A 111,116-nucleotide genomic window follows, 5' to 3' on the forward strand; every position below is an offset into this window, starting at 1 on the left:
ATGTATTAGGCACGCCGCCAGCGTTCGTCCTGAGCCAGGATCAAACTCTCCATTGAAAGTTTGATGCTGTACTGCTTTTATCTGTATGGTTCGTCGAACCATTTGAATTGACAGACGCTTGACTTTCATTCAATTTTCAAAGAGCAATGATTAACCCGCCTTAATAAGCGGCTTTTATAATTTATCATTTCCTCCAGACAAAGTCAACAACTTTTTTTAGAGGAAAATAAGGCGCTGTCTGTTGTTCCCTCAACAGCGACAGTAACTAATATACCACCCTGATTATAATGAGTCAACAATCTGCTTAAATTTTTTTCGACATGATCACATTTCCATGATCAGGCATTTTTATATTGGGACTTCTATAGATTAAACTTTCATTTAGGGCAGCCCTTTATTTTATGATATACTTTGCAGACAGGAGGGTATTATATGGCATCAAAAGGAATGAATAAGATCAACCGGATCAGGACATTTGCCCTTTCCCTTGTTTTTATCGGGATTCTGGTTATGTATATTGGAATCTTTTTTGATTCTTCTCCTCTTATCATGACAATCAGCATGATTATTGGTTTCATTTTTGTCATATCGAGCAGTGGAGTCTACTTCTGGATCGGAATGATTTCCACCAATACCGTAAAAGTGGAATGCCCGGGCTGCGGGAAAGTCACAAAGGTTCTCGGGCGGGTCGATGCGTGCATGTATTGTGATGAACCGTTAACCCTCGACCCTGACCTGGAAGGAAAAGAATTTGACCCGTCTTATAACCGCGGATCCAGCCGGAACAAATCCTGAACAGGCGAAAAAAAGGCTCTTTAGGAGGACAAACCTCGTAAAGAGCCTTTTTTAATGTGCAACACTTTTACAGTCCGGGCAGCTTCCGTAGATTTCCATACGATGATTCTTTACCTGGAAGCCGGTAACCTGTTCGGCCAGCGTCTCCACTTCATCCAGTCCGGGGTAATGAAAGTCTACAATCTTTCCACAGTCAGAACATATAACGTGATAATGATCCGTCGTCACGCAGTCAAACCTGCTTGACGAATCTCCGTATGTCAGCTCTTTGACAATACCGACGTTTTTAAATACCCGAAGATTATTATAAACCGTGGCAACGCTCATGTTTGGGAATTTGCTTTCCAGTGCCTTATAGATATCATCTGCTGTCGGATGATTCATTGTTTCATACAAATATTCCAAAATGGCATGACGCTGCGGGGTCATGCGAACCTTCGTATTTTTCAGCGCATTGACTGCCTCCTGAAGCTGTTCGTTCGCCATCGCCATGCACCTCGCTTTCTTCATAAACCAATTCTTACATAATAATTCTTATAAACTATTCTATAGGAAAAGCTGAAATAATGTCAATGAAGGTGTCTTTCAGGATTTTTCCACCGTGTTCCCGAAGAACGCAGCGTTTTCCGCGGACAGAACAAAATAGGTGAAGCGGCGCGGGGCTTCAGACTGCCTGCCTTTCTCCGCCTCCAGAGAGGTGCAGACCTCTTTCAGATCCGCTTTCAGCTTCTCTATGTTTTCTTCTTTCACCCCGAAAAGGAACGTTGTACTTCCCTTTTTGATAAAACCGCCGCTGCTGGACAGTTCCGTCATACGGTATTCTTTTTTCTTCATTTCTTTTTCAATTTCCGACGTGTAGTAATTATTCACAATGCAGATCATCAGCTTCATGCAGAAACCCTCCGGCCTTTCGTCTCTGTTCTGTCATTATATCATGCGGAATTGTTTCTGTAACATATGGTTATCCGCTGCTATCGGACAGCACAAGGGAACGTTAAAGATTGTTCTTGATATATTCCAGCGTTTCCTGTACGTGCTGGTCCACTTTTACGTTCCTCCACTCTTTCACAATCGTCCCTTCTTTATCAATAATAAATGTAGAACGGACAATTCCCATATACTCTTTGCCGAAATTCTTTTTCAACTGCCATACACCGTAGGCTTCTGCCACTTCCTTCTCTTCATCGGCCAAAAGCGGAAACGACAGCCCGTGTTTTTCAATAAACCTGCGGTGGGACTCCGGAGAATCTGGACTGATACCAAGAATCCGGGTGTCCACTTCATCAAAAGCTTCCGCATGATCCCGGAAATCGCAGGCTTCTGTCGTACATCCGGGAGTCATGTCTTTCGGATAAAAATAGAGTACGACATTTTTTCCCTTTACATCCGAGAGGCTGATTTCTTCCCCGGTGCTTGATGGGAGAGAAAAATCAGGAGCTTGTTTTCCAGTCATATCCGTCATTCATCATCATCCTTTTCCATATTAAATATTCACGGTCCGTTATTGGTTCTCTATTCTACATGGTACAATATGTTATGGAATTTTTCACTTTAGGAGGATCAACCATGAATATAGAACAGTCTGAACGCTTATATCAGGAAGCCTGCGAACATATTGTCGGCGGCGTGAACAGTCCGTCCCGTTCCTTTAAAGGAGTCGGGGGAGGCACCCCGGTCTTCATGGAAAAAGGAGAAGGAGCTTACTTTTATGATGTGGACGGCAATTCCTATATTGATTATCTCGGCGCATACGGCCCTATCATTACCGGCCACGCCCATCCGCATATTACAAAAGCCATCAGCAGCGCAGCCGAAAACGGTGTCCTTTACGGAACCCCGACTGTGCTTGAAAACAGGTTCGCAAAAATGCTGAAAGAGGCGATTCCTTCACTTGAAAAAGTCCGCTTCGTTAACTCCGGCACCGAAGCTGTCATGACCACAATCCGTGTAGCACGGGCCTATACCGGACGGACAAAAATCGTAAAGTTTTCCGGGTGCTACCACGGTCATTCCGACCTTGTGCTTGTCGCTGCAGGGTCCGGTCCGGCCACACTTGGTTCTCCGGACTCTGCCGGAGTAACGGCCAATATCGCGGAGGAAGTTATTACCGTTCCTTTCAATAATCCCGAAGCATTGCAGGAAGTGCTGGACCAATGGGGAGACGACATTGCAGCGGTTCTCGTCGAGCCGCTTGTCGGCAACTTCGGCATTGTCGAACCGGCGGAAGGATTTCTGGAGAAGGTGAACGAAGCTGCACATAATGCAGGAGCTTTAGTGATCTACGATGAAGTTATTACCGCTTTTCGTTTTACGTACGGAGGAGCGCAGAATCTTTATGGTGTCACGCCGGACATGACAGCCATGGGCAAAATTATAGGCGGCGGACTGCCTATCGGCGCGTACGGAGGAAGAGTGGATATTATGGAAAATGTCGCTCCGCTCGGCCCTGCCTACCAGGCAGGAACGATGTCCGGCAATCCGGCCTCCATCAGTGCAGGTATCGCCTGCCTGGAAATTCTCAAAGAGCCGGGGACGTATGAGCATCTTGATTATCTGGGAGAAAGACTGCAGAAAGGTCTCGAGACTGTTATCAGCGAACACAGCATAGATGCGGTAGTAAACCGGCGCTGCGGTGCCCTGACTCTGTATTTCACCTCAGAAAACGTAACCGACTACGACGGAGCGGAGCAAAGCGACGGCGAACTATTTCAGCAGTTCTTCCATCTTATGCTGGAGCAGGGCATAAATTTGGCCCCTTCGAAATATGAAGCATGGTTTCTGACCACCGCCCATACCAAAACCGATATCGATCAAACGATTGAAGCTGCGCGTTACGCATTTCAGCAGATCGAAAAAAATCAGCAGTAAAAGATTATACCTTTCCATGAATGGGAATAAAAAGAGGAAGAAAAAGGAGGGACAAGGCATGCAGAACGAAGAAACAAAACAATGGTTCCAGGAACCGGTCCGGTTAATGCGCAAAAAACTTCTGCCGAAAGTGCCCGGTCCTGTCAAAAAGCAGATCGAAGGAGAAATAGAGCGGCTTGAAGATATCTTTCTGGATAACCGCTCCCCCCGGTTTGTCATTGTCGGACGCCGCGGCGCGGGTAAATCAACGTTTATCAATGCCGTCTTTCAGGCGCCTGCGGCAGACGTCGGTTCCGTGAAAGCGCAGACCGGCCGCGGGATTTGGCACTCTTTTCAAAAAGATGACGCCGCCTCCGGTGCTATGGATATTCTTGATACAAGAGGGATCGGAGAAGGATCCCGCCCGGAAGAGACAGCGGAAACCGAAGATTCTCTCGCGGAAGTGAAGCACTCCCTGGACGAACAATGCCCGGATGTCTTTTTGTTTCTTGTGAAGGCCAAAGAAGTCGATGCCCGTATACAGGAAGATATCGACCAGCTTCAGGAACTGCGTGCCCATGTGGAACGTGTTCATCAATATGTCCCTCCGGTAATCGGCATCGTCACCCAGGTCGATGAGCTCGATCCTGTGTATGATACGGAACCTCCGTTTGAGAAGGAAAAAAGAACAAATATTGATCATGCCTCCTCCCACCTTGAAGATAAACTCAGGGATCAGATCGAAGGAGTTATCCAGGTATTTCCGGTGTGCGCCTACATTGCTTTTAAAGACGGGGAAATCGTCTATGACCGGCGCTGGAATATGGAAGAAACGCTTCATTATTTGTTGAATCATCTCCCGGGGAGCACCTGGCTGCAGTGGGCAAAAATCACCCAGGCTGCCGAAATTCAGCGGAGCATTGCACGCTCCATCGGGAAAAGCGCCGCTCTCATTAACGGAGGCTTCGGCGCGCAGCCGGTACCTGTCGCTGACATGCCGGTCATCACCGGGGTGCAGATATCGATGATTACAAGCATCGCCTATATTTCCGGACGTGATTTGAACCGGAAAAGCATCTTCGAATTCATCGGTGCTCTTGGAATCAACGTAGGCGCGGCTTATGCGTTCCGGCAGGCCGCGCGTTCCCTGAGCAAAGTGGTGTTTCCCGGCGCCGGCCATGTCATTTCCGGAACGGTCGCCTCAGCGGCAACGTGGTCTTTGTGCAGGGCTGCCATCGCGTACTTTATTGACAGAAAGTCGGCCGATCAAGCCAAACTGATTTTTGAACAGACAAGACAGGAAGAAGAACCCCCCCAGACTTGACGATACCCATTTTGAAGCAGGAAAGGAATTGGAACGTTTCATGAAACTTGGGGCTCGGATTTTCAAAACCGGACTTGCGATCATAGCTGCAATTTATGCTGCTTCCTGGGCGGGCCTGGAACCGTCGTTTTTCGCGGCCATTTCCGCCACGTTTGCGATTCAGCCTTCGATCTACCGGTCCTACCAGACGATTCTGGAACAGATCCAGGCAAATGTACTCGGCGCTGTCATTGCGACTGTATTTGCCCTTGCATTCGGCCATGAGCCGGTTGTTACAGGGGCGGCGGTTATGCTCGCCATCAGTATCATCCTGAAACTGAAGCTGGAAAGTTCTGCGATTTCTCTTGCCCTTGTTACCATCATTATTATCATGGGGCGGCCTGCAGAAAGCTTTCTTCTATTTGCACTGGAACGCTTTTCTCTTGTGATGCTCGGGGTACTGGCCGCCTTTCTCGTAAATCTCCTGTTTCTTCCTCCAAAATACGAAACCCGGCTGTACTATAAAATTTCGGATCTGACCGAAGAAGTCATCCGCTGGACGCGGCTTATCCTGCGTCATGAAACGAATCAGCATTCACTGAAAAAAGACATCCCCCGCATGAATGAATCGACTGTGGATGTCGAGAACCTATATCTTCTTTATAAAGAAGAACGCAGCTACTTTCTCCGGTACTCCCTTGCAAAAGCGCGGAAACTGGTCCTATTCAAACAGATGATTGCTGCATTAAAAAGAATATTTGCTATCCTTCAATCCATGGATAAGTATGAAAATGAATGGAATCACCTTCCGGCAGAAATGCAGAAACAGATCAAAACACAGCTTGACCACCTGATGAATTATCATGACCGGATTCTGCTTCGCTATATCGGCAAAGTGAACACACAGCTTCCTGAAGAAATGGAAGAGGAAATAACAAAAGGAAAAACACTGCTCACGGAAAACTTCATGCGGATATATGAGAACAATGAAATAAACAGGGATGAATGGTTTCATGTACTCCCGGTTATCGCCCACATCATGGAATACCACGATCACCTGGAACATCTCGACCGCCTCGTGGAGAGCTTTTTCAGCTATCACAAAGAAGACAACACCGTCCAGGTCGATCCAGAATAAAAAAAGATGCTCCGCCTGGTGCGGGCATCCTTTTTATATATGCTGCACATTATACAGTTTTTTGTAAGAACCATTTTGTTTCATCAGTTCCTGGTGGGAACCGTCTTCGACAATTTCTCCGTTTTCCACCACGACAATGCGGTCGGCGTGAGTGATGGTGGAAAGCCTGTGGGCGACAATGAAGGTCGTACGGTCCCGTGCCAGTGTTTCCATCGCTTCCTGGATCAGATGCTCGCTTTCCAGATCAAGCGCGGATGTAGCTTCATCAAAAATAAGCATCGGCGGGTTTTTCAGAAAAACACGGGCAATGGCTATCCGTTGTTTCTGGCCGCCGGAAAGCTTCACTCCCCGCTCGCCGACAGGAGTATCATACCCCTGGGAAAGCTCCTCTATAAAATCATGGGCGTTGGCGGCCTTTGCTGCCGCAGTCACTTCTTCGTCGGACGCATACGGATTTCCCATCCGGATATTCATCTCCACCGAATCGCTGAACAAGACGTTATCCTGCAGCACCATGCCGATTTTGTCACGCAGGGAGCGCACCTGATAATCCCGGATATCTTTGCCGTCCAGCTTGATACGTCCGGAGGTCACATCATAGAAACGGGGAATAAGACTGACCAGTGTGCTTTTACCTCCCCCGCTCATGCCGACAAGCGCCACCGTCTCGCCGGCTTTCACATTCATATTGATCGTTTGAAGCACGTCTTCGCTTTCATCTTCATACTGAAACGAGACATTTTCGAAGGCCACATCGCCCCTGGCATGCTCCAGCGGCACGGCCTCGTCTTTGTCCACGATATCATACTCTTCATCCACGAATTCAAATACGCGGTCCATCGATGCAATCGACTGGGTAAGGGTTGTCGAGGAATTAATCAACCTCCGCAGCGGCGCATACATCCGCTCCATATACGAAACAAACGCTACCATTTCCCCAACTGCCAAATCGGAAGTCAGTACAAACCAACCGGCTGTCAGTATGACAATCAATGGGGCAATATCGGTGATGGTATTAACGACAGCAAAGGTCTTGGCATTCCATCGCGTATGATCCACTGCTTTTTCCAGGAAGTTACTGTTCCGTTTGTCGAACTGTTCCTGTTCATAATCTTCCAGGGCAAAGCTTCGGATGACGTTCATTCCCTGCACCCGCTCGTGAAGATGCCCCTGCACATCTGCCAGAGCTGCCGAACGGCGGACGGTTAAATCACGCAGTCTCGTATAAAAATAATTAATGGAAATAATATAGAGCGGAAACAGGGATACAGCGACCAGCGTCAGCCATCCATTCATCGTGAGCATAATTACAAGCACGATAACAATCGTTGCCATATCAAGCCATATATTCATCAGCCCGGTAATGACAAAGTTTTTCGTCTGTTCCACATCATTGATAACCCGGGATATAATTTCCCCTGCCTTCCGGTTGGAATAAAACCGGAGGCTTAATTTCTGGATATGAGTGAAAAGCTGATCCCGTATATCGTACAGTACTTTACTTCCCGTCCACTGAGCAAAATACTGACGGTAGTATTCCACGGGCGGCCGCACCACCAGAAAGAGGAACACGGCTCCGCCCAGCAGCCAGAAAAGCCTCGACACTTTTTCATCTGCGGGCATTCCGTCCGCCAGTATTATTTCATCAATGACATGGGCGAGAATAAGAGGCGTGAGAAGCGGAATTCCGAACTTCAGCACACCTATGATAACGGTAAGTATAATAATTTTTTTATAAGGTTTTACAAACTGTAAATATCTTCGGATGCTGCCCATGATTCACCTCAATCTACCGAAAAAAAAGAAAACGCTCATACCACTTTTCCACAAACATTGGTTCAAACGGTCCTTTCCGTTGATAAATCCAGCTCTGCAGTTCTTCCAGTCCCTCTTCTATCTTCTCTTCAAGTTCCGGAGGATAACCCATCTGTCGTTTGTGCATATGGTACTCATCTTTATCAAGGATATGATAGGTCCTGTCCGGAAACACTTTTATATCCAGATCATAATCAATGTATTTCAATGCTTCTTCGTCCCATACGAACGGAGTGCCGACATTGCAGTAAAAGTGAATGCCGTCGGACCGCACCATTCCGATGGTGTTAAACCATTTCTCACTGTGAAAATAACAGATCGCTGGTTCTCTTGTCCGCCAGATCCGTCCGTCTGCTTCGCGGACGAGAATCCGGTCATTGCCGGCGATGATTTCTTTGGATGTTCCTTGAAGAATAAGGGTTTCTTCCCAGATCCGGTGAAGGGTTCCGTCATGTTTATAGCTTTGAATTTCAATGGTTCTGCCTGTTTCCGGGAAATCCATGCCTTTCTCCTTCCTGCTGCAACGTAAATACTCCTGCTCATCAATTATACATCCAGCCGGGTGTGAAGAAAACCAGAGAACATTTACAACCTTCGTCGATTGATACTGATTTGATGTTTATTGATTATTTGGGAAGGGAAAGTTTCCTTTTAAGAAGCCAAGAGAAGGAGGAAATTTCAATGCCAAGAAGAACACCGGATCACGAATACGAAGAACGCCATATTGAAAAAAAAGAAGACAAATCGAGTGTCGCCGCGACCTTCATTAAATATTTCGCTTATGTTCTTATCTTTTTCGGATTTTTATGGTTTCTTGTGCAGTATGTATTCCCCATGTTTCAGTAAAAGGTTAAAAAAGACCTCTCCGGGCGCATCTGCGCCGGAGAGGTCTTTTTTTGTGCGGTTATTGCTGTTGTTGATTCTGGGCTTTTTTCTGCTGGGACTGCTGGTTCTGTTTACGCACTTCCTGTGCGTCGGTTTCGCTGGCAAATTCCGTCTGCTGGCTCTGGTTCTGCGCAGAAGCCGCATTCTGACGGCGCACTTTTTGTGCATTGGTTTGTGAAGCGTTGTTTTGCTGCTGATTGTTAGCCATTCTTCATCACCTCCACATCGATTAATTTCCCCCGGTCGGGGTCATATTATCCATGCAGAGGAAGGGAATTTATGTCAGAAGCGAAATCCCGCCGTCAATTGTAATCGTCTGTCCCCGTATCATGGAAGCTTCATCGGATAATAAAAACATTACGCCGCCCGCGAGGTCTTCCATTTCCACCATCCTGCCGGCAGGCGTTCGTTCTTCGGCTTCACGAAGCAGTTCTTCCCGGTTCGGAAAATGGGTAAGTGCTTCTGTATCCACTGCTCCTCCGGAGACAGCGTTCACGATAATCCCTTTTTCGGCGAGTTCCACCGCCAGGTATCTCGTCAGTGCTTCCACCGCTGCTTTGGATACACCGACGGCTGTATAGTTTTTCAAATAACGCTGCGCACCGAGGGAACTGAGACTCACAATTTTCCCGCCGCCGCTTCTTTCCATCAGTGCCGCCGCTTCCTGCGCACAAAAAAGCAGTGCCTTGCTGTTGATATTCATCGTCCAGTCCCAGTGACTTTCTTCCAGTTCCATTGCCGGCCGCAGCACACCGGAAGCGGCGTTATTTACAAATACATCCAGACGCCCGAACTGTTCGTCAATGGCGGCGAACAATTCCTTTACCTTATCCGGTTTCCCAACATTTGCTTTCACCGTGAGGGCATTCACTCCATATGTTTCCATTTCTTCCGCTGTTTCCTCGGCAGCACTTTTGCTGCGCGCATAATTAATAACAATATTATACCCTTGTTCCGCTAATTTCTTTGCAATTTCCCTGCCAATACCACGGCTGCTGCCGGTGACGAGGGCTGTTTTCTGTTCCATTGTCTCCTCCTTTCGACCGCTACATTATTATAACGTATAAAGAAGCCCTGTCCTACAAAAACTATCCAAAAAAAGGTGATTTCATGTACCGGGATTTTTCCGAACTAAGCATGACCCCCAAGACAGAATGGAGCAGAGAGGAACTTCTTCACTTCCACGAAAGTTTTCAGCAGCTGCTTCCGTATTTAACCGCAGAGGGCGGTGTCATCTATAAAGAAATTCTGAAAGAACTCGCCTCCCGTGAACATTAGTGTAATGCTAAGCCCAGACGGGTATAGCTTTCCCAGAATATAATAAAAAGGAGAGATTCTGTGGAACGCCGTACCTATTATGTAGAACTTGATCAACCTATGATGGGCATTACCGATGTGAAAACCGATGAAAATACGATCCAGTATGAAATCCATGCCACCCCTGAGGAAAAACATGAGCTCGAAAAATTATTGAACCGCGTACAAAATGAAGGAATCAGCGGTTCTGATATTCTCGAACGCGTTCATGACGAAACGAAAGCCGAACGGGCAAAGCGGGAAATGAAGACGGAATTGAAAGACCTTTATGGGAAAATTTATGAACTCGGTGCACCGGAAACAAGAACATTTTTCCGGAGTCAGGGGCTGGCGTGAGGTACTGTTCTCCGTATAAAACTCCTCCTTTGAAACAAAATAAGACCAACCGTTTCAAAGGAGGAACACCCGTTGGAGAAAAAGACATATTATGTCAACCTGAACCCGATCAGCATGGACGATATCAGCCGTATGAAAATCCCGGACAGCAACCTGATTCAATATGAAATAGAAGCGGATGAAGAGGAACTCGAACAACTCGACTTTCTTCTGGGAGAAACCCAGGATCATGATCTGGAGTCCCGGAATCTGTTCACTTTCCGTCATTTCGATGAATCGATCGAAGAGACCGACCGGCATGAATTTCAGCGCGGGATGGACCACGTCCTCCAGAAAATTTACGACTTGGGCACACCGGAGACAAAACAAAAAATGAGGGAAGCTCATATTCTGAATGACGAACCGAAACGGAATATGAGACGCCCCCCTCATTAAGCTTCTCTTACATATTCATGTAGGACTGACCGCCGTCTACGTTGACGCTTGCACCTATCACCCAGGAAGCGCGTTCTGAGGCGATAAACGTAACAACATCCGCAATTTCCTCAACAGTACCGAAGCGGCCGGCCGGAATTTCATCTTTAACAAATTGATTGATTTTTTCCGGATTTTCGTCCAGTCGTTTCTGCCAGTTGCCGGTCGGATGCAGAACAGCTCCCGGCGCCACCGAATTCACCCGGATGCCGAATGGAGCCGCTTCATCGGCGAGTGCTTTTGTGAAGCTGATCATCGCCGCTTTGGCGTTGTTGTACGTCGGTTTGCCGCCTGACTCCCGTCCGAAGATCGACGAAATATTAACGATGCTGCCGCTTCCTTTTTCCTTCATTGCGGGAAGAACGGCTTTACTGAAATGAACCGCCGATAAATAATTAAGATGGAGTGCTTCTTCAAAGGAAGCAAGCGGTGTTTCTTCCACTTTTCCGCCACTGCTTCCGCCGACGTTATTGACTAAAATATCCACAGCTCCAAGGGACTCTTCTGCTTCTTGTAAAACAACTCGATCCCGCTCTTCTTCTCTACTGAGATCCGCCTGAATCGTATGGACACCGCCAAGCTCTTCCTGTGCCTGTTTCAGCCCTTCTTCCGATCGTGCCGCAACCGCTACTTCCGCTTTTTCCGCCAGAAAAGCAGCGGCAATTCCCTTGCCGATTCCTTTTGATCCCCCGGTCACCAGTACACGTTTTCCTTCCAGTCCTAAGTCCATGAAGGCGCCTCCTTTTCTTTTCTATCTTCGAGTATCTTCTGATGAGAGACAGGAAATGCATAGTCCTCCGTCTCCTCCATCGTCACCCACAGGCTGTCCGCGTTTCGGACTGCAGTGTCATCGGTCCACGCTTCAAACACGGTAATATACCAGATTAAATGAGAAAATACATGCTCCACTTTCTGCAGCGGCTCCCCAATTTCCGCCGTCACTCCGTATTCTTCGGCAAGGTATTGTTTCAACGCCTCTTCTCTCGCCTGCTGTCCCGGAACTTCCGTATTCGGAAATTCCCAGAGCCTCGCAAGAAGGCCCGATTCGCCGCGTTGATGGATGAGCATCCTGCCGTCTTTATTTTTCAGTACGACAGCAGCCATATCCTTTGCTTTCGGAGCTTTCTTTTTGGCCTTCACAGGAAGTTCCTCCGCTGTTCCCTGACGGCGTGCTTCGCAGAAGTCCTGCACCGGACAGAGCAGACACCCCGGGGATTTCGGAGTGCAGACAAGCGCCCCGAGTTCCATAACGGCCTGATTAAACGCGGACGGTTTCACGCCTTCGAGAAACGGGGCGACGAGGGCTTCAAACCGTTTTCTCGTTTTGGCCTTCCCGATGTCATCGCTGATATTAAAAATTCTCGAAAATACCCGCATGACGTTGCCGTCCACCGCCGGTTCCGGTTTTTCATAGGCTATGCTGAGCACCGCCCCCGCCGTATAAGGTCCAACTCCTTTCAGCGAGGAAAATTCGCTGCGTTCTTCCGGAACGGTACCTCCGTATTCTTCTACAACTTCTTTGACCGCAGTCTGGAGATTGCGGACTCTGGAATAGTATCCGAGGCCTTCCCACGCTTTCATTACCTGTTCTTCATCGGCATACGCGAGCGATTCTGGATCCGGAAACCATTCCATGAACCGGTGAAAGTAGGGGATGACGGTATCCACCTTTGTCTGCTGCAGCATGATTTCAGAAACCCAGACTCTGTACGGGTCCTGATTCTGCCGCCAGGGCAGCTCCCGTTTATGATGCTCGTACCACGACAACAACTGCTGCTGAAAATCATGGATAGTTGATTCGTCAGTGTTTTCGTGCATATCATGTCCCTCCCGGCAGTTCGTTAAGTTCTTCATTTTTAGACACAAACGCCCAGCAGTGCAGCTTTTCGAGGCCGCCTTCAAGACAGTCGTCCAGTTGCCCGAAAACGGGATGATTCTTTGAACGGCGTGCCTCTTTTACGGTATGATAGACAGACAAGCTTTCAACCTCAAACACTTCTACATATAAATGTTTTTGGTCCACGGCTTCAAACCATTGAAAAGAAGATGCACCAAAGGCGGCGAGCGCTTCAGCTGTTTCCTTCATGACCCGCGCGTACCGCTGCTTTTTATCCGGAGCGATTTTATATTCTATAAAGATATGTATTTTTTTCTTCATACGGTTTGGTTCCCCTTTTTATGAACTCTATAATCGGGTATAACTAAAACAACCGGAAAGATGCGGAGTATTCGGTTGATACAGCGTGCTGGAAGGAGGACACCGCGAATGGACACAGCCACACATGTTGTTATGGGAGTCGGTATCGGTGCACTCGCTGCATTCGATCCGGCTGCCGCCGAAACTCCCGCTTCCATGCAGACAGTGATGGCAGCTGTCATCATCGGCTCGCAGGCTCCGGATTTTGATACCGTTCTTAAATTGAAAAACAATGCCGTCTACATACGATACCACAGAGGGCCGACCCATTCCATTCCGGCTGTCCTTCTCTGGCCGCTTGCCGTAGCGGGCACGGTGTATGCTTTTTCTCCGGAAGTCTCTTTTCTGCACCTGTGGCTGTGGACGTTTCTGGCTGTGTTTCTGCACGTGTTTGTCGATATTTTCAACGCGTACGGAACCCAGGCCCTGTCTCCATTTACGAAACGGTGGGTGGCACTTGGCGTTATTAACATCTTTGACCCGCTGATCTTTTTTGCTCATATTTTTGCTTTTATCCTGTGGCGGTACGGGGCGCCGCCGGGAATCACGATGATTCTGCTGTATACCGGTCTGATTTTTTATTACATCTGGCGGGTTCTTGCCAGAAACAAGGTGTTGCAGCAGGCGGCACAGTTTCATCCAGGGGCGACCCATTTTTTTATTTCCCCCACATTTAACTGGTATAAATGGCACCTTGTCATCCGGACACAGGATAAACTTCATGTCACGGAAGTGCGCAACGCCAGAATCCGCTATCTGGAGAGTTATCCGTTTGAACCGATCCCGGACGATCCAGTGATCAACCAGGCACGGCAGGACAGAAACCTGGCTGCGTTTCTTTCGTTTTCCCCCACGTACCGCTGGATCGTTCATGAAACCGAAAGCGGCTGGGAAGTGAAATTCATAGACCTCCGCTACCGCAGTAAAGGCTATTATCCCTTTGTCGCCGTCGTGCGGATGGATAGGGATTTATCCATCCTCACCTCTTATACCGGCTGGATTTACAGCGATGACACCCTCGAAAAAAAATTGAAACAGGGAACGATTCAAAAAAGAGAAGGAACCCTTTATTCCTGATGAAAGTTTTTAAATTTCTTATTTGTCGGCTCGTATCGGTGCAGGTACGGGCCGTATTGCTGGAGCCATTTTTTTACGATGGTTTCCGTTACGTCCGGTCCTTTATACTCCCGCCCGGCTCTGGCACGGGTGGATTCAAAATCCTCCCAGAGGTGTTCAACCCAGGACCGTGCCTGTTCTTTATCCAGCTCCGGATTTTCCTTCATCAGCTGCTCGGTAAGCCTATCAAAAATTGGTTCCATCGGAATGCTCCTTTCTACAGCGAAGTGGGTTTAATGTCATCCAGCAGTGAAATCGGCACTGCTTCGAGCTTGTCCGAGCGCTCCCTGAATCCCCAGGCAAAAACGCCGTTATAGTATTTCACAAAGAACGTACCGGCTTCCTGTTTCAGGGAGTAACGCTGCCCGGACATGAAATCATCCGGATTTAGAAGATAGGCTTCGGCCATAATCCGGCGCTGTTCATGAACGGCGAATTCACTCGCATTGCCGAGCTGTTCCGCTTTTTTCGATTTTTCATTCAGTTCCCTGAGCTCGTCCCACAGTTCCTGTTCTGTCATCTGACTATATTTCTTCTTCATCGTGTTCCTTCCTTTCTTTAACGTCCTGGAGAAATTCCTGAATAGAGGGAAATGGAAAACCTTTGCGGTATAAATGTTCTTTCAGTTTCCTTTCAAGCGTGTAATCATCATATTTATGCTTCCATTTGCGCAGCGCCTTTTCCCCCTGCTGGAACACTGCTTCTCTTTCCTCTTCCACAGGCTGTTCAATATCTGCCCTGCTCCAGGCCTGTTCAGCGGTTTCCATGGAAAATCCTTTCCTTATTAAACTGTTCAGCAGCCTGATCTTCATAGCTTGCTTGGACTCATTTTTTTTCGGCTTTCCCTTTTTTTCAAGAAACGTCTCCGCTGCTTCCAGCTGCATGTCCGGCGTGTACTGCTCAAGTGCCTGTTCGGCCTGCTCTTTGGCCACCCCTTTCTGATGCAGTTGTTCCCGGATAACAGCAGGGCCCTTGTCCGATGTATTTATTTTCGTGCGGACAAAAGCCGAAGCATACTCCTCATCCTGCAGAAACTTGTACTCCTTCAGACGAGTAACCGCCGCATCCACCGCTTCCGGTTCGTATTCGCGGCGCATGAGATACTGTCTCACCTGATACTCGGTACGCATCGAATGGGTTAAGTAATGAAGGGCGTCATTCCAGCATTTGCGTTTCTGGTCGGTTGCTTTGATGGCTGTCACATCTGCGTCTGATAATGTCATGCCTTTTTGCAGCTGCCATTCCACCAGCACCTGCTCCTCTACACTGAAAGCATATTCTTCGGTTCCTTCCTGTTCGACAAAAACATTGAACCGGTCCTGCCGCTTTTTCTGCGTCGTCAGTTTAGAAATTTTCATCGTTGCCTCCTCGCTTCCCCGATGAGAATAAAAAGATGAAGAGATTAGTACGTGCCAGGCAAGGGTATAACAGAACGAGGACATCCTGTGCTGCCCCGCGCGGTATGGAAAGGGGTTATGTATTATGAATATATTGGCTGCCGGGGGAACCGGTTTGGTCGGATCGGCTTTGACCGGGTATCTCACCGGACTCGGACATCATGTTTTTATTTTAACAAGAAACGCCAGCAGCAAACAGAATAAAGATCTGGTTACTTTTGTTGAGTGGCTCCAGCCCGGGGCCCGTCCGGAGGATCATCTCCCGGATATCGATGCGGTTATCAATCTGGCGGGTGCTTCCATCAACAGCCGGTGGACCGAAAAACAGAAACAGAAGATTTTGCAGAGCCGGCTGGACGCAGCCGGAGAAATCAACCGGCTGATCGGGGCTCTCGACCGCAGCCCCGAGGTACTGATTAATGCTTCCGCCGTCGGCTGGTACGGAACATCAAAAACCGCAGAATTCACGGAGAAAAGTAGTCCTGCCAACAGCAACTTTCTCCAGCATGTCTGTGAACAATGGGAAAAAGAAGCCTCCCGCGCGGCTGACGCGGGAGTGCGCACCGTACTGGCGAGATTCGGGTTGATTCTCGACGACAGCGGCGGCGCCCTTCCAAAAATGATGTTTCCGTATAAATTATTTGCGGGTGGACCGATCGGCTCTGGAGACCAGTGGTATTCCTGGGTACACCTTCAGGATGTGATCCAGCTGATTTGCTTTGCCATTCATCACAAAAACATGGAAGGGCCGCTCAATGTCACAGCTCCGAACCCCGAACGCATGAGAGAATTCGGCAGAAAGCTCGGGAGCACGTTAAACCGTCCGCACTGGGCGCCCGTCCCCGCCTTTGTGATAAGAACAGCGCTCGGTGACATGAGTACGCTTATCCTCGAAGGGCAGAAAGTGATTCCGCAGAAAGCATTACAGCACGGGTTTTCCTTCACTTACCCAAACCTTGAAAAAGCCCTCCAAAACATCACGTCCCATTCCGGCAGATAGAATGTAAAAAGAGTCTGGGACAAAAGAATTTAGTTCATATAACTCTCTAAACGATGAATTGGAGTTTGGTTTTTCAGCATTTGTTATGGGTCGACGTGGAGCATGATGCATTTTCGATTGACAAATCCAGCGCCCGGCCGTTCGGAGGAACGGGAAAGAATATGTATCAGCCAAACGTCTTCACTTATCCGCCAAATACCGCCATTTACCCGTCAAATGAAGGGGAATACCAGTCCAATCGTTCGTTACCGGCCAATGATGCGCTTTCACCCGCCGAATAATGAGATTTACCCGCCAATCATGCATCAATACCAGCCAACGAGGTAAAAGAGGCAATCTGCAGAGGCAAAGTATTGAATAGGACAAGACGGAGCGGGATCATGTTCCCAAACTCCGTCTTTTTAGAATAAATGGCTTTGTTTTGTCCCAACCCCTTTTTTTCTTAAAATAATTTTCCGTGTTTATAAAGCAGGGAAGTCAGCCTGCGCAGGGCGATGGAGTAGCAGGTGAAGCGCATCGTGTGTTCATCTTCGTGAAAGTATTCGCCGAACACCTGCTTCAGTGTCGACTTCATCTGAGAACCCATTTCTTTTAAAATCTCTTCTTTGGAATACATCTCCGTGACACGGCTCTGCTTCCATTCCAGATAGGACACATGTACACCGCCGGCGTTGGCGAGAATATCCGGTATAATGATCTTTCCCTGTTCCTGCAGATGCAGGTCCGCTTCTACCGAAACCGGAGCGTTTGCCCCTTCCACCAGAATGTCGGCATGAATATCTTTCATATTTTCTTTGGTTACCTGATCTTCAATGGCAGCGAAGATCATCACATCCACATCTGTCGTAAGTACTGCTTCCGGAGAGGATATTTCTGCTGTAATATTATACTCCTGCAGCTGCTCGTCTGTACCAGGCAGTCTTTTATACTTGTCGGTGTACTCCTGCAGCTTCTTGATATTCAGCCCTTCTTCATTTTTCAACGTCACAAACTGATCCGACACAGCCGTTATCCGATGTTTTACCTCAGCGCAGTTATAGGCTTCAAGTGCAGCGACGCCGCCGACATTACCAAAACCCTGCACCGCGACATCGACCGGATCTTTCCGGTTAAGCTTATCATAAAGTGTTTCAAGTGTTTTCCATTGATTGCTTCTCACGTTCCGCTGCACTCCCCGGCTGTTTCGTTTTTCAGGAAACCATTCATTCAATAAATAGAAATAACTGAGAAAGGTGCCGATTCCGGTGGACTCACGTCGTCCCCTTGCCCCGTTGTTTTCGACGCTTTTTCCTGTGAACGCCCCGCTGTATGCCTGTCCCGGATGAATCGTTTTATACTCGCCCACCATCCAGTCGATGATACGTTCATTCGTTCCAAGGTCCGGCGCAGGAATGTCCTGGGTGGGCCCGATGTTGAGGGCGAAGCGCTGCACATATTTTTTACTGACCAGATTCAGCTCCCGCTCTGTGAAATCACGTGGATTAATGTTCACCCCGCCTTTTGCTCCGCCGAACGGAAGCCCGTGAAGCGCGTTCTTGAGCGTCATCAAAATCGCAAGGTTTTCCACTTCGCTTTCCTCGATATTGTCGCTGAAACGGATGCCTCCCTTGTAAAATCCGCTTATGTTATTATGCTGCACCCGGTAGGCCGGAATCCGTTCAATTGCTCCGTCCTCCCGGGACACACGGATGTAACTTTTAATAATCTTGTCCGTCGTTTTAAGTATTTCGCCGGCGGATTCCAGTGTTTTTTCCCGTTCCGCCGCATCGTCCATGTCGAGAAAGTCGTCCTTTTCCTTCAGGTCTTTCATCACTTCTTCAATTAATACTCTCGTCTGAGAGCGGTCCATAAAACAGCCTCCTTTAGTACGTAATATATTCCTCTCATTACCTCTTCACGCCCTTTCCAAACCTTTAAAACATCCGGCGCTTTCTGAAAAACCCCTATCTGCCGCGCTAAATCAGTGTATCCAGGATAAAATTCAGAACCGGGTTCTTCAAATCCGGTGTATATCCCATCATACGCAAGCATTATGCAAGCGAGACAGTTGTTATCAAATACAATCCTTAATAACGCTCATTAAGTACAATTAATGCCATTCAACCGCATTTGAATTTTTAATCTGTACATCCTATGATTAAACAAGGAAAGATGAGATAACAATCATTTCCTGCCGGTCCGGACCGCGTCCGGCGCCGCTTAGGCCGGGAATGAAAAAGTTTAAGTTTCATGCACAGGAGGAATAAGTTATTAAGGTACTTATTAATCAAAACGAAGGTGATCAGAAGATGGAGACGAAACAGAACGGCAGTACCGGTACGATGGATGCGTTAACGTTTGAAAAGCCGCAGGTGGAAGACGGCGCAGACATGTGGGAGCTCGTCAAGAATTCCACACTCGACTTGAATTCGTCTTACAAATACATCATGATGTGTGAATTTTTCGCCGAAACATGCGTAGTGGCTAAAGAAAAAGGAGAACTTGTAGGGTTTGTTACAGCCTTTATCCCTCCTGAAAAGCAGGACACTGTTTTTGTATGGCAGGTAGGGGTGGATCCTTCCCAGCGCGGCAAAGGCCTGGCTTCCCGTTTGATTAATGAACTGCTGAGACGGGTCGCCGAAAAAGATGTGAAATATTTGGAAGCTACTGTCACACCGTCCAATGAAGCTTCCCAGGCGCTGTTCAAAAAGACAGCCAGAACCCACGACACCAATTGTGAGGTTTCCGAATGTTTCGCAGAGGATCTGTTCCCCGGAGACGAACATGAAGCCGAGCTGACATTCCGCATCGGACCTATCAACCAATAATAAACTGTTTAATCTGTCATAAAGAGATCACTAAGGAGGATCTATCATTACGATGAATCAAAACGACCTGGGTATTTTCGAAAAGCACGAATCCGAAGTACGGAGTTATGTCCGCGGATTTCCGACCGTTTTTCATGAGGCAAAAGGATACAAACTATGGGATATGGACGGAAAGGAATATATTGACTTCTTTTCCGGCGCCGGCGCCCTGAACTATGGTCACAATGATGAAAACATGAAGCAGAAGCTCCTGGAATATATTCAGGAAGACGGCATCACTCACTCGCTTGACATGGCATCCAAGACGAAAGGGGAATTCCTCGAGAAATTCCATAACGTCATTCTGGAACCGCGCAATCTCAACTACAAAGTGATGTTTCCCGGACCTACAGGCACCAACGCTGTCGAAAGCGCCTTAAAGCTGGCCCGCAAAGTAACGGGACGTACAAATGTGGTAAGCTTTACTAACGGGTTCCACGGCATGACGATCGGTGCGCTGTCTGTAACGGGTAATGCATTCAAGCGTAACGGTGCCGGCATTCCGTTAAGCCACTCCTACACGATGCCGTTTGATAATTATATTGAAAACACGGAGCAGGAGATGGCGTTCATTGAACGTATTCTGGACGATAACGGCAGCGGTGTCGAACTTCCGGCTGCCTTTATCCTGGAAACAGTTCAGGGAGAAGGCGGGCTGAATGCCGCACGTATGGAATGGCTCCAGAAGATTGAGCAGATCTGCCGGGATCGCGGCATTCTTCTGATTATTGACGACGTCCAGGCAGGCGTCGGACGTACCGGCACATTCTTCAGCTTTGAGCCGGCCGGCATTAAACCGGATATTGTCTGCCTGTCCAAGTCGATCGGCGGGTACGGCCTTCCGCTTGCACTCACCCTGATTCATCCGGATTACGATAAGTTTGAACCGGGTGAGCATAACGGGACCTTCCGCGGCAACAACATGGCGTTTGTCACCGGAATGGAAGCCTTGAATTACTGGAAAGATGATACACTGAGCCGCAGCGTGCAGGAAAAATCCGAGCGGATTTACAAATTCCTGAATAACATGATCGACAAATATCCAAAACTAAAAGGAACCCACCGTGGACGCGGGTTCATGCAGGGCATTGCAACCCCTGTGGAAGGCCTTGCCGACAAGGTATCAGAAAAGTGCTTTGAACACGGCATGATTATGGAGACGGCCGGTGCAGATGACGAAGTATTTAAACTGTTCCCGCCGATCACCATTGATGATGAAGGCCTTGATAAAGGACTCGACATTCTTGAAAAAGCTATTGCAGAAGCAGTGGAGGATAAAAACGCTGTAACTTCTTAATATAAGACAAGACTTTAAAAGGCCTGGTCTTATGAAATACTTACGATCAGGCCTTTCTTTTATGCTGTACTTCTATTCATACCCATTGATGCACAACACAAGGAGGCATTTTTTCATGAAAGTAGTAAAACTCGAAGATATCATCGGCACCGACCAGGAAGTGGACGACGGCAACTGGGTAAGCAGACGCCTGATCCTCAAACAGGATCAAATGGGCTATTCCGTACATGATACGATCATCCGCGCCGGGACCGAAACACATATCTGGTACAAAAATCACCTCGAAACCGTGTACTGCATTGAAGGAGAAGGCGAAGTGGAGACACTGAGCGACAACAAAATCCACCCTATTTCCGCCGATACGGTATATGCTCTGGATCAGCATGATGAGCATATGCTCCGGGCGACAAAAGACATGAGAATGATCTGCGTCTTCAACCCGCCGCTGAGCGGACGCGAAACCCACGATGAAAACGGGGTCTATCCCGTCGACGATGAGTAATTGATATAAGAAAACCCTTCAGCTTTGACGGCTGAAGGGTTTTCTTTACATATTTCGACTGTGAGTGAAACGAAAAATCTCCCGTCTCCGTATAATGAAACATACTGTACTGCAGTCCAGAAAGGAGGACGAGATTGTTGGAATTTTTCGGTTTGTTTCTGATAGTTATTCTGTTTCTGCTCGGGCTCCTGCTGTTGAACATCTTCACCAGCATCTGGGCATATCATGATTCGATCCGGAAAGGGAACAGTAAGGAATATGCGCTTCTCATTCTGCTCGGAACATTATTTTTCCCCGTGATCGGACTGGTTATATATCTCATTATCCGCAATCGTTAATGCAGAAATTGATTCTTGAATTCTACTTTTTCCGCATCGATGCCTATTTTCTTTAAAAATTTCCGTACATCCTTAATCGATTTTGCCGGATATTGAAATTCACAAATAGACGGGCGGTTTTCCTGAAAATCCACCGTGGAGAAACAAAACGTTTCTTCTCCGGCATCATAATAAATCAAGAGCGGTAGATTGTGATCCGGATGGGTAATCTCGCCCTTATACACATAATAAGACATCGTTCCTGCCAACTCCTTACCAAAATTGGGGTATCGTACTGGTATTACTGTCATCTTATTTAGAGTGAAAAAAGATGGCAAGGCATTCAGCCAATTTTTATTTTATCACGGCCGCCGGCTTTCTTTCAGCAGAAGTCGTTTATCTTACTTCCACGGTTCTTTTTCTTCCGGGATGAACAACCGTAAAAAGAGGCTTCCCCCTGTAACGGAGAAGCCCTGTTTTATATCGTAACGCCCTTTTTGGAAGGTAACGCCGATATCCTGATCATTTCTTCTGGACGATGATCACTTCTATCCCGTTTTCCTGCAGCACCTGCTGTATGTCCGGAGGAGGTGCTGCATCTGTAATGACGGCATCCGCTTCCTCCAGCTCCATTCCCCGGTAGAAGTGTTTTTTGAAAAACTTGGTGTGGTCCGCCAATACATAAACACGGCCGGCACGCTCCGCCATTTTCTGTTTCACGGCGGCATCTTCTTCATGGGCGTAATAAAAACCGTCTTCGCATATGCCGATGACGCCGATAAAGGCACGGTCCGCGTAATACTGGCCCAGTTTCTCCAATGTTTGGGGCCCGTGCAGAAAGCGGTGTTGCGGATTCAGACGCCCGCCCAAGAGATAAATGTCGGTTTCTATCTGATTGGGAAGGCGTTCGGCATTCACTATTGAATTTGTAATAACCGTCAGCGGTGTAACCGAGATGGTTTCGGCAGCAAACTGAACGGTGGTGGAGGCATCCAGCATGATCGTTTCCCCCTGATGGATCCGCGAAACAGCTTCCGCGGCAATCTCCTGTTTTTCTTCAGAGGCGCGCTCCAGCCTTTCCTCGTACCCTTTCAGTGCTTCCTTGACGGCCGGCAGCATCACGCCGCCGTGGGTGCGCACAACGGCTCCCTGTTCCGCCAGCCTGACAACATCGCGGCGCGCCGTATCCCGGGAAATCCCGAACTGCCGGCACATCTCCTGAATACTCATACGCTGATACTGTTTTACATGCTGCAGGACCGCTTCCATTCTTTCTTCCTGATACATGCCACGGACTCCTTCTCTGTTTTTCTCTTTCATTATAAGTCAAACATGAACATTGTGCAATATGAATACTTAAAATTAATTAAACCTGCTGACAGTGTCAGCAGGTTTTTTCTACACATGCATTGCTTTTGCGACATCCATATAATCATAACCAAGGGCATCAGCGACAGCTTTGTAGGTAACGGCTCCATCTGCCGTATTGATTCCTTTTTCGAGAGCCGGATTGTCTGCAGCAGCCTGATGAATTCCTTTGTCTGCTATCTGCAGCGCATAAGGGAGCGTGACATTGGTTAACGCAATGGTAGACGTGCGCGGAACGGCGCCCGGCATATTGGCAACCGCATAGTGAAGCACCCCGTGTTTCGTGTACGTTGGATTGTCATGAGTAGTAATGGTGTCGGCGGTTTCGATGATACCCCCCTGATCAATGGCCACATCCACCACAACAGATCCTTCCGTCATCGACTGTATCATATCTTCGGTAACCAGTTTTGGGGCTTTTGCTCCCGGTATCAGCACAGCACCAATAACTAAATCGGAATGCTTCACTTCTTCGGCAATATTCATCGGATTCGACATCATCGTCCGGATGGCGCCGTGGTACAGGTTATCGATCTCGCGGAGTCGTTCCGGATTAACATCGACAATGGTCACATCCGCACCGAGCCCCTGCGCGATCACCGCTGCATTCGTACCTACGATGCCTCCTCCGATCACGGTTACTTTTCCTCTTTTTACGCCGGGTACTCCGGATAACAGAATACCTTTGCCGCCTTTTGATTTTTCGAGGAACTGGGCCCCGATCTGTGCCGACATCCGTCCTGCCACTTCACTCATTGGTGTCAGTAGCGGAAGGGTTCCGTTTATTTCCACCGTTTCATACGCGACCGACGTCATGCCGGATTCCACAAGTGCCTGTACAAGCTTAGGTTCGGCCGCCAGATGCAGATACGTGAACAGAAGAAGATCTTTCCGGAAGTAAGAAAATTCCGACTCAAGCGGCTCTTTCACTTTGAGAACCATATCCGCTTTATTCCAGACTTCCGCTGCTTTCCCTTCGATAACGGCTCCAGCTTCTTCATATTCCCAGTCTGAAAATCCGCTTCCTTCTCCGGCCGACGTTTCCACGAGGACCTCGTGCCCGGCTCCGGCAAAGGAATGAACCCCTGCAGGTGTCATGGCGATGCGGTTTTCGTTGTTTTTGATTTCTTTAGGAATTCCAATAATCAATGCATCCACCTCCGCTGAATGTATCTTTTCTTTAGTATAGACGAAATCACGGCGGATAAGCATCGTGAAGCTTGCAGAAATATACCGAGACTGTTTGTGAAATTTCACAAACGAAGACCTTTTACCTCATTTCCTCCATCGTAAGTTCAAGCAGCAAAGACAGTTTGTCGTACGCATTTTTCAGATCTTTTTTTGTAATGTCTTCGACCCGTTTCATTCGGTAGGACATCGTGTTCACATGCACATGCATGGTATCGGATGCATTTTTCATATTCCCGTCTTCATGCAGAAATACACGGAGACTCTCCAGCAGTTCCGTCCGGTTCTCGGTGTCATACTCCCGTAAAGCTTCCAGTGCCGGATCAAAAGAGGCATCGCGTTTTTTCTTTTCCTGAATTACATCAGCATACCGGTAGAAACCGAGATTTTCATACAACATAAAAGAAGAACGATGCTCAGGGAGTTTTCTGTTTACTTCCAGCACGTACAACGCTTCTTCGTAGCTCTCGGGGATGCGGGAAAACCGTCTGTACAGGTTTCCAGCTCCGGTTTGAATCCCTTCCATCTGAAAGCGTTCCTTCATCATCTGCGGAAAATCCTGCAAAAACAGCTGAAGCCCTTCCTCTTTGTAAGGATAGGCCGGCTCAGCCAGAAGCAGGACCGTATTACGGTCTCTTGTATGAAAATAGCTTTTAATTTTTCTCGATGTGCTGATGACATACGTTATCTTGTCATAAAGGGAATCATCAAGCATTTCTTCGGTCTCTATGACAAGAACAGCCGTCTGTGCCGGCAGCACCGTGAACCATTCCGACAGCTGCCGGGCAATCTTCTCCTCTTCTGTCACATCACCTGTCAACAGGCGCCAGAAATATTCTCTGCGTGTCTGCTGCTCGGCTTTGGATCTCGTCTGCACCTGCTGAAGTTGGACAACCGCTTTTGCCGCCGCTTCTTTTAACACGGCAGCGTCTTCCTCTCCAAAAGGGCGGCCGCCTTCAAGCACCCATATGTAACCGAGAATGTTTCCATTTTTCTTCACGGCAGCTGCCATTCTGCTCCCAAGTCCAATCTCGTTCATGCCGGGAATATACAGCGGTTCTTCCTGTTGGTGAAGCGCTGGTATAATCCCTTCTTTCCATAATGTATTAATGACATGTTCAGGTACGCGCCGGCTGATGATCGTGGATACTCTTGCCGTATCCGTATGATCCTGGTGTGTGCTGTACGCGAGCAGGCGGTGACTGCTGTCCTCAATCGTGACAGGCCCCTGCATATTTTCACTGATAACATCCGCAAATTCTTCCATGGAGGAAAAGTTCCGTGCAAACACTTTCGACTGTTTCCACAACCGGCTCCCTCCTTTCCAACATTCATACTTCTTACTTAAAACGCGATACAATGTCTTATTTTGTTTCGGGAAATTCCGTACTCAGCCATATATACAAGGCGGCATAACTTCCATACGGCGACCACATTTCCGCCTGCTCCCGGATTTCACCGGCAGCAGGCTTCTCCGTCCGGTTCCACAGCTTTTTCAGTCCGTTCTGGATACCAATGTCCCCTGACGGGAGCAGATCCTGCCGGCCGAGGCCGAACAATAGAAAGCACCGTGCCGTCCACGGACCGACGCCTCGTATTGCCGTCAATGTTTTCATCACTTCGTCATCCGGCTGGTCCTGCAAAGACTTGAGATCCAGTGTTCCTTCCACGATCAGCCGGGATGTACCGATAACGTACTCCGCTTTGCTGCGGCTGAACTGCAGTTTCTTTAAATCTTCCGGCTTCAATGCGGCGATACGCTCCGGCTCAGGATAAAACCAGACGTCGTCTACTTTATATCCATATGTCTGTACAAAACGGGATGACAGGGTATAAGCAAAAGACATATTCAACTGCTGGTGAATAATCGTTTTCATCAAACAGCCGTATAGATCAAATTCACAAACGAGCGGTGTGCCGGCGAACCGATCGAAAACCGGTTTCAGGTCCGTAGACATGAAATGCTCTTTGATCTCCTCAAGCGGCCGGTTCCATAAAAAGACGGCTTCCGCCTTCTTAACCGCTGCCTCCGGTGGAATACGATTTCCACTGATATTTACTTTGTTGTCTTTGTCCGACAGATGAAAACGGACTGTCACTGCTTCTGATATTCCCTGCCAAGAAACCGGGATTTTCACCATTTGTTCTTTTTCATCCACTACGTGCAGTGGATCTGTGCGTAAACGCCGCAGCATGACCGGTACATTATACTCCCGGGGGAGTTGAACCTCTTTGTTCCACATCAAGCGGTCCTCCCTGTTTTTGTTTCATTATACCACGCCTGTTGTGATTTCCTAAACTTACTAGTCCGGACAGACAGCGACGTTTGATAAAATGAACCTATTCCTGACAGAAAAAAGGGGGTACATATACTAGTGTCTATTGCTACAGATCTTGCAACCATCCGCATTCTCGGATCTTTTTATCAATCCGGAACGTCTTCTTCCCCACTGTCTCAGACGGTGGAATCGTTATGCAGGGACGTCGATTACATCAACTGGGCCGGGGTTTATTTTCACGAAGGAGAACATACAGTTCTTCACGCCTGGGCCGGAACGGACTCCGATGAGGCTGTCATGCAGAGCCAGCTCGCCTTTCCGATCCATGATCAGAACGGAACGGAAACCGGTGTGCTCATTGTAAAAAGCAAGCAGTGGATCGTGTTTGATGTGAACGATGTTCCGACACTTGAAACCGTCGCAGCTGAAATTGGAAAAACCCATTAAAAAGCAGCGGCTCCTTTTCGTTTGAAAAGGAGACCGCGCTTTTTTTATAAGGGACGCAGGAAATCGTCAGAAGTAAGAACCAGATGGTCCAGATCCCGAAACGTATAGCCTTCCTCCCGGCATGTATCAATCACCCGTGCCAGCGCTTCGGCGTTATCTTCAGAAACCGAATGCAAAAGCATGACGGCACCGGGATGCACTCTTTTCATAATGCTGTTATACGCGTAATCCGCTCCGTGCTGACTTCCGGTTTCCCAGTCTACGTAGGCAAACGACCAGAATATATTGGTATATCCCAGCTTCTCCGTTTCCGCCAGAGTCCGCTCACTGAATGTACCCTGTGGCGGACGGAGGTACTGCATCTCGGGGCCGTCTGTCAGATCCTGATACGTGTCGTTCACCCGCTGCAGTTCCTCTTTAAGTTCCTTCCTGCTCAGATTCGGAAGAGACGGATGGTTCCAGGAATGATTCCCGACAATATGACCTTCTTCTTCCATTCTTTTGATCATTTCCGGAGCCGATTCCAGGTAGTGCCCGGTCACAAAAAAAGCTGCGGGCACCTCCTTTTCCTCCAATACATCGAGAATGTCTTCGGTATACCCGTTCTCATACCCATTATCAAAGGTAAGATACAAGGTTTTGTTCTCCGGCTGTCCGATAAAATATCCGTGGTATTGACGAAGCAGTTCTTTATATTCCGGTTCCGTATCCGACGGTTCATTATTTTCGGCTGGTTTAAAGTTCCATTTGTATACTTCCTCGCCGTGCACCGTCTGCAAACTGAAAAAAACCCATAAAAAAATCATACCTGCAGCCGCTGTAACCCGCATTCCGATCCCCCATTTTTTCTTTAGCTTCTGCATTTTTGCAGGTGTTATTCGCCCCCCGCAATTTCTGGGATTTTTGTATTTTCTTTTAGTATTGAATTATTTACAATAGGGAATTGGCAAACTAATGGAAAGGGTTTTATATATGAAGGATTTACGAAATAAGAGTATGCTGCAACGCGTACTTGACTGGGTGGAACGTATCGGCAATAAACTTCCACACCCCGTTACTTTATTTGCAATACTCGCATTCCTTGTCGTGACAGCGTCCGCTGTACTCGCACCTCTGAATATACAGGTGGAAGATCCATCTGCAGAGGGAGAAACGGTTTCTGTGTTCAACCTGCTTTCAGGAAGCGGTATAGAGTACATGTTTACGAACATGGTCAGTAACTTTATCAACTTCGCTCCGCTCGGCGTCGTTCTCGTCACGATGATCGGAATCGGCCTTGCAGAGCGGACAGGACTTATCAGCGCGGCCCTCCGGGGATTTGTTCTGTCTATTCCGCCGAAGCTGCTTACTGCCGGTCTTATTTTTGCCGGTATCATGTCCAATGTGGCGACAGACGCGGGTTATGTTGTGCTTCCACCGCTTGGTGCGATGTTGTTCGCCGCACTAGGCCGTCATCCGCTGGCAGGGCTTGCGGCAGCATTTGCCGGAGTTTCCGCAGGGTTCAGCGCCAACCTGCTGTTGTCGGCTCTTGACCCGTTGCTTGGAGAGCTTACCTCCCAGGCTGCTGCCACAATTGATGAGTCATACGCTGAAGGAATGAATAATGCGATGAACTATTATTTCATGATCGCCTCTACCGTAGTGTTGACCATCATTGGAACAATCATCAGCGAAAAAATTGTCGAACCACGTCTCGGTTCCTATGAAGGAGAGGTGCAGCAGGAATCTGCAGAGCTCACCTCCCTCGAAAAGAAAGGGATGGTGTGGGCTGTCCTTTCGTTTATCGTGTCAGCCGTCCTGCTATCGCTGCTGATTATTCCGCCCGGAGCACCGCTTCGCGGAGAAGACGGAGCCATTGTTAATTCGCCTTTCATGAGCGAACTTGTTATAACTATCCTGATTCTCTTCTTTATTCCCGGGCTTGTATACGGCATCTCCACAAAATCGATCAAAAATGATAAAGATGTTGCCAATCAGCTGTCGGACACGATGGCATCTATGGGAATGTTTATCGTTCTTGCTTTTACGGCCGGTCAGTTTATCGCCTATTTTAAAGAAGCAAACCTGGACACAATCCTCGGTGTCGCCGGGGCGGATCTTCTTGACCGCTGGGATCCGGACGGCATTCTGTTAATTATAGGTTTTATTCTGATTACAGGGGTCATTAATCTGTTTATCGGCAGCTCTTCTGCTAAATGGGCCATGATGGCACCGGTTTTTGTGCCGATCATGATGCAGCAGGGCTACTCACCGGAACTCACGCAGATGGCATACAGGGTGGCGGACTCTGCGACCAATATTATCACACCGTTAATGACGTATTTTGCCATTATTATCGCGTTCGCCCAAAGATATGACAAAAATATAGGCATAGGCTCAATGATCTCTGTCATGCTTCCTTATTCGATCGGATTCTTCATTATCTGGTCCATACTATTGATTGCCTGGATGCTTCTCGGCATCGACCTCGGACCCGGATCCCCGATTCATTACAATCAATAAACGAAAGCCGCGCCCGGTATGATTATCCGAGGCGCGGCTTTTTATATCAGCCCTTTAAATGGTGGTATTGATTAATGTAATGGATGACGAGTTTCTCGTCTTTCCAGCTGATTTTACTGACGCCGGTGTTATCGATGCGGAACGGGCGGTGCAGGTTGTTCCAGTCCTCCCCTGCAAGAAGATACATGAGAAAAATCGTCAAAAAGCCGCCGTGGGACACGATTGCAGCGTTCTCCCCTTCTTTTATGCTTTTCACAAGATGATACAGCTTTTCACAGCGGATGGTAATCTCTTCATCCGTTTCCGTTCCTTCAAGGCCGGAACGAAGAATCGTCTTATGGCGGACCTGGGGATACATTTCATATATCTGGTCTCTTGTTTTGCCCTCGAGCGGCCCGAGATAGATTTCGCGGAAATCCTTGGACGGGATCGCTTTCTGCAGCTGACGCTTTTCAATCGCTGCCGCCGTTTCACGCGCACGCGTCAAATCACTGCAGTAAAAATGGTCCAAGGACAGATCAGCCATGGATTCCCCAAGCTTTTCCGCCTGCTCTTTTCCTTTTGTGGACAGATCATAATCTCCGGCCCCCTGTACTTTCGATGTACGGTTGCCTTCCGATTCTCCGTGCCGGATTAAATAAACAGCCATGCCTATCTGTCTTCCCTTCCATTCCAGTCTTGCTTAAACTGACGTATTTTCACTGAAGTATCTGTGAGCATCTTCTCGATACGTTCCATGTCATCCTGCTCCAGCTGACCTGCCTCTTCCATCTGCTCGAGCATCTCCTGAATCAGTGTCATTTTCTGTTTCAGGTAATGGATCTGCCTCTTTTTTTCATGTACCGGTGTGCCCATCATGTCGATCCTTTCTGTTTTTCATTCTCGAAAATATCAATGTTCCGCCATTTTCCAAACTTGAAATAGATAATTGCCGCTGCCGAGCTTAAAATAAAGCTGCAGCCGACCCCGATCCCGATGCCGGTTTCCCCGTAAAGGCTTGAAAACAGCCAGGCAAGCGGAAAACGAAGCGCCCAGAAAGAAATAATGTTCAGCACAAGCACCTGCACGACGGCGCCGGAGGAACGAACGATGCCGTTCAGAACAAAATTAATGCCGAGAAATGGATAAAAGAACGCTACGATACGCAAGTATTCAGCGCCGAACGCAATGGTTTCCGGATCATTTACAAACATTCCCATCAACAGTTCCGCGCCGAGAAAGACGAGTGTACTGATCGTGAGCGCTACACTGAAAATAAGGATCAACCCGCTCCTGGCGATATCATTAACCCTGTTCCAAAGGGATGCTCCGATATTCTGGCCGGACATGCTCGTAATCGCTGATCCAAGTGTCGTCGAGGGCAGCATGATCAAACTGTCGATCCGCTGGGCTGCGCCGTAGCCGGATACCACCGTTTCCCCGAAGGAGGTGACAACGGTCATGATGGCGAGAACACCGCCGGAGATTGCCATCATCGATATTCCGGACGGAAGACCAAGTTTAAAGATCCGCTGGAATTCCGAGGCCGGCGGCGGGCTCGGTATCGTAAAAGGAAGTCCTTTTTTGGCAATGGAATAGATGATCCCGAACAGGAATGCACTGCCCTGGGCAAGCACTGTAGCTGCAGCGGCTCCTTCCATCCCCCATCCGAACCCGGCGATAAACAGCGGATCCAGTACTGTATTCAAGAGGACGGCCAGCAGGATGAATCGAAGCGGTGTTTTGCTGTCTCCGACCGCCCTCAGAACGGTTCCAATAAAATTATAACCGAATAAAAACAGAATGCCGGTAAAATTGATGCGCAGGTAATTTGCCGCCATCGGCAGAATCGATTCCGGGGTCCCCATCCATGTCAGTATATATGGAGCCAGAATAAATCCGGCAACCCCGAGAATTACGGAAAGAATACCGAGTACAAAGACGAACGCGTTCAAGGACTGTTTCAGCCCGTCTTCATCGTCGGCTCCTTTCCGCTGGGAGAGAACCGTCAGGGTTGCGCTGTTAATGCCGATCACAAAGGACAGAATCGTAAATATAACGGTGGCCGATATCGATACCGCCCCCAGGGCTGTCGATCCCATCAAGTTACCGACCCATAAACTGTCGATAATCTGATACGAGCTTTGAAGCAGGTTCCCGATAAAGATAGGAAACGCAAAAAGGATCATTTTGCGCATAATGCTGCCTTCAGTAAAATCAAACTGCCTGTTGTCTCCTGCCATGTGTCTCGCTCTCCTGTACCGGCTTACGGTCTTTATTCACTTATTCAGCCGGCCTGTATTTCATATGTTTCAGTAATTTCGATGCTGTCTTTCACAGACTGTACCATGGAACAGTGTTTGCGCGTCCATTCCATGTTTTTTTCCATCTTTGACTCATTTATATTATCGGCCTTCACAATAAAATGAAGATGAATGCGCTGAATTTCATCAGCACCTTCTCCGCTTCTGGTCACATCCGTCTGTATTTGGATATCATGCACCGTCTGGCGCCGTTTCTCCATGATTTTTCTTAAAACACCGCCGCTGCAGACAGCAACCGATGATACCAGAAGTTGGTACGGCCGGTAACCATACGTCTCATCGGAACTTACCTGAAGTGTTCCGTACTCCGTTTCTGTCGAAAAACCCTGCTCCTTCATTTCAAATTCCATCATAACTCTCCTTTTTCATACCAATAGTTCTCAACGTTCTGAGTGTATCATGCCGCACCGCTGCGTGTCTTTTCCATCATATCAAATACACCGCCGATTTCCTTTGAAAATGCTCCAAAAAAAGAACCGGGCCTGGCGCCCGGTTGTCTGTTACCGTATTTCTTCATCGTAGACCGTATTCAGTATTTCGTGGGAAGGCTTTGAAATGAGGTTTTTCGGTATCTTGTTGATAATGGTCGTATTCAGATGTTCTTCCAGGTCCTCGATGGATTCTTTACTTCCAACGAGATAAACACCATGGAGATTGCGGTCCTTAACCTCTTTATCAAGCACAGGAGCCAGATTTTTATACCAGCGGTGTCTGTTTTCCTCAAAGCGGTGCTGCACTTCGTCCACCTGGGTCGATCCGGAAGATGTGCGGTCGGAAGAGGCATTTCCTTTGTACTGCCTCCAGTCTTCGGATTCCACTTCCCAGCTGAAGTGTTTCTCGTCACGGATTTCTCCGAGCGCTGCGTCAATGAGAACAACGTCACTTTTCTGAACGAGAAGGACACCGACGGCCGGGAATTCAGCCTGCATTTCCTCTAGCTGATCCAGCACCGGATATGTTTCCCAATGAAATTCTGTTTCGACCGGGACCTGGATGATTTTTTCAACGTGAAATTCCCCGTCAGCCGACGCCATGAAGACGAATCCCTTCTGCAGGTTCATCTGTTGATCGTAAATATGCTGGTTCGCTTTATCGGCGAGTTTTTTGTATGCTTTCTGTTCCTCTTTCGTTCCGCTTGTCTCCACATACTCTTTCAGCCGTTTCAGCCCGTTTTTCAGGCGGATCTTCCATTCTCCGCCGTGCTGCGATCCATCGCCGAAATCTGTATTTAAGTAAATGGTGAGTATTCCCGTTTCATCTTCCTGCTGTTTATAGGTTTTTAATTCATCTGCCAACGTCATATTCACAGCCTCCTTGCTATTGGTGAATAACTGTTTGCCTCACGATTAATATAACCTTTCCTTTCCGTGCATAAACTACGAATTTGGGAGAACGCAAAACGAAGTGCCGTTTTTTGGCATTACAGAAAAAACCAGCCCGGAACACCGGACTGGTTTCATTACGACTGGTCGTCTCTTGTTGGAAGTTTCTCTACGTTACCGGCTTCTTCAAGCTGTTTTTTTTCCGTCTGATCCTGATCCTGTTTCAGACCTTTAATTTCTCTTGCTGTTCGTTCCGTTGCAGCCTTCGCCGATAAAGTGGTATCCTTCAAATGGCCGGCACGGTCGGCTATATCCTGAACATCACCGGCGGCCGACTGGAGCAGATCGGACAATTCATTGGACGCCCCCTTCATTTTCGAAATGATCTCCTCCCGGTTTTCCGACAGGAAGGAACTGACCTCGTTAACGTTGGACGCCGTCTTTTTGGTGCCTTGTACAATCGTCGTTCTGCTCCGCTTATTTAGAGCGATTCCGGCGGCAGCTGCTGCTCCACCTGCTATTAAGCCGATTTTCCATCCTCTGCAGGATGTAGTTTTTTCTGTCTGCTGCATACATTCCTCCACCTTTCCAGATAACCCTTGTCGTCATACGGTTTACTACTTTCAATACCACAAATCCACAAAGATTATTCTTCAAATTTCATGTTGATTCAATGAAGTCTCCCTCTTATTATAAAGACTGTTCTGTCGTTTTCAACCTGTGCGGATTTATGTAAATTGAAAGTATTCAAAAAATAGTAACATTTTATATATTTTAAACGTTTTTTTATTCGTTATAATGGTTATGGTAGGGGAGAGAAAAAAATAAAGGGTGGTGGAGTATGAGAAAACCTATGCGCTCTTCCATGGAAGATTTGATTGCGGAGAACAAAGAGGAACTGCTGAGAGATCCATCCGCAATTAATGAAATAGAAAAGAAACTGGACGAAAAAAAAGCGAAGGAAGTTTACGTGGAAAACCAGGACAACAAGCAGAGGGTACAGTAAGAAAAGGACACACAGCCGTGCACATTATACGGCTGTGTGTCCTTTTCTTATTCCTCCCGGAGGATGTCACGTATCAGGCGGTAGATCATCTGTTTCCGGGCCTCTGTTTCATTTAGTAAGTGATGTCGGGCCTCATCGACCAGAATTCGTTTCGAATTTGGAAAAAGCCCGGCATAAGCTTTCAGATTATGTTTCCATTCCAGTGTCTGGTCACTCGTCCCCTGCAGGATATACACCGGTTTCCGGGACGGGGGTTGTTCCATCATTTCTCTCTCCCACTGAAACATGGACTGAACCCACGAGATCGGAATGGTGCTGCCTTCAAGCGGATCTTTTTTCAGCTGCGTCATAAAAGCTTCGGCGCCCGTGGATACACGGAAAGTGCGCGGCAGTTCGTTCCGGAAAAGAGAGACCAATGGTGCAGCAATTTTTGATATGTACCATTGGTTGGACCGGATTAACGGGGAAACAAGCACAATCTTTTCAAACATGGAATCATGCTCGGTGTGCAGCAGATAATCAGCAAGTACCGCTCCTCCTGTGCTGTGGCCGATGCCGTGCACGATCCCGGCTTCCTTCTTTTTCAGCTCGGAAACCACCAGCGCCAGTGCTTCCCTGTATTCGGTAAAAGCCTTTTCCTTCCGCACCGGTCCGCCGGAGCGGCCGTGGCCGGGGAGATCAAACGCAGCTACATGATACCCCTGCCTGGTTAAATACCGGATCCAGTCGGCATGCACCGCGGTATGGTCAAAGAAACCGTGAAGAAATAAAACAACGGGGGCTTCAAACGGCTGCTGGAAAAATTGATAAAACAAGTGATAATCATGAAATGGAAGAAACGAGGTGGTATGGGTCACCTGTTCTGCCGGAAGGTTGTACTGATTTCTGTATGAAGTTGGATCCATCGGGTGTTCCATGCCGGTTCTTCCTTTCTTTCCTTCCTATGGATTCAAAGAGCCGCCGCAGCATGACAGCGGCTCTTCAAAAAAGATGTTCACTTCAAATATGAAGTGAACAGCGGGTGTTTTACGTTTATTGCATTCTGGGATCGGAGAGCAGACGCTCCAGTTCTTCCATATGACCGGTTTCGTCTGTAATAAAGTCTTCGATCTGATTCTGAAGTTCTATCAACCCGAGTTCATCAGCCTGTTTAGCGCGTGTTTTGTAACGGGCTATCGTGTCTTCTTCGGACTTCCGGGCTGCTTCAAGCATCGTTTTTACATCGTCGGTCTGTTTCACGTCCGCAGGCTTTGTTGTCGGCTCGCCGCCGAGGGTTTTAATCTTTTCAGCCAGATACAGAGCGTGCGCCTGTTCATCCGTTACTTCCCCTTCGAAAAAGGGCTTCAGCACCTGGCGGTACATGCCGGACACAACCGCTGCGTAGTTATTGTACATAATAATCGCCGCATATTCGTGAGCCAGGTCTTCATTCAGTCCATCAATAAGTTCTTTCGTCTTGTTATCCATGATTCTGCCTCCTTTACTGCGTAATGAATGGATGTGAATGTTTCTTTAATGTCATGTTTTACATCTTCTGTTGTTCCCTTCCGTCGTTCAGGTTAAACCCAAGATTGTCCATTTCTCAATCCTCAAACCATTCGCAGTATTCGCCGTAACCTTCTTCTTCCAGCTTCTCTTTCGGGATGAAACGGAGAGCGGCGGAATTAATGCAGTAGCGGTTTCCTTCCGGCGGCGGACCGTCGGGAAAGACATGCCCGAGATGGGAATCCGAATTCCGGCTCCGCACTTCCGTCCGTCTCATTCCCATTGTCGTGTCGAGATGCTCGGTTACTTTCTCTTCTTTTAACGGTTTGGTGAAACTGGGCCAGCCGCAGTTTGAAGCGAATTTTTCCTTCGAGGAAAAAAGCGGCTCCCCGGAGATGATGTCCACATAAAGCCCTTCATCCATCAAGTCCCAATATTCGTTCTGAAACGGGCGTTCGGTGCCGTTTTTCTGGGTGACTTCGAATTGAATCGGGGTGAGGCGTTTTTTCAAATCTTCGCGGCTTTCCGTCATTCCTTTTCCCTCCAATACGTCTGGATAAATCCTGCCCGGCCGGAGCCTTTTTTATATAGGTTGTAGTGGGCCTGGTTCTTGCGGTGGTAATCCTGATGGTACTCCTCCGCCGGGTAAAACACTGCAGCAGGTAGAATCGGCGTGACAACGGGGTCCTGGAACGGTCCGTTCTCATCGATATCTTTTCTGGACTGTTCTGCTTTCTCTTTTTGTTCTTCATCGTGATAGAAAACGGCCGTCTGATAGGATTCTCCCCGGTCGTTGAACTGCCCGCCCGCATCTGTCGGATCAATCTGTCTCCAGAACACCTGAAGGAGTTCATCGTAAGACGTCCGGCCGGGGTCATATTCTATCTGGACCGCTTCCACGTGACCGGTTGTATCGGTACAGACTTCTTCGTATGTTGGATTCTCGGTATGCCCGCCGGTATATCCGGCTGTGACGGAATGGACACCGTCGAGTTCTTCAAACGGACCGACCATACACCAGAAACAGCCGCCGGCAAATGTCGCATGTTTTGTTTCGTCAGCCACACGGACCCCTCCTTCCTCTGCTTTCTGTTTATTATTATATCATGTCACAGGTTTCATTACTCCGTCCCTGCTCGCGGATGGAAAAGAAAGGACAACCGCTTCTGCCGGCTGTCCTTCGCTGCTTATTGAAGCTGTTTGAGTGATTCGCGGTTAAAGGCCGGCAGATCATCAGGTGTTCTGCTGGTCACGAGGTTGTGGCAGACGACAACCTCCTGGTCGTAAACGTTTGCTTTCGCGTATTCCAGGTCGGTCTGGATGGATGTGAATCCAGTCACATTGCGTCCTTCAAGCGCCTTTGCGGTAATCAGCAGCTGCGGGCCGTGGCAGATCGCAAAGACCGGCTTGTTTTCATCCATAAAATGCTTTGCGAACGTGACGAACCGCTCGTCGGCCCGGAGCATATCCGGTGAAAATCCGCCTGGTATAAAAAGGGCGTCATAATCAGATGGCTGCACATCATCAATGGAAGCATCCACCGTTTCTGAAGCTTCCTTGTTTTTTCCCTGCACCGTTTTTCCTTTTTCTTTTTCAATGACAGTGAGCGTGTGCCCTTCTTTTTCGAACGCTTCTTTCGGGCTTGTATATTCCGAATCCTCAAACATATCAGTCATCAGTACTGCTATGTGTTGACTCATAGGATAAAACCTCCTGATGTGTTATTTTCTGTGTCACGGGATTACTGTACCCCTGCTTCCGTACTGTTAAACATCAGAAAGTTATTTTCTTCCATAATCGGCTTTGATCTCTCCCCAGGCTTTCGTATCCCATTTGAGGATGCGGTTCCGTGGGTTGTTGTGCCGCAGCCAGGCTTCCGCTTTTTGGACCAGCTCCCATATTTCCTCCGTTTCTGCTGTACGGGCAAGACTGGAATTCGCTTTTCTCCGTTTCACCCACAGGATGGCTGTATCGGAATCAGAATAGACCGGCATATCACTGTCCTGCTCCTGAAGATATTGAAGAGCGTGGACGACAGCGAGAAATTCCCCCAAATTGTTCGTTCCTTTTTCAATACCCGGATGTTCGAACACAATCTCCCCGTTTTTTGTATAGACTCCTTTGTATTCTACAAAACCCGGATTGCCGTGCGAACCGACATCCACTGAAATGCTCTCTTCTATGTAGGAGGAGGCAGCGGATGACGGGGCAGCCGTCGGCTGGTCATCGCTGCCGCTGTTGAATGCCTTTTCTGCCTCCGCTTTGGAGGGAAACGATTTAAAGGAAGCCCCAGGATAGCCTTTCACCTGTTTTTCACACGCCGGCCAGCTCTCATAGATGCCCGGATTTCTGCCTTTCCATACAACATAATATTTTTTTTTCGAAGCCATTCAAATCTTTCTCCTTTCCGCGAGGAACTTACTCCTGGTAAAACTGTTGGAAAATAGTATCCTGTTCTACTGGATATACGTTATATCCGCAGATGTCGTTAATGATCGTCTGGTTTCTCATCACTGATAATGCAAGGTTCGTTGCGGCAGTGCCGTGGGAGTGATCGAGGCTGGTCAGCACATAAATGTGATGGTTCCGGTCATCCCGGAAAAGGAGCCGGTAGGAATCACTCACCTTATAGAGCTTTTCGTCTTCCCATTCGATTTTATCCCCGAGTTCATACACCCATTCCGGGACATTCGGCTTGTAACCGGTGGCAAATACCGCTTTGTCGGTCCGGTGCACAAAAGTCTGGTCTTTCTGCCACTGCCGGCACGAGAGGTCATACTGCCCATCCCGTTTTTCCATATCTATCACTTCCGTCATCGGCTGCAGAATGACACGCGGATCGTCCCTTTCGATCGCACGGTGATACAAAAGTTCATAAATGTTCATTAGCGTTTTCTGCTCAATGCCCTTCCTGCCTTTATCAAGCTGCGGGAGGGCTTCAAGCCTTGTTTCATAATCAAGAGTGCGGAAGTAGGAGACATAATCCGGCGAAAATACTTCACGGGCCAGTTTTGCCGCTTCTGACTGGAAGAACTCCGGTGAGCGTGTGAGCCAGGTCAAGCGGTACCCGTAGTGTTTCTGGTCCTGCAGCAGATCATGAAAGATTTCGGCAGCACTCTGTCCCGATCCTACAACCGTAATGTTGTCCGTATCTTTCAGTTCCGCTTTGCGCATCGCGTAGTCGCTGCTGTGGTAAATGCCTTGATCCGCTTTCTCTGCAAGACCCGGCGGCATTACCGGCTTGCTGCCGGTGCCTACGACAACATGGCGGGTGTAATACGTGCTTGTTTGATCCGTTTTTATTTCCCGCACCTCTACCTGATAGCAGCCGTCCGCGTCTATCACGTTCTCGACCCGGTAACCGAACCGGCAGGAAGACAGCTGGGACGCGGCCCATTTGCCGTACTCATTATACTCGCGGCGGGGGATGTGAAGGTCTTTATAAAAATAAAACTGGTAGAGGCGATTCTTTTTATGTAAGTAATTGAGAATTGTATAAGGACTCGTCGGGTCAGCGAACGTTACCAGGTCAGCCAGGAACGGAGAGTTTAACACCGTCCCTTCTAGCAGCATGCCCGGATGCCATTCAAAAGAGGGGCGCTGTTCAAAAAACACCGCTTCCACGTCCTTGACAGGATCAAGCAGCGCTGCCATTCCAAGATTAAAAGGCCCGATACCAATCCCGATGACATCGTACATAGAAGTGCCCGTCATGGTTCACCTTCCTTTCTGTCAACTGTCTATCATCCTATTATACCCATTTAGACCTTAAACGAACACTGCTTTCCGAAGAAAGCAGTGTATGGAATCTCGTTATAGTACTGCTGCGGCGATGATGCCGAACAGGAAGAGTGGAATGTTGTAATGGAGAAAGGTCGGCACGCACGTTTCCCAAATATGGTGATGCCTGCCGTCTGCATTCAGTCCGGATGTCGGGCCGAGCGTGCTGTCGGATGCCGGAGATCCGGCATCCCCCATTGCGCCGGCTGTTCCAATTAAAGCCGCCGTCGCAAGAGGAGAATAGCCGACACTGAGACAAAACGGGACAAACAGAGCGGCCAGAATGGGAATGGTGCCAAACGACGTCCCGATTCCCATCGTGACAACAAGACCGACAAGGAGCATCACGGCAGACGTTAAGAGGCCCGCCCCTCCTGGAGCCTCTACTGCTTTTTCTACCAGATTATCGACTGCTCCCGTCTCTTCAAGGACGTTTGCGAACCCGGAAGCCGTCAGCATAACAAATCCAATCATTCCCATCAGCTTGATGCCGTCGCCCGCCAGTTCATCGCCGTATCGAAAAGGAATCACCTGGAATACGAACAAAAGAATAATGCCGGTAAGCGCTCCGTATATGAGAGAGCCACCCATGACAAGCTGTACAATTAAAGCTCCAAGCACAGCGATAATGGTGAATGTATGCTTCAAACCAAACGATGGTTCCGGTGTTTCTTCCAGATCAGACGGAGCAGCAGCGGAACTCGATTGTGGATTCGGTTCTCTGGGCTTGCGGTATGAAATAAATACCGCCACCAGAAGACCGGCAACCATACCAAGGCCCGGAATGACCATCGCCTGCCAAATTTCCCCTTTCGGAATATTCATTCCTGCTGCATCCATCCCTTCTGCAATGGTTTGATGAAACTGAAGGCCAAAACCTGCCGGTATGACCATATACGGTGCTTTCAATCCGAATGTAAGTGCCGAGGCTACGGCGCGCCGGTCTACTTTCATGTCATCAAACACATGCAGCATCGGAGGAATTAAAATAGGAATAAATGCAATGTGAACCGGAAGTACGTTCTGCGACAAACACGCCACAGCAGCAATCGCCATGATCAGAAACCCACGCTTTCCTTTCAGGAAACGGAGCAGCGTCTTCACCAGCACTCCGGTAATGCCCGAATACCCGATCATAACGGCAAAAATACCGAGCAGGATATAACTCATTGCCGTTTCCGCCTGATCTCCCATTCCATTCAAAAGCATTTTCATTGCATCATTGGGGCTGAGCCCCGCCATCAATCCTGCGGTAATACCTGCCGCCAGAATAGCAAGAACCACGTTCACCCGAAGCAGGCTTAATATCATCATAATACTTACAGAAATAATAACTATTGCCATAAATAAAAAGACCCCTTTACTCTTTCAGCTCTCTACCAAAATAAAGTATAAGGGTCCACTTGGCGTGATGCAATCCTTATTTTTTTGTAAGTGTATCACGGAGCCAGTTCCACAGTTTCTGCTTGAACGCTTTCGCTGCAGTCGGAGAACGTCCTTCTGTGGAAACCGCTATGTGATAACCCTGCTCTTCAAACGATGCCGGAAAAGCCGCATTGCCGAGGTCCGGTTCGTCCGCGCCGTTGACAAGCTGGAGCGGGTGGACAGAGTCTTTGATGATGCGGCGTGCCCCCGGATCTCCTGATGCGGATATGATGAGAAAGGCCGAAGATAAATAATCCGCCCGGCATTCATCTTTCACCCAGTGGATCTCCCCTGTTTCGTAAAGATGCTGCACAGAATCATTAATGTCCGGAGCGACAACGACAATATTGGCACCGGCCTCCAGCAGCTTGCTTATTTTCCGGGACGCAATGGTTCCTCCTCCGATGACGACGACCGGTTTGCCGGTCAGATCCAAAAAAAGCGGAAAATTAAACATGTTCCCCGCTCCCTTCAAACAATGACGGCTGCTCCATGGTCTCCAGCGTCCGCTGCTTCAGCACTTCCTGCAGCTCTTCATCATAACCGAGGTAATCGCATAGCTTCATCTCCGGTCCTGCCATTTTATTCACCTGGTCTATTTTTTCCTGCATTTCCTGCATCAACAGTCCGGTGAACATCAGGTAGGGAACGACATAGACATGTTCGGCCCGGCTTTCTGCCACAGCCGCGAGCCCTTCATCAAAGGTGGGAGCGGCTGCGGCGAGAAACGCGCTTTTTACTTCTTCTACTCCCGTCTGCTCCTGAAGGGCTCCGGCGATGCTGTAAAAATCCTGCAGCGCGTTTTCATCGCTCGTGCCGCGTCCGACAAGAAGAATATCGGCATCCTGCCCTTTTGTCCACCCTCGCGATTTCAGCCGCAGCATCAGTACATCCAGCATTTTCGGGTGCAGGCCGAAAGGCGCCCCGTATTGAATCGTCAGACGGGGGTAGGTCTCCTTCACTTTCTGCAGTTCCTCCGGGATGTCTTCCTTGATATGGCCGGCGGAAAGCAGAAGAACCGGAACGACCGTGATGGTATCGGCTCCCTGCTCCACACACCGCTTTGCTCCTTCCAGAATATCCGGCTCGGACAATTCCAGAAAGCACGTTTCCTGCACCGTGCAGGGAACGGACTTTTTTGTTTCTTCCACAAAAGCTTTCAGCTGCCTGCTTCCTTCCGGCACTCTTGTTCCGTGTCCAACATAAAGTACAGCGCGCATGAGCGGCTCATCCTTTCACTCCGCAGGAGAAAGTTTCAGTAAGTGATCCAGCAGTGTGTCCGTATCCGGTGCGGGCAGTGTCACAAAAGACTCCAATCCTCCGGCTTTCAGCGCTTCTTCTGTTTTGGGACCGTAAGCAATCACCGTTCTATTATTCAACCATTTTACAGGAGCGACCCCGTTTCTGTCCAATTCCTTCCATAAGATGTGAACGGCTTTGGAGGAGGGCAGTACCACGGTGTTCAGCCAGTCTTCGTGGAGAAGGGCAGACGTTGTTTCTCTCGTCCTTTCCTGCGGGATAAGACGGTGGCTCACCCACTGCTGCGAAAAAGAACGGCCTTCCGCTTCTCTCTCTTCCGGTCCTATCCATAAACTCTCTTCTCCCGGCTCCCGTTCTGCCTGTTCCGCAAAAATCCCGTACGACGCCAGTTTTTCCAGCGTGCGGATGGAATTCGACGACATCTTTTCAGGGAGCGTGCGTACATCGATCTTTTTTTGTTTGAGTTCGTTGATGAACACATCGACACTCTCTTCGGATGCAATATGAAGATGATTCACCTGCTGCAGGGAGGCGGGCGGCTCCGTTGCCGACGTATCCACCGTAAAGACCGGTGCCTCCAGTACTTCAGCCCCCAGGGAACGAAGGGAGGCAGCGGTACTTCCCTCTGCAACTGTTGTTTTCACGAGCCATACAAAACGGCCGAAAAGGGGTTTCTTTTCGACCCATTTTAATGTACGGTGCAGCGCGGCCGTTTCTCCAACAAGGGTGATGGCTGGATTTTTAATCTGTTCCTGCTCCGCTTTTTCCTGTATTTGATCAAGCGGCGCTTCCACGACGCGCTGGGCGGCAGTTGCCGCCCATTCAATAACCGCTGCCGGGGTTCCGGGATCTTTCCCGTTTTCCATCAGGTGTCCGGCAATCGTACCGAGGTTTTTCATCCCCATATAAAACGCAATCGTATCCATCCCGCGGGCTAGAGACTTCCAGTCCACCACGGGCTGACCGTCTTTGGTCTTTGTGTGTCCTGTCACCGCCGCAAAATTACCGGAATAATCACGGTGTGTGACTGGAATCCCTGCATACAGCGGGGCTGCCATTCCAGCAGTAATGCCCGGTACCATTTCGTAGCGGATGCCGGCTTCTGCAAGTGCTTCTGCTTCTTCGCCGACTCTTCCGAACATGCCGGGATCGCCGCCTTTAAGGCGTGCGACGGTAAACCCGGCACGCGCTTTTTCCACAAGAATCTCCTGAATCGTTTCCTGGCGTAAATGATGGCGTTCCGGCAGCTTCCCGCAGTAAATACGCTCGGCATCCTCCCGCGCGAATTCGAGAATAAGCGGATGAACAAGCCGGTCGTAAAGCACAACGTCCGCGTTTTCCAGACACTCTCTGCCTTTTACAGTAATAAGGCCGGGTTCCCCCGGCCCTGCGCCTATGAGAAATACGTTCCCCGATGTCATGATTTCATCCTTTCTGAAACGCCTTTCTCATCTTATTATACCAGTCCTTTTTTCTGAAGCACGTCAACGATAACGTCCACCGCTTCTTCAATCGAATAATCTTCTGTGTTCACACGGACTTCCGGCTCTTCCGGTTCTTCATACGGAGAGCTGATGCCGGTAAAAGACGGGATCTCCCCGCTTCTTGCTTTGGCATAAAGGCCTTTGGGATCCCGGTCTTCGCAGGTGGAAAGGCTGCATTCCACGTGAATTTCGACAAATTTACCGTCATCGAGCAGATCGCGAACCTGCTGGCGGTCTTCCCGGTACGGGGAAATAAATGCCGTGCTGACAATCTGGCCGCTGTCGACAAACAGCTTGGCCACTTCACCGATACGGCGGATGTTCTCCTGACGCTCCTCCGGCGAAAAACCGAGATCCTTATTCAGCCCATGCCGGACATTGTCTCCGTCGAGCACATAGGTCTGTTTATCTTCTTCAAAAAGCTTCCGAGATACCGCGTTGGCAAGCGTTGATTTTCCGGAACCGGACAGGCCGGTAAACCAGAGGACAAAACTTTCATGCCCGTTTTTACGGTTTCTTTCCTCCCTGCTGACGGAAGCGTCATGCCATACGATATTTTTCGTTTCCGTAGATGCCATTCTTTTCTGCTCCTCTCTTTCGTCCGTTTTAGGACACCGTTTCCTGCATGCCTTTGATAAGAACGTCCACTACTTCCGGACGGCTGAATTCACGTGGCGGCTTTTCCCCGTTTTTCAGCATTTCGCGTACTTTCGTGCCGGATAAAATGACGTGGTCTTCCTTGCCGTGCGGGCATGTTTTTGCCGACGCCATGTTCTCGCACTTGGTGCAGTAGAAACTGTGCTCAAAGAAGAGCGGCTTGATGCCGAGCTCCTCGGCCGTGAATTCACGGAAAATGTATTGGGCATCATACGTGCCATAATAATCACCGACACCGGCGTGGTCCCGGCCGACGATGAAATGGGTGCAGCCGTAGTTTTTGCGGACCATGGCATGAAAGATTGCTTCCCGCGGTCCTGCATAGCGCATTGCTGCCGGAAATACAGCAAGAAAGGTGCGCTGCTCCGGGTAATAGTCTTTCAGCAGCACTTCATAACTTTCCATCCGCACATCCGCCGGGATATCCCCTGGTTTGGTCGCACCGACAAGCGGATTCAGAAAGAGACCGTCCACGGTTTCAAGCGCGGTTTTCTGAATGTATTCGTGGGCGCGGTGGACCGGATTTCTCGTCTGGAAGCCGACTACCGTTTCCCAGCCTTTTTCTTCGAACGTTTCCCGTGTTTTGGCCGGGTCGATATAATAAGCGTCAAACTGCTCATGCGGGATATCCTTTACAAGCGTGATATCTCCTGCCACGTAATAGTCCGGACGGGAATAGAGATTGTGCACGCCGGCATGATCGGAATCGGTCGTCCGGTAGACTTTTTCCGCTTCATTTTCTTTATCCGGGGTGAAAATCTCTTCGATATCAATGACGCCGTACGTCGTTCCCTGGTAGACGAGGCGGGCTTCCTTCTCGGAACGGAGTTCTTCTGCTTTTTCCGCGTCAACCGGGAGCGTAATCGGAATGCTCCACACCGTGCCGTCGCTAAGACGCATCGTCTCTACGACAGAACCGTACTCGCGCTTGTTCAGAAAGCCGGTAAGCGGACTGAACGCTCCGTTTGCTATTAATTCAAGATCTGATACTGCGATATCGTCCAGCTCAATCCCTGTTTCAATACCGCTTGTGTCTCTTGTGAAATCTTTTCTGTTAATCAGTGTACCTCCGTTGGGGATACTTGCCGTCATAGTTACAACAATCCTTTCCTGCGTGTAGTCGTTCGATTATTTATGGAGTCCGCACTCCGTCTTACCCTGACCGCTCCAGCGTCCGCTCCGGAGGTCGTCTCCCTCCAGTACTTTCGCTGTGCACTGCATGCAGCCGATGCTCGGATAGTTCTGGTCATGCAGTTCATTGTACGGAAGATTGAACGCTTCAATATACATCCACACATCTTCCCACGTCCAGTGGATAAGCGGACAGATCTTGACCGAGGAGAAACGGTTATCCTCATTGACAAACTGGGTATTCTTTCTGGACGGCGACTGTTCTCTACGAAGCCCCGACATCCAGGCGTGGTACCGGCTCAGTTCATTTTCCAGCGGTTCCAGCTTTCGGATCCCACAGCACCGGTCGGGATTGGTCTCCCAGAGGCGCGGCCCTTCCTGCTCCGCCTGTTCTTCCGGCGTCCATTTCGGCCGGAGCATGTTAATGTTCATCGATGGATAACGTTCTTTGACGCGGTCAATCAATTCATAGGTTTCCTTAAAATGAAAATCGGTATCCAGAAATACGACCGTCGCATCCGGCTTCACCTTGCTGATCAAGTCAATCAGCACCATGCCTTCCGCGCCGAAGCTGCAGGCATAAACGAGGTCGTCCCCGTAATTGTCATAACTCCAGCGTATCACATCGCGGGCGCTTTTTCCTTCCAAATATTCATTTACTTCTTCTATCTCCGTTGGTTTCAATGTTTCATAGGTAATCATTTAGTTTCCCCCAATCATCATTCCAGGTCAGCGTTGGGTCGATTTAATTCATAGTATGCCTATCGAGATTATCTGTTTACTTATTTATCGTTATTTTAGTTAGGAATTGAAAAAAAGTCAATGCTTTTGCGTGAATCTTTATAGATTCCACCTATACCCCGGGGCGGATTCATTGGCGCACGATGAACCGGTATGCAATAATAGTCACAAATGCTCACAATCCTGGAGGGAAAAACGATGCGCTTTATTGACAATGAAGGAATCACCGATCCCCGTATGAATCTTGCCATAGAAGAATTCGCCCTGTACCACATGGATCTCGACAAGGAAGACACATATCTGCTGTTTTATGTGAATGAGCCATCCATTATTATAGGAAAAAACCAGAATACGATCGAAGAAATCAATGTCGATTATGTGGAAGAACACGGCATCCACGTTGTTCGGAGATTATCCGGGGGCGGAGCGGTATATCACGACCTCGGCAACCTGAACTTCAGCTTTCTGACACGGGACGACGGTGACAGTTTTCACAATTTCAAAAAGTTCACCCAGCCCGTTGTTGACGCCCTAAACAGCATGGGCGTGCCAGCTGAATTGTCGGGCCGTAACGACCTGCAGGCCGACGGCAAAAAAATATCCGGCAATGCCCAGTTCTCTTCCAGAGGGCGGATGTTCAGCCACGGCACCTTAATGCTCGACGCCAGAACGGAAAATATCGTCTCCGCCTTAAATGTAAAAGACGAAAAGATTAAATCCAAGGGAATCAAGTCCATTAAAAGCCGCGTAGGCAATATCAATGACTACCTCGACGAGCCGTTGACAATTGACGCGTTCAGGAGCCTGCTGCTCCGCTATATCTTTCAAAACAGCCCGGAAATCCCGGTCTATACGTTATCTGCAGCCGACTGGGAGGAAGTCCGCCGGATTGCCGACGAACGGTACAATAACTGGGACTGGAACTACGGAAAATCCCCGGCCTTTGATATTCACCGCTCCCATAAATTTGACGCAGGCCTGATCGACATCCGTTTTAATGTAAAAAAAGGAATGATCCAGACGTGCAAAATTTACGGGGACTTCTTCGGGACGGCAGAAGTCGCAGATATCGAGCGCGCCCTCGAAGGAACCAGGTATGAGACGTCCGCCCTGAAAGAAGCACTGCACCCCTTTAACCTGCAGGAATATTTCGGACCCATCGAAGACGAAGAATTCTTTTCTCTCCTCTATTAAGCGTTGATATTAGGGCGAATGTATGTCTTTTATCCGACCCAGGTGCTGAATGTTGTCGATTTCTGCGGTTGATTCTAATCTATTCGACCCTTACCGGCCACGGCTCAGACTTCTACAATAGAAAAAGAGTCAAATAAACGTGCAAGAAGGGTGAAAGACATGCTGACAAACGCAGAAATTGGAATTGACTTAGGCACAGCCAATATCCTTGTTTATACAAAAGAGAAAGGCATTGTACTGAACGAACCATCGGTGGTGGCACTCAACTCGAACACAAACGAGGTGCTTGCCGTCGGCAGTGAAGCCAAAGACATGGTCGGCAAAACACCCGGCCAGATCGTTGCGGTTCGCCCATTGAAAATCGGGGTGATCGCTGATTATGACATCACCTCCACTATGCTCAGACATATCATGAAACGGATCAGTAAAGAAACGGGCTTCAATGTACGGAAGCCGAAAGTGATCGTCTGTACACCCTGCGGTTCGACATCCGTGGAACGCCGGGCTATCCGGGATGCGGTGATGAGCTGCGGTGCCAAATCCGTCCATTTAATTGAAGAACCGGTTGCAGCAGCAATCGGAGCCGATCTTCCGGTAGACGAGCCGACAGCCAACGTCGTTGTCGACATCGGCGGCGGCACCTCTGAAGTCGGCATTATCTCCTACGGCGGGATTGTTTCTTCCCAATCGATACGACGGGGTGGAGACAATCTGGATGAAGACATTATACAGTACGTGCGCAAAACCTATAATCTCTTGATCGGAGAGAGGACAGCCGAAGAAATCAAAATCAATATCGGCAATGCGAAACGGGATCATAACGAACAGTCAATGGAAATCCGTGGGCGTGACCTTGTCTCCGGACTTCCGAAACCGATCGTCCTTTATTCCAGTGAAATTCACCACGCCATTGCCGAGTCGCTCGATCATATACTGGAAACCATCCGCGAAACGCTGGAAACCTGTCCGCCGGAATTGAGCGGGGACATTGTCGACCATGGCATCATTCTGACCGGCGGCGGCGCCCTCTTAACAGGGCTTCAGGAATGGCTCAGCGAACGGATTATCGTTCCTGTTCACGTCGCCCCCAACCCACTCGAAGCCGTAGCGGCAGGTACCGGAAAATCGCTGAAGATCATCGACAAACTGCAGGAAGCGTCTGTCTGACAACCAGCACTTTTATGGACAAACTGTAAGGTTACGTGTCTGCCATTCTCCGATAACAGCCAAAATTCATACCCTGAAGGCAGAACTGTCCAGTAAGGAACGGTACCGGACAATATCACCACTTTTCTGTAAAAAATGTCCACCAAATCGATTTGGTGGACATTTTTCGTGCATATTGTTTCGTTTTTTACTTTATATTCTGTTCCTTTGCCATTTTCCGTGCCGTCCGCGGGGCGAGCCACAACATTGGCAGCAGCAGGATGGAAACCGGCACCGCCGTAACAACGATGAAATTCTGGAGAGCCTGCACACTTCCTTCTCCGATATAAAGCAGAATCGCTGCAATACATCCCATCAGAAGCGCCCAGAAAATCCGTATACTGCTGTCGGGATTTTCCTCCCCGGTAACCCCCATCGCAATGGTATAAGCCATGGAGTCTGTCGTCGTAACGACAAACAATATGGTTAGGAGCAGAAATAACGGCGTAATGACGGTGGACAGCGGAAACTGCTCCGTGATTGCAATCATGGCCGCGTGCATGCCCGTGTCCATTAACGCATCGGACACCGAACCCGGGTTCTGCTTTTCAAAAAAGATGCCGGAACCGCCGACGACGGTAAACCAGAACGTCGTAATGAGCGGAGCGATCACCGCAACGGCCGTCATGATTTCCCGGAGGGTACGCCCTCTTGAAATTCGGCTGATCAGCATCGCCATCATCGGCCCGTACCCGATGAACCAGCCCCAGAAAAATACCGTCCATAGTCCGAGCCAGTCGTTGTTTCCGCGGTACGTGCCCATAGAAATGAACTCCGTGACATAGGTGCCCATCGATACGAGATACTGATCCACAATAAATCCGCCCGGTCCCGCAAGCAGAAGCACTGCCATAAGAAGAAGTGCCAGACGCACATTAAATTTACTGAGCCATTGAATGCCTTTATACAGTCCGGTGACTGCGGAAATAGTGGATATGACGACAACACCGGCAATAATGGCAAGCCGGGTGGCAAACACATCCGGGATACCGAAAACAGCTTCAAGGCCGTAACTTGCCTGCAGCCCTAAAAATCCAATCGGGCCGATCGTACCGGCGGCCACAGCAATAATCGAAAACGCATCGATCAGTTTTCCCAGCATACTGTGATTCAGCTTTTCACCAAAAATCGGATAAAGCAGCGTTCTAGGTTTCATAGGCATCCCTTTATGGTAATGCCCGTACATTAAGACAACAGCGCTCAGCGTTCCAAGAATCGCCCAGGCCAGAAATCCCCAGTGCATGAAGCTCTGCGCAAGCGCCGGAGCAGCCTGGTCCCCCATGCCCTGCTGCTTGAAAAGCGGCGGTGCGTCCATGTAGTGATACATCGGCTCGGCGGCTGCCCAGAATACACCACCACCTGCAAGCAGCGTTGCCATAATCATCGAAATCCATTTAAAGGTTGGGATTTCCGGCTGTTTCATATTTCCCATTTTAATATTTCCATATTTCGAGACGGCAAGCCAGATGGCAGCAGCAAACGTGGCAAGCATTAATACCTGCCAGAATGCTCCAAAATACGTGACAGACCACCCAAACGTTGTGTTGACAAAGGCGGTCACACTTTCAAGATGAATAAATGATACGAGAACAAATAACAGTAACAGACCGCCGCTTATGCCTAAAACGGTCCAGTCTGTGCCTGGTTTTTCAGATTTGGATACCGGGATAAGTTTTTCTCTCCTTTATATCCTGCCCGCCTTCCACGCCGGTATGAAAAGCACACAGGTTCTGTTTCTTCGTGTTTGCACACGAAACGAAACCATAACACGCCGCGGCTGCCGGTGTAAAATACAAAAAAAAGAGGGAAACTGCTTGTTGGACAGTTTCCCTCTTTTCATATTGTTTTATTCAGAGATGCTGACGTCCTGGAGCTGGTAGATGCCGTTTGGATGTTTCCAGAAACCTTCGACATCATCGCTCACGCCGACAAGATAATCGTCATGGTGGGAATAAATCATCGGTGCATCTTCCACCAGAATTTCCATGACATCTTCATACAACGCTTTTCTTTCTTCCCGGTCACCTGCTCGCCGGGCTTTTTCAAGCAGGCTATCTACTTCTTCGTTTTCGTAAAAAGCGCGGTTACCCGCCGCTCCAAAGTTATCGGAATGGAAAAGCGGGTACATGCCGTAGTCTGCATCCCCTGTGACTGTACTCCAACCGAGAATGAACATGTCATGTTCGCCTTCGGCCGTGCTGTCGAGGTACGCGCCCCACTCGAGTACTTCCAGTTCAACTTCTACGCCGATTTCCTTAAGCTGCTGCTGGACGACTTCGGCAATGTCCTGGCGTTCCCGGTCGTCATTGGTCCAGAGTGTGGTGGAAAAGCCGTCTTCATAACCTGCTTCGGCGAGCAGTTCTTGGGCCTGTTCCGGGTCGTATGGAAGACCTTCCACTTCATCGCTGAATCCAAATACCTGCTCGCCGATTGGAGCAACAGCTTTCGTCGCGGCGCCTCCCATGATGCCTTCTACGATCGCTTCTTTATCTACAGCCATCGAAACCGCCTGGCGTACCCGCTTGTCATCAAACGGTTCTTTCTGTGTATTAAAGCTTATATATTCCAGACTGAGGCTCTCCTGGACATACATGCTTGCGTTTTCCATGTTTTCGACCTGTGAAGTGTCGCTCGGGCTCACAGGGAAAATTATATCCGCCGCTCCGGTTTCCAGCTCACCCACCCGTGTCAGGTCTTCCGGCGTCACCTGGAATGTCACTGTTTCAAGGTCCGGTGCTTCTCCCCAGTAGTCATCATTCTTTTCAAGAACCACTTCATTGCCGGTATCCCATTCCTGAAACTTGAACATGCCAGTTCCTACAGGATTTTCATTAATATATGTTCCCGGGTCTTCGCCTTTTTCCATCAAAGCGTAATCTTCTTCAATCGCTTTCGGACTGATGATTCCGCCGCCGTTATGAGCAAGGTGGGACGGAAGCGGTGAGAACGGGAATTCTGTTACAAATTCAACGGTATAATCGTCTTTGACATTCACTTCCGTTACCATTTCATATAGAAAGGCCCGCGGTGAGCCGATCTCTTCATCACGGATACGGTCGAAGGTCGCCTTCACTGCTTCTGCGTTGAATTCCGTTCCGTCATGGAAGGTTACATCTTCCCGCAGTGTGAATTCCCAGCTGGTATCACTGGTCTGTTCCCAGTCGGTCGCAAGGTTCGGCTGAATTTCCATATTTTCATCCTGCGTCACCAAAGTTTCGAAAATGTTGTGCTGTACATTACTCGAGGGTAGATCATTAGACCCCTGCGGATCCATCCCGGTGGCGTCCGCTTTCCTCGCAATGACAAGATCTTCGGAAGAACCACTTGATTCTCCTGCTTCTCCGCCTTCTTCTGTGCTCTCCCCGCTGTCTGACTCCCCGCCTTCATCCGGTTCACTGGCACAAGCTGTCAGAACAAGACTGAACAAAACAGCCAGAAAGAATGTTCTGAAAATATTCAGCGATAATTTCATTACTGCAACCCCTTTTCTTTTTTTCCATTAAAAACAATTATCAATATAACTTAAGTATAGTGATTATTCAAGGACTTTTACAAATAATTTTGTTAATTTTTCTACATTTATTTTCTGCTTTAAAGGCATTCAGTACTAAAATCTATATTGGCAACCGCTTTCATTAACCAGTTCGTATTTACAAACATTGGCTCTTTACTACTATTTTATTATAATATATTTATCATTGTAATATAATTCAATCGTGATATAATTCATTTTTGTAATATGTTAATAGAATCCTTGAAGTTTTTTATCTTTTGTGAATTTTACATAGGAAAGGAGTATTCATGTTGGCAGAATCCACCGTTCAGGATCAGACCGCCAAGCCATCCAACCCGCATATTGAAAATGTCAAGAACATTTTTAAAAGGCTTAAAAAGAATAAAGCCGCTATGGTCGGAGGCTTTCTTATTTTATTTTTTCTTTGGGTTGCCCTTATCGGACCTTCTCTTGTTCCTTACAGCGCAGATGAACAGAACTTGGTCAATAAACTGCAGGGGCCTTCTGCCGAGCACTGGTTCGGGACAGACCATCTCGGGCGGGATATTTTCAGCCGGATCATCCACGGCATGTCCATTACGCTCTACATCGGATTTTTCTCTGTTTTCATTGCAGCTGCTGCCGGTGTCGTCATCGGCATTACAGCCGGCTATTTTGGAGGAAAAACGGATTCGCTGCTGATGCGTTTGATGGATATTCTGCTTGCGTTTCCCGGCATCCTGCTTGCCCTCGGGGTTGTCACCATTCTCGGCCCGAGCCTGAATAACGTCATTCTCGCCGTCGGAGTGTTTTCCGTCCCGGCTTTTGCAAGGATTGTACGGGGCTCAACACTCGCGGTGAAAGAACTCGAGTATATTGATGCCGTGCGCGCGCTCGGGGCGGGTGATTTCCGTATCATTTTCCGCCACGTGCTGCCTAATGTGTTCTCTCCCATCATTGTTCAGGCTACGCTTCGTATTGCGACAGCGATACTGACAGCGGCCGGCCTGTCTTTTCTCGGGCTCGGGGCTCAGCCGCCAAAACCTGAATGGGGAGCGATGCTCAGCGACGGGCGGAACTACATTTTTGATGCCGGCCATGTCGCTTTCTTCCCGGGAATGGCCATCGTTGTCGTCGTGCTGGCCTTTAATATTTTCGGCGACGGTCTCCGTGACGCTCTTGATCCGAAAATGAAATCCTAAACGAGAGGAGAGAACCTGTTGTTTGTTTTTACGATTCGAAGAATTCTCCAAACCATACCCGTATTGATTGGTGTTTCCATATTAGTCTTTCTGATGATGCATCTCGTGCCGGGGGATCCGGCCCAGGTCATCGCAGGGGAGGCCGCCAGCCAGCAGACGATTGAACAGATCCGGGAACGTCTCGGTCTGAACGATCCGCTTCCGGCGCAGTATTTTAATTTTGTCATCAATGCCCTGCAGGGGGATCTCGGCACATCTATCCGAAGCGGACAGCCGGTGGCCTCCGAAGTATTCAGCCGCTTCTGGGTTACGCTGGAACTCACGTTTTACAGCATGATTCTCAGTACCTTTATCGGGCTGATCGCCGGCATCATTTCGGCGGTACGCCATTATACGCTGACCGATGTTATTGTCATGATTCTTGCGCTGTTCGGCTTGTCGATGCCCAACTTCTGGCTCGGCCTGATGCTGATGCAGTATTTTTCCATCAATCTTGAAATATTTCCTGTTTCCGGATGGGGAACACCGGAACAGCTTGTTCTTCCGGTTATCGCCCTGGGAACGGCAGGTGCTGCCATCATTGCACGGATGACCCGTTCAAGCATGCTGGAAGTCATCGGCCAGGATTATATCCGCACAGCCCGCGCCAAAGGGGTCAAGGAACGTTTTGTTATCTACAAACATGCTTTAAAAAACGCGATGATTCCTGTTGTTACCGTTATCGGACTGGAATTTGGAACGCTGTTGACCGGGGCGGTGCTGACCGAAACGGTATTTTCCATCAACGGTCTCGGCCGCTTTGTCGTGGAGTCCATCAGAGCGCGGGACTTTCCTGCCGTTCAGGGATCCGTGCTTGTCATAGCGTTGGTTTTCATTGTTGTCAACCTGCTTGTGGACCTGTCCTACCGTTTCCTGAATAAACGAATTGATTTGAATGGATAGATTACGATTGATGAAAGGCGGAATGAGAGATGACCAATGACGCCAGTGTGCTTCAAATAGACGACCTGCAGACGTCCTTCTTTATGGACGGCGGGGAAATTAAGGCCGTGGACGGTGTTAGCCTGCAGGTACCGAAAGGAAAAACCGTCGGTATTGTCGGCGAATCCGGCTCTGGAAAAAGTATCACGTCTATGTCGATCATGCGGTTGATCCGTACCCCCGGCCGTATTAAGAACGGCTCTATCCAGCTGCAGGGAGAAGATCTTCTTCAGAAAACCGAAAAAGACATGCAGAAGATCCGTGGAAACAAAATCTCGATGATTTTCCAGGAACCAATGACGTCTCTGAATCCTGTGTATACCGTCGGGCAGCAGATTTCCGAAGTCTTCCGCATTCACCAGGGTCTTTCCAAAAAGGACGCCCTCAACAAATCCGTGGACATGCTCAAGCTGGTAGGTATTCCTTCCCCGGAAGAGCGGGTGAAACAATATCCGCACGAATTGTCCGGAGGAATGCGGCAGCGGGTGATGATCGCGATCGCCCTCGCCTGTAATCCGGAGCTGCTCATTGCTGATGAGCCGACGACGGCGCTCGATGTAACGATTCAGGCCCAGATCCTAGAACTCATGAGAAACCTGCAGCAGGAACTCGGCATGTCGGTGATCCTTATCACCCATGACCTCGGGGTAGTAGCGGAAACGTGCGATTACGTGGCCGTGATGTATGCAGGTAAAATTGTCGAATACGCGGATGTCCAAACTCTTTTCAAGAGCCCCAAGCATCCTTATACGGTTGGTTTGATGCAGTCTCTGCCAAGACACGACATGGATCAGGATGAATTGAATGTTATAGAAGGCAACGTACCGAAACCCGATGAAATGCCGGAAGGATGCCGCTTTGCCCCCCGCTGCCCCTTTGCTTCCGATATCTGTACGAAAGAACTTCCTGACCTCATGGAAACAGAGGACGGCAATCAGGTACGGTGCTGGATTTACAGTGAAAAATGGGACGGAGACCCGGAGGTGAATGTGATCGATGACTACAAAACTGCTCGAAGTCAATAATCTAAAACAGTACTTCCCTATTAAGGGCGGTATTTTCGGCCGCACTGTCAACCATGTCAAAGCCGTCGATGATGTCAGTTTTTACGTCAACGAAGGAGAAACACTCAGCATCGTCGGCGAATCCGGCTGCGGCAAATCAACGACCGGGCGGGCGGTACTGCGCCTGGATGAACCTACGGACGGCGATATCCAGTTTAACGGAGAAAATCTACTCGATTTAAACAAACGGCAGATGAGAAAAAAACGAAAAGACCTGCAGATTATCTTTCAGGATCCGTATGCTTCGATCAATCCCCGTCAGACCGTACGTCAGGTTCTCGAAGAAGCGATGGCCATCCAGGATGTCGTTCCAAAATCCGAGCGTCCCGACAAAATGATGGAACTTCTCGATATTGTCGGACTGGGGTCCCATCAGCTCGACCGCTTTCCCCACGAATTCAGCGGCGGCCAGCGGCAGCGGGTCGGAATCGCCCGGGCGCTTGCGGTGGATCCGAAATTTATTATCTGCGACGAATCTGTCTCGGCGCTTGACGTGTCGATTCAGGCCCAGGTGCTCAACCTGCTGAAGGAACTGCAGCGGCAGTATCACCTGACTTATCTTTTCATTGCCCATGATCTCGGAGTGGTCCGTCATATTTCTGACCGTGTGGCAGTGATGTATCTAGGAAAAATCGTGGAAGTCGGGGAGAAAAAAGAAATTTTTGACAATCCAAAACACCCCTATACAAAATCCCTGCTTTCGGCCATCCCCGTTCCGGACCCTTCCCATAAACAGGAACGGATGGTGCTGAAAGGCGACGTGCCTTCCCCTATCGATCCGCCTTCGGGCTGCCGCTTTCATACACGCTGTCCGTTTGCCACGGATAAATGCAGGAACGAAAAGCCTGAACTTCGGAAAACGGAAACGATGACCGGCACCCACGAAGCCGCCTGCCATCATATCGAAGACATCGAAGCCGGCAGACATAAAGCAGCGGAATAGCACACAAAACGATTGTCCGGAAGAATAGTTTCCTTCTGACAATCGTTTTTCTTTTCTGTCATTATTTTTGATATAATATAAGAAAAGCAGAAGCGCCCGTCTTATCTGAATGTCACTAGTGTTCCGGAGGATCGTATGACTTGTTCCATGGCAAGACAACCAATTGTAACATCAGACCAGGCCATTTACGGCTATGAACTGCTGTACCGGGGTTCTCCGGGAGAAGATTTTCTGAAGGAGAATCCGGATCAGGCCACCTCCAGTGTCGCATTCCAAAGTTTTCTCGACATCGGACTGGATACGGTTACAGATCGTCACACCGCCTTTATCAATTTCACGGAGAATTCGCTGCTGCAGCGGGTGCCTCTTCTGCTTCCAGCATCCAAGATAACCGTGGAAATTCTTGAAGATATAAAAGGATCCGATGAGATGATTGAAGCTGTCCGTGAATTAAAAAACAAGGGCTACCGTATTGCCCTTGATGATTTTCTGCTGAACAGCAGCAATACAAAGTTTCTGCCGTACGCCGACATTGTCAAAGTCGATTGGCGTAAAAGCAGCACCGCCGACATCCAGCGGATTACAGAAGCATGGAGGCAACATGACTTCCGCCTGCTTGCCGAAAAGGTGGAAACAGCCGGGGAATTCGAGGATGCCAAATCCATGGGATTTTCATTGTTTCAGGGATATTACTTCGGCTGTCCGCTGCTTATCACATAACCCAGCCGGAAAGAAAGAAGGTGCCTGTCGTGTTTGAAATCAAAACGTACCCGGAATTTTCATGGTCGCTATCCCGCCATAAAACCTTTATGCACTGCGCGAGACAGTACGCCCATCAGTATTATACCTCCCATAACGGATGGCTCCGGGATGCGCCGGAGTTAAGCAGGCAGGCGTACCGGCTGAAAAACCTGACCAACCTGGAAATGTTTTTCGGCTCCATCGTCCACGATATGATCGAGAACGTGATCGACAATTATCTGAACACCGGATGGATTCCGGGCGAAGAGGAGCTGCGTGAACGAATCCGGACATCACTCAATGAAGGATTCCTTGACTCCACCCGGCGGATGGAACAATGGAGGCAGAAACCGAAAAAAACGACGATGTTTCACGAAATCTATTACGGACAATCGAACCAGCTTCCTGCCGGTAAAGTAGATAAAATCAGCGCACGCATGCAGTCGGCTGCCGGGCATTTTCTTGAGAGCCGGACGATGCAGGAACTTGCCTATAATGAGAATATTGAATTTCTCGAATCCGAAAAGTTCCGCATTCTATATGTCGGGAACCTGAAAGTTTTTGTCGTGCTGGATCTATTGTACAAAGACACGGAGCGGAACAAATGGATTATCGCGGACTGGAAAACCGGAAAAAAATCCGAGGAAGATCCTTACCAGCTCGCCCTCTATGCCCTGTATCTCCTGGAGAATTATGACGTGGAGAGGCTCGAGGATATTATTATACGAAATGAGTATCTGCTGGAAGGCGAAGCGGTGGAACATCAGCTGGACCCGGTCACCCTGGAAAAAGTCCAGGAGCTCATCGGGACCAGCGTGGAACAAATGACAGAATATCTCGAGAGTCCCCTGGAAAACCAGCCGCTTCCGCTGGAGCAGTTCCCGCAGACAACCGATGAGCGCGCCTGCCGGTTCTGCAATTTTTACGAACTGTGTTTTTCCTGAGAGGAATAACTATTGCGCACGGGTGCTTACAATCAGTTCAACGTTTCCATGTACCGCCCATTCTCCCGTGGTTCCAGGGATGATAAAGTGGTCACCTTTTTCCACAGATGCCGTCTTTCCGCCGGTTTCCACCGTTCCTCCGCCGCGTGTGACGGTAGCCAGAACATACGAAGCATTCAGGGAAGGCGCGAGGCTGTTTCTGCTGTGCAGCCGGTACACCTGAAAGTAAGGCGCAGATACGAGCTGTTCGATCACGCCGTCTTCATTCTGCTGCAGGACGATCCGGCTGTCCGAGGGATCCTTGTGTGGAACCATAGCGGCCTCCAGCGATTTCTCAAGATGCAGCTCCCGTTTCTCTCCGACGTCATTCGTCCGGTCATAGTCATACACCCGGTAGGTCGTGTCAGAGCTCTGCTGGGTTTCCAGAATCAGAGCGCCTCCACCGATAGCATGGATCGTACCGCTTGGCACATAAAAAAAGTCCCCTTCCTTTATCGGAACCGTACGCAGCAGCTCGTCCCAGGCGCCTTCCTTCATCATCTGTTCCAGCGCTTCTTTCGTACGGGCATGATGGCCCAGAATCAGGGAAGCTCCCGGTTCGGCCTGCACTACATACCAGCATTCCGTTTTCCCGTATGCTTCTCCTTCTTCCAGCTTACGTGCCTGTTCATCATCCGGATGCACCTGTACCGATAAGTCATCTGCTGCATCGAGCAGTTTCACAAGCAATGGAAACGCTTCTGTATCTTCATCTCCAAACAAGCCGGGATACTGTTCCCAGGCAGTGCGCAGCGTTTCTCCCCGGAGCGGTCCGTTCCTGATCACAGACGGTCCGTTCGGGTGGGCGGATATTCCCCAGCATTCTCCCGTCTGTTCCGACGGCAGCTCATAGCCGAATACATCTCTCAGTCTGGTTCCTCCCCAGATTCTTTCTTTACATACCGGTTCGAGAAATATTGGTTCTTGATACATCAGCTGTGCCTCCTGTTTTCGTTCTTTTCGTTCCATATTGTATCATAATAGCATCTAAAGAAGGAGGAACACCTGGATGAAACAACTGTGTATCATTCCATGCGGAAAAAAGAAAATATGGGACACCTTTCCCGGCACCGGGCCTGTCTATGCCAAAGATGCCTATATCGGCACCCTTCACAAAAAATGCCGGAAGTATGCCGAATCCGACAACTGTGCCTGGGTCATCCTTTCCGCCCGCCACGGCTTTCTGCTGCCTTACGATGTCGTTCCGGAAAACTACGATACCGGGTTCCATTTTCCAAAAGAACAGGTCATCCCTGATGAAACACTAACCCGGCAGTGGCAGGATAAAAACCTGCATCTGACTGATTCCATTGTTCTTTTAACAGGGAAGAAACATGAAAAGGTTCTGCTTAACGTCATCCCCCGCCCCGAACGGTTTGAATGGCAGAAACCGCTCGAGGGATGCCGAGGCATCGGGGAGATGCTCCAGCGCCTCGACCGGCTGTCCTGACCGCTCCCTGGTTATTGATTGTGCGGCATCCGCAGGGCCCCGTCGAGCCGGATCGTCTCGCCGTTCAGCATCGAATTCTCGATGATCTGCTTTGCCAGGGATGCATATTCCACAGGCTGCCCGAGCCGCTGCGGAAACGGGGTCATCGCGCCCAGTGTGTCCTTGGCGCTTTCGGGCAGCGATTCATACAACGGCGTTTCGAACAGACCGGGGGCGATGGTCATCACACGGATGCCGTACCTTGACAGCTCACGCGCTGCCGGCAGTGTCAGGCCTTGGATCCCCGCTTTCGATGCACTGTAGGCCGCCTGGCCCACCTGTCCTTCCATCCCTGCTATAGAGGACGTATTAATAATAACCCCGCGTTCGCCGTTCTGGTCCGGTTCATTGGTGCGGAGCTGATCCGCCGTTTGTTTCAGCATGTTAAACGTCCCCACCAGATTAATCTGAACAACTCTGGAAAAATGTTCGAGTGAATGCGTGCTTCGTTTGTTCAGAATTTTTTCCGCCACACCGAGCGCCGCACAGTTTATCAGACCGTCGAGTTTGCCGAAATGCTCCAGCGCATCCGCCACTGTTCGGGAAGCGTCCTCTTCCGATGTCACGTCCGTTTTCAGAAATATTGCATTCTCCCCTAGCTGCTCCGCTGTTTTTCTGCCTTTTTTAACATTGATATCAGCGATGACAACTTTTCCTTCATTATCGGTGATCATGCGGGCGCAGGCTCCTCCCATGCCGGAGGCAGCTCCTGTGACCACCCAAACTTTATCTCGTATTTCCATTATTGTTTCTCCTTCCTCATGTGTCAGAATTCTTGTGTTCTATATTCTATTTCCCATTCATTCGTAATTAAACCCGTTTTTCACGCAAGGATGGTTTTGTTCACGTTTTTCGACACTGGTAAAAAAGGGAATGAAAACGTAAAATAGAAGTAAACAGATGTTTCAACCGGCAAGGAGGATACGTGTGAAAAAAGATACCGCATGGATGATCGTTCGACTCCTGTTAACCATAGCTGCTGTGGCAGCTCTTCTCTGGCTTATTGCTGTTGTTTTTAAATTAACCTATCCTTTTTGGCTGGCAGCCTTTTTTACCTGGATGCTCAAACCGCTGTCATCCTTCCTTCACCATAAAGCCCGTTTCCCGCGTGGGATCGCGGCGTTGTCCGCACTGATTTTCGGTCTCTCCGTGGCCGGCGGTATTATTACGGGGATCACGTTTCTTGTGATCGATGCGATCCAGCGTTTTGCCGACAATGCCCCGAATTGGATGGAACAGGCATTCACCAATCTGCAGCGTTTTATTAATGAGACCATACTTCCGGCTTTACAGGAAATCCGGGGCGCAGCCGACACGCTGAGCGGCGGGCAGGGATTGTCCATTAACGATGGCATGTCTGAAATCGGCTCCCAGCTCGGCACAGCACTTGGACAATATGCCCAGCGCCTCGCTGATGGTCTGACACAGATTGTCTTAAACGTCCCCACCTTTTTTGTCGCCTTTCTGTTTGTCCTTTTGGCCATCTACTTTATCGGTAAAGACTGGGAAAAATTCACGCAATCAGCGCGCAACTATGTTCCATCCCCCGTTCTCTCAAGGCTGCATTCCTTCTATCATGCGCTTCGTGCCAGGGTATTCGGCTACATCCAAGCCCAGTTGATATTGATGCTTATCACAGGGATTATCGTTTTCATCGGGCTCTCTCTGCTCCAGGTGAACGGCAAGATTCTGCTTGCAGTCATCGTCGGAATTGCCGAGTTTCTTCCTTATCTTGGGACGGGCACTATTCTGCTGCCTTGGGCCCTGTATCTGCTTATTACCGGAAATATCGGCCTAAGTATCGGACTGACGGTATTATACGCGATCACCATGGTCGTCCGGCAGACGATTGAGCCGAAAGTGCTCTCCTCCAGCATGAATCTGAATCCAATCGCCGTTCTCGTGTCGCTTTTTGCGGGCCTTCAGATGTTCGGCGCCGTCGGTCTTCTCCTCGGACCTGTTCTGCTTGTATTGATCGTTATTCTTATAGACATAGGTGTCTTCGGCGATCTGAAACAGTTTGTCGTGTATGGGTTTAAAGAATAAGATCGGCCGGACTTCCCTCTTACAGCAGGAGCCAGCCAATCAGGGTACCGGTTCCGCCGTACAGCAGGGCAAACGGCATGTTACGGGCGGTGACTCGATAAGGATTCTGCCGTGTATTCTGTGCGGTCATGGTCACCGTTATGCCATAGGTACCGACCGCTCCCGTTGCAAGAGCGCCTGTCACAAGTACCATGCCGATACTCATCGGATTGATGACATCAAACAGCGGCGGAAGCACCTCAATCAACACTCCGACAGTGGCAATGGGGTGAACCCCGATCATCGACATCGCAAGATACGTGAACTGGATGAACAGAAGAATGACCACCGGATACTCCGAAACCGCCATGAACGGGGCCCGGATCATGTCGAGAAAAGGTGTTTCGTTTAAGCTGCTCGAAAAGAAACCCAGCGACAAAAACAGCACGACGAAATTCTGCATCCCGTTCGTTCTCCTTTTCCATACCGGCCAGCCGATTTTGCGAAACGTCTGGAAACGCCCGATGACAGCCGCCCAGATGAACGAAAACGGAATAATGACAAGCGTGACGGTCAGAATAAAATTCAGTCCGCTCCAGTTGCCGATCGTGATGACAACCGTCAGAAACAGAGCCAGCGCTGCAAAAAGCTGCATAATCTGTGAAACAAGACGGCCTGGATGTAAAGGGCGGGCTGTCCCTCCCCCGGCCGGTTCATATACTGTTGACTGAAAAACACGTTTCCCTCTCCATCCATCCACCAAAAGCACCAGAAAAGAACAGAGCAGAAGCCAGGGCAGATACGCGAGATAGCCGACACCGGTTGTGTCGACCGTGATCGCCACCATTATTTCCATCGGACTCCATGCCAGTGCCAGCGTGAAGGCACGCAGCGTCGTCCGGCTGATAAACGATTCCTGCACCCGCTTTTTCATCTTTCCGAGATTCTCCAGAAGCACGTGCTGTGATAATGGCAGGGCGGATAAGTTTAAAAAACATACAAGAATGTAGGTGGTTACAAGGCTCCGCGTATACAGGCTGCCAAGATCTTCTGCATTGGCCCGGAGCATCTCGTTCAGGCGACGGTCAAACCGTCCTGCCTTTACGACACTGCTGATCCATGGCAGTACGGCAAGAAACGAAAGCAGCTGCATGTTAGCCGTGAAAAATACCGGAATTTCGGCTGCCGGCATACCACTGAATAAAAATAAAAGCATCCCGGCCCCTGTAAATACGAGACCGAGAATGCGGAACAGTCTGGTGGCAGCAGCAAAGGAAAGAATAAAAACAGGCACCGCCAGACTCCCTGCCACATATATAAGGACTCCGTTGTCTATGAATATATGCATCAAATACAGACAAAGCATGACGGTATACAACACATACCGACGTTTATGTATCATCTTCAGCAATGTTCTCCATCTCCTTCAAACCCTGTCATAGAGGTATTTCCTCTTTTTCATTTCTATTTCATCCATATTAAAATCAAACAGCCGGATTATAGAAAGATTTCCCCGTTTACATTCATATTTCATTTTGTTTAAAACCCGTGATTTCCATTGATTTCCCATCGTTGTGCTTGATACGATGTGAATCGTTGAAGCGAAAAAATACTATCTTCAACGAAAAGGAGGTTTATATATTTTGAATATAAAACCACTCAACCATACATGGAAAATCATCGGTATCCCTGCTTTGGCAGCCGGCATTGCCATGGGTGCGGGACCGGCCGCGGCAGCCGCCCATGACACGGCGGATACGGACTTAACAAAAGGCGATTCGGGCAGCCAGGTGGAAGAACTGCAGAGCCTGCTCGAAGAACGCGGGTTTCTGGATGCCGATAACGTGAACGGAACATATGATGAGGCGACAGCTTCTGCTCTCAAAGACTATCAGGATAAACACGATTTGAATGAAGACGGCATCGCAGGGCCCGTTACAGTAGGTTCTCTTGAAATTCTGTCCGAAGGAGATGAAGGAGAATCCGTAGAATACCTTCAGGAAAACCTTGCTTCCCTCGGATTTTTTGATGGGGAAGTGGACGGTCACTTCAATGGTGACGTTCATGATGCCGTCGTTTCCTTTCAGCAGTCAGAGAACATTCTCGTAGACGGTCTTGCCGGTCCGCAGACGTTTGGTGCTCTCACAGCTGAAGTACGCGGAGCCGAGCAGAAGCAGGCCCAGGAGCAGCAGGAAGCAGAAACATCTGAGGAGCACAACGAATCGGTAGCGGCTGAATCAACCAGCTCTGAGCAGGAAGGACGCACCATCCAGGTCAGCGCAACCGCGTACACGGCTGACTGTGCCGGATGTTCCGGCGTCACCTCAACCGGTGTTAACCTGAATGCAAATCCAGATGCCAAAGTTATTGCCGTTGATCCAAATGTCATCCCGCTCGGATCCAAAGTCCACATTGAAGGATACGGCACCTACACTGCAGCCGACACCGGCGGCTCCATCCACGGCAACAAGATTGACGTTCATATGCCGAGCAAGAGCGCAGCCTACGACTTCGGCCGCAGAAACCTTGAAGTAACGATTCTTAACTAAAAAATTATTGGGGCAGCCCAGCCGGGGCTGCCCCGTTTTTATCCGTATACAGCGGACGCTGCTGTATACTCCTGAAGACAGCTTTTTATTTTCTCCATGTTGTGTGCCGTGGATGGCCCGTTGATGACGACGGCTTCTTTTTCATACTGCTCAAATGCTTTTTTATAACGCGGGTCATAATAATGCGTCAACAGATCCTCGACGACTTCTTCATACCGGCTCCGGGACAAAGCCTCGTGAAGATGGTTTCGGACATCTTCCGGCAGGTTCTTTTCGATTCGGCTCACTGCCGCGGCGATTTCTTCATGATGGGAAGCCGGGTCGTACGTGTCCATAATGACCTGGACTCTTTCCTTCATCGGAAGCTGAACATTCAGGCGCGTGCCGGCCGCTTTTCCTTCCATAATGAAGTCCGGCAGATTGATGTTTCCAATGCGCCTGCTCTCCCCTTCTATGATGACGTAGGAAGCCTCCTGCAGTTCCTCCAGCCGTTTCCACAGATCAAACTCAAACTGTTTCTGGCTTTTCCACTTCAGGCCGATATTTCCAAAGGCAGAACCGCGGTGATTGGCGAGACCTTCGAGATCAATCACGGGCCACCCTTCCTCCTGAAGCTTTCGCAGCATTTCTGTTTTCGCCGTGCCGGTTCCCCCGGTCAACACAATATAGTCCCGGGAGCTCTGTTTTTCTTCTTCAAGGGCTGCCATGACCTTTTTCCGCCAGGAGCGGATACCTTGTTCAAGCCGGGTACAGGAAATACCGAGCATCTGCATCGTGGATACAAACGAACGGCTTCTCATACCACCTCTCCAGCAGTACACGACAAGCTGTTTCCCACCTGCCGCTTCTTCGGCTTCTTTCATTTTTTCGTAATGATCATGCAGTTTCGGGCCGGTTATTTTCAAACCTTCCTTTATAGCTTCTTCTTTGCCCTGTTGTTTATATGTAGTGCCGACATGCGCCCGTTCGTCATCACTGAATAATGGAATATTCACCGCTCCCGGAAGCGCATATTCTTCAAACTCGGACGGGGAACGTACGTCTATAAATTGTGTATGTTCAAACATCAATCGTTCACTCCCTTATAGGACAAGTTTATGCTTCTGTGACGCTTTACACAAGGGGAAGACTGAACAAACAGGTTTAAGATCGCGGCAGGAAAGGAACGTAGATGGATGTATGACCGCTATACGAACAGAAAGGAGTATCCCCTTATGGTATTAAAAGCAGAAGCACCGGCGGACGGTACCGCGCTCGGCACGTTCGAGGAAACGCCCGTTTCCGAAGTCGAACACATCTTTGAGAGGAGCCGGAAGGCTCAAACGTCATGGGCGGATCTGTCCACCGTGCAGCGCTTGTCGTATCTGAAACGGTTCCGGCACGTGCTGGTTGATTTACAGGAAGAGATTGCAGGGATCATTGCCGCTTCCACCGGCAAAACAAAAACGGACGCCTTGACAACAGAAGTGATGGGAGCAGCCGATGCCATCAAGCATGTCGAGAAAGAAGCGCCCGCCCTGTTGTCGAATGAAAAAGTGAAAACCCCGATTCATTTTGCCGGCAAAGCATCTTATATCAACCGGAAACCAAGGGGGGCCGTCTTAATTATTTCGCCGTGGAATTTCCCTTTCCAACTGGCGGTATCCCCTGTCGCAGAAGCGCTGGCAGCTGGAAACAGTGTAATTCTGAAACCCTCTGAAGACACACCGATGGTCGGAGAACTGCTGCGTCGTCTCGCTGCATTATTCCCCGACAACGTCCTTCAGGTTGTCATGGGGGATGCGGATCTTGGTGAAGCTTTGACAAGCGGAGGTCCTGATTTCATTCATTTCACTGGTTCCGTCGTGACAGGACGAAAAATACAGGAGAAAGCAGCACAACACCTGACTCCGACCATCCTTGAACTCGGCGGCAATGACGCCATGACAGTGTTTGAAGATGCCAATCTTGACCGTGCAGCCAGGGCAGCTGTCTGGGGCGCCTTTCATAACAGCGGGCAGGTCTGTCTCTCCATTGAACGCGTGTTTGTCCAAAACGGAATCTATGATTCGTTTCTTTCCAATGTGAAACAGGAAGCGGCAAAACTCCGCCAGGGACAGGACACGGACGCCGACATCGGATCGATGACAACCCGGCGCCAGTATGAACATGTCAAAGAACAGGTGCAGGACGCCATGGACCAGGGAGCGATACTTGAAACGGGCAGAGCACCAGGCGACTGGGACGACAGCAACCTCTTCATCGAACCGATGATTCTCACCAATGTGAAACCTTCGATGGCACTGGTGAGCGGGGAAACATTCGGACCTGTGATGCCGATCATGGCCTTTGATACCGAAGAAGAAGCAGCAGCGCTTGCCAACGATACGGAATACGGCCTCGGCGGCAGTGTGTTCACGACCGACATTGTACGGGCAGAACGGTTCACCGGACGAGTAAAGACCGGTAACATGAATATCAATGAAGTCCTTCTCAGCGTTGCAAACTTCCACCTCCCTTACGGCGGAGTGAAAAACAGCGGCATCGGCACATACCACGGACGGGAAGGCATGCGCAGTTTTTCCATTGAAACATCCGTGCTGGCGGATAAAGGCACGGAAGACAACGAGATGATCTGGTACCCGAACGCTGGGAAGTATGAACTCTTCCAGGACATGATCGCCAACTTCTGGGGACGCCGCCGCAACTGGAAATCCTTTATCCAGTCCTATATGAAGTTGAATAAATTTTAAAAAATAAAGAGGAGATGCCCTTGTACGCCGGGCATCTCTTTTTCTATACTCTTCCAGTTGTATTTGGGATTTCGGATGGATTCGGTTTTTCGGTGCTGTGTGGTACACTTCGGGAAGATGATTGGTACAGGAGAGGAATACGATGCGGCTGAAATCTTTTATTCAACACCTACACCCCGATTCATTACGACGGAAATGGAGAGAGCTCACGGGCGCAACGGCGGATCCGATGGAAGCGCTGAGCCGGATGGAACGGAGACGCCAGCTGAAAGAGTCCAAAATGGATCATTACCTTTTCCGTTCTTCCCTATATGCGTTCGGTCTGATCTCAATTCTTCTAGCGGTCATGCCGTTCATTTATTTCCTGCCGTGGGAACAGGCCGCCGAATGGGTTGTCTTCTTTCTGCTGGGAGCACTATTTGTCTCTTTCAGCTTATCGGCTGTTACGATCAAAAAACAGTCCAAATATGTAAAGCTTCCTTATATGTGGGGGATTATGATTTTCTCCATCCTCCTGCTGCTGTTTTATTTATTTATTCTGATCTACTTCCGTCTGCTGCTTCCATAACGAATCATTTTCACCCTTGTAAATAATCACATCCCTCCACCGGTTCCACCGCTTGTCGGTGGACCATTCCTCCGGGATTTTTCTTTTTCCACCTGCCTTTCCACCTCTTTTTGTTCCTCGGTATATTCCCCGGGATGTACGCCGGTTTTATTTCTTCGTTTTTTTCTATCCAGATAGACCATGCCGATAATAATCAGAACAGCGGCTGCTATCCATAATAAATCAGAGACCAAACTTCCCCTCCTTTCTTTCGTGATTGATCAGCAGCTTTCTCTTTAGACACACGTGAGAGATTGGGACAAAATGAAATGAACCTGCCCAACATACAATTGGCCAAAAGAACCCGTTCTATCAGCTGCGTCCATCCGCAGGCTGAAAGAAAGAAATAGTATCCTCAGAACGCCGTCCCGGGGATACTATGGCTTTAAAACCGTGCAATAGCGGTTTCAAGTGGATGGCTTGGACCCATTAAGTGTCCGTGAAAGAGTTATAGTGTCCTCAAGAACATCCCTTGTGGTTACTAAAGGCACCGTGCGGACATCCAGTGTCCACCTCCAGCTCCCCTTCACTGCTGCTGTCCTTCAGCATCCCGGCGTCCGGTTGCTGCCGTACAAAAAAACCCGGACGATACCGGCTTCTTTAAGGAGCTTGGCAGACTTTCGTTCGGGTTTTTACATATCCCCTGTTTTTTTGTCCCACCTTCTTTTTCCTATCTGTCTTTGACGGAGGCCTGTTTCAACATCACTATAGCCATGACAACACTTGTGAAAATCAACCCGAAAGAAAGTCCGATAATAGCTGTCAATTCTGCAACCATGCCTATCCCTCCTTGGACATCTGCCCCTTTTGCGCAGGAGCGTTTAGTAATGATGTACCCTTTTTTCATACTATTCAAACAAAATACAGTCATTCCTGCCTCGGAGAAATCTTTACCGGGTCACTGCTTATCCGTTTCCGGTAGAACTTTCTATTGACCCAGACGGTTTTGCATAGTATCATTTTCTTTGAAATTGAGAATCTTTATCAATGCTGAAGGGTTGGGTATTTAAAATGAGCAGGTATTTTTATATAGTGATTCTTGCCTCCTTTGTCATGCTGGCTCTCGCTGCCTGCGGCGGCGGACAAGAAAATGCAGAAGAAACACCGGAGGAAGGCTCCGGCGCAGAGGAAGAGTCTTCTGACAATACAGAGGAAGACACCGGAGAAAGCAGCTCCGTGACGATTACGGATGCGACGGGTGAAAAAGAACTGGAAGGAACTCCGGAAAACATCGTCGTGCTGGAATGGGTTTACGCGGAAGACCTGCTTGCCCTCGGTGTACAGCCGACAGGGGTTGCCGATATTGAAGGGTATAACAGCTGGGTGAACATCGAACCGGAGCTCTCAGACAATGTCACCGATGTCGGCACCCGCCAGGAGCCGAGCCTGGAAAAAATCGCTCAGCTTGAACCGGATCTCATTATTACCGCGCAGTCCAGACATGAAGGCATCAGCGATGAGTTAAATGAGATCGCGCCGACATTGATGTTCGAGCCTTATCCTGAAAAAGGCGAAGGCAATCAGTACGAAGAAATGCAGACGACATTCCAGGAAATTGCAAAAGCAGTGGATAAAGAAGACCAGGCAGACCAGGTTCTTTCCGATCTTGAAGACAGTTACAGTGAGCTTGAATCGGAGTTAACTGAAGCAGGTATGGACGGTACCGAGATTCTCCTTTCCCAGGCGTTCAGTTCCAACGAAACAGCGACGCTGCGCCTCTTTACCGACAACTCCATGGTCATGCAGATCATGAACAGGATCGGGTTGAACAACGCCTATGACGGTTCTGATTTTGAAATCTACGGATACTCCCAGGCAAGTGTCGAAGACCTCGAACCTTATCAGGACGCCCATTTTATGCATATCGTTCAGAAAGATGACAATGTGTTTGAAAATCAGCTGGACGGGAATCCGGTTTGGGAAAATCTTAATTTTGTAGAAGAAGACCGCATCTATGCCCTGCCCGGTGATACTTGGACATTCGGTGGTCCGCTTGCTGCGGAAGTTTTTGCCGAAGAAACCGTGCAGGCTCTGACAGGAGAATAAATCATGAACCGATTGACACGTAACGGCAAGGCTGTCCCTCTTTTTGGTGGAGGGGCAGTTCTCTTGCTTTTGCTCATTTTTGTGCACTTATATCAAAGTACGGGAGAGGTGTTTCTAGAAACAGTCCGGGAAGCGCTGTTCCAGTCCGGCGGTGCCCTTGAACACCAGATTGTCCGGTCTGTCTACCTGCCGAGAATTGCGATCGGCATTCTGGCCGGCGCAGCACTGGCGGCTGCCGGCGTGATTTTTCAGACGTTGACGAGAAATCCTCTTGCCTCTCCGAGTACCCTTGGCGTACATTCCGGGGCGTATTTTTTTGTGATTCTTGGAACGGTGTCAGGCGCAGCCTGGCTTGAAGACAGCGGATTTCTGCTTGCTTTTCTCGGGGGTGCTTTTGCGGCTGTCCTCGTCTTCGTCATGTCGGGCGGACATACGGCCACTCCAGTCCGCATGGCGCTTGCAGGCATGGTACTGACAATGATGTTCACCTCCTTCACCTCCACACTGCAGATATTTTTTGAATACGAAACATCCGGCCTTTTTCTGTGGGGAAACGGCACGCTCGTGCAGCAGGACTGGAGCGGTGTTACCTTTACCCTTCCGTGGCTGGCCGTCTTGTTTCTCGTCATCATCTGGCTCAGCCGGAAAATGGATCTGCTCCTGCTCGGGGAGGACCAGGCCCGGACACTGGGGGAAAAAGTGCGCCTGATTCAGGTCTTTATGTTTTTTGCTGCCGTCGGGCTGACGGCGCTTCCTGTCAGTGTCGTCGGACCTGTCGCATTTATCGGTCTCATTGCCCCGCATATTATCCGGCTCGCCGGCTATCAGCTGCACGGGACGCTGATTGCAGCGTCGATGTTATGGGGAGCAAATCTGCTGATCGGCGCCGATATTCTCGGACGATTTCTTGACTCGTCGTTATCCGAACTGCCGGTGGGCTCCATTACAGCACTGATCGGCGGCCCCTGGCTTGTCCGTCTCATCCTGAAACACCGTCAGACGCTGTTCGGCGCGGGTTCCAAAGAGACCCTTTCACCAGGCCGCAACCTTTTTCCTGCTTCTTATCCGTTTGTCGTCGTCGGTGCTGCAGGACTGCTCGCGCTTTCCTTTTTTGCGGCCCTTGCCGGAGGCGGTGACGGCTTTGCTTTCATCGATACGTGGAATGCCTTGTGGAAAAACGACGCATCCGGGCAGCGCTATATTATTTTTGACCTGCGGCTCGGCCGAATTCTTGCCGCCATGGCGGCCGGCGTTCTTCTCACATTAAGCGGGCTTCTGTTTCAGGGGATTCTCCGAAACCCGCTTGCCGATCCTTCTATTATCGGTATTACATCCGGTGCCGGAGTGGGCGTGTTAATGGTCATGTTCGTGTTTACAGGCCTGTCGGCTGCCTGGTTTCCTGCCGGTGCGATAGTCGGAGCGTTTCTGACCGTTGCCATCGTACTGTTTTTCTCGTGGAAAACCAATTTTGAACCCGCGGTACTTGCCCTTACCGGCATTGCCGTTTCCGCTGCAGGAAGCGCGCTGACCCAGATTCTTATTACCCGTTCGAACATGAACGCCGCCTCTGCCCTGACCTGGCTGTCCGGAAGTACGTATGCGACCGGATACAGCGAACTGCAGCAGTTTCTGATCTGGCCGATGCTGACATTAATACCTATATCGGTCATGCTGTTAAATAAACTCAATATCCTTTCTCTTGGTGATCAGACAGCGGTGGGACTCGGGGTCCGGACCGGGGCCGTGCGCTGGATCACCGCTGTCACTGCTACATTCTCGGCGGCCATGGCGGTTGCTGCCGTCGGAACGATCGGTTTTATCGGCCTCGTGGCGCCCCACCTTGCCCGTCTGATGGTCGGACATGACCACCGCCGCATTCTGCCTGTGGCACTGCTGTTCGGGGCCTCGCTCCTTGTCATTGCCGATATGACCGGGCGCATGCTGCTGGCACCGAAAGAAATCCCGTCCGGCCTTGTCGCTGCCGTTATCGGTGCACCGTTCTTTTTATGGCTGATGAGCCGGACGTCAAAAAAATAAGGATGGAACCAGCACACTGCCAAGGTTCCATCCTTATTTTTGATTTTCTTTATATTGCTGATACAAGCGTTCCCTTTCACCAGGTTTCATGCGGGGGCAGCGGTAACAGCACTGAGATGATCGTTTGTAGGCAAGACAGCAGGTCGGTTTTGTGTATACCGGGTTCTCCTCATCAGCCGGATTCGGCACGGGAAGCCGTTTATATTGAAAAGGGTGCTTCTTTTCCTGAAAATCGCCGGGCTTCGTATGCTCCACGAGAAAGTTCCAGTCTTCATCCAGGCGGCGCTGTACATCCGGACTCTCTGTCACTTTTGCGAGATCAAGAAAGTACGGCACAGCATGAACGACCTGTCCCCACAACTCACGGGGGCGGACACCGGCGTAGGCGGCCGCCGATTGAAACAACGGAACGACGTGCTGCTGATAAAAGGAAAGGAGGCGCATCCGGCGTATGTTGTCATCAAGGGAGTGCCCGCTTTCATTCCAGGAGCAGGTGAATTCAAACACCGGTTCGCCGCCTTCCGGACGTTTCGTTAAAAATACGGTGACATCCTCCGGCGAAGCGTTCAGCATATATCCTTCTGCCAGAGCCCAGTGGACGAACGCAAAGAAACGGCTGTACCGGTTGGCCCAGAACATCACGGTCATATCGGGATCGGGAGCATGAACCGCCGCACCGTATCGTTCCATAAACGGTGCTGTTCCCTCCGGAGACCGCCATTTGGATGCAGAAAACGCCGCTTCACAGGCAGCAGGCGCATTCTCTCTTACAGAAAAAATGTCATAGATTTTAGAACCTGTTTTTTCCGCCGGGGCCGTCGTCATACGATCAGACCCTGGCCAGTGCCGAATCTGCTCCTTGATCCGGAACGGACTCCAGATGGCGGTCCACCAGGTCGTAGGTCATGCAGAGGGGTTTTCCGGTGCGCGGATCAGTGACAACATGGGCATCAATCCCGAATACTTTTCGGAGCACCGGTTTGCTGATGACTTCTGACGGATGTCCGATATGCTTGGCATCACCGTCTCTCATCGCAATAAGATGATCCGAAAAACGGGCGGCATGATTCAAATCGTGGAGCACCATGACGATGGTCCGTTCCTCCTGTTTATTAAGCGACTCGAGAAGTTCCAGCACTTCCAGCTGGTGAGCCATATCAAGATATGTCGTCGGTTCATCGAGCAGCATCACTTCCGTCTCCTGCGCGAGTGCCATTGCTATCCAGGCTCTCTGGCGCTGGCCGCCCGAAAGCGCGTCCAGTGTACGGTCTTTATATTCTATCATTCCGGTATCGACAATCGCCTTTTCCACCGCTTCTTTGTCCGCTGCTGTCATTCTGCCGGCTCCGCGACGGTGCGGATAGCGTCCGAACGAGACGAGCTGGGACACGGTAAGGGTCTGCGGAATATCAGGGGACTGCGCAAGAATCGCCATTTCCTTGGCAACGTCCTTTGTTTTCATTTCATGAATATTGCGGCCGTTCAGATAGACGGCGCCGCCGGACGGCTTCATAATCCTCGACATGGCTTTCAGGAGTGTCGATTTGCCGCATCCGTTCGGACCGATAATGGAGGTTATGACACCTTCAGGAACCTCAATATTCATATCATCAATGATCGTGTGATCGTTATAGGCGACTGCTATATGTTCGGTAGACAGTTTTGACATGTCTGATACCCCTTTCGATTTCCCGGTAAAAACAAGCTGTCATAACATTGATAATCATTTTCATTAAAAATTATAAAGCCTGATGCGATACTTTGCAAGACGTATTGAAAAATCTTATCATTTGAGTCCCTTCGATCCATATGATATGTTGCAGTCAGCGACAGCGAATGGAGGCTGAAACGATGGAAAAAAAGGAAATCGAAGAAAAAATCCAGCATCTGAAAATGGATTATATCCGCATCCAGGGCGACCTCGATAAGCTCGAGACAGTCGGGGGGAATGCAGCCGGCGCGATCCGTGAACTCGAGCTGATTGAAAATGAAATGAAGGAGCTTCACACAGCTCTTCAAAAAATGTAAAAAAACCGTGGGACATTCCCACGGTTTTTCTGTTACACAGGAAGGGCTCCGATGGTATAGCCCGGGCTGGTATCAAGCAGGTAATAGCCGATAAAGCACACGGCAATAAGAATCAGGGATAAAACAAGCAGCCGCTGAAACAAGGTGGACTCTCCTTCGAATACAGTTTCTCTTCCACTATTGTCTAAAAATACCTTTTCTGTTGTCAATGGAAAAAGAAACAAACGACGAAGGCAGCTGTACCTACGCCCTTACATGAACAAAGAGTCCTTTCCGCCCTTCCTTCCAGATGTTTTCTCCACGGTAATAAAGATACAGAGGTCGTCCAGTCTGCTTCAGTCTGTGTATTTCCGCCCTTACGTAATGAAAAGACGCCTCCCCCCTGTATGTCCCGTCAATATACAATCGACAGCGATTGTTTTTCATATAAAACAATACCACGAGATGTCCAAACAAATAAGTGTAATACGTACCGCCCCGAAGCCTGACCATGATACACCCTCTCTGTTCGTTTTATAGAATATAACAAAAATATATAACGAATAAATCCTGCTGAAAAGGTTTAAAATATGCCAATTAAACCATATATCGAACAAATTCTGTTCTATATAACGTATTTTCTCTTTCGTTCTCCTAATTTCAATTTTTGAAAATTCCTTTTTGTTTTATATAATGAACAAAACGAAGAAATAAGGGAGAAGGGCTTATGCTTGGTCAAAAATTAAAATTATACCGAAGGAAAAAAAGGCTCTCCCTGTCCGAACTTTCCAACCGTACCGGTATTTCCAAATCATATTTAAGTTATATTGAACGAGACGTAAAACAGAACCCCTCTATTGAAGTTTTGAAAAAAATCGCCTCGGTGATGGATATTTCGGTGGAGGAACTGATTGAAGATTCCATGACTGAACTCTACAGCGAAGAACAACTGCTCGATGAAGAGTGGATTCTTCTCGTCCAGGAGGCGATCCGGGAAGGAGTAAGCAAAGAACAGTTCAAGCATTTTCAGGAATATATCAAATATGATAATTGGGCGAAACGGAAAAAAAATGGAGGGAGCTTAAATGGGCAATAAGGAAGAGGGGCAATATCTGGACAAGGAATGGGTGGCTTTGATCGATGAAGCAAAAAATATCGGGCTCTCCCCGGAAGAGGTGCTGGTTTTTCTGGCGGACCAAAACCAGAATGATCATAAGTAGGACAAAGTCAAACGGGCAGCTGCAAAAAAGAGAGGCCGTATCAAGAGTTTAGTAACAGCCAAAAAATGTTTCACTAATATTGGGGCATGCGCTGCAGGCGGGCGCTTTCCGTGAATGGATTGTTCCAGTGCCGGCGATCAATGCAGCCGCCTTCCACTCCTGCCCGGGGTTGAATTCTCTTTGTCACAGAAAAAGAGCTGTTCCTTTTATACAGCTCCTCTCTCTTTGGTATCCGCTTTTTACTGGTTTTTGGACCGCCATTTATTGAATTCAAGAAACTCTTTAAATTGTTCTTTTGTCACTCCGGAATTCATGGCTTCCTGAACAATCGAAAGCCACTCATCATCCAGGTCCTTCTCTTCAAGATCACTTTCGTCTTTCAAGAGAGCATCCACCGGCACATCCAGTACAACGGACACTTTTTCAAGAAATTGCACGGAGGGGTTGGTCTGGATATTTCGTTCCATAGCACTCAGGTAAGATTTCGCGACACCGGCCTGTTCAGCCAGTTCGGTTAACGAAATGTTTTTTTCTTTACGGTACTTTTTCACTCGATCTCCTATCATCGTCATAGCCGGACTCCTTTATCATTACCTGTATGGTTGCATTATAACATATAACGAATAAAAGTTTGTTATATTGAACAACAAAAAGCGTTTGAAATATATGGGATAAAGCAGACCTGCGTTTCAGTACATCATCTTTATTATATACGCTTCGATAATGGAAAAAAAGCCAATCTTAGAAAGATGGCTTTTTTCCTATCAGGATTCCACATGTTGTTTTTCCAGAAAGGATTTTACTTCCTCGACACTCAAGCCGGCAGCTTTGGCTTCTTTTATCAGGATCACCCATTCCTGATCGAGTTTTGCCGGTATCTGCATAAGATTCAACCTCCTAAAGCCTATTGGATTGCCTTAGGCAGTCCAGCCGCCCTGGTCAAGGAAATTGACGACAGGCCTGTAACTTTGCGTCCCTGCCTTTCGACAGAGTTGCCTTTTTCTGAAGGTTGGTAAACGTAAAACCGTTTTACAGGACCGGTTACACTTCGGATTCCGGCACCAAAAACGGTATTTGGGCCGGCTTATTGTCAATGGTTACCGGTGTCTTCATGTACATTTCTCCGTCTGTGTCCGCTTTCATCGGTTCCGGAGTATCCAGCTTCACGTGCCGGGCCTGGTAATGCTTTATATCCGTCTGTTCCAGATCCCAGGCTAATGGATTTTTCGCTGTCAGATATTCCCGTAACAGCGAAGCCCCGCCCTGGCTTACGACAAAGATGTTAAACAAGCCGTCATCGGGAATGATACCCTGAAACGGAAGCTGTGACGCTCCGATGAAATTACCGTTCACAATAAGAACCATAACGGCCTCGTCCGACATTGTTTCGTCATCGAGCGTCAGTTCAAAGGAAAAGGGCTGCGGGTTCGTGAACGTCTGAAGCGCGCTGATGAAATAACTGACCTTTCCAAGCTTGTCCTTCCAGTCCCCGTTAATGTTCTCCGATGTCTGGGCTATCAGTCCAATACCATAAAAATTGGAAAAATAGCGTTCATTCATTTTCCCGATGTCCACATACCTCGTGGTGCCGTTCATGAGACTGGCTGCGGCCCTTTTTATATGCTGCGGAACGGCCAGCGTCCTCGAAAAGTCATTGCATGTACCTCCCGGTAGAATACAGACAGGTGGAGGATCATCCAGTGCCGCCAATCCGTTTATACATTCATGAACCGTACCGTCACCACCCATGACGATAATAACATGATAGGCGTCCCCCCTCTCTTTTAACAATTCTTCAGCATGACTTATATACTGCGTTTTTTGTACAACTAATTGTTCGATGTGGCTGGTTAAAATCCCTGCTGTGAGTTCCATATTTTTTTGAATGAATGACTGCCCTGCATTTCCATTTATCAGCATCAATGCTTTCTCGTACATTCGGTTCATCCTTCAGCTAAGTTATATTGTCTTTAATGTAACTTGATCTTTGGTTTTTGTAAACCAAATCGGGAAGACGAACAGAAAAACACCTCCGTCCCGCTGAAACAGAAACGAAGGTGCCTGATTGTGGAAAACATTCAGAGGCCGTATTTTTTTCTGCAGAACCGTTCCCCCGCGGCAGGATCAAGGGCAGTGAGCGTCCAGTACTGTTCCGGATACTGCTGCTCAAGCATCTGCACGGCGCGGTGCAGCAGGTACTGTTTTTGTTCATTGGTGCCGTGGAAAAACATCCACGCCTCTACTTCTTCACCGTCCGTCCTGTATCCGGTGACGACAGCGTCTCCCGCTTTACATCTGAAGTCTTTCTGCTGAAAGGAAAAGCCGGGGAGCATTTTCAGGCACTCGTCCATAATAACAGGTAACGTAATCACATATTGATAAACGTCTGGAAATTGATCGACAGCTACAAGTTTCCAACGCCTTTTTATCAAACGAAGCAGATCGGCGGATGTGTGAACCTTTCCTTCCGAGAGCTGTTCGAGCAGCATATTGAAATATTCCTGCATGGTGAGTTCGGAGTTTTTCTGGGTGATGTGCTGGATGTATTCCGGTTCCTGGTTCACGGTTATTCCTCCCCCTGGAGCATCGGGCATTTTCTGCACACTTCTTCGCAGTTGGCCAATGTTTTATAGATAGAACACCATGACCGTTTTGCGAAACAGACCGGCACATTCTGTTCTTTTGCTTTCTCCTTCACTTTGTCGGTCATATTGTGATTGATAAAGTCAGTAAGTATTAACACAAGATCTACATCTTCCGGGATATTTTTCTGCACCATTTTCACTTTCCGTCCGCTTACATGAGAAATATCCTGAAAACCCACTTCCTGCAGCCGTTTCGGGATCGAACCGAGCTTGTCCGCCCCTACAATCATTAACGTGTCCACCAGAAAGCACCTCCGACAATAATGATAATCATTCTCAATAAGTCTTACCTGTAGTCTATTGGATTTTTCTTCCGATGTCAATAAGAAAAGCGGAAGCGGCTGGACGCTGCAGCTGGATCTTAAAACATTTTGCATTCCTTCCAACAACAAAAACCCTCCCGGCATGTGGGAGGGTTTTGTCTGTTATTACGTTCATTCGGCGCCTTCCGGATCTTTCTCAACGGGATGCACAGGCGGCGCGAGACTGATAATGGTATCGCCTGCTTCCGGTTTCAATGGAGCTTCACTTGTAAAGAAATCAAATTTTCCGGTCGGCTTTAAGTTGAGAATGGGAAGCGTATCTTCCTGAATATCCTGCAGAAACGACTTATACGTATACTGTTTCGACAGCTTGGTCTGTACAAACTGATACCCTTCTTCGATTTTACGGTTCAGTTCGGCATAGGTCGCGCCTTTCTCAAACAGGATACGGCCGCCGATCCGCATGACAAGATCGTCCGGATGTTCCTTTTCCGGATCATGCCAGCTGAGCTGAAACAGATCATTCCGGCCGATATCCGGTACAAATGTCGTACAGACGAGGGAATTGTACGAATCTCTGTCGGTGGCAGCGATTAATTTCTCGTACGGTGTCAGATCCAGATAATATTCCGTCTGCTCCGACAGAATTTCGCCCCGGTAATAAGGAACCCCTTCGGTCCTCGCGTTAAAAAGCTGTTCGAAGGAAGTGTCTGTAATAAGAACAGGGATTTTCATCGATTTCAGCGTTTTCGCAAGCGCCGTGGTGAACGCACTTCCGCCCACGATGATCACTCCCGGCTTTCCTTCCAGCGACAGCCCCAGTTTCCGGGCAAGCGGTCCAATGGAAAACCCGTGTGCACAAACGGTTGAAAAGACAAGGGCAAATGTCAATGGGGTGACGATCGAAGCACCGGGATAACCTGCCTGCTCCAGCACATTCGCAAAATAGCCGGCAACGGTGAGTGCCACAATACCGCGGGGCGCTATCCAGCCGACGAGCGCTTTTTCCTTTAATGACAACTCCGTGTTAATGGTCGAAATCCATATAGACAACGGCCGCACGATGATCAGCATCAACAGAACATAGGCCATGATCCGCGGATCAAACACCTGGAGCAGAATTTCGCGGTCAAGAGATGCCGTGATCATAATAAAAATGCCGGAAAGAAGCAGCACCGATATATTTTCCTTGAAGTGCCTCATATCACTGAGGGAGGCAATGTGCATATTGGCCATGGTCATCCCCATCGCTGTCACGGCCAGAAGTCCGGTTTCATGCATGACTTCGTCGGCTGCCGAAAAGCAGGCGATCACAACCGTGAATACCATCGGGGATTTCAGAAACTCCGGAACAAATCCTGTTTCAAACATCCAGCCTATCCCCCGGCCGCATGCCCATCCGATCGCAATGGCAAACAGCGATGCCAGAAAGAATAGCAGAAGGGCGCCCGCTGTGACCGTATCAACGGTAAGAAACTGAATAATTTCAAAGGCAAAAACGGCCAGAAGGGCACCAAGCGGGTCGACGACGACCCCTTCCCATTTCAGGATTGCAGCCGGCCTTGCTTTCAATTTAGCCTGCCGGAGAAGCGGCAGAATTACGGTCGGCCCGGTCACAATAAAAAGTCCTCCGATAACGAAGGAGATCGCCCACGACAACCCGGCTATAAAAAAAGCGGTTAATGAACCGAGTATCCAGGCCAAAAGCGCACCCAGCGTAATAATCCGGTAGACCGACTTACCCAATCCGCGTATTTCACGGTAATCCAGATTCAGGCTGCCTTCAAAAAGAATGATGGCCACGGCAACAGATATAATCGGATTGAACAATGAACCGAAATCTTCACTCGGGGTCATAATGCCGAAAATCGGCCCGACGAGAAGACCTGCCACCGACATGACGACAATCGCCGGCATGCGGAAACGCCACGCAAACCACTGTGACCCTATCCCCAATACACCTATCATCATCAAGTGGGACAAAATTGAATCAAACATATCAGGTTCCTCTCTCTCTTCTTCGTGTGACATGAACACAACGCTTTTACCGGCAGAACTCCACTTCTCCCAAGCGCTGCAGATGCATCCGATATGCAGATAGCGGCATGCGCAAAACGTGATGAAAGTTTTATGCTATGAACTGTATACGTGTATGTCATTGTTCGTAAGATGATGCCCGAAACAAAACAATACAACATGATACGGGTTTTTTTCAATCCATTGGCTTTGATTTATAAAAACTTTATAATGGGGACAGAAGAAATGAGGAGGTTTGGTTTGTGGATACAGACTATATACTGAAAAAAACAGATGGATCAGACTGCCATCTGGAAAATAGAATTGCCGGAACACCGGCGTTCGTCATTTTTCTGCGGCACCCCGGCTGACCGTTCTGCAGAGAATTTCTCGCGCAGTTGCGTGAGCACGCGGATGAATTTCAGAACGATCGCGGTGTGAAACTGATCGCCGTGTTTCCGGCTTCTGTCAACCTTCTTTCTTCTTTTGAGGAAGCCTACGGGCCGCACCCGTTTCCTCTGTATGCCGATCCGGAGAAAGAAGCGTTCGAAGGTTTCGGTCATGAAAGCATGAGCAAGTGGAAGCTGCTCGGTAAGGCTGCTCTTGGAACAGTAACCGGTAAGGTCAAAGATATTCTTCCAAAAGAAGAAGAAAAACGAAAAGTTGTCAAAACATCCATGCAGAAATCCGATGTCTTTATCCAGGGAGGATCCTGGCTGTTTGATGGAAATCGAAAACTGCAGTGGAAACATCTTGATGATTCTCCGGAAGATCACGCTTCCATCGAACAGCTGAAGCAGGCTGCCGATACGTACATTACGTAACCCGGCAGCCTGCTGCTTAATACTCGTTAATCTGTTCTTCTATTTTTGTGCCGAGATGACGGCCGGGTTCATCGGCAAAACAACAGATCCGGTCGCCTTCCTGCAGTTCTCTCATCGAGACAGCTGTTCCGTCTTCCTTCAACAGAAAGACGCTCTCAGCGTCCTGCAGGGTGGCCGATACAGGGATGCCGCTGCAGTTCACTTCGACACGCTTCAGTTCCCGCTTTTCCATTTTCACCCGGCCGACGGGCACCTCTTTTGATTCTGCCCCGTTGTAAACGACAAGAGAATCACCTCCGCGCAGTTCTTCCAGATAGCGCGTCGTCCCCCGCTGATAAATGTATTGATGAAGCCCACCCGCATTGATGCGGAATGTCCTCGGCGGATAAGTTTCCGACGACCGGTTTTCTGAGAGAATCAGTAGGTAACCGTGCCCGGTATTTCCCGCCGGTACGCCTTCAGTGGGTGTAAGTATGTCCACAGTATCAATGCATACCCTCGTTCCGGTTCCGACCGGCGTGATCTTTTCCACGACTCCAAATGATAATCGTTCCTGTTCTTCCTGCACCTTGATCTTCCTTTCTGGTCTGCTCCTGCACCTTCACTGTCCGGAAGAGTCCTGTTCCAGTTCCCGGACGATCCCTCTTTTGAATTCACGAACAACAACCACGCCGAATCCCGTCATGAAAAGCACTGTGACATAATCCGGTACCTCGGCGAATGTGACGGCAAACGCGGACAATATCTGAAACATCAACAAAATAAACCATACCCCTGCCAGGATCTTCAATAGGTTTTCCAAACAGCATCACCTTCGTGACTATTATTTCAATCTGTACACAGTATAACGTACCTGCGTCTATTCTTCACCTGATGCCGGGATAAAAAAAGAAACGTTTGGCAAAGATGGGCGTGAAGGAGGACGATATATATGATAAAAAAATGCTTATGTATGGCTGCAGCTGCTGCCGCTCTGGGATTGGCAGCCGGTTGTGCGCCACCTGATGAAGAGGAAAGCCTTCCAAAAGAAGAGGCGGAGTATGTTCTTTCCGACAATGAAATCACTTCTACAGACCAAATAGCACAAGCCGGGATGATGAATACAGAAGGAGCAGCGATCGGAAGCGTCCGGTTTTTTGCAAAAGATAACGGCATTCTCATGCAGGCCGATTTCGATGAAGGAGTCCCAGGCGGTTTTCACGGGTTTCACATTCATGAAACCGGGCTCTGTGAAACGGATGCACCGGATGGACCGTTTACAACGGCCGGCGGGCACTTCAATCCCGCAGGAACCAGCCACGGAACCCACGCCGGTGATATGCCCTCCCTGTTCGGGATGGAAGACGGCTCGGCTTATCTCATAAGTACCCTGGACCAGATTCAGCCGGAGCAGTTGGTTAATGAAGATTTGGCCGTTATTCTTCATGACGGAGCGAACAATTTCGCCAACATTCCAGACCGTTATATCCAGGAAGAGACCGGAGAGCCGGGTCCTGATGAACAGACCCTGCAGACCGGTGACTCCGGAAACCGAATTTCATGCGGCGTCATCGAACCTGCTGAAGCGTAACCGTCCCCGTTTGCGGGCCAGATCCCGGGAGAAAGTGTCTCCTTTCCCGATTTTTGAGACACTTTTTCCCGAGGTGTTGTATTTTTGTCCAAAATATCGGTGTATTGGACACTTTGTTGCGATTTCCTATGAACATGTCGAGTATCCAAATATAATGGACACTTTGATCTCCGCATAACAAAAAGCTGTCACGGTCTAACATGACCGAAAAAACATCTTTATGCCGGGGATCCTTTTTTGTTGTTCTCGTCTTTTTTCCCCGACAGAAACCACCCGCCGAGCGCTATCAGAACGAGTACGGTATAAAACGTAATTTTCCACGGGGTGGATTCGGCGAATGCTTCCGGAAGCACTTCGAGCGCCGGGTGGGACAGCGTATAGACCGCCAGTTTTATGCCGACCCAGCCGACGATGATAAAAGCGGCGATTTCAAGACCCGGACGCTGTTTCAGCAGCTTCACAAACAGGTTGGCGGCAAAGCGCATAATGATCACCCCGATCAGTCCGCCTGTTAAAATGACGAGGAATTTACCGCCGTCGAGCCCGCCGATATTGCCGATCGGTGTATCAGGCAGGGTAACAGCAAGAGCAACAGCGGCGAGAATCGAGTCCACGGCAAACGCAATATCAGCGATTTCCACTTTCAGCACCGTGCCCCAGAACCCAGCCGCCCCTGCTTTTTTCTCTTCGGCTTTTTCTTCCGGAGATTTATCTTTTTTTAGCCATACTTTCCGGATGATATGATTACCTGCCATAAACAAAAGATACAGGGCGCCGACCGCCTGTACCTGCCAGACATCAACGAGAAAGGAAATCACAAACAAGGACGCAAACCGGAACACAAAAGCTCCGGCCAACCCGTAAAACAGGGCCTTTTTCCGCTGTTTTTCCGGAAGTCCTTTGACCATGATCGCAAGAACCAGTGCATTATCAGCGGCAAGGATGCCTTCCAGTACAACTAATACGAGAAACACCCAGCCGTATTCCATCAACATTCCCATTTCCATCGCTATCTTCCTTTGTTCAGACTCTTCTTAGCGTACCCTTCCCAAAGATAAGTTTATGCATGACATATGATTTAGTTCTTCATCTGCTCGAGTTCTTCGGCGATCATGGACAGTTCCGTCCACCGTTGTATCGCTTCATCCAGTTCCTGCTCGAGTTCCTTCTGTCTCTCCATCCATTCCTGAGCTTTTTCAAAATCGCTTCCCGCGTTTTCAATTTCCGCCTCCACGGATGCTTTTTCCTGCTCGAGCTGTTCGATTTTTTCCTCAATTCCTTCCCATTCCTGTTTTTCCTTATAGGACATCTTTTTGCGGGAAGGTTTCGGCGCTTCCGGTGCTTTGGCAGCCGTATCCGGCTTGGAAGCGGCTGCCTCCTGTTCTTTTCTTTCTTCCATCAAGTCTTTATAGCTTCCCTGGTACCGCTCGATCGTCCCGTTGTCCTGAAAAACAAGAAGGGAGTCGACAACCCGGTCGAGAAAATAGCGGTCGTGCGAGACGGTAATGACGACGCCGGGAAACTGCTCGAGATAATCTTCCAGTACACTCAATGTTTCTGTATCAAGATCGTTGGTCGGTTCGTCAAGAAAGAGCACATTCGGCTCTTCCATGAGTACACTTAAGAGATACAGTCTGCGGCGCTCCCCGCCGGACAGGCGGTAAATGTAGTTCCACTGCAGCGGACGCGGAAACAGGAACCGCTCCAGCATCTGTTCTGCCGTAATTTCTCTGCCGTCCACCGTTCGAACGAGCTCCGCCGTCTCCCGGATGAACTCAATTACGCGTTTGTTTTCGTCGAGGTCTTCATGTTCCTGGGAGTAATAGCCGATCTTCACCGTCGGTCCCCGCTCGATCCATCCTTCATCCGGTTCCGTCCGGCCGGCCAGCACGTTTAAAAGGGTCGTTTTTCCACTCCCGTTCGGGCCGACAATGCCGAGACGTTCACCAGGGGTGACAAGATAATCGAACTGGGAAAAAAGCGTCTGCGATCCGTACGTCTTTGCCAGACCTTCTGCTTCGATGACTTTTTTCCCGAGACGGGTGGATCCAATTGCAAAATCAACATTCTGTTTCTTCTCCGGCGCGGACCTGCTTTTCAGATCTTCCACGCGGTCGACACGGGCCTTCTGCTTCGTGCCTCTTGCCTTCGGCTGTTTTTTCAGCCAGGCGAGTTCTGTTCGGAGGATGTTCTGCCGTTTGACTTCCTCCTGTTCTTCACGAGCTTCCCGCTCTGCTTTCTTTTCCAGAAACAGTTCATAGTTTCCTTCGTACGTATAGAGGTTCCCTTTATCGAGTTCATAAATCCGGTTGGTGACCCGGTTTAGAAAATAACGGTCGTGCGTCACGAGTATCAGGGCACCGTGATAGGAAGCGAGGTAGTTCTCCAGCCATTCAATCGAGTCGTGATCGAGATGGTTCGTCGGCTCATCCATGATCAAAAGATCAGCAGGCTGAATCAAGGCTTTGGCGATGGCCACCCTTTTTTTCTGCCCGCCCGAAAGTTCTTTCACTTTTTTCCGAAAAGATGTGATCCCAAGGCGTGTGAGAACCTGCTTTGCTGTCGTGCTGGCTTCCCAGGCCTGCTGTTCATCCATGTCCTGCTGGGCTTTCATCAGTTTCTCCTGGGCCTCCGTGCTGCCGCTGTTTTCTTCCAGGTCGCCCAGCGCTTTCTCGTAACGGCGCATCGTTTTCATGATGCCGGCTTCGCCGTAGTATATCTGATCCAGGACGGTCAGTTCTTCCTCCAGTTCCGGTTCCTGGGGCAGGTATTCAACCTGAAGGTCATTGGCGTGAATCAGTTCCCCCTGTTCTGGTGATTCGATACCGGCGAGAATCTTTAACAGGGAGGATTTTCCCGTGCCGTTGACCCCGATCAGGCCGATCCGGTCCTGGTTTTCAATAACAAAGGAAATATGATCAAATAACGTCTTATCCCCGAACGATTGATACAGTTGTTCTGCTCTCAGTACACTCATTTTTCTTCCTCCTTATGCCGAGGAGACTCTGCGCTTTTTCCATCATAACATGCAGGACCAGTTTTTCCGAAGCAGAAGAGCGAGGCGTCTGCGAAAAAAAAACCGTTCGTTATGAACGGTTTTTCGGGCGTGGTTTGCGTTTGGAACGGTCCACCCGCTTTTTGTTGTTGGGCTTGCCACCCTTCTTTTGTTTCGGACGCAGTGGTGCCTCTTCGGTAAGCTGCACCTGCTTTTGATTCGGTTCACTGGTGTTCATACCGATCGCTGCAGCTGCAAGTGTAACCGCGTCATATTCTTCCAGCAGCGTCCGCGCGGATTGTTCCAGTTCATCCGATACGTCTTCTGCCGCCGCTTCCTTCAACCTGTTGACAGCCTGCTGGTAACGGCCGTATCTGGCTTCTTCGTGTGTCGGTATATCCTGTTTTTTCATCTGTTTATCGATGGTTTTTTCGATAAAACGGAGATGCCCGATTTCTTTCGGAGTGGAAAAGGTGACGGCGGAACCATCTTTGCCCGCCCTTCCTGTTCTGCCGATCCGGTGGACATAACTTTCCGGGTCCTGAGGAAGGTCAAAGTTGTAGACGTGCGTCACGTTCTGTACATCCAGCCCTCTGGCTGCGACGTCGGTCGCGACGAGAATATCGATGGTGCCTTTTTTAAAACTTCGGAGCACCTGATCGCGCTGCTGCTGCTTCAGATCCCCGTGGATCCCGGCAGCGGCATACCCTCTCTGTGTCAGGGCTTCAGACAGTTCGTCCACCCTCCGTTTGGTGCGCCCGAATACGATCGCCAGTTCCGGCGGGGTAATATCGAGCAGATGACAGAGCGTATCGAATTTCTGCTTTTCCGGTACTTCCATGTAATACTGATCAATATTCGATACCGTCATCCCTTTGCTTTTCACTTTCACTTCTTCGGGTTCATGCATGAATTTCTGTGTTACTTTCCGGAGACGATCCGGCATGGTTGCGGAGAACAGCAGGGTCTGCCGCTCGTCGGAAACCGAAGCCAGAATCGTCTCGATATCTTCGATAAAACCCATACTGAGCATTTCATCCGCTTCATCGAGGACTACCATTTTCATGTATTCCGGACGGATCGTTTTTCTTCTCATATGATCCATAAACCGTCCGGGGGTGGCCACAATAATCTGCGGCTGCCGCTTGAGCGCCTTAATCTGACGGCTGATATCCTGACCGCCGTAGACGGCCTGGGCATGCACCCCGATGAATTTACCCAGTCTGTTGAGCTCTTCAGATACCTGCACCGCAAGTTCTCTCGTTGGTGTCAAAACGAGTGCCTGTGGATATTTTTCATCCTGTTGGACTTTTTCAATCAACGGGATGCCGAATGCCGCTGTTTTTCCTGTTCCTGTCTGCGCCTGGCCGGCAATGTCTCTTTCCTGTTTGGCTTTTGGGATGACCTCGGCCTGAATCTGGGTGGCTTCTTCAAATCCCATATTGTGGACGGCCTGTAATATCCGGTCATCCAGTTGTAATTCTGCAAATAACGTCACGTTTTCATTTCTCCTTTTATTTAACGATACAGCTCTATTTTTAACATGATGCGTGCAAATGATGACAACTTACAATCAAAAAAACGGGACCGGTACATTTTTTTCCAGCAAAAAAGCTGCATCCCGTTTCCTTATAAGGGATACAGCCTTTTCATCTTGTCCGCTATCCTTACGTAAAAACATCGCTTCGTTTTATTATTTTATCATTATATCACAATGTTTTCCTTTCTGCTACACCGAGATTGTTGTAACACGAATGTAACTCCCTTATCGTTGAATTGTAAAAAAATTGCTTTTATACTGAAAATAGATTCATCGAAAGCATGTGTAAAGGAGGGCTGTCATGCCTGAAAAAAAGTATGCCTATCTTTATAATGGAGAAGAACGCCAGATTACCGTCGGCACATCAGAAACGATCGAACAATTACACGCAAGGACTGCTGACATTCATTATGCAGGAAGTGAAGAAGAACTGGCAGCGGACGTCCAGCCCTATTACAAACGGGAATACATCGTCACCATGGCCAGCCGGCTGCATACGTTTGAAGACAAATTATTTTTATAAACGAAGGCCTGTTTCCATGCATGCGGAAACAGGCCTTTTTTTATTCTTTGTTTTTCCATTTCTGCAGCGCGTCAGCGAGGGCAGGATTGGTGATGCCTTCATCCTGGTCGTTCAGATACTTTTTCACATCCTGTTTGGACGCTTTTTCCTGTTTTTCTTTATTGCGGCGTTCGATAAAGGAGGATTCCTTTTCTTTGTAACCGCAGCGGCAGACGAAAATTTTTCCATCCCCTTCCCCGCGCAGCTCCATTTTCTTCTTGCAGTTCGGGCAGCGCGCATTCGTCGATTTCGCGATGTTCTTCTTGTAGCCGCAGGAACGGTCCTGGCAGACTTTCATCTTTCCGTGTTTCCCTTTGACTTCCAGCATCAGCTTGCCGCACTCCGGACACGGCGTTCCGGTGACATTGTCATGCTTAAAGGATTTTGAACTTTTTTTGATGTCGTCGACGACTTCCGCAGCATAGGATTTCATCCGCTGTATAAAGTCCTTCTTGTTCAGGTTTCCTTTTTCGATCTCATCAAGCTGCTGTTCCCACTCCGCTGTCAACGTCGCTGATTTCAGTTCCTCCGGCACGAGATCGAGCAGCTGTTTTCCTTTCGACGTAAGATGGAATGTATTTCCTCTTTTTTCGAGTAGAAAGGTGTTCTGCAGTTTATCGATAATGTCCGCTCTTGTGGCCACTGTTCCGATACCGCCGGAGTTTTGGATCGTCTGAACAAGTTCTTTGTCTTCGCCCTTCATAAACCGCGCCGGGTTCTCCATCGCCGACAGCAGAGCTGATTCCGTCAGGGCGGACGGCGGCTTCGTTTCTCCTTGTTCGAGGCCACTTTTGACAAGGTTCAGCGTCTGCTGTTCCTGGATGCCGGCCGGTACCGTTTCTTTTGCCCCCGTATCTTCTTTTTCATAGAGGGCTTTCCATCCCGATTCTTTGATCATTTCCCCTTTGGCTGTGAACGTTTCGTCTCCGATATCCGCTTTGACGTCTGTTACTTCTTTTTTCTGCGGCGGAAAAAAGGAGGCCAGAAAACGAGTCACGACCATATCATAAACTTTCTTTTCCTTGTCGGACATATCGCTGAAACGAGGAGCTTCTTCGGTTGGAATAATGGCATGGTGGTCCGACACTTTCTTGTCATTAAACATCTGTTTGGATAGCTGCAGCTGCTGTTTATTAATGGTTAGAACATGCTGGGAAAACGGCCGCACGTCAATGGCCTTCAACCTTTCATTCATCGTGCCTTTCAGATCCGAGGAAAGGTATCTTGAATCCGTCCGCGGATAGGTCAGCACTTTGTGTGTTTCGTACAGGCGCTGCAGCACGCTCAGCGTCTCTTTGGCGGAATAGCCGAAACGCTGGCTGCATTCCCGCTGCAGTTCCGTTAAATCATACAGAAGCGGAGCGTCCTGCCGTTTTTCTTTTTTGGTTACCGATGTGACGACCGCTTTTCCGTCTTTTATTTTCTGTTCCAGCTCTTCGGCTTTATCTTTGGAAAACTGACGGTGATCACCGGATTTCGGATGCTTCCACCAGAAAACGGGACCGCCTTCTGCTTTGGCATAAATCTGGTAATACGGTTCCGGCGTGAAGTCTTTGATCTCTGCTTCACGGGAAGCGACCATCGCGAGTGTCGGGGTCTGCACCCGTCCGCAGGACAGGGACGCATTAAATTTGGTCGTCAAGGCCCGCGTGGCATTCATGCCGACGTACCAGTCGGCTTCCGCCCTTGCCTGGGCCGCCGCATACAGAGAGTTGAACCTGCGCCCGTCATGCAGCTTCTGAAATCCCTGTTTGATCGCCTGATCGGTAACCGAAGAAATCCAGAGACGTTTGATTTTTTTCTTTGCATTTGCTTTATCCAGAATCCAGCGCGCGACGAGCTCCCCTTCCCGCCCGGCGTCGGTGGCAATGATAACGTCGCCGACATCACTGCGCTCCAGCTGTTTTTTTACCGTATTGAACTGTTTGCCTGATTTATTGATAACGGATAGTTTCAGCCGTTCCGGCAGCATCGGAAGGTCCTCGAGGCGCCACGTTTTGTATTTCGCATCATAGGTCTCCGGTTCCGCCAGCGTGACGAGGTGCCCGAACGCCCACGTCACAATATAGCCGGCCCCTTCGATATACCCGTTTTTTTCCTGCCGGCATCCCAGCACTCTTGCAATATCTTTTCCTACAGACGGTTTTTCTGCAAGGACCAGTGATTTACTCATTACCGAAAATCCTTCCCCTTTTTATGATTTCCTTTCATATTATCATACTATATCTTGTTTCTGCCTCATCTGCATTTCCGGTCGCTGCACATAAATGGGGATATATGGCTTGCAAGCACGGACATTTGGGATGTATCCTCTGCCATCTACCGCTTTACTGCACTGTAGAGCACCCGGAACCGGGAAAAACAGAAAATTTAACAATCAACGAAAAAATCCGAACGAGGAAACGGGAAGCTGACTACAACACTCCCTACCATCATCCGGATGATCAATTGACCGTATTCGTTTGTCCATACTCTTTTGTTTTTCGTATCTTTATGATCTTTTCACCGTTCCCTCATGATATACAAATGTTCATTCATGTTTTCCAGCAATCCAAAAACTCATTGATGGGGTAATCAAGCAATTGTTCGTCTTTCGAAAATAAGCGGTATATACTTTCCTGCTTTTCTTGTGAAAACTTTGTTTCTATATTGTTTCTGAATTTTTTGTGTAATAGAGGAATACCTTCTTTTCTTCTAAAGCGGTGGCCTACCGGGTATTTTCTCTCTACTTTTTCAGTGAAAGTGCCGTCCTTAAAGTGGATTTGAACAGCGTTTGCAATCGCCCGGTTACCAGGTTCCAAATACTCCTTTGTATATTGTTCATTTTCCACCACTTCCATTTTACTTCGTAATTGATCAATGAGCGGGTTCGATGCTATATCATCTTCATAGTGAGAAGCCGTAATTTCTCCATAGATCAATCCAACTGCAATTATATATTGAAGACAATGATCACGATCAGCGGGGTTTTGCAATGGACCGGTTTTATTAATAATACGCATGGCAGATTCATGCGTATGAATAACAATGCGGTCGATTTCTTCCATACTACCCTTCACTTCTTTTGATAGTTCAAGTGCACATTCAGCAGCTGTCTGAGCGTGAAATTCAGCAGGAAACGAAATTTTAAATAAAATGTTTTTCATAACATAATGATCAAAAGGTCTTTGTAGATTTACCTTTTCTCCTCCAAGCACTACATCTTCAAATCCCCAATGCGGAGCCGTTAATGCCGTGGGATAACCCATTTCCCCTTTCAATACTAAAAATGCAAGCCAAACACCTCTACTCGTAGCATCACCTGCTGCCCATGACTTTCTTGAACCGGCATTTGGATAATGACGATATGTCCGAAGACTGGAATTATCGATCCAGGCATTGGAAACAGCATTTATTATTTCCTGTTTTGTACCGCCTAACATTGCTGCTGCCACAGCAGTTGTAGCTATTTTAACAAACAATGTGTGATCCAGTCCCCGGCGGTTCAAACTATTATCCAGTGCCAAAATTCCTTGAATTTCATGAGCCTTGATTGTTGCTGTAAGAACATCTTTCACTTTTAAAGGTGGTTCACCCTGCTTCACACTTTTTCTGCTGATATAATCTGCCACAGACAAAACTCCCCCTAAATTGTCAGAGGGGTGTCCCCATTCCTGCGCCAGCCAGCAGTCATTATAGTCCAGCCACCGAATCATTATTCCCGTGTTGAAAGCGGCCTGAACAGGATCTAATTCATAAGAAGTTCCCGGTACAACTGCGCCGTCCTTTACATATGTACCAGGAACTATAGGTCCAAGTAACTTTGTGCATTCCGGGAAATTTAAAGAGAGCATTGCACAACCTAAACTATCCATCAGCACATATTGAGCGGTTTCCAGAACTTCTTCTTCTTCAATTTGATCTTTAAGGACATAATCTCCAATAGCTTCCAGCACTTCATCCGTTTGCTTAATGCTGTCCTGAACATTTGCCATATTCTATTATCTCCTTTTCTCTTGTTCTGGTAAAACACTGCTGGAAATTTTATCATCCAAATTTTCATAATCATTTAAGTGGATTGATTCATATAGTTCTTCCCGTGTCTGCATGTTTTCCAATATATCTTTCTGAGTTCCTTTTTGATAAATTTCTCTGAACGCTTCTTTATACGCTTTAGCAGCAACTCGAAGAGAAGTAACCGGATAGATCACCATTTGATATCCCATATTCTCAAATTCCTCAGCTGTGTAGTAAGGTGTTTTCCCAAATTCTGTCATGTTTGCCAGCAGTGGTTTTGAAATGCAGCGGGTAAATGTTTCAAATTCTTCTTCTTTGCTTACCGCTTCCGGAAAAATTGCGTCCGCACCAGCTTCTTCATAAATTTGAGCCCTTTTTACAGCTTCATCCATCCCTTCGACACTATGGGCATCTGTACGGGCGACTACAACAAGGGAAGGTTCAATTTCTTTAGCCATTTTAATTTTTTGAACCATATCCTCTGAAGAGATTAACTGTTTCCCATTGAGATGACCGCATTTTTTGGGAAGACGTTGATCCTCAATCTGAATTGCTGCCACGTTTGCCTCCACCATTTCTTTAACCGTTCGGGCCACATTTAACGGACCGCCAAAACCTGTGTCTACATCCACCAACAATGGAAGGTTTGCAGCTCTAGTGATTTCTTTTGCTTTTTCAGCAACTTCCGTAGACTGTAATAACCCGATATCCGGAAGCCCCTTACTTGCTGTAAATGCAGCCCCTGATAAATATAGTGACTGAAAGCCTGCTTCCTTTGCAGCCACGCCTGCCATACCATCATGCACCCCCATCAGTTTAAGTATGGATTCCTCTTGCATGAAGGTTTTGAATTCTTCAGCCAGCTGTTTTTGTGATTTCTGATTTTGAATCAACCAAGTCACTCGATATAAACCTCCTTTATATAATAAGATTCCAATAAAAAAACATAGATATAAAAATAAGACTAACCCACACCACTAATGCCACAGATCCAACTTTCCATAAATCCCGGTCTGTAAAATAACCATAGGAATAACTGATTAAATGAACCGGGGATTGAGTAACAAGTATAAACCCCGGTACGCCTGTTAAATAGACTGCCATCCCCATGCTTAAAGCGGATATGCCGTTTATTTGTTCCCCTAAGGTTACAGAAAGCGGAAGCATGATCGTCAGAAAACCCAACACGTTAACAAATATAATTCTTATAAAAGCAGTGAAAATAATCAGCATGAAAACGAGAATCATAGAGGGGTAATGGTTGGAAAGAGAATTTAAATAAGAAGCAAAAATGTTAATCGTGTCCGTGCTGATCAGCATATTAGACAACATTAAAGTAGCAGCGAAAAAAATCATCAGATCCCAATTAATTCCTTCTTTCGCTTGTTCCCATGTTAGAACTCCTGAATAAGGCAGCACGGCAAGAACTGCTCCTAATAACCCTACTAAAGGAATTGAATAGTGATGTAAAGATTCAGTCAACCACAATGACAAAATGATTCCACTGATAATCACCATTTTTATTTCAGGCCATGTCCATCCTCCTAATTGACCAAATTTAGTGTTGATGAGCTGTTTCACCAATTCCTGATTCACTTTTTCAGTGGGAAAGAACAACTCGAATACACCCCACAACAGGAACACAAACACTAATATTGGAGCTCCTAGATATAACAACCAATGTATATAACTCATCCCATCTGAAACTTCTGAAAATATACCGAACGCGTATATCGTAGAGCTTGCACCAGTTGGAACAAAAGCAGCAGAAATGGCACTGACATACGAAATTCCAATAAACATCGACTTAGACAGCTGCATTGTGGACTGCACTTTTTTTAAACGTTGTGATATATCATCAAGGATAGAACTAACCAGGCTTCCTTTTCCAATATTAGATGGAATAAAAACAGTCAGCACAAACATTAAAACAAAAGATATAAATATTAATAGTCTGCCTGATCCCTTGCATAGTCGGAGAATGGATAACGACATACGAGCGGCAAGACCTGTCTGAATAAAAGCTTGGGCCAGAATAAAAGTAGAAAACAATAACCACACTAATTCTGAACCAAAGAAGCTTAGTGTTTCATTGTATGAAAAAAAATGGATAGACAGCAGCAGAACTAAAAGTATCGAACTGAAAGCAAGCGGAAACACTCTGCCTATCCACAAGATTTGTGTTATGACAAGCGCAGACACGGCTTGTATTTGTACACTCCAATCCAGCAACGGAGAGAAAAACATAACATAAAGTACAAGCACAACAGCTAATAAAACGTTATTTTTTTGTTTCATTGACCGTGTCCCCCTACGTTGTCAAAAGGGATATTATAATTTTTTCTGTTTTCTTTTTTGAATCCAGTCAATAAGAAATGGATACAGCACCGATAAAATTGTCATAGCGGTTAATACAATCGATACGGACGAAGCTGACAACATGTTAAAGGGATTATCATGGGCAACGAGACCTTTTCTGAAGTTTTGTTCCATATCAGTTCCTACAATTACCGCAAGTATTAAAGGGGCAATAGGAAAATCCATCAGTTTCATAATCAGACCAATCAGTCCAAATATAACTAGTATATAAAAATCAATCATGCTATAACTCAATGTGTACGTCCCTATGAACGCTAAAACCAGTATCAGCGGATACAAGATCTTCGGAGGTGTATTTAAAATTCTCACTAACACCCCTATTAAAAGGATGTTTATAATAACGAGAAATATATTGCCGATAAACATGCTGTTGACCATTGTCCATACCATATCAGGATTGTTTTCAAATAGAAGGGGGCCAGGACGTAATCCAAGCATGATTACAGCCCCTAAGATGACCGCTGTTGTTCCAGACCCTGGAACTCCCATTGTCAAAAGCGGTATAAAAGCTCCCACCGATCCTGCATTATTGGCCGATTCTGGTGCTGCTAATCCTGCCGGATCCCCTTTACCAAACGTTTCAGGTCTTTTAGCAAGCTGTCGTTCGGTTGTATAACCCAGCATGGACGCAATAGAACCACCAGCACCCGGGAGTACACCTACAAGAAAACCGAGCGGACCACTTCTGATGACCGGCCATTTTATCTTCTTCCACTGGTCTCTAGATATCCATTTTCTCCCTATTTTATTATTACTGGGAGTAATAGAATCTATATTGATAAAATTGAACAGCACCTCTCCAACAGCATATATTCCAATAATGACAACCAAAAAGTCTATTCCTTCACTCAGCTGCGGAATATCAAATGTAAAACGATAAACGCCGGTTTGAAGGTCGATTCCAACTGTACTAAGTATTAAACCAATAGACATAGAGATAAATCCCTTAACCATATTACCTTTGGAGAGCGATACAATCGCTGATAACGTAAAAAGCATAAGCATAAAGTATTCGGCAGGACCGAATCGTAAAGCAAAAGAAGCAAGGGGTTTAGCCAGCAGGATAAATCCGGCAATTGCAAACATTCCGCCTATCAGTGAAGAGATCGCAGATATTGTTAATGCTTGACCTGCCTGCCCTTTTTGCGTCATAGGGTATCCGTCAAATGTTGCAGCGATTGCTGAGCCATCCCCCGGAGTGTTTAAAAGGATGGAACTTCTGGATCCTCCGTACATAGCTCCATAATAAATGGCTGCCATTAATATCAAAGCGCTTACGGGATCCATTCCGAAAGTGATAGGAATTAATACAGCTACTGCAGTGGCCGGTCCCAACCCCGGAAGCATTCCAACGATTGTACCCAGCAGCCCACCAATAAACACCCATAACAGATTTATAGGCCGGATAGATACCATTAAACCTTCAAGGACATTTTGAAAATCCACTCCCATTTTGTTTCCTCCTTTCTAAGGCAGGCTCACCTGTAGTAGATGGGCGAAAGAATACCAGGACACAATGGAGAAAATAACACCGACGGCCACGTTTTTTATCCATTCATTTCTTCCATTTACCACAAAGAGCAGCGCAGTTAAAAATATCATCGTTGAAAATAAGAAACCTATTCGTTCAAACAAGAAGGTGTAAATAAGGATTAAAACTAAAGAAGATACAATGAGATAGGGAGTCCTTCCAGTCAGTAACCCTTTTAATTCTTCTAATTTTTCTTTACGCTTCTTCCATTCCTGTGCAAAGTAAACCAAACTGATTATTACTAAAAATATCCCTATTAATGCAGGAAAATATTGCGGGCCATGTGGATTTCCGGTCTTAGATAGGGGTAATTGCAACGTAAGAATCAAATAGACTATCCCTGCCGTAATCAAAATGGTGGGTAACACCAGCCTTGCCATAACCGTCTCCTCCTTATCAAGCGGTTTAGAAGGGAATGAATCCTTCCATATGGAAGGATTCATTCCAACGAACACTAATCCGTTAAACCTGCCTCACTAATTAACTCCTCATAGTTTTGAGTCTGTTCTTCAAGAAACTGGCGCGATTCCTCACTGTTTTTATAAAAAGACTGCCATTCATTGTTTTCAAGTACCGTCTTCCAGGCATCTGTTTCAATCATTCTACTGATTTTTTTATCCCAATACGCAATTTCCTCTTCAGTCATATCTGGAGGCCCCATTACACCTCTCCAGTGTGGAAATACCATATCCACACCTTGTTCCTGCCAAGTAGGCACTTCATCCAAACCATCAATTCTTTCTTCTGACGAAACCGCTATCATATTAATTTCTCCTGCCTGATGCTGTTCCTTAGCTTCTGAAACCGACATCGTAGCAACATCAATATGCCCTCCAAGTAAAGCTGTTACAACATCTCCTCCACTTTCATAAATCTGAAACTCCAATTTGGGCACATCGACGCCATATTCCTTCGCTGCCTGCACAAACGATAAGTGATCATTATTCCCTAAGCCTGGTGCTAGACCAATCGTTAACGATTTAGGGTCTTCTTTTAATTGCTCCATTACTTCTGAACCTTTTTCATACTCCGAATCGGGAGAAACCGCAACAGAGATCCACTCTGTTGTAAGAATGCCGAGTGGTGTGAAGTCTTCATAAGTCAGGTCACTTTGACCTAGTAGATTATTAGTAATAACTAAGCTGGAGTTAATGGCCAAACTATGTGCATCCTGATCCCCTAAATATTGCCAGCCAACTTCACCACTCCCACCAGGTTTATTAACAACGTTTATATTCTGCTCTATAATCCCTTCATCCGACATAATTTTCTGCATCGCCCTTGCTGTTCCATCCCATCCCCCACCAGGTGAAGCAGGTGCTACAAATTCAATATCATCTGTTGGGAAATCAGATCCCCCTTCCGAACCACTTGAATTTGAAGAACACCCGACAATAAGAAATAGCAACGATATAATTCCTATCCATTTACATTTCATTTTTTTCACTCCCCTTTTTATTTATGAATTAGCAATAACAATTGCTTAACCCACATCACAGGCTCCTTTTTGTGTTAAGCAATTGCTGTAAACTAATCTTATTATCCATATTTCATTATGTCAGCGTTTTCATTATTAGTTGCATTTATAATATAAAATGAATTTTGTTCATTTTGTTCATAGGAATTCACTTTACAATAGATAATATTTGCGTTCTGGTCTCCCTACCATTCCATATTCCTGCTCAATCCCTACTTTCTCAATTGATACCAGGTATTCTAAATACCGGCGCGCTGTTGTTCTTGAAGCTCCAATCTGATGTCCCATATCTTCAGCGGTCCAACCACTATCCTGTTTTTGCATTTTCCTGGCCACCTTGCTTAATGTTACACTATCTATCCCTTTGGGAAGATTCTCCGGCAGGTAGAGTTTACCGGAAGGTGTACTGAATAATTTATCCACAACGCCTTGATCAATGTAATCTTGATCTCCCAATAAATTCTGACGCTCTTTATATTCTGATATCACCTCAATAAATCGTTCCAGAGTAACGGGCTTAATTAAATAATTAAAGACACCTTTACGTAAACTTTCTTCCAGGAAACTTTTTTCTTGAGCTGCAGTGATAATAATGATGTCCAGCATTGGAGATATATCACGGACTTTCTGTATCAAATCAGTTCCTAAATAGTCAGGCATATAGATATCAAGCAGCAGTATATCCACGTTGTCATTATTTTTCAAAAATTGTATCGTATCTTCCCCATTTAGTGTTTTTCCTATGACTTGAACTCCTTCTACCTTTTCAACAAATTTTTCGTGAATGCCGGCCACTCGAAAATCATCTTCCGCTATTACTACTTTAACCATTTTATTTACCCCCTTGGTTCTTTTGGAATAAAAACGCTAAACGTGGTTCCGTTACTATTTGATGTTATTTCAATACTGCCGTTTAATTCACCTATAACCTCGTTCACATTAAAAAGGCCGAAACCTCGTTGTTTTTTCGGTTTTTTTGTAGAATATCCTGCTTCTGACAGTTGGTTAAGTGTCGAATTTTCCATACCGCTTCCGTTATCGGTTATTTCAAATATAATGTCCTGCCCTATGTCCAGCGTAAAAAACGTTACTCTTCGTTCTGTTTGATTCATAACTTCTTCAAATGCATTATCTATTAAATTACCTATAATGACTGTTACATGATAAATTTCAATATGAGGTGGTAACTCTTCCATATAGCTATTTTCATCGAGACTGAAATTAATTTTCTTTTCTGACGCTTTACTCATTTTCCCTAGTAAAATTGCCTGTACTTTTGTGTCGTTAATGAGTTCAAAAATCATACTGTTATTGTTCTTGATATCAATAGCTTCTTTTTGAACCATTTCCATAGCTTCCTCGTAACTTCCTAATTGTAATAGACCCGAGATGACATACATTTTGTTGGCAAATTCATGGGTCTGAGCTCGAAGATCTTCAGAATATTTTTTTACCTCAGAAAGTGTATCGATCATTTCTTTAATTTCCGTTTTATCCTTAAACGTCGCCACAGCACCCACGAGTTTTTCTTCTTCTACAATAGGAGTCAAATTTAAAATGATGACTTTATTGTTAATGTAAAGTTCTTCGTTTAATTGTGTTTTATTTTTGTTGATCGTTTTCGTCACATTCACCTCTGGAATTTTTTCGTTAATAGGATGATTAACAATATCATGAGACAGGTTCAAGAGCTTTCTCGCTGAGTGGTTTATCATTGTAATTCTTCCAGTCTCATCCGTTGCAATAACTCCTTCGTTAATGGAGGACAGTACTGAATTACGATCACGGTACAACGCTGCAATTTCACGTGGTTCAAGTCCCAGTGTTTCATTTCTTATGTGTCTGGCTAAAAATATACTGGCAAGGACACCTGCCAAAACAACTACAAGAGCGACATATAGTATATTTTTTACCCTGTCCCATATCTCCGCATAAATATTCTCTATTAAATAACCAACTGATACGACTCCTAATACTTCACCATCTTCAGATAGCACAGGGGCTTTTCCTACTACCGATTTTCCTAAAAATTCTTTAGAAACAATATTATAATAACCACCAAAGACTGTAGCCCGGTATCCATCATCAAATTCCTGGTAATCTCCTACACGTTCTGGAGAAGGGTGTGTTAACATGATGCCGCTTCGGTTTTGTATAATAATGAAATCTGCATTATTTTGTATGCTGAATTTTTCCGTGAGAGCTTGAAGTGATTCGGCAGAACCGTCCTCTTCTTCCTCGAGAACTTCACTTACTGCAGGTATAAATGAAATTGTTTTCGCTGTCTGTAAGCTAATCGTTTCTTTATTGGAAAAAATCTGTGTTGTCTCAAAGTACGTGAAAATACTGAGAAGTAAGACAATTAGCGTCACAATTAATCCAACAACCATCCCCGTAATTTTAGTTTTTAAAGAAACACGAAGTAATTTTTGAATCATAAATCTCCCCATTTTCTGCATCATGCAAAGCTTTTCATATCAATGTGCATCTGTGGATTCCTAGAAGCAACTATAGCATCTTTTATCAAACATATTGTAGAGAAAAGGCGTAGTAAAACTTGAATAAAAGAGAGGAAATATCACAACGAAGCAGATAATCACATCTCCCGGACGCATAGTTAAAGCTTTCAACAACAAAAAAATAATCCGAACGATGTTGGATGCTCCAAGAAGCCTCCTTTGCCATCGTCCGGATTATTTCAGACCTGTATTCTTTTATCCTAAACCATTTATCCCTGGGTTTTATTTATTTTGCTTCTGTTTTAATGGTCACTTCAATATTGCCGCGGGTTGCTTTTGAGTACGGGCAGACCTGATGGGCCGCGGCAGTCAGTTCTTCCGCCTCTTCCTGGGAGACACCGGAAACTTCCACGTTCAGGACAACGCCGATTTTAAAACCATTATCGTTCTCGTCTTTTAACAGGCTGACTTCGCCAGTCACTTTGGAATCAATGTCTTTGTTCTCGTTTTTGGCAACAAGGTTCAAAGCGCCGTCATAGCACGCCGCATACCCTGCCGCAAACAGCTGCTCCGGATTCGATCCGGTTTCAGAGCCGGAACCGGGAGTGACAAGATTCAGATCAATCAGACCGTCTTCAGATTTAACGTGACCGTCACGACCGCCCTGTGCTGTTGCTTGTGCTGTAAAAATTGCCATACTATCACCTTCACCTTTCTTATCTATCCTTTATTCAGTATCTTGGATGTCCACTATGTTACATTCACGAAAATGGAAGATTTTAAACATATATTTCCCTTTTTCTAAAAATAAACGGGGCGAAGGAAAGAAAAGTTTGGTATAATAGCCGGTATACACGGCAAAAAGGAGTCTACCAATGATGCGGAATCCCATTTCCTATCCAGCTTCCATGGACCTGCTCATGAAAGCACTCGATGCTGTCAGCGCAGGCGTCATCATCACCGATCCCGATCAGAAAGATAATCCGATTATTTATGCCAACGATGGATTTTCCCAGCTCACCGGCTATGAAGCCGACGGCATCATCGGCCGCAACTGCCGTTTTCTTCAGGGAGAGAAAACGTCGGAAACGGAACTCGATGTCATCCGCCGGGCCATTAAAGACCATACATCAGCCGGCGTTCAGCTGATCAATTACCGGAAAGACGGTTCCCCGTTCTGGAACGATCTCCATATCGATCCGGTTTACATAGAGGAAGAAAACAAGCATTATTTTGTCGGGGTCCAGAAAGATATTACGAAACAGCGGGCAGCCGAAGAAAAGGTCGATGACTACACAAAGGAAATCCAGCTGCTTTCCGCTCCGATCATACCGATAGCCGACGACATTTTTGCGCTTCCTATCATCGGCAATGTTACGGAAGAACGTCTGAACATTATATTTGACCAGACAACCGAAACGATTCACTCCGCCAAAGTCGGCGTGCTTATTCTGGATCTGTCCGGCCTGACCACCCTGAATGAGGAAACGATTAAGGGATTGTTTGATCTCAATCATCTCGTCCGTCTGCTCGGTTCCGAGCTCGTCCTCACCGGTATATCCCCGCAGATTGCCGCAAAATCAGGCACATTGGACGTAAAACTGGGTGACATCCGTATTTTTTCCACCATCAAAGAAGCCGTCAAATCCCTGCAGCAAAAGGAATAACGGGAAACATCCGACGGATAAATAAATTTTTTTGCCGATTTGCCCAAGACAGGTTGCATTTATTTGATGGGCATGGTAAGATGAACTTGCTATTTTGTCACCTAGGATTGATGGGATGAATAATCCGGTTGATCATAGCGTTTAGCAAGATAAGTAATTTATTTTGTGCGTGGAAAGCGCACACAGGAGGATCACATGGAACAAGGAACAGTTAAGTGGTTTAACGCAGAAAAAGGCTTTGGATTTATTGAGCGTGAAGGAGCAGACGACGTATTTGTTCACTTCTCCGCAATCCAGGAAGAAGGTTTCAAAACACTTGAAGAAGGCCAGCAGGTAAGCTTCGAAATCGTTGAAGGCGACCGCGGTCCACAAGCTGCTAACGTAAACAAACAATAATGACAACAAAGATATTAAAAGGAGCTGTCTCACGCGGGACAGCTCCTTTTCTATGCAGCAGAGAACGGCTGCATTCTACTTATAAAAAAACGGCCGGGGTTTTCCTTTGTGAAAAACTCCGGTCTTTTTCTTCATGTTGATACAACTGTTAATCTTTATGGAAGTAATCGGAAAATAAGGATATAAATGCCTGCGTGACTTCTACTGACTGAAACATCAAGAGACTGATTGCCGTTAACGAAAACAAGCCGGCCAGCACAGCTCTGAAATGCTGAAGTACATGTAATACGACCATTGCTGATCCCTCCTGTACCCTCCATTATATTCCTCTCCGCTGCGTTTGAAAAGCCATCAGGCCCACATTATCTTTGGTATTCCCTCCGCTTGTGCCGTGGAAATACTTTCGAATTTCTTCCTTTGTCAGCCCCTGCGCCCTGGCGTGTTTAATCAACTGCTCCCATTCCGGATCTACGTACGTGCCGGCGTGTTCCTTCCGTACGTTCCGCATGTCGTCTTCCCTCCTGTTTCGGTGATGTTTACCAGCATTATACAGCGGAAACAGGAAGACGTTCTGTAATCCAGTTCACATTTCAGACAAGGCAGCATGCTGCCGCACTTCAATAGTGCGGCGCCTGGTACTGCGGAGGAAGCGTTCGTTCCGCAGCTTCCGCATGTTATGGGAAACAGATTCCCTGGTTACTCCGAGCATATTGGCAATTTCCTGATGGGATAACGGAATAGGGATTTCAACATACCGGTATTCATGTTTACCATATGTATCCGCCAGCGAAACAAGCAGATGCATGATCTGCTCCTTTACCGTGCCGGTTGCAATCACCTGCAGCATTTTTTCCTTTTCCTCCAGACGTTTCGAGAGCATCTGCATGGCCCGGTACATCACATCGGGACACCGGCCGGCAAGCTCAGCGAACTGTTCTTCGGTGATCGAACAAAGGTAGACATCAGAAAGAGTTTCCACATATACTTCATCCGTGCCCATCGAAAAGGAGGAAATCCTGCCATAGGTGCTGTACGGCCCCATGATACTCAGGGTAAAAAGCTCTCCATCTTCATTTAAATCATAAATCCGGACCGCACCTTCTTTAACAAAATAAAGCTTCTGTTCCGCGTTTTCCGGCCGTTGCAGCAGCGTATGCTTTTTCACCCGCTGATGATGGATGATGGCTGCAACATATTCCAGATCTTCCGGGGAAAGAAATTCGAAAAAACCGATGTTGGATAAATACCACATTTTGTCCAGCGCCGTTGGAGTTTCCATCCTGTTCCTCCTTTAGAAGGCATTCTGCTTTGCATCCGGAGCAGTTCGCTGCAGCACTTCCAAAAAATGATTTCCATAGGTTTCCATCTTCTGTCTGCCGACTCCTTTGATGTCCAGCATATCAGCTTCCTTTTGGGGCAGATTCCGGCAGAATTCTTTTAAGGTCTGATCGGAAAACACCATATACGGCGCAACGCTGTGCTGTTTTGCCAGCTCCAGCCGAAGCTGCCTTAGTTCTTCAAACAATGGGTCCTCCCGGCTCACTGTTTCAGCGGCCAGTGTTTCTTTTCTCATGACCGTGCTGGTGCCTCTAAGCACCTCGAGCGCCGGATTTGTCAGTCGAAGCACCGGATAAGCGCCGTCCGAAAGAGACAGATAGGCGTGAGCTGCCAGAAAATCAATAAACGCTGATACTTCTTTCTGCGTTTTGTTTTTCATCAGGCCGTAGGTAGGCAGGGTGTTCAGCTGATGCGAGCGGATTTTCTCATTGGATGACCCGGCCAGCACCTGGGCAATCATCGTTTTTCCGTACCGCTCTCTCATGCGTTTTATACAGGAAAAGACCATCTGGGCTTCTTCCGTTACGTCTTCGAGCGTCCGTTCATCGGTACAGTTCAGACATCTGCCGCATGGTTTTTCCGGCTCTTCGCCGAAATAACAGAGCATCTGGTTCTGAAGGCAGTCTTCGGTATGGCAGTAATGCATCATCTGCCGCAGTTTACGGTATTCCTTCTCTTTTCGGTCTTCGTCGAGGCGGGACTGCTCAATCAAAAACTGATGGGTCTGCATGTCCTGCGGCGAAAAAAGCAGGGTACAGTCTCCCGGTTCGCCGTCTCTTCCGGCTCTGCCGGCTTCCTGATAATACGATTCAATGTTTCTCGGCATACGGGCGTGCAGCACAAACCGGACATTCGATTTGTTGATTCCCATACCAAATGCGGTCGTGGCGGTCATCACCGTCACTTCATCATAGACAAAGCGTTCCTGCGCGGCTTCACGTTCGGCAGATTCCATTCCTCCGTGGTATTTTTCCACTGCAATTCCCTGCTTTTCGAGCATCTCCCACAGTTTTTCGACTTCTTTTCTCGTATTCGCGTAAATAATACCCGGCTGCTGTTTTCTTTTTTTTACATAGTCCAGAATATAGGCTTCTCGATTCTGCCCTTTCACTACGGAAAATGTCAGATTCTCCCGGGCAAAGCCTGTTTTCACAATATGTTCACCCGGGATACGGAGGGCGCGGGTGATATCTTCGGCCACCTGAGGTGTCGCAGTGGCGGTCAGTGCCAGCACACCCGTATCTTCTCCTAAATAAGACAGAAACCGGGGAATCTCCATATAAGCCGGCCGGAAATCATGCCCCCACTGCGACAGGCAGTGAGCTTCATCCACCGCCGTCAGGGATACCGGGATCGACTGAAGCTCCTTCAGAAAATCCTGATTCGACAGCCGTTCCGGCGCCACATAAAGAAGCCGGCAGTCTCCCCGGCGCAGCGCATCCATCCGCTCCCGCATCTCCTCCGGAGACAGGGAACTGTTGATAAATGCCGCCTGAATACCGGCTTCCCGAGCTTCATCGACCTGGTCTTTCATTAATGAAATCAAGGGAGAGATGACAATCGTAATCCCGGGCAGAAGCAGCGATGGGATCTGGTAACAGACCGACTTCCCACCACCAGTTGGCATGATGCCGAGCGCCGGCTGCTGATTCAGAACGTGACGGATGATGGTTTCCTGGCCGTTCAAAAATGTCTCATATCCAAAATGGTGTTCTAATCGTTCTTTTGCTTGCTCGAGCATAACCGTCCTCCTGTTCTTTATCTATTATACCCCTCTCTCCGCTGTCCGGAAAGTCCCTGCCGGCGATTAAAAAGAGAGGCTTCCGGGAACAAAGGAAACAGAGTTTATTTCAGCTGTAAGGAGGCAGAATGATGATACGGCTGTTGACAACGGGACTTTTTGTCACATTACTTGCTGCATGCAGCCCTTCCGGTGACGAAGGAGAACAGGAACAGGAACAGGAACAGGAATCTTCCGGACAGACAGAGGAAAGCATCCCGGAGACGACAGAACAGGAAAACGTCAACGGAACCCCTCTTTCCTTCACAGCCGAAACAGTAACGACCGGCCTGAACGTTCCATGGGAAGTGCAGGTTCATAATGATTCCTTTTATATCTCCGAGCGGAATGGAAAGATTGTTCATGTGAATGAAGAAGGGGACAAACAGCGGCAGGAACTTGAGCTGAATGAGCCGGTGGCGGCCTCCGGAGAAGGCGGGCTTCTCGGAATGCAGCTGGCTCCGGATTTCGAACAGTCGCAGGAGGCATGGGTGTATCACACCTATAAACAAAACCAGTCGCTTTTTAACCGTATCGTTTCGGTAACTTTGGAGGATGGAACGTGGCAGGAGAATGACGTCCTGATCGAAAACATCCCGGGAGGTTCCATTCATAACGGCGGGCGCCTCAAACTCGGCCCGGATGGTATGCTGTACGCCACAGCAGGAGATACAGGAAACGAAAATACCGCCCAGAACAGGGAATCAAAAGCAGGCAGTATTCTCCGAATGACGCAGGAAGGGGAAATACCGGAAGATAATCCGTTCGATGGATCCTACATTTATTCCTACGGCCACCGGAACCCTCAGGGTATCTCCTGGAATGAAAACGGCAGTATGTTCAGTTCCGAACACGGATCCAGCGCACGAGACGAAATCAACCTGATTAAAGAAGGCGCGAACTACGGCTGGCCTGAGATTACCGGGGATGAACACGCTGAAAACATGCGGACACCGCTCATTCACTCCGGTTCGGACACGTGGGCTCCGTCCGGAACAACGTTTGGGAAGTCCGGTGCGTTTTATGTCACCGGCCTGCGCGGCACCCAGCTGATGCGTTTTGATGTGAAAAATGAAACGATGGAGGTCGTCTTCAGCGGCGAAGGCCGGCTGCGTGACGTGCTTCAGTACGACGGCTCATTTTATGTAATCACCAATAACCGCGACGGACGCGGGAACCCGGATGAACAGGACGATCTGCTGCTGAAACTCGACGGCGGATCCTGATCGTGCAGCTGCTTGAATCATAACGATGTTTAGTCCGGATGGTGGAGCATGCTGTTCCACCATCCGGATTTTTTAATGGCTTACCAGCCAAATTTCTTCGTTTACAAGCCGAATGCCCTTCATTACATGCCAAATGAAGGGCAATACAGTCCGAAACATGCATTACAGGCAAACGGACCTTGATACATGCCGAAAAAACAGCAGCGCAGCCAAAAAAGGCGCCGGGTTCTACACCCTGGCGCAACTTTTTTTCGTATTAAAATATTTTCTGGCGGTCCCGTTCTTCTTTCAGCATTTCTACGGCTTCACGGAAACGCTGGGAATGTACGACTTCCCGTTCGCGCAGGAATTTCAGGCCGTCGTTCAGGTCCGGATCATCACTCATATCAATAATCCATTGATATGTAGCCCGTGCCTTTTCTTCTGCCGCAATATCTTCATACAAGTCCGCAATAGGATCTCCTTTAGCCTGGATATAGGTCGCTGTCCACGGCGTGCCGGCAGCATTATGATAAAAAAGGGCGTTATCATGGTTCGCATAATGAGCGCCGAGTCCCGCCTTCTCCATCTCTTCAGCAGTGGCATCTTTTGTCAGCTTGTAAACCATCGTCGCGATCATTTCCAAATGGGCGAATTCTTCGGTGCCGATGTCGGTCAACAGCCCGATCACCCGGTCCGGAATCGAATAACGCTGGTTCAGATACCGCAGCGCCGCGGACAATTCCCCGTCCGCCCCGCCGTACTGCTCGATTAAATACTTGGCGAGCATCGGATTGCAGGTGCTCACTTTCACCGGATACTGCAGCTTTTTTTCATAAATCCACATACACAGCCTCCTCCATTATATCTGCCAGGGCCACGGGGCCTGATTCCAGTTCCACGGATAGCCGCTGTAGCTGTTGCCGAACTGCTGCAGCGGGCCGAGGTACTGCTCCACCTTCGGCACGAGCTGCCTGCGGTGGTAAGAGGCTTCATTGAACTGCTGAATCGCGGCGGTATCATTGGGATGCGTATCCAGATAGAGCTGCAGTTCGACAATCACAAAATCCACCACCTGCAGTTCTTCCATCAATGGATAAAACTCTTTCGGAAGCTGCACCTGACTGCTCATGCCTGATCCCTCCCCCAGTATCTGCCGTCATACGGTGAAAACAGGGCCGGCCACAGTGTCCCGCAGTACAGTGCCTGCTGCGGAGGGTACTGCGGCAAATTGTACGGTTGATAACCGAGATAAAGTTCAGGCGGTGTTTCATAGGATTTGACACGGATCGGCGGGCATGGATCAAACGGACTGACATACGGCCTGTAATACTTCCGCTGGGTAAACTCCTTCATGCGCATACCTGCCTTTTTAAACGGATTACTGTCACTCTATGCCGGATCAGCCGCGGTTAGAACGCTTTTTCCATGTTTCTTTCCCTTTTTTCACCCATTTTTGGACAACCTGAGACTGATAAAAGCTGTCAAATATCGTACTGATGATCAGGCCGTACAGCACCACTCCGAGAATACTTAAAAGAACGAGCAGAAAGCGCCCGATACCGGTCATCGGATCAAAATTCGAACGACCGAAGAAGATAAGAGACAGCAGGCTGCTCGAAAACGCGTCCCAGTAACTGGCCAGGGCCGGTTCCAGATGATAAAGCGGAATGATCGTAATGAACAGAAAACCAAACGCAGCGGAGGCAACAAGGGCCAGATTCTGTTTTTTCAAAAACCGAATAAACGGCATCGTGTAGTATTTCGTTATTGTTTTGAGACGGAGCAGGTGGAGAATTCTCGCGAAGCGGGCAAACTGAAACACAGCATCCAGTGGGATGACAGCAATCACGAGAAATGGATTCGATTTAATGAAGCCCCATTTGTCGTCTGTCCGCCATAAGCGGTAGAGAAAATCGGCCAAAAACACGCCCCACGTCCCCCATATCAGGTAATTGTCCACCCCCGTCTCATACCAAAGCGTTCCGATAGACAACGCCGCCAGCGTCACCATAATGATTTCATATGTAATATCCAATGTGGAACGGTCGATATCCGCTCTTCCCATAGCCAGCCACTACTTTCTAATGAATTGTTTCTCAAAACAAAAACCGGAGCATGGCAGCCCCGGTTTTCTTTACCCCGGAATTACGCAAGGTATTCCGCAAGTTCCTGAAGAAGCTGTGTATACACTTTCTGTCCTTTTTCAAACTGCTGAAGCCGGTAAAATTCGTTCGGGGCATGCATGCCTTCATCAAAGACGGAAAACCCGAGCTGGATCGTGTGGACATCCAGAAGCTGCTGCAGCAGTCCGGTAATAGGGATCGATCCGCCGATTCGGAGGCGGGCCGCATGTTTTTGTTCCACTTTCCAGACGGCCTGTTCCACCGCCTCCAGTCCGGGATGATCTTCCGGCAGCATGTAGGGGAACGCTCTTCCTTCCAGCGGTATAACAACCGCTTCCACTTCCTCCGGCGTGTGCTTTTCGACGTGGCGGCGGAGTTTCCCCGTCACCTCGTCCGGGTCCTGATCCGGGACAAGGCGGCATGTCACTTTCGCATGGGCTTCAGCAGGAATAACCGTTTTTACGCCAATTCCCTGATATCCTCCCCAGAGCCCGTTGATATCAAGCGTCGGACGGACAAGCGTCTGTTCTCCAGGGGTATAACCCGGCTCCCCATGCAGTTTGCGGGCTCCTGCTTTCTGCTGAAACACTTCGGCACCGCTGTGATTTGCATTGATCCGCGATTTTTCTTCGTCACTACGCTCGATGACATCATCATAAAAGCCTTCCACCGCAATCGTTCCATCCGCGTGTTTCAGGGAGTCGAGTATACGGGAGAGAGCCTGGGCGCTGTTGGGGACAGCACCTCCGTAAAGTCCGGAATGAAGGTCCCCTTCTGCGCCGCGCACATCAATCTGAATGCCTGTAAGGCCGCGGAGACTGACCATCGCCGCCGGCTGCTCTTCTTCCATCTGCCCGGAATCGGCGCTTATCGCCGCGTCCGCCCGCAGCAGTTCCTTGTTTTGTTCCATAAATGCAGCGAGCGATGGGCTTCCGATTTCTTCTTCTCCTTCAAACAGGAATTTCACATTTACCGGAAGTGCCTCCGCTTCCTTCAGCCACGATTCACATGCTATAATGGGAAGCAGAACATTTGCTTTCATGTCCGTCGCACCCCGGGCGTAAATCCGTCCGTTTTCCACGACCGGCTCAAACGGGTTCGTATGCCAGAGTTCAAGCGGTTCCGCCGGCTGCACATCATAATGGCCGTAAAACAGAATCGTCGGTGCCCCGTCAGCATGGAGCCAGTCTCCGTATACAACCGGCTGCCCGTTCGTCTGCATGACCGTAACGTGTTCCAGGCCGGCATGCTGCAGCCGGGATGCCGTCCAGTCCGCTGCCTGTTCCACTTTTTCTTTATACTCCGGCAGCGTGGAAATACTCGGAATGCGCAGGAATTCCACCAGTTCATCAATAAAACGTTTCTGATGTGTTGTTATATACGAAAAATCCATCGATTCGCCCTCCTTTTTTTCTTAGTGCATTATACCATTTGAGTGCATAAAAAAAATTATGAATTACCCCTTGCATTATTAAAAGGATTCTTATAGAATAGAATTTGTCTTGCGGTTGTGGCGGAACTGGCAGACGCGCACGGTTCAGGTCCGTGTGGGCATAGCGCCCTTGGAGGTTCGAGTCCTCTCAACCGCACCAACTCCCTTTCTTAATATGAATATCAAGTAACGATAAGCAGCGCTGTCTTCCGAGTCAGCGCTGCTGTTTTTTATGATACCTCTTTTCTGTTTTCTTCGATGGACATCTATGCCGCTATTTCTGGATTTTTCCACCCGGGAGGAGCTGATTCGGACATTGATGCCGTTATTTACTAAAAGAAGCACCGGATTTCCTTTAATAACTAATAATAACGGAATGGATGTCCAGATCTCCCTTTAAAAAGCTTTTTTTAAAAAAATAACGGAACAAATGTCCGCCATTTTTTCCTTGTTTGAAAACAACCGGTTTCCTCCTTCATAATAAAATCAGCTTACCATCGATACAGGAGGATGTACGCGTATGAACCAATTGTCAGAACTTATCCGGGAGTCCGGTCACACCGTCGTCATGACGGGAGCGGGCATGTCCACTGAAAGCGGCCTCCCTGATTTTCGTTCCAACACCGGGCTGTGGAAAGATCGTAATCCTGCTGCACTGGCGAGCATTGACGCAATGGAAAACAATCGTGATGAATTTTTCAGCTTTTACCGGTCCCGAATCGAATCACTGGTCGGTGTCAAACCGAATGACGGTCATCACCTTCTAGCGGAATGGGAAAATAAGGGAATTATCGACAGCATTATTACACAAAATGTCGACGGACTGCATCAGCAGGCGGGAAGCAGCAAGGTGGCAGAACTTCACGGCTCGATTGCCGCCCTGCACTGCCATTCCTGCGGGGAAACCGCCGAAAACCGCCGTTACCTGGAAAATGAAACAACCTGCTCCTTCTGCGGCGGATTTCTACGACCAAACATCGTCCTGTTCGGGGAAATGCTTCCGGAAGAAGCAATCACCAAGGCACAGCAGGAAGCCGCGCGGGCTGATCTGTTTATCGTGCTCGCCTCCAGCCTGACTGTGGCCCCGGCCTCTCATTTTCCCCTCGAGGCCAAACAGCAGGGTGCCCGGCTTGTGATTGTCAATCAGACAGAAACAGAGATGGACAGTGAAGCCGACCTGCTCGTGCAGGGAGAAAATATCAGCTCTGTGCTGAAAGAAGCCGATACTGATCTTAACGACTGAATCCGGAGTTATTCCAGAGCTGGATACCACTGCCGACAAAGAATTCTTGTACAATGCCCTCTAATTCCATGTTACAGAACACCCCCCCGTCCATTTCTGACTCTACTGTCCTCTACCCATTCGTTCGGAGACAGCAGCCGTCCGACTTTTCCAAAATACTCTCCTCTGGAATCCAAAAAAAAAAGCGCAGATCCAAACCAGGATCTGCGCTGCTGCTGTCAGCAGAAGGAATCTTTTGATTTTGGCACGGACAAGCCGAATAACGGCCGGATGAACAGTGCCACGAATGTCCCGGCGAGGGCGAGAACGCCCCATAGATAGCCGTGCAGACTGAAGGACGCAATGCCGGTGAAATAAGCGCCGATATTGCATCCGAACGCAAGCCGCGCACCGTAGCCCATCAGCAGGCCGCCGAGGACAGCGGCGGATACGTTTTTCACGTTGAGACTGGTGAAACGGAACAGTCCCCCTGCCGCAGATGCGGTAAAGGCGCCGAGAATGACACCGAAGTTCAATACGCTCGTGCCGTGGGCGAAAACACTGGACTGCAGCGTTTCGGCGCTGCTGCCCTGCCAGTATCCCCAGCTGGCCACGTCGATGCCCATCGTTTGAAGGACCTGGGAACCCCAGAGTGTGAACCCTGACGTGACGCCCCATCCGCTTCCGCGGGTCAACAGCGTCAGTGCGTTAAGGACAGCGAGTACGACAGCCGCGGTAATGAGCGGCCATGAACCGCGGAATAGCCGCTTCCAGCCGGACGCTGTCGGAAGAGCTGCCATACGGGGCGGCTGTGTCTTTTTCTCCCGACGTAGGGTCCACCAGATGATGAACCCGAAAAAGAGAACCGAAACGACCCATGCACCGAAGTAACCGAGTCCGGTTGATGTGGCGAGCGATACAGAGCCGAACGACGGCATCTCTTCCGACCAGAACGGCAGATGATAAGCGCCGATGGTCGCGCCGACGATGAAAAAGAAAAGAGTCACGAACATGACCGTGCGCCCGCCGCCTACTGCGTACAGCGTACCGGATGCGCACCCGCCTCCGAGCTGCATGCCAAGACCAAATAGAAACGCGCCGACAACCAGACTGACTCCGATTGGCGCGATGTTACCTGTGGCTGCTCCGCCGAAAAAGGTTGTGCCGATGGCAAGAATCGGAGCGAACAGCGTAACAGCAACCGCGAGCATAAC

The 111,116-nt window shown here is 48.4% G+C and carries 122 protein-coding genes, 1 tRNA gene, 1 pseudogene and 1 riboswitch (1 of these 125 running past the window's edge); of the genes and pseudogenes, 44 read left to right on the forward strand and 80 right to left on the reverse strand.

Annotated features, from left to right (window positions below; translation table 11 throughout):
* Positions 1-432 precede the first annotated feature (432 nt).
* Positions 433-795 (forward strand): YgzB family protein, encoded by a 363-nt coding sequence (locus ACW9JV_RS12070; RefSeq protein WP_457334772.1) that lies wholly within the window; start codon positions 433-435, stop codon positions 793-795.
* Between the two features lie 51 nt (positions 796-846).
* On the opposite strand, the gene perR is transcribed toward ACW9JV_RS12070, so the two are convergent.
* The 3 genes from perR to bcp all read right to left on the reverse strand — a co-directional run bounded on the left by perR (position 847) and on the right by bcp (position 2,257).
* Positions 847-1,281 (reverse strand): peroxide-responsive transcriptional repressor PerR, encoded by a 435-nt coding sequence (gene perR, locus ACW9JV_RS12075; protein ID WP_457334774.1) that lies wholly within the window; start codon positions 1,279-1,281, stop codon positions 847-849.
* A gap of 99 nt (positions 1,282-1,380) precedes the next feature.
* Positions 1,381-1,686 (reverse strand): cyclic-di-AMP receptor, encoded by a 306-nt coding sequence (locus ACW9JV_RS12080; RefSeq protein WP_457334776.1) that lies wholly within the window; start codon positions 1,684-1,686, stop codon positions 1,381-1,383.
* A gap of 103 nt (positions 1,687-1,789) precedes the next feature.
* A complete protein-coding gene (gene bcp / locus ACW9JV_RS12085) occupies positions 1,790-2,257 on the reverse strand; it encodes a thioredoxin-dependent thiol peroxidase (RefSeq protein WP_457334778.1) in 468 nt (155 codons plus the stop codon).
* Between the two features lie 104 nt (positions 2,258-2,361).
* On the opposite strand from bcp, the gene ACW9JV_RS12090 reads away from it, so the two are divergent.
* From ACW9JV_RS12090 to ACW9JV_RS12100, 3 genes are read left to right on the forward strand one after another with little or no spacing between them, the layout of a single operon-like run.
* On the forward strand, positions 2,362-3,663 hold the full coding sequence (locus ACW9JV_RS12090; protein WP_457334780.1) for a glutamate-1-semialdehyde 2,1-aminomutase: 1,302 nt from the start codon (positions 2,362-2,364) through the stop codon (positions 3,661-3,663).
* A gap of 58 nt (positions 3,664-3,721) precedes the next feature.
* Positions 3,722-4,966, forward strand: a complete 1,245-nt coding sequence (locus ACW9JV_RS12095; protein WP_457334782.1) for a GTPase family protein — start codon at positions 3,722-3,724, stop codon at positions 4,964-4,966.
* Between the two features lie 28 nt (positions 4,967-4,994).
* Complete coding sequence (locus tag ACW9JV_RS12100; protein ID WP_457334784.1) at positions 4,995-6,083, forward strand: FUSC family protein; 1,089 nt, start codon at positions 4,995-4,997, stop codon at positions 6,081-6,083.
* 33 nt (positions 6,084-6,116) lie between these two features.
* Here ACW9JV_RS12100 and ACW9JV_RS12105 read toward each other — a convergent pair whose 3' ends face one another.
* Entirely contained in the window at positions 6,117-7,859 is a 1,743-nt protein-coding gene (locus ACW9JV_RS12105; RefSeq protein ID WP_457334786.1) for an ABC transporter ATP-binding protein, read from the reverse strand.
* A 13-nt stretch (positions 7,860-7,872) separates the two neighbouring features.
* Entirely contained in the window at positions 7,873-8,400 is a 528-nt protein-coding gene (ntdP, locus tag ACW9JV_RS12110; RefSeq protein WP_457334788.1) for a nucleoside tri-diphosphate phosphatase, read from the reverse strand.
* Between the two features lie 179 nt (positions 8,401-8,579).
* Between ntdP and ACW9JV_RS12115 the strand changes: the two genes are divergently transcribed.
* Complete coding sequence (locus ACW9JV_RS12115; protein WP_457334790.1) at positions 8,580-8,744, forward strand: hypothetical protein; 165 nt, start codon at positions 8,580-8,582, stop codon at positions 8,742-8,744.
* Positions 8,745-8,802: 58 nt separating this feature from the next.
* Here ACW9JV_RS12115 and ACW9JV_RS12120 read toward each other — a convergent pair whose 3' ends face one another.
* The gene (locus ACW9JV_RS12120; protein ID WP_457334792.1) at positions 8,803-8,991 is read right to left on the reverse strand and encodes a gamma-type small acid-soluble spore protein; all 189 of its coding nucleotides are present in this window, start codon (positions 8,989-8,991) and stop codon (positions 8,803-8,805) included.
* Between the two features lie 69 nt (positions 8,992-9,060).
* Complete coding sequence (gene fabL / locus ACW9JV_RS12125) at positions 9,061-9,810, reverse strand: enoyl-[acyl-carrier-protein] reductase FabL (protein ID WP_457334794.1); 750 nt, start codon at positions 9,808-9,810, stop codon at positions 9,061-9,063.
* Between the two features lie 83 nt (positions 9,811-9,893).
* Here fabL and ACW9JV_RS12130 point away from each other — a divergent pair, with 83 nt between their 5' ends.
* The 3 genes from ACW9JV_RS12130 (at position 9,894) to ACW9JV_RS12140 (ending at position 10,871) form a co-directional block, all read left to right on the forward strand.
* On the forward strand, positions 9,894-10,061 hold the full coding sequence (locus tag ACW9JV_RS12130) for a hypothetical protein (RefSeq protein ID WP_457334796.1): 168 nt from the start codon (positions 9,894-9,896) through the stop codon (positions 10,059-10,061).
* Between the two features lie 60 nt (positions 10,062-10,121).
* Positions 10,122-10,436, forward strand: coding sequence for a hypothetical protein (locus ACW9JV_RS12135; protein WP_457334798.1), 315 nt, complete (start codon positions 10,122-10,124; stop codon positions 10,434-10,436).
* 72 nt (positions 10,437-10,508) lie between these two features.
* Positions 10,509-10,871, forward strand: a complete 363-nt coding sequence (locus ACW9JV_RS12140) for a hypothetical protein (protein WP_457334800.1) — start codon at positions 10,509-10,511, stop codon at positions 10,869-10,871.
* 7 nt (positions 10,872-10,878) lie between these two features.
* Here ACW9JV_RS12140 and ACW9JV_RS12145 read toward each other — a convergent pair whose 3' ends face one another.
* From ACW9JV_RS12145 to ACW9JV_RS12155, 3 genes are read right to left on the reverse strand one after another with little or no spacing between them, the layout of a single operon-like run.
* Complete coding sequence (locus ACW9JV_RS12145) at positions 10,879-11,640, reverse strand: SDR family NAD(P)-dependent oxidoreductase (RefSeq protein WP_457334802.1); 762 nt, start codon at positions 11,638-11,640, stop codon at positions 10,879-10,881.
* Complete coding sequence (mutY, locus tag ACW9JV_RS12150; RefSeq protein WP_457334804.1) at positions 11,631-12,728, reverse strand: A/G-specific adenine glycosylase; 1,098 nt, start codon at positions 12,726-12,728, stop codon at positions 11,631-11,633. The genes ACW9JV_RS12145 and mutY overlap by 10 nt, the downstream gene beginning before the upstream one ends.
* 1 nt (position 12,729) lies before the next feature.
* Positions 12,730-13,068: a hypothetical protein gene (locus ACW9JV_RS12155; RefSeq protein WP_457334806.1), complete on the reverse strand. Its 339-nt coding sequence runs from the start codon at positions 13,066-13,068 to the stop codon at positions 12,730-12,732.
* A 108-nt stretch (positions 13,069-13,176) separates the two neighbouring features.
* On the opposite strand from ACW9JV_RS12155, the gene ACW9JV_RS12160 reads away from it, so the two are divergent.
* Positions 13,177-14,184, forward strand: coding sequence for a metal-dependent hydrolase (locus ACW9JV_RS12160; RefSeq protein ID WP_457334808.1), 1,008 nt, complete (start codon positions 13,177-13,179; stop codon positions 14,182-14,184).
* Here the strand turns inward: ACW9JV_RS12160 and ACW9JV_RS12165 are convergent.
* The 3 genes from ACW9JV_RS12165 to recX are packed head-to-tail and all read right to left on the reverse strand — an operon-like array spanning position 14,175 to position 15,581.
* A complete protein-coding gene (locus ACW9JV_RS12165) occupies positions 14,175-14,426 on the reverse strand; it encodes a YfhJ family protein (protein WP_457334810.1) in 252 nt (83 codons plus the stop codon). The genes ACW9JV_RS12160 and ACW9JV_RS12165 overlap by 10 nt on opposite strands.
* Before the next feature lie 14 nt (positions 14,427-14,440).
* Positions 14,441-14,764 carry a YfhH family protein gene (locus ACW9JV_RS12170; protein ID WP_457334812.1) on the reverse strand — a complete coding sequence of 108 codons (324 nt, stop codon included), beginning with the start codon at positions 14,762-14,764 and terminating at the stop codon, positions 14,441-14,443.
* Positions 14,748-15,581 (reverse strand): recombination regulator RecX, encoded by an 834-nt coding sequence (gene recX / locus ACW9JV_RS12175; RefSeq protein ID WP_457334814.1) that lies wholly within the window; start codon positions 15,579-15,581, stop codon positions 14,748-14,750. The genes ACW9JV_RS12170 and recX overlap by 17 nt, the downstream gene beginning before the upstream one ends.
* A 124-nt stretch (positions 15,582-15,705) precedes the next feature.
* Between recX and ACW9JV_RS12180 the strand changes: the two genes are divergently transcribed.
* Positions 15,706-16,620 (forward strand): TIGR01777 family oxidoreductase, encoded by a 915-nt coding sequence (locus ACW9JV_RS12180; RefSeq protein ID WP_457334816.1) that lies wholly within the window; start codon positions 15,706-15,708, stop codon positions 16,618-16,620.
* A 65-nt stretch (positions 16,621-16,685) separates the two neighbouring features.
* Entirely contained in the window at positions 16,686-16,901 is a 216-nt protein-coding gene (locus ACW9JV_RS12185) for a hypothetical protein (RefSeq protein ID WP_457334818.1), read from the forward strand.
* A gap of 161 nt (positions 16,902-17,062) precedes the next feature.
* Here ACW9JV_RS12185 and ACW9JV_RS12190 read toward each other — a convergent pair whose 3' ends face one another.
* Positions 17,063-18,469: a Glu/Leu/Phe/Val family dehydrogenase gene (locus ACW9JV_RS12190; protein WP_457334820.1), complete on the reverse strand. Its 1,407-nt coding sequence runs from the start codon at positions 18,467-18,469 to the stop codon at positions 17,063-17,065.
* Between the two features lie 439 nt (positions 18,470-18,908).
* Between ACW9JV_RS12190 and ectA the strand changes: the two genes are divergently transcribed.
* The 4 genes from ectA (at position 18,909) to ACW9JV_RS12210 (ending at position 21,603) form a co-directional block, all read left to right on the forward strand.
* A complete protein-coding gene (ectA, locus tag ACW9JV_RS12195; RefSeq protein ID WP_457334822.1) occupies positions 18,909-19,427 on the forward strand; it encodes a diaminobutyrate acetyltransferase in 519 nt (172 codons plus the stop codon).
* A gap of 52 nt (positions 19,428-19,479) precedes the next feature.
* On the forward strand, positions 19,480-20,763 hold the full coding sequence (gene ectB, locus ACW9JV_RS12200; protein ID WP_457334824.1) for a diaminobutyrate--2-oxoglutarate transaminase: 1,284 nt from the start codon (positions 19,480-19,482) through the stop codon (positions 20,761-20,763).
* A gap of 115 nt (positions 20,764-20,878) precedes the next feature.
* Positions 20,879-21,265 carry an ectoine synthase gene (locus ACW9JV_RS12205; RefSeq protein ID WP_457334826.1) on the forward strand — a complete coding sequence of 129 codons (387 nt, stop codon included), beginning with the start codon at positions 20,879-20,881 and terminating at the stop codon, positions 21,263-21,265.
* 137 nt (positions 21,266-21,402) lie between these two features.
* Positions 21,403-21,603, forward strand: a complete 201-nt coding sequence (locus ACW9JV_RS12210) for a PLDc N-terminal domain-containing protein (protein WP_457334828.1) — start codon at positions 21,403-21,405, stop codon at positions 21,601-21,603.
* On the opposite strand, the gene ACW9JV_RS12215 is transcribed toward ACW9JV_RS12210, so the two are convergent.
* From ACW9JV_RS12215 to ACW9JV_RS12235, 5 genes are all read right to left on the reverse strand, one after another.
* Positions 21,600-21,839, reverse strand: coding sequence for a hypothetical protein (locus ACW9JV_RS12215; RefSeq protein WP_457334829.1), 240 nt, complete (start codon positions 21,837-21,839; stop codon positions 21,600-21,602). The two genes, ACW9JV_RS12210 and ACW9JV_RS12215, sit on opposite strands and share 4 nt — an antisense overlap.
* A gap of 265 nt (positions 21,840-22,104) precedes the next feature.
* Positions 22,105-22,869 carry a DeoR/GlpR family DNA-binding transcription regulator gene (locus tag ACW9JV_RS12220; protein WP_457334831.1) on the reverse strand — a complete coding sequence of 255 codons (765 nt, stop codon included), beginning with the start codon at positions 22,867-22,869 and terminating at the stop codon, positions 22,105-22,107.
* Positions 22,870-22,980: 111 nt separating this feature from the next.
* Positions 22,981-24,099: an alanine dehydrogenase gene (ald, locus tag ACW9JV_RS12225; protein ID WP_457334833.1), complete on the reverse strand. Its 1,119-nt coding sequence runs from the start codon at positions 24,097-24,099 to the stop codon at positions 22,981-22,983.
* A 121-nt stretch (positions 24,100-24,220) separates the two neighbouring features.
* Positions 24,221-25,447: a PucR family transcriptional regulator gene (locus tag ACW9JV_RS12230; protein ID WP_457334835.1), complete on the reverse strand. Its 1,227-nt coding sequence runs from the start codon at positions 25,445-25,447 to the stop codon at positions 24,221-24,223.
* A gap of 55 nt (positions 25,448-25,502) precedes the next feature.
* Positions 25,503-26,381 (reverse strand): DNA-3-methyladenine glycosylase family protein, encoded by an 879-nt coding sequence (locus ACW9JV_RS12235; protein ID WP_457334837.1) that lies wholly within the window; start codon positions 26,379-26,381, stop codon positions 25,503-25,505.
* 132 nt (positions 26,382-26,513) lie between these two features.
* On the opposite strand from ACW9JV_RS12235, the gene ACW9JV_RS12240 reads away from it, so the two are divergent.
* A complete protein-coding gene (locus ACW9JV_RS12240; protein ID WP_457334839.1) occupies positions 26,514-26,864 on the forward strand; it encodes a GAF domain-containing protein in 351 nt (116 codons plus the stop codon).
* A gap of 44 nt (positions 26,865-26,908) precedes the next feature.
* Here the strand turns inward: ACW9JV_RS12240 and pdaA are convergent, their stop codons facing one another.
* Positions 26,909-27,694, reverse strand: a complete 786-nt coding sequence (pdaA, locus tag ACW9JV_RS12245; RefSeq protein WP_457334841.1) for a delta-lactam-biosynthetic de-N-acetylase — start codon at positions 27,692-27,694, stop codon at positions 26,909-26,911.
* A 142-nt stretch (positions 27,695-27,836) separates the two neighbouring features.
* Between pdaA and ACW9JV_RS12250 the strand changes: the two genes are divergently transcribed.
* The gene (locus ACW9JV_RS12250; RefSeq protein ID WP_457334843.1) at positions 27,837-29,366 is read left to right on the forward strand and encodes an AbgT family transporter; all 1,530 of its coding nucleotides are present in this window, start codon (positions 27,837-27,839) and stop codon (positions 29,364-29,366) included.
* A gap of 46 nt (positions 29,367-29,412) precedes the next feature.
* Here the strand turns inward: ACW9JV_RS12250 and ACW9JV_RS12255 are convergent, their stop codons facing one another.
* The 6 genes from ACW9JV_RS12255 to ACW9JV_RS12280 form a co-directional block, all read right to left on the reverse strand.
* Positions 29,413-30,015 (reverse strand): histidine phosphatase family protein, encoded by a 603-nt coding sequence (locus ACW9JV_RS12255; protein ID WP_457334845.1) that lies wholly within the window; start codon positions 30,013-30,015, stop codon positions 29,413-29,415.
* A 2-nt stretch (positions 30,016-30,017) separates the two neighbouring features.
* Entirely contained in the window at positions 30,018-30,224 is a 207-nt protein-coding gene (locus ACW9JV_RS12260; RefSeq protein WP_457334847.1) for a hypothetical protein, read from the reverse strand.
* The gene (locus ACW9JV_RS12265) at positions 30,221-31,588 is read right to left on the reverse strand and encodes an MATE family efflux transporter (RefSeq protein WP_457334849.1); all 1,368 of its coding nucleotides are present in this window, start codon (positions 31,586-31,588) and stop codon (positions 30,221-30,223) included. Before ACW9JV_RS12265 ends, ACW9JV_RS12260 begins: the two co-directional genes overlap by 4 nt.
* Before the next feature lie 44 nt (positions 31,589-31,632).
* The gene (locus tag ACW9JV_RS12270) at positions 31,633-32,019 is read right to left on the reverse strand and encodes an OsmC family protein (RefSeq protein WP_457334850.1); all 387 of its coding nucleotides are present in this window, start codon (positions 32,017-32,019) and stop codon (positions 31,633-31,635) included.
* A 150-nt stretch (positions 32,020-32,169) separates the two neighbouring features.
* Entirely contained in the window at positions 32,170-32,970 is an 801-nt protein-coding gene (locus tag ACW9JV_RS12275; protein ID WP_457334852.1) for a VLRF1 family aeRF1-type release factor, read from the reverse strand.
* 158 nt (positions 32,971-33,128) lie between these two features.
* Positions 33,129-33,563 carry a hypothetical protein gene (locus tag ACW9JV_RS12280; protein WP_457334854.1) on the reverse strand — a complete coding sequence of 145 codons (435 nt, stop codon included), beginning with the start codon at positions 33,561-33,563 and terminating at the stop codon, positions 33,129-33,131.
* Positions 33,564-33,832: 269 nt separating this feature from the next.
* Here ACW9JV_RS12280 and ACW9JV_RS12285 point away from each other — a divergent pair, with 269 nt between their 5' ends.
* The gene (locus ACW9JV_RS12285) at positions 33,833-33,997 is read left to right on the forward strand and encodes an FbpB family small basic protein (RefSeq protein ID WP_457334856.1); all 165 of its coding nucleotides are present in this window, start codon (positions 33,833-33,835) and stop codon (positions 33,995-33,997) included.
* Positions 33,998-34,044: 47 nt separating this feature from the next.
* Here the strand turns inward: ACW9JV_RS12285 and ACW9JV_RS12290 are convergent, their stop codons facing one another.
* The 14 genes from ACW9JV_RS12290 to ACW9JV_RS12355 form a co-directional block, all read right to left on the reverse strand.
* Positions 34,045-34,914: an alpha/beta hydrolase gene (locus tag ACW9JV_RS12290; RefSeq protein WP_457334858.1), complete on the reverse strand. Its 870-nt coding sequence runs from the start codon at positions 34,912-34,914 to the stop codon at positions 34,045-34,047.
* Positions 34,915-35,029: 115 nt separating this feature from the next.
* Positions 35,030-35,464: a ferritin-like domain-containing protein gene (locus tag ACW9JV_RS12295; protein ID WP_457334860.1), complete on the reverse strand. Its 435-nt coding sequence runs from the start codon at positions 35,462-35,464 to the stop codon at positions 35,030-35,032.
* Between the two features lie 115 nt (positions 35,465-35,579).
* A complete protein-coding gene (msrB, locus tag ACW9JV_RS12300; RefSeq protein WP_457334862.1) occupies positions 35,580-36,014 on the reverse strand; it encodes a peptide-methionine (R)-S-oxide reductase MsrB in 435 nt (144 codons plus the stop codon).
* On the reverse strand, positions 36,011-36,547 hold the full coding sequence (gene msrA / locus ACW9JV_RS12305) for a peptide-methionine (S)-S-oxide reductase MsrA (RefSeq protein WP_457334864.1): 537 nt from the start codon (positions 36,545-36,547) through the stop codon (positions 36,011-36,013). The genes msrB and msrA overlap by 4 nt, the downstream gene beginning before the upstream one ends.
* 122 nt (positions 36,548-36,669) lie before the next feature.
* The gene (locus ACW9JV_RS12310; protein WP_457334866.1) at positions 36,670-37,182 is read right to left on the reverse strand and encodes a type 1 glutamine amidotransferase domain-containing protein; all 513 of its coding nucleotides are present in this window, start codon (positions 37,180-37,182) and stop codon (positions 36,670-36,672) included.
* Positions 37,183-37,263: 81 nt separating this feature from the next.
* Positions 37,264-37,872, reverse strand: a complete 609-nt coding sequence (locus ACW9JV_RS12315; RefSeq protein ID WP_457334868.1) for a ribonuclease H1 domain-containing protein — start codon at positions 37,870-37,872, stop codon at positions 37,264-37,266.
* A gap of 28 nt (positions 37,873-37,900) precedes the next feature.
* The gene (locus ACW9JV_RS12320; protein WP_457336040.1) at positions 37,901-39,181 is read right to left on the reverse strand and encodes a lysine N(6)-hydroxylase/L-ornithine N(5)-oxygenase family protein; all 1,281 of its coding nucleotides are present in this window, start codon (positions 39,179-39,181) and stop codon (positions 37,901-37,903) included.
* Positions 39,182-39,295: 114 nt separating this feature from the next.
* A complete protein-coding gene (locus ACW9JV_RS12325; protein WP_457334870.1) occupies positions 39,296-40,606 on the reverse strand; it encodes a Na+/H+ antiporter family protein in 1,311 nt (436 codons plus the stop codon).
* 76 nt (positions 40,607-40,682) lie between these two features.
* A complete protein-coding gene (locus ACW9JV_RS12330) occupies positions 40,683-41,144 on the reverse strand; it encodes a precorrin-2 dehydrogenase/sirohydrochlorin ferrochelatase family protein (RefSeq protein WP_457334872.1) in 462 nt (153 codons plus the stop codon).
* Positions 41,137-41,907, reverse strand: a complete 771-nt coding sequence (locus ACW9JV_RS12335; protein WP_457334874.1) for a sirohydrochlorin chelatase — start codon at positions 41,905-41,907, stop codon at positions 41,137-41,139. The genes ACW9JV_RS12330 and ACW9JV_RS12335 overlap by 8 nt, the downstream gene beginning before the upstream one ends.
* 15 nt (positions 41,908-41,922) lie before the next feature.
* The gene (gene cobA / locus ACW9JV_RS12340) at positions 41,923-43,368 is read right to left on the reverse strand and encodes a uroporphyrinogen-III C-methyltransferase (RefSeq protein WP_457334876.1); all 1,446 of its coding nucleotides are present in this window, start codon (positions 43,366-43,368) and stop codon (positions 41,923-41,925) included.
* 35 nt (positions 43,369-43,403) lie between these two features.
* Positions 43,404-44,009, reverse strand: coding sequence for an adenylyl-sulfate kinase (cysC, locus tag ACW9JV_RS12345; RefSeq protein ID WP_457334878.1), 606 nt, complete (start codon positions 44,007-44,009; stop codon positions 43,404-43,406).
* Positions 44,010-44,037: 28 nt separating this feature from the next.
* Positions 44,038-45,180 (reverse strand): sulfate adenylyltransferase, encoded by a 1,143-nt coding sequence (gene sat, locus ACW9JV_RS12350; RefSeq protein ID WP_457334880.1) that lies wholly within the window; start codon positions 45,178-45,180, stop codon positions 44,038-44,040.
* Between the two features lie 36 nt (positions 45,181-45,216).
* Positions 45,217-45,921, reverse strand: a complete 705-nt coding sequence (locus ACW9JV_RS12355) for a phosphoadenylyl-sulfate reductase (RefSeq protein ID WP_457334882.1) — start codon at positions 45,919-45,921, stop codon at positions 45,217-45,219.
* A 237-nt stretch (positions 45,922-46,158) separates the two neighbouring features.
* Here ACW9JV_RS12355 and ACW9JV_RS12360 point away from each other — a divergent pair, with 237 nt between their 5' ends.
* Together ACW9JV_RS12360 and mreBH are read left to right on the forward strand one after the other, a co-directional pair.
* Positions 46,159-47,154: a lipoate--protein ligase gene (locus ACW9JV_RS12360; RefSeq protein WP_457334884.1), complete on the forward strand. Its 996-nt coding sequence runs from the start codon at positions 46,159-46,161 to the stop codon at positions 47,152-47,154.
* A 159-nt stretch (positions 47,155-47,313) separates the two neighbouring features.
* The gene (gene mreBH, locus ACW9JV_RS12365) at positions 47,314-48,321 is read left to right on the forward strand and encodes a rod-share determining protein MreBH (RefSeq protein ID WP_457334886.1); all 1,008 of its coding nucleotides are present in this window, start codon (positions 47,314-47,316) and stop codon (positions 48,319-48,321) included.
* Positions 48,322-48,508: 187 nt separating this feature from the next.
* On the opposite strand, the gene ACW9JV_RS12370 is transcribed toward mreBH, so the two are convergent.
* Both ACW9JV_RS12370 and ACW9JV_RS12375 read right to left on the reverse strand, forming a co-directional pair.
* Positions 48,509-50,029: a BCCT family transporter gene (locus ACW9JV_RS12370; RefSeq protein ID WP_457336042.1), complete on the reverse strand. Its 1,521-nt coding sequence runs from the start codon at positions 50,027-50,029 to the stop codon at positions 48,509-48,511.
* Between the two features lie 177 nt (positions 50,030-50,206).
* Positions 50,207-51,832, reverse strand: a complete 1,626-nt coding sequence (locus ACW9JV_RS12375) for a glutathione ABC transporter substrate-binding protein (RefSeq protein WP_457334888.1) — start codon at positions 51,830-51,832, stop codon at positions 50,207-50,209.
* 329 nt (positions 51,833-52,161) lie between these two features.
* Between ACW9JV_RS12375 and nikC the strand changes: the two genes are divergently transcribed.
* The 6 genes from nikC to ACW9JV_RS12405 all read left to right on the forward strand — a co-directional run bounded on the left by nikC (position 52,162) and on the right by ACW9JV_RS12405 (position 57,728).
* Entirely contained in the window at positions 52,162-53,055 is an 894-nt protein-coding gene (gene nikC / locus ACW9JV_RS12380; RefSeq protein WP_457334890.1) for a nickel transporter permease, read from the forward strand.
* A gap of 18 nt (positions 53,056-53,073) precedes the next feature.
* Positions 53,074-53,997 (forward strand): ABC transporter permease, encoded by a 924-nt coding sequence (locus ACW9JV_RS12385; protein ID WP_457334892.1) that lies wholly within the window; start codon positions 53,074-53,076, stop codon positions 53,995-53,997.
* A gap of 29 nt (positions 53,998-54,026) precedes the next feature.
* On the forward strand, positions 54,027-55,061 hold the full coding sequence (locus tag ACW9JV_RS12390; protein WP_457334894.1) for an ABC transporter ATP-binding protein: 1,035 nt from the start codon (positions 54,027-54,029) through the stop codon (positions 55,059-55,061).
* Entirely contained in the window at positions 55,033-56,043 is a 1,011-nt protein-coding gene (locus tag ACW9JV_RS12395) for an ABC transporter ATP-binding protein (protein ID WP_457334896.1), read from the forward strand. The genes ACW9JV_RS12390 and ACW9JV_RS12395 overlap by 29 nt, the downstream gene beginning before the upstream one ends.
* Positions 56,044-56,178: 135 nt before the next feature.
* Positions 56,179-56,763 carry an EAL and HDOD domain-containing protein gene (locus ACW9JV_RS12400; protein ID WP_457334898.1) on the forward strand — a complete coding sequence of 195 codons (585 nt, stop codon included), beginning with the start codon at positions 56,179-56,181 and terminating at the stop codon, positions 56,761-56,763.
* A 29-nt stretch (positions 56,764-56,792) separates the two neighbouring features.
* Complete coding sequence (locus tag ACW9JV_RS12405) at positions 56,793-57,728, forward strand: PD-(D/E)XK nuclease family protein (protein ID WP_457334900.1); 936 nt, start codon at positions 56,793-56,795, stop codon at positions 57,726-57,728.
* A gap of 9 nt (positions 57,729-57,737) precedes the next feature.
* On the opposite strand, the gene manA is transcribed toward ACW9JV_RS12405, so the two are convergent.
* Positions 57,738-58,700 (reverse strand): mannose-6-phosphate isomerase, class I, encoded by a 963-nt coding sequence (gene manA, locus ACW9JV_RS12410; protein WP_457334902.1) that lies wholly within the window; start codon positions 58,698-58,700, stop codon positions 57,738-57,740.
* Positions 58,701-58,776: 76 nt separating this feature from the next.
* On the opposite strand from manA, the gene ACW9JV_RS12415 reads away from it, so the two are divergent.
* Positions 58,777-59,217, forward strand: coding sequence for a DUF6884 domain-containing protein (locus tag ACW9JV_RS12415; protein ID WP_457334904.1), 441 nt, complete (start codon positions 58,777-58,779; stop codon positions 59,215-59,217).
* A gap of 11 nt (positions 59,218-59,228) precedes the next feature.
* Here the strand turns inward: ACW9JV_RS12415 and ACW9JV_RS12420 are convergent, their stop codons facing one another.
* Positions 59,229-59,999 (reverse strand): SDR family NAD(P)-dependent oxidoreductase, encoded by a 771-nt coding sequence (locus ACW9JV_RS12420; RefSeq protein ID WP_457334906.1) that lies wholly within the window; start codon positions 59,997-59,999, stop codon positions 59,229-59,231.
* 184 nt (positions 60,000-60,183) lie between these two features.
* Here ACW9JV_RS12420 and ytvI point away from each other — a divergent pair, with 184 nt between their 5' ends.
* On the forward strand, positions 60,184-61,302 hold the full coding sequence (gene ytvI, locus ACW9JV_RS12425; RefSeq protein WP_457334908.1) for a sporulation integral membrane protein YtvI: 1,119 nt from the start codon (positions 60,184-60,186) through the stop codon (positions 61,300-61,302).
* 19 nt (positions 61,303-61,321) lie between these two features.
* Here ytvI and ACW9JV_RS12430 read toward each other — a convergent pair whose 3' ends face one another.
* Positions 61,322-62,683 (reverse strand): hypothetical protein, encoded by a 1,362-nt coding sequence (locus ACW9JV_RS12430; RefSeq protein WP_457336044.1) that lies wholly within the window; start codon positions 62,681-62,683, stop codon positions 61,322-61,324.
* Positions 62,684-62,924: 241 nt separating this feature from the next.
* Here ACW9JV_RS12430 and ACW9JV_RS12435 point away from each other — a divergent pair, with 241 nt between their 5' ends.
* On the forward strand, positions 62,925-63,830 hold the full coding sequence (locus tag ACW9JV_RS12435; RefSeq protein WP_457334910.1) for a peptidoglycan-binding domain-containing protein: 906 nt from the start codon (positions 62,925-62,927) through the stop codon (positions 63,828-63,830).
* Positions 63,831-63,868: 38 nt separating this feature from the next.
* Here ACW9JV_RS12435 and mnmH read toward each other — a convergent pair whose 3' ends face one another.
* The gene (mnmH, locus tag ACW9JV_RS12440; protein WP_457334912.1) at positions 63,869-64,897 is read right to left on the reverse strand and encodes a tRNA 2-selenouridine(34) synthase MnmH; all 1,029 of its coding nucleotides are present in this window, start codon (positions 64,895-64,897) and stop codon (positions 63,869-63,871) included.
* A 147-nt stretch (positions 64,898-65,044) separates the two neighbouring features.
* Here mnmH and ACW9JV_RS12445 point away from each other — a divergent pair, with 147 nt between their 5' ends.
* Both ACW9JV_RS12445 and ACW9JV_RS12450 read left to right on the forward strand, forming a co-directional pair.
* Positions 65,045-66,562, forward strand: coding sequence for an aldehyde dehydrogenase family protein (locus ACW9JV_RS12445; RefSeq protein WP_457334914.1), 1,518 nt, complete (start codon positions 65,045-65,047; stop codon positions 66,560-66,562).
* Between the two features lie 142 nt (positions 66,563-66,704).
* Positions 66,705-67,130 (forward strand): hypothetical protein, encoded by a 426-nt coding sequence (locus ACW9JV_RS12450; protein WP_457334916.1) that lies wholly within the window; start codon positions 66,705-66,707, stop codon positions 67,128-67,130.
* Between the two features lie 26 nt (positions 67,131-67,156).
* Here ACW9JV_RS12450 and ACW9JV_RS12455 read toward each other — a convergent pair whose 3' ends face one another.
* Entirely contained in the window at positions 67,157-67,363 is a 207-nt protein-coding gene (locus ACW9JV_RS12455) for a hypothetical protein (protein ID WP_457334918.1), read from the reverse strand.
* A gap of 817 nt (positions 67,364-68,180) precedes the next feature.
* Here ACW9JV_RS12455 and ACW9JV_RS12460 point away from each other — a divergent pair.
* Together ACW9JV_RS12460 and ACW9JV_RS12465 are read left to right on the forward strand one after the other, a co-directional pair.
* On the forward strand, positions 68,181-69,215 hold the full coding sequence (locus tag ACW9JV_RS12460) for an ABC transporter substrate-binding protein (protein WP_457334919.1): 1,035 nt from the start codon (positions 68,181-68,183) through the stop codon (positions 69,213-69,215).
* A gap of 3 nt (positions 69,216-69,218) precedes the next feature.
* Complete coding sequence (locus ACW9JV_RS12465; RefSeq protein WP_457334921.1) at positions 69,219-71,252, forward strand: iron ABC transporter permease; 2,034 nt, start codon at positions 69,219-69,221, stop codon at positions 71,250-71,252.
* Positions 71,253-71,285: 33 nt separating this feature from the next.
* On the opposite strand, the gene ACW9JV_RS12470 is transcribed toward ACW9JV_RS12465, so the two are convergent.
* Positions 71,286-72,077, reverse strand: coding sequence for a hypothetical protein (locus tag ACW9JV_RS12470; protein ID WP_457334923.1), 792 nt, complete (start codon positions 72,075-72,077; stop codon positions 71,286-71,288).
* Between the two features lie 4 nt (positions 72,078-72,081).
* Entirely contained in the window at positions 72,082-72,921 is an 840-nt protein-coding gene (locus ACW9JV_RS12475) for an ABC transporter ATP-binding protein (protein ID WP_457334925.1), read from the reverse strand.
* 182 nt (positions 72,922-73,103) lie between these two features.
* Between ACW9JV_RS12475 and ACW9JV_RS12480 the strand changes: the two genes are divergently transcribed.
* The 3 genes from ACW9JV_RS12480 to ACW9JV_RS12490 all read left to right on the forward strand — a co-directional run bounded on the left by ACW9JV_RS12480 (position 73,104) and on the right by ACW9JV_RS12490 (position 74,479).
* Complete coding sequence (locus ACW9JV_RS12480; protein ID WP_457334927.1) at positions 73,104-73,280, forward strand: SE1832 family protein; 177 nt, start codon at positions 73,104-73,106, stop codon at positions 73,278-73,280.
* A gap of 706 nt (positions 73,281-73,986) precedes the next feature.
* The gene (locus tag ACW9JV_RS12485; protein WP_457334929.1) at positions 73,987-74,355 is read left to right on the forward strand and encodes a helix-turn-helix domain-containing protein; all 369 of its coding nucleotides are present in this window, start codon (positions 73,987-73,989) and stop codon (positions 74,353-74,355) included.
* On the forward strand, positions 74,345-74,479 hold the full coding sequence (locus ACW9JV_RS12490) for an anti-repressor SinI family protein (protein WP_457334931.1): 135 nt from the start codon (positions 74,345-74,347) through the stop codon (positions 74,477-74,479). Before ACW9JV_RS12485 ends, ACW9JV_RS12490 begins: the two co-directional genes overlap by 11 nt.
* 239 nt (positions 74,480-74,718) lie before the next feature.
* Here ACW9JV_RS12490 and ACW9JV_RS12495 read toward each other — a convergent pair whose 3' ends face one another.
* From ACW9JV_RS12495 to ACW9JV_RS12520, 6 genes are all read right to left on the reverse strand, one after another.
* The gene (locus tag ACW9JV_RS12495) at positions 74,719-75,045 is read right to left on the reverse strand and encodes a helix-turn-helix domain-containing protein (protein ID WP_457336046.1); all 327 of its coding nucleotides are present in this window, start codon (positions 75,043-75,045) and stop codon (positions 74,719-74,721) included.
* Between the two features lie 198 nt (positions 75,046-75,243).
* Positions 75,244-75,363, reverse strand: a complete 120-nt coding sequence (locus ACW9JV_RS12500; RefSeq protein WP_457334933.1) for an anti-repressor SinI family protein — start codon at positions 75,361-75,363, stop codon at positions 75,244-75,246.
* Positions 75,364-75,396: 33 nt separating this feature from the next.
* Positions 75,397-75,486: riboswitch (cyclic di-GMP riboswitch) on the reverse strand.
* 34 nt (positions 75,487-75,520) lie between these two features.
* Positions 75,521-76,417, reverse strand: a complete 897-nt coding sequence (locus ACW9JV_RS12505) for a diacylglycerol/lipid kinase family protein (protein ID WP_457334935.1) — start codon at positions 76,415-76,417, stop codon at positions 75,521-75,523.
* Between the two features lie 140 nt (positions 76,418-76,557).
* The gene (locus ACW9JV_RS12510; protein WP_457334937.1) at positions 76,558-77,043 is read right to left on the reverse strand and encodes a hypothetical protein; all 486 of its coding nucleotides are present in this window, start codon (positions 77,041-77,043) and stop codon (positions 76,558-76,560) included.
* 2 nt (positions 77,044-77,045) lie between these two features.
* On the reverse strand, positions 77,046-77,513 hold the full coding sequence (locus ACW9JV_RS12515; RefSeq protein WP_457334939.1) for a DUF2325 domain-containing protein: 468 nt from the start codon (positions 77,511-77,513) through the stop codon (positions 77,046-77,048).
* A 45-nt stretch (positions 77,514-77,558) separates the two neighbouring features.
* On the reverse strand, positions 77,559-79,385 hold the full coding sequence (locus ACW9JV_RS12520; protein ID WP_457334940.1) for a cation:proton antiporter: 1,827 nt from the start codon (positions 79,383-79,385) through the stop codon (positions 77,559-77,561).
* A 401-nt stretch (positions 79,386-79,786) separates the two neighbouring features.
* On the opposite strand from ACW9JV_RS12520, the pseudogene ACW9JV_RS12525 reads away from it, so the two are divergent.
* Positions 79,787-80,227 (forward strand): annotated as a pseudogene (locus ACW9JV_RS12525) (AhpC/TSA family protein); the annotation flags it as partial.
* 16 nt (positions 80,228-80,243) lie between these two features.
* Here ACW9JV_RS12525 and ACW9JV_RS12530 read toward each other — a convergent pair.
* Both ACW9JV_RS12530 and ACW9JV_RS12535 read right to left on the reverse strand, forming a co-directional pair.
* Positions 80,244-80,795 carry a 3-dehydroquinate synthase II gene (locus ACW9JV_RS12530; protein WP_457334942.1) on the reverse strand — a complete coding sequence of 184 codons (552 nt, stop codon included), beginning with the start codon at positions 80,793-80,795 and terminating at the stop codon, positions 80,244-80,246.
* Between the two features lie 33 nt (positions 80,796-80,828).
* Complete coding sequence (locus ACW9JV_RS12535; protein WP_457334944.1) at positions 80,829-81,029, reverse strand: hypothetical protein; 201 nt, start codon at positions 81,027-81,029, stop codon at positions 80,829-80,831.
* 129 nt (positions 81,030-81,158) lie between these two features.
* On the opposite strand from ACW9JV_RS12535, the gene ACW9JV_RS12540 reads away from it, so the two are divergent.
* Positions 81,159-81,797, forward strand: coding sequence for a superoxide dismutase family protein (locus ACW9JV_RS12540; protein ID WP_457334946.1), 639 nt, complete (start codon positions 81,159-81,161; stop codon positions 81,795-81,797).
* A gap of 218 nt (positions 81,798-82,015) precedes the next feature.
* Here the strand turns inward: ACW9JV_RS12540 and ACW9JV_RS12545 are convergent, their stop codons facing one another.
* The 3 genes from ACW9JV_RS12545 to ACW9JV_RS12555 all read right to left on the reverse strand — a co-directional run bounded on the left by ACW9JV_RS12545 (position 82,016) and on the right by ACW9JV_RS12555 (position 86,290).
* Positions 82,016-82,804, reverse strand: a complete 789-nt coding sequence (locus ACW9JV_RS12545) for a TerC family protein (RefSeq protein WP_457334948.1) — start codon at positions 82,802-82,804, stop codon at positions 82,016-82,018.
* Positions 82,805-82,875: 71 nt separating this feature from the next.
* Positions 82,876-84,774, reverse strand: a complete 1,899-nt coding sequence (locus tag ACW9JV_RS12550) for an ABC-F family ATP-binding cassette domain-containing protein (protein ID WP_457334950.1) — start codon at positions 84,772-84,774, stop codon at positions 82,876-82,878.
* Between the two features lie 109 nt (positions 84,775-84,883).
* Positions 84,884-86,290: a DEAD/DEAH box helicase gene (locus ACW9JV_RS12555; RefSeq protein WP_457334952.1), complete on the reverse strand. Its 1,407-nt coding sequence runs from the start codon at positions 86,288-86,290 to the stop codon at positions 84,884-84,886.
* A gap of 343 nt (positions 86,291-86,633) precedes the next feature.
* Between ACW9JV_RS12555 and ACW9JV_RS12560 the strand changes: the two genes are divergently transcribed.
* Positions 86,634-86,855, forward strand: coding sequence for a hypothetical protein (locus ACW9JV_RS12560; RefSeq protein ID WP_457334954.1), 222 nt, complete (start codon positions 86,634-86,636; stop codon positions 86,853-86,855).
* A 40-nt stretch (positions 86,856-86,895) separates the two neighbouring features.
* Here the strand turns inward: ACW9JV_RS12560 and ACW9JV_RS12565 are convergent, their stop codons facing one another.
* The 10 genes from ACW9JV_RS12565 to ACW9JV_RS12610 all read right to left on the reverse strand — a co-directional run bounded on the left by ACW9JV_RS12565 (position 86,896) and on the right by ACW9JV_RS12610 (position 99,433).
* On the reverse strand, positions 86,896-89,067 hold the full coding sequence (locus ACW9JV_RS12565; protein ID WP_457334956.1) for a DNA topoisomerase III: 2,172 nt from the start codon (positions 89,065-89,067) through the stop codon (positions 86,896-86,898).
* A 361-nt stretch (positions 89,068-89,428) separates the two neighbouring features.
* The gene (locus ACW9JV_RS12570; protein WP_457334958.1) at positions 89,429-90,868 is read right to left on the reverse strand and encodes a bifunctional 2-methylcitrate dehydratase/aconitate hydratase; all 1,440 of its coding nucleotides are present in this window, start codon (positions 90,866-90,868) and stop codon (positions 89,429-89,431) included.
* A gap of 6 nt (positions 90,869-90,874) precedes the next feature.
* Positions 90,875-91,792, reverse strand: a complete 918-nt coding sequence (gene prpB / locus ACW9JV_RS12575; protein WP_457334960.1) for a methylisocitrate lyase — start codon at positions 91,790-91,792, stop codon at positions 90,875-90,877.
* Between the two features lie 16 nt (positions 91,793-91,808).
* Positions 91,809-93,188, reverse strand: coding sequence for an SLC13 family permease (locus tag ACW9JV_RS12580; protein WP_457334962.1), 1,380 nt, complete (start codon positions 93,186-93,188; stop codon positions 91,809-91,811).
* Between the two features lie 33 nt (positions 93,189-93,221).
* Positions 93,222-94,721 (reverse strand): tripartite tricarboxylate transporter permease, encoded by a 1,500-nt coding sequence (locus ACW9JV_RS12585; RefSeq protein ID WP_457334964.1) that lies wholly within the window; start codon positions 94,719-94,721, stop codon positions 93,222-93,224.
* 15 nt (positions 94,722-94,736) lie between these two features.
* Positions 94,737-95,180, reverse strand: a complete 444-nt coding sequence (locus ACW9JV_RS12590; protein WP_457334966.1) for a tripartite tricarboxylate transporter TctB family protein — start codon at positions 95,178-95,180, stop codon at positions 94,737-94,739.
* Positions 95,181-95,254: 74 nt separating this feature from the next.
* Positions 95,255-96,238: a tripartite tricarboxylate transporter substrate binding protein gene (locus ACW9JV_RS12595; protein ID WP_457334968.1), complete on the reverse strand. Its 984-nt coding sequence runs from the start codon at positions 96,236-96,238 to the stop codon at positions 95,255-95,257.
* 192 nt (positions 96,239-96,430) lie between these two features.
* Entirely contained in the window at positions 96,431-97,108 is a 678-nt protein-coding gene (locus ACW9JV_RS12600; RefSeq protein WP_457334970.1) for a response regulator, read from the reverse strand.
* Between the two features lie 5 nt (positions 97,109-97,113).
* Entirely contained in the window at positions 97,114-98,715 is a 1,602-nt protein-coding gene (locus ACW9JV_RS12605) for an ATP-binding protein (protein WP_457334972.1), read from the reverse strand.
* A 307-nt stretch (positions 98,716-99,022) separates the two neighbouring features.
* On the reverse strand, positions 99,023-99,433 hold the full coding sequence (locus ACW9JV_RS12610) for an organic hydroperoxide resistance protein (RefSeq protein WP_457334974.1): 411 nt from the start codon (positions 99,431-99,433) through the stop codon (positions 99,023-99,025).
* A 178-nt stretch (positions 99,434-99,611) separates the two neighbouring features.
* Here ACW9JV_RS12610 and ACW9JV_RS12615 point away from each other — a divergent pair, with 178 nt between their 5' ends.
* Together ACW9JV_RS12615 and ACW9JV_RS12620 are read left to right on the forward strand one after the other, a co-directional pair.
* Positions 99,612-100,403, forward strand: a complete 792-nt coding sequence (locus ACW9JV_RS12615; protein WP_457334976.1) for a PAS domain-containing protein — start codon at positions 99,612-99,614, stop codon at positions 100,401-100,403.
* Between the two features lie 195 nt (positions 100,404-100,598).
* Positions 100,599-100,799 carry a cold-shock protein gene (locus ACW9JV_RS12620; RefSeq protein WP_026703289.1) on the forward strand — a complete coding sequence of 67 codons (201 nt, stop codon included), beginning with the start codon at positions 100,599-100,601 and terminating at the stop codon, positions 100,797-100,799.
* Positions 100,800-100,947: 148 nt separating this feature from the next.
* Here ACW9JV_RS12620 and ACW9JV_RS12625 read toward each other — a convergent pair whose 3' ends face one another.
* From ACW9JV_RS12625 to recQ, 4 genes are all read right to left on the reverse strand, one after another.
* Positions 100,948-101,094: a hypothetical protein gene (locus tag ACW9JV_RS12625; RefSeq protein WP_457334979.1), complete on the reverse strand. Its 147-nt coding sequence runs from the start codon at positions 101,092-101,094 to the stop codon at positions 100,948-100,950.
* 24 nt (positions 101,095-101,118) lie between these two features.
* A complete protein-coding gene (locus ACW9JV_RS12630) occupies positions 101,119-101,307 on the reverse strand; it encodes an anti-repressor SinI family protein (protein ID WP_457334981.1) in 189 nt (62 codons plus the stop codon).
* Between the two features lie 75 nt (positions 101,308-101,382).
* Entirely contained in the window at positions 101,383-102,078 is a 696-nt protein-coding gene (locus tag ACW9JV_RS12635; RefSeq protein WP_457334983.1) for a Crp/Fnr family transcriptional regulator, read from the reverse strand.
* 12 nt (positions 102,079-102,090) lie between these two features.
* A complete protein-coding gene (gene recQ, locus ACW9JV_RS12640; protein ID WP_457334985.1) occupies positions 102,091-103,878 on the reverse strand; it encodes a DNA helicase RecQ in 1,788 nt (595 codons plus the stop codon).
* A 128-nt stretch (positions 103,879-104,006) separates the two neighbouring features.
* Here recQ and ACW9JV_RS12645 point away from each other — a divergent pair, with 128 nt between their 5' ends.
* Complete coding sequence (locus ACW9JV_RS12645) at positions 104,007-105,143, forward strand: PQQ-dependent sugar dehydrogenase (RefSeq protein WP_457334987.1); 1,137 nt, start codon at positions 104,007-104,009, stop codon at positions 105,141-105,143.
* 256 nt (positions 105,144-105,399) lie between these two features.
* On the opposite strand, the gene ACW9JV_RS12650 is transcribed toward ACW9JV_RS12645, so the two are convergent.
* From ACW9JV_RS12650 to ACW9JV_RS12670, 5 genes are all read right to left on the reverse strand, one after another.
* The gene (locus ACW9JV_RS12650) at positions 105,400-105,969 is read right to left on the reverse strand and encodes a manganese catalase family protein (RefSeq protein ID WP_457334989.1); all 570 of its coding nucleotides are present in this window, start codon (positions 105,967-105,969) and stop codon (positions 105,400-105,402) included.
* A 15-nt stretch (positions 105,970-105,984) separates the two neighbouring features.
* Positions 105,985-106,254: a spore coat protein CotJB gene (locus ACW9JV_RS12655; RefSeq protein ID WP_457334991.1), complete on the reverse strand. Its 270-nt coding sequence runs from the start codon at positions 106,252-106,254 to the stop codon at positions 105,985-105,987.
* A complete protein-coding gene (locus ACW9JV_RS12660) occupies positions 106,251-106,478 on the reverse strand; it encodes a spore coat associated protein CotJA (RefSeq protein WP_457334993.1) in 228 nt (75 codons plus the stop codon). The genes ACW9JV_RS12655 and ACW9JV_RS12660 overlap by 4 nt, the downstream gene beginning before the upstream one ends.
* Positions 106,479-106,524: 46 nt before the next feature.
* Entirely contained in the window at positions 106,525-107,190 is a 666-nt protein-coding gene (locus ACW9JV_RS12665) for a hypothetical protein (RefSeq protein ID WP_457334995.1), read from the reverse strand.
* Between the two features lie 80 nt (positions 107,191-107,270).
* Positions 107,271-108,641 (reverse strand): dipeptidase, encoded by a 1,371-nt coding sequence (locus tag ACW9JV_RS12670; protein ID WP_457334997.1) that lies wholly within the window; start codon positions 108,639-108,641, stop codon positions 107,271-107,273.
* Positions 108,642-108,752: 111 nt separating this feature from the next.
* Here ACW9JV_RS12670 and ACW9JV_RS12675 point away from each other — a divergent pair.
* Together ACW9JV_RS12675 and ACW9JV_RS12680 are read left to right on the forward strand one after the other, a co-directional pair.
* Positions 108,753-108,840, forward strand: a tRNA-Leu gene (locus ACW9JV_RS12675).
* 360 nt (positions 108,841-109,200) lie between these two features.
* A complete protein-coding gene (locus ACW9JV_RS12680) occupies positions 109,201-109,923 on the forward strand; it encodes an NAD-dependent protein deacylase (protein WP_457334999.1) in 723 nt (240 codons plus the stop codon).
* Positions 109,924-110,141: 218 nt separating this feature from the next.
* On the opposite strand, the gene ACW9JV_RS12685 is transcribed toward ACW9JV_RS12680, so the two are convergent.
* Positions 110,142-111,116, reverse strand: partial view of a YeeE/YedE family protein gene (locus ACW9JV_RS12685; RefSeq protein WP_457335001.1) — the 3' portion only. 276 nt of this gene lie beyond the right edge of the window; the window shows 975 of its 1,251 coding nt (coding positions 277-1,251); the start codon falls outside the window, past its right edge; the stop codon is at positions 110,142-110,144.

This window comes from Salibacterium sp. K-3 (genome assembly GCF_054052005.1).

Excerpts from the sequence above, each read along its gene's own strand:
- ACW9JV_RS12290 (WP_457334858.1), bottom strand. The coding sequence starts at position 34,914 with ATGGAACACCCGATGGATCCAACTTCATACAGAAATCAGTACAACCTT.
- ACW9JV_RS12615 (WP_457334976.1), top strand. The coding sequence starts at position 99,612 with ATGATGCGGAATCCCATTTCCTATCCAGCTTCCATGGACCTGCTCATG.
- ACW9JV_RS12375 (WP_457334888.1), bottom strand. The coding sequence starts at position 51,832 with ATGAAATTATCGCTGAATATTTTCAGAACATTCTTTCTGGCTGTTTTG.
- ACW9JV_RS12465 (WP_457334921.1), top strand. The coding sequence starts at position 69,219 with ATGAACCGATTGACACGTAACGGCAAGGCTGTCCCTCTTTTTGGTGGA.
- ACW9JV_RS12475 (WP_457334925.1), bottom strand. The coding sequence starts at position 72,921 with ATGTCAAAACTGTCTACCGAACATATAGCAGTCGCCTATAACGATCAC.
- ACW9JV_RS12070 (WP_457334772.1), top strand. The coding sequence starts at position 433 with ATGGCATCAAAAGGAATGAATAAGATCAACCGGATCAGGACATTTGCC.
- manA (WP_457334902.1), bottom strand. The coding sequence starts at position 58,700 with ATGTATCAAGAACCAATATTTCTCGAACCGGTATGTAAAGAAAGAATC.
- ACW9JV_RS12120 (WP_457334792.1), bottom strand. The coding sequence starts at position 8,991 with ATGGCTAACAATCAGCAGCAAAACAACGCTTCACAAACCAATGCACAA.
- ACW9JV_RS12620 (WP_026703289.1), top strand. The coding sequence starts at position 100,599 with ATGGAACAAGGAACAGTTAAGTGGTTTAACGCAGAAAAAGGCTTTGGA.
- ACW9JV_RS12595 (WP_457334968.1), bottom strand. The coding sequence starts at position 96,238 with ATGAAATGTAAATGGATAGGAATTATATCGTTGCTATTTCTTATTGTC.
- ACW9JV_RS12395 (WP_457334896.1), top strand. The coding sequence starts at position 55,033 with ATGACTACAAAACTGCTCGAAGTCAATAATCTAAAACAGTACTTCCCT.
- cysC (WP_457334878.1), bottom strand. The coding sequence starts at position 44,009 with ATGGCATCTACGGAAACGAAAAATATCGTATGGCATGACGCTTCCGTC.
- cobA (WP_457334876.1), bottom strand. The coding sequence starts at position 43,368 with ATGACATCGGGGAACGTATTTCTCATAGGCGCAGGGCCGGGGGAACCC.
- ACW9JV_RS12105 (WP_457334786.1), bottom strand. The coding sequence starts at position 7,859 with ATGGGCAGCATCCGAAGATATTTACAGTTTGTAAAACCTTATAAAAAA.
- mreBH (WP_457334886.1), top strand. The coding sequence starts at position 47,314 with ATGCTGACAAACGCAGAAATTGGAATTGACTTAGGCACAGCCAATATC.
- ACW9JV_RS12655 (WP_457334991.1), bottom strand. The coding sequence starts at position 106,254 with ATGAGCAGTCAGGTGCAGCTTCCGAAAGAGTTTTATCCATTGATGGAA.
- ACW9JV_RS12180 (WP_457334816.1), top strand. The coding sequence starts at position 15,706 with ATGAATATATTGGCTGCCGGGGGAACCGGTTTGGTCGGATCGGCTTTG.
- msrB (WP_457334862.1), bottom strand. The coding sequence starts at position 36,014 with ATGACGGAAAGCCGCGAAGATTTGAAAAAACGCCTCACCCCGATTCAA.
- ACW9JV_RS12330 (WP_457334872.1), bottom strand. The coding sequence starts at position 41,144 with ATGTTTAATTTTCCGCTTTTTTTGGATCTGACCGGCAAACCGGTCGTC.
- ACW9JV_RS12270 (WP_457334850.1), bottom strand. The coding sequence starts at position 32,019 with ATGGAATTTGAAATGAAGGAGCAGGGTTTTTCGACAGAAACGGAGTAC.
- ACW9JV_RS12580 (WP_457334962.1), bottom strand. The coding sequence starts at position 93,188 with ATGAAACAAAAAAATAACGTTTTATTAGCTGTTGTGCTTGTACTTTAT.
- ACW9JV_RS12360 (WP_457334884.1), top strand. The coding sequence starts at position 46,159 with ATGCGCTTTATTGACAATGAAGGAATCACCGATCCCCGTATGAATCTT.
- ACW9JV_RS12665 (WP_457334995.1), bottom strand. The coding sequence starts at position 107,190 with ATGGGAAGAGCGGATATCGACCGTTCCACATTGGATATTACATATGAA.
- ACW9JV_RS12205 (WP_457334826.1), top strand. The coding sequence starts at position 20,879 with ATGAAAGTAGTAAAACTCGAAGATATCATCGGCACCGACCAGGAAGTG.
- ACW9JV_RS12160 (WP_457334808.1), top strand. The coding sequence starts at position 13,177 with ATGGACACAGCCACACATGTTGTTATGGGAGTCGGTATCGGTGCACTC.
- ACW9JV_RS12500 (WP_457334933.1), bottom strand. The coding sequence starts at position 75,363 with ATGCAGATACCGGCAAAACTCGATCAGGAATGGGTGATCCTGATAAAA.
- sat (WP_457334880.1), bottom strand. The coding sequence starts at position 45,180 with ATGACGGCAAGTATCCCCAACGGAGGTACACTGATTAACAGAAAAGAT.
- ACW9JV_RS12165 (WP_457334810.1), bottom strand. The coding sequence starts at position 14,426 with ATGGAACCAATTTTTGATAGGCTTACCGAGCAGCTGATGAAGGAAAAT.
- ACW9JV_RS12570 (WP_457334958.1), bottom strand. The coding sequence starts at position 90,868 with ATGGCAAATGTTCAGGACAGCATTAAGCAAACGGATGAAGTGCTGGAA.
- ACW9JV_RS12450 (WP_457334916.1), top strand. The coding sequence starts at position 66,705 with ATGCGGCTGAAATCTTTTATTCAACACCTACACCCCGATTCATTACGA.
- ACW9JV_RS12670 (WP_457334997.1), bottom strand. The coding sequence starts at position 108,641 with ATGGATTTTTCGTATATAACAACACATCAGAAACGTTTTATTGATGAA.
- mutY (WP_457334804.1), bottom strand. The coding sequence starts at position 12,728 with ATGCACGAAAACACTGACGAATCAACTATCCATGATTTTCAGCAGCAG.
- ACW9JV_RS12310 (WP_457334866.1), bottom strand. The coding sequence starts at position 37,182 with ATGAGTCAACACATAGCAGTACTGATGACTGATATGTTTGAGGATTCG.
- ACW9JV_RS12590 (WP_457334966.1), bottom strand. The coding sequence starts at position 95,180 with ATGGCAAGGCTGGTGTTACCCACCATTTTGATTACGGCAGGGATAGTC.
- ACW9JV_RS12470 (WP_457334923.1), bottom strand. The coding sequence starts at position 72,077 with ATGACGACGGCCCCGGCGGAAAAAACAGGTTCTAAAATCTATGACATT.
- ACW9JV_RS12480 (WP_457334927.1), top strand. The coding sequence starts at position 73,104 with ATGGAAAAAAAGGAAATCGAAGAAAAAATCCAGCATCTGAAAATGGAT.
- fabL (WP_457334794.1), bottom strand. The coding sequence starts at position 9,810 with ATGGAACAGAAAACAGCCCTCGTCACCGGCAGCAGCCGTGGTATTGGC.
- ACW9JV_RS12650 (WP_457334989.1), bottom strand. The coding sequence starts at position 105,969 with ATGTGGATTTATGAAAAAAAGCTGCAGTATCCGGTGAAAGTGAGCACC.
- ACW9JV_RS12335 (WP_457334874.1), bottom strand. The coding sequence starts at position 41,907 with ATGCGCGCTGTACTTTATGTTGGACACGGAACAAGAGTGCCGGAAGGA.
- ACW9JV_RS12320 (WP_457336040.1), bottom strand. The coding sequence starts at position 39,181 with ATGTACGATGTCATCGGGATTGGTATCGGGCCTTTTAATCTTGGAATG.
- ectA (WP_457334822.1), top strand. The coding sequence starts at position 18,909 with ATGGAGACGAAACAGAACGGCAGTACCGGTACGATGGATGCGTTAACG.
- ACW9JV_RS12420 (WP_457334906.1), bottom strand. The coding sequence starts at position 59,999 with ATGGAAATACGAGATAAAGTTTGGGTGGTCACAGGAGCTGCCTCCGGC.
- ACW9JV_RS12415 (WP_457334904.1), top strand. The coding sequence starts at position 58,777 with ATGAAACAACTGTGTATCATTCCATGCGGAAAAAAGAAAATATGGGAC.
- ACW9JV_RS12605 (WP_457334972.1), bottom strand. The coding sequence starts at position 98,715 with ATGATTCAAAAATTACTTCGTGTTTCTTTAAAAACTAAAATTACGGGG.
- ACW9JV_RS12485 (WP_457334929.1), top strand. The coding sequence starts at position 73,987 with ATGCTTGGTCAAAAATTAAAATTATACCGAAGGAAAAAAAGGCTCTCC.
- ACW9JV_RS12215 (WP_457334829.1), bottom strand. The coding sequence starts at position 21,839 with ATGTCTTATTATGTGTATAAGGGCGAGATTACCCATCCGGATCACAAT.
- ACW9JV_RS12115 (WP_457334790.1), top strand. The coding sequence starts at position 8,580 with ATGCCAAGAAGAACACCGGATCACGAATACGAAGAACGCCATATTGAA.
- perR (WP_457334774.1), bottom strand. The coding sequence starts at position 1,281 with ATGGCGAACGAACAGCTTCAGGAGGCAGTCAATGCGCTGAAAAATACG.
- ACW9JV_RS12430 (WP_457336044.1), bottom strand. The coding sequence starts at position 62,683 with ATGATACATAAACGTCGGTATGTGTTGTATACCGTCATGCTTTGTCTG.
- ACW9JV_RS12680 (WP_457334999.1), top strand. The coding sequence starts at position 109,201 with ATGAACCAATTGTCAGAACTTATCCGGGAGTCCGGTCACACCGTCGTC.
- ACW9JV_RS12080 (WP_457334776.1), bottom strand. The coding sequence starts at position 1,686 with ATGAAGCTGATGATCTGCATTGTGAATAATTACTACACGTCGGAAATT.
- ACW9JV_RS12090 (WP_457334780.1), top strand. The coding sequence starts at position 2,362 with ATGAATATAGAACAGTCTGAACGCTTATATCAGGAAGCCTGCGAACAT.
- ACW9JV_RS12560 (WP_457334954.1), top strand. The coding sequence starts at position 86,634 with ATGCCTGAAAAAAAGTATGCCTATCTTTATAATGGAGAAGAACGCCAG.
- ACW9JV_RS12145 (WP_457334802.1), bottom strand. The coding sequence starts at position 11,640 with ATGGACTTAGGACTGGAAGGAAAACGTGTACTGGTGACCGGGGGATCA.
- ACW9JV_RS12260 (WP_457334847.1), bottom strand. The coding sequence starts at position 30,224 with ATGATGGGCACACCGGTACATGAAAAAAAGAGGCAGATCCATTACCTG.
- ACW9JV_RS12600 (WP_457334970.1), bottom strand. The coding sequence starts at position 97,108 with ATGGTTAAAGTAGTAATAGCGGAAGATGATTTTCGAGTGGCCGGCATT.
- ACW9JV_RS12095 (WP_457334782.1), top strand. The coding sequence starts at position 3,722 with ATGCAGAACGAAGAAACAAAACAATGGTTCCAGGAACCGGTCCGGTTA.
- ACW9JV_RS12400 (WP_457334898.1), top strand. The coding sequence starts at position 56,179 with ATGACTTGTTCCATGGCAAGACAACCAATTGTAACATCAGACCAGGCC.
- ACW9JV_RS12660 (WP_457334993.1), bottom strand. The coding sequence starts at position 106,478 with ATGAAGGAGTTTACCCAGCGGAAGTATTACAGGCCGTATGTCAGTCCG.
- recQ (WP_457334985.1), bottom strand. The coding sequence starts at position 103,878 with ATGCTCGAGCAAGCAAAAGAACGATTAGAACACCATTTTGGATATGAG.
- ACW9JV_RS12585 (WP_457334964.1), bottom strand. The coding sequence starts at position 94,721 with ATGGGAGTGGATTTTCAAAATGTCCTTGAAGGTTTAATGGTATCTATC.
- ACW9JV_RS12250 (WP_457334843.1), top strand. The coding sequence starts at position 27,837 with ATGAAGGATTTACGAAATAAGAGTATGCTGCAACGCGTACTTGACTGG.
- ACW9JV_RS12325 (WP_457334870.1), bottom strand. The coding sequence starts at position 40,606 with ATGGCAATAGTTATTATTTCTGTAAGTATTATGATGATATTAAGCCTG.
- ACW9JV_RS12315 (WP_457334868.1), bottom strand. The coding sequence starts at position 37,872 with ATGGCTTCGAAAAAAAAATATTATGTTGTATGGAAAGGCAGAAATCCG.
- ACW9JV_RS12630 (WP_457334981.1), bottom strand. The coding sequence starts at position 101,307 with ATGCGGAACGTACGGAAGGAACACGCCGGCACGTACGTAGATCCGGAA.
- ACW9JV_RS12295 (WP_457334860.1), bottom strand. The coding sequence starts at position 35,464 with ATGGATAACAAGACGAAAGAACTTATTGATGGACTGAATGAAGACCTG.
- ACW9JV_RS12520 (WP_457334940.1), bottom strand. The coding sequence starts at position 79,385 with ATGTTTGATTCAATTTTGTCCCACTTGATGATGATAGGTGTATTGGGG.
- ACW9JV_RS12170 (WP_457334812.1), bottom strand. The coding sequence starts at position 14,764 with ATGAAGAAGAAATATAGTCAGATGACAGAACAGGAACTGTGGGACGAG.
- ACW9JV_RS12540 (WP_457334946.1), top strand. The coding sequence starts at position 81,159 with ATGATAAAAAAATGCTTATGTATGGCTGCAGCTGCTGCCGCTCTGGGA.
- mnmH (WP_457334912.1), bottom strand. The coding sequence starts at position 64,897 with ATGTTTGAACATACACAATTTATAGACGTACGTTCCCCGTCCGAGTTT.
- ACW9JV_RS12220 (WP_457334831.1), bottom strand. The coding sequence starts at position 22,869 with ATGTATCAGGAAGAAAGAATGGAAGCGGTCCTGCAGCATGTAAAACAG.
- ACW9JV_RS12155 (WP_457334806.1), bottom strand. The coding sequence starts at position 13,068 with ATGAAGAAAAAAATACATATCTTTATAGAATATAAAATCGCTCCGGAT.
- ACW9JV_RS12265 (WP_457334849.1), bottom strand. The coding sequence starts at position 31,588 with ATGGCAGGAGACAACAGGCAGTTTGATTTTACTGAAGGCAGCATTATG.
- ACW9JV_RS12275 (WP_457334852.1), bottom strand. The coding sequence starts at position 32,970 with ATGACGTTGGCAGATGAATTAAAAACCTATAAACAGCAGGAAGATGAA.
- ACW9JV_RS12495 (WP_457336046.1), bottom strand. The coding sequence starts at position 75,045 with ATGATAGGAGATCGAGTGAAAAAGTACCGTAAAGAAAAAAACATTTCG.
- ACW9JV_RS12445 (WP_457334914.1), top strand. The coding sequence starts at position 65,045 with ATGGTATTAAAAGCAGAAGCACCGGCGGACGGTACCGCGCTCGGCACG.
- ACW9JV_RS12190 (WP_457334820.1), bottom strand. The coding sequence starts at position 18,469 with ATGGACCGCTCTCAGACGAGAGTATTAATTGAAGAAGTGATGAAAGAC.
- ectB (WP_457334824.1), top strand. The coding sequence starts at position 19,480 with ATGAATCAAAACGACCTGGGTATTTTCGAAAAGCACGAATCCGAAGTA.
- ACW9JV_RS12545 (WP_457334948.1), bottom strand. The coding sequence starts at position 82,804 with ATGGAAATGGGAATGTTGATGGAATACGGCTGGGTGTTTCTCGTATTA.
- ACW9JV_RS12280 (WP_457334854.1), bottom strand. The coding sequence starts at position 33,563 with ATGCAGCAGACAGAAAAAACTACATCCTGCAGAGGATGGAAAATCGGC.
- ACW9JV_RS12625 (WP_457334979.1), bottom strand. The coding sequence starts at position 101,094 with ATGGTCGTATTACATGTACTTCAGCATTTCAGAGCTGTGCTGGCCGGC.
- ACW9JV_RS12130 (WP_457334796.1), top strand. The coding sequence starts at position 9,894 with ATGTACCGGGATTTTTCCGAACTAAGCATGACCCCCAAGACAGAATGG.
- ACW9JV_RS12505 (WP_457334935.1), bottom strand. The coding sequence starts at position 76,417 with ATGTACGAGAAAGCATTGATGCTGATAAATGGAAATGCAGGGCAGTCA.
- ACW9JV_RS12255 (WP_457334845.1), bottom strand. The coding sequence starts at position 30,015 with ATGGCTGTTTATTTAATCCGGCACGGAGAATCGGAAGGCAACCGTACA.
- ACW9JV_RS12565 (WP_457334956.1), bottom strand. The coding sequence starts at position 89,067 with ATGAGTAAATCACTGGTCCTTGCAGAAAAACCGTCTGTAGGAAAAGAT.
- pdaA (WP_457334841.1), bottom strand. The coding sequence starts at position 27,694 with ATGCGGGTTACAGCGGCTGCAGGTATGATTTTTTTATGGGTTTTTTTC.
- ACW9JV_RS12235 (WP_457334837.1), bottom strand. The coding sequence starts at position 26,381 with ATGTGGAACAAAGAGGTTCAACTCCCCCGGGAGTATAATGTACCGGTC.
- ACW9JV_RS12635 (WP_457334983.1), bottom strand. The coding sequence starts at position 102,078 with ATGGAAACTCCAACGGCGCTGGACAAAATGTGGTATTTATCCAACATC.
- nikC (WP_457334890.1), top strand. The coding sequence starts at position 52,162 with ATGTTGGCAGAATCCACCGTTCAGGATCAGACCGCCAAGCCATCCAAC.
- ACW9JV_RS12490 (WP_457334931.1), top strand. The coding sequence starts at position 74,345 with ATGGGCAATAAGGAAGAGGGGCAATATCTGGACAAGGAATGGGTGGCT.
- ntdP (WP_457334788.1), bottom strand. The coding sequence starts at position 8,400 with ATGGATTTCCCGGAAACAGGCAGAACCATTGAAATTCAAAGCTATAAA.
- ACW9JV_RS12355 (WP_457334882.1), bottom strand. The coding sequence starts at position 45,921 with ATGATTACCTATGAAACATTGAAACCAACGGAGATAGAAGAAGTAAAT.
- ACW9JV_RS12460 (WP_457334919.1), top strand. The coding sequence starts at position 68,181 with ATGAGCAGGTATTTTTATATAGTGATTCTTGCCTCCTTTGTCATGCTG.
- ACW9JV_RS12285 (WP_457334856.1), top strand. The coding sequence starts at position 33,833 with ATGAGAAAACCTATGCGCTCTTCCATGGAAGATTTGATTGCGGAGAAC.
- ACW9JV_RS12610 (WP_457334974.1), bottom strand. The coding sequence starts at position 99,433 with ATGGCAATTTTTACAGCACAAGCAACAGCACAGGGCGGTCGTGACGGT.
- recX (WP_457334814.1), bottom strand. The coding sequence starts at position 15,581 with ATGAAAATTTCTAAACTGACGACGCAGAAAAAGCGGCAGGACCGGTTC.
- ACW9JV_RS12390 (WP_457334894.1), top strand. The coding sequence starts at position 54,027 with ATGACCAATGACGCCAGTGTGCTTCAAATAGACGACCTGCAGACGTCC.
- ACW9JV_RS12645 (WP_457334987.1), top strand. The coding sequence starts at position 104,007 with ATGATGATACGGCTGTTGACAACGGGACTTTTTGTCACATTACTTGCT.
- ACW9JV_RS12550 (WP_457334950.1), bottom strand. The coding sequence starts at position 84,774 with ATGAGTGTACTGAGAGCAGAACAACTGTATCAATCGTTCGGGGATAAG.
- bcp (WP_457334778.1), bottom strand. The coding sequence starts at position 2,257 with ATGACGGATATGACTGGAAAACAAGCTCCTGATTTTTCTCTCCCATCA.